We start from the raw sequence: 115,343 nt of genomic DNA on the forward strand, positions 1-115,343 counted from the left end.
CTATCCAAAAAATAATAGCCAATAGAAATACAACAATGGAGATCTTATTGATTCCATGCATCATGCGAAGGTTGTAATTAGACTTCTGGCTTGGATCAGGTTTTTGGAAAACTCTAGTAAAATAATTTCCAAATTCACCCAACTGGAAGAAACCTTTAACTTTTTTATTTTCAGACATGGCTTAGCTTTATTGGGTAAACAGACAAGATTGGATAATGGTTTACTGAACTTTCGAGAACCTGCTTCTGGAGAAGCAGGTTAACAAAGATTACTTAATCCTTCGAGGTTTGTAGAAACCTCAAAGGTTAGATTATTTCCGGCTCGTTCCACATGCCGTCTTCCTTGATGATTTCTATCAATTTATCAACGGCTTTCTCTGAAGGAACCGAACGCTTCATCACTTCCTTTCCCTTATAAAGTGTGATTTTTCCTTTTCCAGAACCTACATAGCCATAATCGGCATCGGCCATCTCACCAGGCCCATTCACGATACAACCCATAATTCCGATCTTCACACCTTTCAAATGATCAGTTCGCTTGCGGATCATCGCGGTAGTTTCCTGCAGATCAAATAATGTTCTACCACAAGAAGGACAGGAAATGTACTCTGTCTTGGACATTCGAGTTCTTGCTGCTTGAAGTACACCGAAACCAACAGAATTATGCAACTTGATTTGACCTAGAATTTCTTCACGAGAATGCTCTTTTTCCTTCTCTAAGGATATAAAGATTCCATCGCCCAATCCATCAATCAATAAACCCCCAACGTCTGTAGCGGCATACAGCGTGGTTTCATCCTGAGACTGATCAGGATAGCTTACTTTGGCTATTACTGGGATCTCAGACTTAGCTTCCAGCAAACTCACAAATGCTCTTCGCAAAGCGGGCATTGCATGTTTGTTTTCAGTTTTTAAGATCAGAACAGTATCCTTTCTATTAGAAGTAAGCACTATCGCTTCAGCTATCTGGGTGTCAACTATTTCCAGAAAATTTACTTCTGCATGGAATTTCTCAGTAGTAGAAAAACTTACCAAATCGAATAGAGGAAACTTGTTTTGCTGGTCAGATCCGACAGTCCAAATCGCTGCATCTTGAATTTCCTTCATACCATTTGGAAGCATAAAAGGAATAGGATTGGATCCTGAATACACAAAATCACACCCCTGATCGTTCATTTTCCACTTGTCCAGTTCTGGCAAATAGAAATGACCCACTGACTTCATTTCCTTTTCTGTGATCTTCTCGACCTTAGAAATATCGGTAATCACACGAGGAACATTATGTCCTCCGAAGTTGTAAATCTCTTCGCTGTGACGCTTGAAATGTTCGTAAGGATTGACAGGATAGCTTTGAATCGGCTTAATGTCCGCATGTCCAGCACGGTGAGCATAGCGATCAATCAATGCTTTGGCGACTGGTGCCTCAAACTCTGGGTCTTCGGTCAATGAAACACGAACTGTATCTCCCAATCCATCTTCAAGCAAAGTTCCTATCCCGACTGCCGACTTGATCCTGCCATCTTCAGCTTCACCGGCTTCCGTCACTCCAAGGTGTAAAGGATAAGGCTTGAAACCACCTTCGTCTAATTTTTGAACTAGCAAACGATAAGCCTGCACCATCACCTGCGTGTTGGAAGACTTCATCGAGATTACGATATCGTAGTATTTCTCGTCCTCACATATTCTCAAAAACTCCAATGCAGACTCCACCATTCCTAGTGGAGTATCTCCATATCTACTCATAATCCGATCAGAAAGAGAACCGTGATTGGTTCCAATTCTCATCGCGGTTCCATGCTCCTTGCATATTTTCACCAAAGGCAAAAACCGCTCACGAATACGATCCAGCTCATCCTGATAGGTGATATCTGTATATTCTATTACTTCAAATTTCTTCTTGTCCGCATAATTCCCTGGATTCACTCGCACTTTTTCCACGATCCTTGCAGCTACTTCAGCCGCATTGGGAGTAAAGTGAATATCAGCAACCAAAGGTGTATTGTAACCTCTTTTGCGAAGCCCATCCTTGATATGTCTTAAATTTTCTGCTTCCTTAATGCTTGGAGCGGTGATTCTCACCAATTCGCAACCTGCTTCGATCATGCGAATACTCTGCTCAATGGAGCCTTCTGTGTCCATTGTATCCACTGTAGTCATAGATTGGACCACAATAGGATTATCTCCGCCTACGATGACATCACCGATTTTCACCGGAATGGTTTTTCTCCTTGAATAACTCGTCAAGCTATCGCAATACAGCTGATCTAATGATTTGATAAGTGGCTCCATGTGGGTTATATATCTCCTAATTGAGGTCGGATTACTATTTCTTCAACAACTGACTGAGGCGAAAGGTTATAAGCAGCCCATACACTTTCTGCAACGTCCTCAGCTTTCATGAATCTTTCGACAGGCAAATCCACTCCTTCCCAGCTCGACGTATAGGTAGCGCCTGCAAGAATAGAAGTTACTTTAATCTGATGTGGTTTCAATTCCTCACGTAGGCATTTGGTCATTCCCAGCATTGCCCATTTGGAAACTGCATAGCTTCCACCATTTGGATAGGCAGTTAATCCCGCTACAGAACCCATGCTGAAAATATGACCTGATTTACGTGTGATCATTTCCTGAGCAAAACCTCTCGTCATATAATATGCAGAGTACAAATTCGTCTCCATCATCAGCTCGAAATTCCCGTCTGCCTCATCATGAATTGCTCCTGGGATAAAGACTCCAGTATTATTTACCAATACATCTGGAACAGCCACAGCCTTGATCTCCTTTACAAGCCTAGTAACATCTGCCTTTTTAGAAAGATCAGCTTGTATAGCCAACACCTTAATATTGGTGTATTTTTCTTTCAGAGAAGCCTTCAAACTAGCCAGATCAGCCTCATTTCGCGCGCAAGTGAAGATATCAAAACCCTCCTCTGCAAATCGCTCTATGATTGCTCTGCCTATTCCTTTGGTGCCTCCAGTGACGAGGATGCTTTTGCTCATTTGATTCGTAGTTTAATAGTTAGTATGACAACTATTTAGCTTACGCAAAGTTACATTTTTTTATCAAAACAGCGCCGAAACTTGCATTCTCCCTACGTGCACAATTCGATCCAGGCCCTGAGAATTTCTGCCTTCATACACAAGATTGAGCTGAAGTCCCTCCCCGATTTTCTGTAGCCAATTTACATTCCAGGTCACATTAGTCCCTGGTGTCAAAGCTTGGAGCATTTCATAGCCTACAGGTGAATTAGGGACTCCATTGTAATCAATCTGAATCAGTTTCAAATTGCTCGTCAAGGTTGTTTTAACTGCACGAGAAAAACGAAGATCTATTCCTACTTGATGCAATTGGGCTTTTTCTTTGAATTCAATATTGGCAGTATTGACTTTCCCAGTAAAAGAATAGGTCGCAGTAGTCCTGAAATAAGGTGTTGGTTGCCAGGAAAATTCCGGTCCAATTTGACTTTGGGAGATCGTATAATTTCTATTTTCCAAGAAATCAGAAGAAGAAAGTCGATTGCCTGCTCCTGCCAAAATCCTCAATGTCGTCTGTCCATTGAAATTGTAGCGTGTATTCCACTTCCAATCTTTTTGAATCAAATCCTCAAAACCTCCTGAAAGCAATTGCTTAAACTGAGAATCGAAATAAGATAAGTCAAAACCATACTTAGCTGAAGCACGATTGAAGAAAAAACTAGACCGTATGACTTGACGAAGTGACAAAATAGCTTCTCGATTCACACCTCCTACAAATGGATTTATCCGATCTACAAAGTCATCCGAAGTGACTTTTTTCTCCACGCTTAGACTCGTGGTATTGGAAAACTTATACAGAAATGCCGTTAATCCTCCAGACTCTTTCCATGCTTCGGGAAACTTTGCCTGCAGCCTATAATTCAAAATACTCGTGTAAGCTTGGGTGTAAGTATCCGTCGGTACAAAAATTTTGATGTATTGCTTTTCTTCAGGGTTGATGGCCAGGTAAAATTCATTCAATTGCTTTACTCCATCCCCATTATCATCACGCCAGGTATGCGTACCATCCCCATTTGGTGCAGGCAAAAAGACGAACTCACGCTGTAACTCTCGTCCGTTTCCAATGGCATAGCTGATTTCATTTCGAATGAGGTTTTTACCCAAACTTCCCTGATAGTCCAGCTTCCCCATCACTGTAAGCTCAGATTGCAAATCACGTTGCAAATATGCTAACTCCCGGTAAGTGAACGTACTACTCAAACTATGCTGAGTCCACTGCTTCCGGAAGGTCAAATTGGAGGTGAAAGCTCGGGTGTCATTTAACAATTGACCCGCAAAAGGAGCTTTATCTTCACGCCAAGCAGCATCTGCTAGGAAGGAATAGCTAAGTGAATCATTGCTTCGCAAATAGAGCAAATGCTGCTTAAAGTTCATTGCAGTACTCACCACAGAATCCGTCTCGGCAATTCTCAAGGCATTCTGATCCAAAGAAAATTGATAGCCCGGAACGATAATTTTGGAATTGTAACTCACATCGCCCAAATACCGAGTCCAGTCTGATTTCAATGAATCCTGAGTTGAATTTAACCGGAAAAACTCTTGTCGTACCCTGATTTTGGAACCCAACTGTACATTCCAATTAGCAGAATGTTGCGTTCCATTTAGCACATTTTGCCTATTCCGCAGGTAAAAAAGATAATCAAAGCGATTGAGCACATCTTTTTCAAAGCCAATCCCGGCACGAAAAAACTGCTCGGATGCAGAGCTTTGCAAAGCATCTTGACTTAATCCCCAATCCCGATCAAACTCAATGTATCTGAATCGATCAATGAAATTAAAGTTGGTGGAATTGTACTCGTATTCAGTCTGGCCCTTCATCGTGTAGCCCTTGAAAAGTGAGGACTCCCGACCTTCACTCTGCAGTCCAACCTTCATACCCAGCCCTTGGTTATCCAGGTCATCTAATTCAGAAAAGAGGTTTTGATCCACCGAAGAAAGTGCCAATTCTGTATAGACTTTCTCATGTTCGTTCAACTTGACCCTTGTTCCCGCTGTCACCATTCGCTTGCTATCAGGAAGCGGAAGCTGGGACAAAATGGAATAATCTCCCTGTGGCTGCCCATTTAATCTCGGAACATATTCGTAGACTGTCCCATTAGATAATTGGCTAGCCCGTCTATAATCTCCCAGTCCTGCACCAACTAGTGAAAATCCTAAGTCATAATGTGCCAATTCAGGATCATTGGAATATTCATAATAAACCAATGGATTTCCGAAACCGTCGAATTCTGAGACTCTAGCATATAAAATCCTATTCTTATCAAAGGCTACGCTATCGATACGCGGGATTCTAGCAAGTGCTGCACTATCTCCCACGGAAGCCATAAGTCCCAATTCCTGCTGTGAAAAATCAGTGAAAAGTGGGCGGTTCCTATTGTCTTTCTCTTGGTAATAATTCAAATACACATCTACCTTCCCGTTGGTCTGTGTATGGTTTACTCCGATGATAGATCGGGAATAATTCCGCTCTGCATATTCAAAATCCACACGAACCCGGGAATACTGAGTGATCAGAACCTTAGGAGTAAAGGTGATTTCTGCCTGATTGTAATCAATCACATAATCTTCATTGAATCCGCGCTTGAGCTGCTTTCCATCCAGAAATACCCGTTCTGAATTTGCCATGATGATTACAAAACGCTCATTATTTGGGCCGCTCACGCGATATGGACCCAGCACTCCTTCCAAAATCGGTAATTGAATTGAAGCGAATTTCCCTTTGGCAATGGAAGCAAAAGCCTGTGAACTGGCAGACCACTTGTCATCCATTTTATACTTAGAAGTAAACTGTAAGCCTTGCACATTTTTGTAATAGCGAAGAAATTCAGACTCTCTTTGCTGTAACACCACATCCCCTGCAGCCAAGCTAAAATCATCATTGTACAGTTCGATCAGCACATTATCAAAGTCTTGGATTTGCTGAGTATTTCCCTCTGGTTGAAAAGGCACATTTTGATCAGTGATGCTTGCGCGGATTTTCAGATTCTCAGCTATATCTCCTTCCAGTTGAAGATTGAGTGCAGAGTTCACAAATACATTTTGCGTATTTCCGAAGGAAATCCCACGCGTGAGACTTCCGGATTTATAGAGATTCGTAGTAGGAAAGAGCTCCTCCCGAAAGTCAAAAGCTGGCAATTCGGACATTCTGTTATCCTTGAATTGGGCTGTGGAATCATAATCCGTCAACAAAGTTCTATGCGCAATCGGCTGATCGAATCGAATTGAAAAAGTTCTATAGCAAAGCAAAAGTGAATCTGGCCTAGATTCATTTTCAAAAATTACTTGAAGTTTGTTTGTACTGAGCTCATACTTGAAATCATATGACTCTCCGTTTCTATCAGTAACTCTTATTGTCTCCCCAAGTATTGAAAGTGAATCAGCAATAGTGGGATTGAGAAACGCTCCTGACTCTACCCATCGACATTTCTCCTGAGCTTTTACCGAAGTGAAAAAGCCAAGCAGTAATACCCAGAAAAGTAGCCAAACTCGCATGCTCACTCCAAAATTCCTTTTGATTTGAAGGTAGTAAAAAGATGAATTAACCCATCAATGGAAAGGTGAGATAGAACGTAGTTCCTTTACCAAGCTCTGTTTCAAACCAGATTTTACCCCCAGCAGTCTCCACTCCACTCTTTGCGATAGCCAATCCCAAACCAGATCCCGTGGACTTGGTAGAGAAATTAGGAATGAAAATCTTATCCTTCAGGTCATCTGAAATACCCTTTCCATTGTCCGTAATTTCAAGGAAAACGGCCTGCTCAGTCATCCAAAGCCAAATTCGAATCACTGGTTTCACGCCAGGTTCCACAGACTGAATCCCATTAATCACCAAATTTGAAATTACTCTTCCGAAAAGCTTATCATCACCCATAATAGGGATATGCTGTGTAAATGAATCATCCTGAAAAATCAACTCCACTTGCTGATCACCACTGAACAGCTCTAAGACCTGATTCAGTACCGATTTGAAATTCATCAACTCATTATTCGGCAGAGGCATTTTTGCGAATGTCGAAAAAGATGAAGCTATTCCACTAAGTGCATCCACTTGGTGAATCAACGTTTCCAGCGACCTTTTTAACTTTTCAGCGTCATCTAATCTCCCCGCATCTTGAAGACGGATCAAGTGCTGAAGCGTGAGTTTCATCGGTGTCAACGGATTTTTGATCTCATGAGCAACCTGCTTTGCCATCTCTCTCCACGCAGATTCTTTCTCTGTGGAAGCTAGGACTTTCTTAGAGTTTTCGAGTTTGAAAAGCATGTTGTTATACTCATTCACAAGCAAGCCAATTTCATCTTTGGATCCCCAATACATGGGCTCATTATTCTCCAAATTGGTAGCTTTTAGCTTTTGCGTAAGCAACTTAAAAGGGAAAGTAAGATTGGTAGAGACAAAGTAAGAAACGAATAAGAACAGGATGAAAATCACCACAAAAGCATTAAAAATACTGCTGAGCACGTCTGCGATCAATGTATTCAACTCCGTTTCAGACTCGAAAAATGGTACAGCCAAAATCCCCAGATTCTCTTGACTCGCAGTAGCAGGAATGGATAAATAAACGGCCTTGTACCTCAATTTCCCTATTTGCTCTTCAGCCAAATATTGACTTTGCCCCATCTCTTCAATCTCAGCAATCGCTTTGGGATTGATCAGTGGTGCCAGGATTTTCTTGTCAAAAATATTCGGACGATTAGTGGACTCCAGCTTACCATCTAAATTGTAAAGATGAATATCACTGGCCGTGGTATTTGCCAGCTCATTGACTTCTTCATTTAGTTCATCGCTATCCACATCAGCAGGTTTTTGGTTATTCAGAAAGCTTCCCAAATTCCCCCTGATCAGAGCTGCTTTTTGGATATACTGACGATCTAAATCCTCACGATAGCTATTTACCAATAGCCCAATGGTGATGATACTGATGATAATAATCGGGAAAAAGAAGGCAAAATTGAGGTAAAGTTGAAGTTTAGTAGAATAGTTAAATTCAAAATTCCTCACTCCTGTAAATAAAGTATTGATCAAAATGGTCAAAAAAGTCATGATCACGAAAAGCACAAAAAACAGCGAAATATTCCCAAAGAAGTGTGAAAGAGGGACATTCCTGGAGGAAATAACAATCAACTCTTCACCATTTTTGATTCCAAAATGATGATATCCATTTTGATGAACGCCCTCTACTAATAATGCCTTTCTAGACAAAACTCGCTCAAACCCTTTACTCAGGAAATTAAATGACCCCGAGTTTCTTATAAATTCCCCTTCCTTAAAAATGGCATAATCATACAATACAGGATCTAGTTTGTCATTGTATTTCTTATCCAACAACAACTTAGGGTAGACACTTGTTGGCTGCACACGTAACTGTCTAAGTTCAAGAAAGACCGTTCCAAGGGATGAGCCGTCTTTGCTCATTGGTACAAAAGCAATAAAGCGATTACCTGAATTGGATTCATTCCCTCGGATGAAATATAGATCCTTTACACTAGTAGCATAGTCGCTTTTGATAAATTCCAATTGCATTTCCTTAAGACTCTCATCAGAACCTGCTCCTTGTATTTGCTGCCCTGCCGTATTGAAAATTCGAAGTTGAACTTCAAACTGATCAAAGTAATTATCCAGGTAAATCCGTCTTATTTTGGTTGCTATAGGTTCTTTGGAGAAAAGAGGGTCGGCTATTCTGTTTTGAATAAATAAGTCATTCTTGATTCGCGTGAAAATTTCCCCTAGGAAAAACTCCGTCATCACATCATTTTCGATGAGGTTTTGATTTGCGAATCGAGTTTTAGATTGTATTAATTCACCTTTCTCTGTCTGGAAAATGCTTATTCCGGCAATAGTCGCTGTCACGAGGCAAGCAAAGAAGAAGGTTAGAAAAGTATCTAATCCGAGTTTAAAGGCATTTTTGAATAACTCAAGTCGAATGATAATGACTAAAAATGAAAGATGAATCAACCAAATGACTCCTGCCCAAATTGTAAAAAAGAATAATAACCCTGCGACAGGAAGACCGATTATAGCTAGCCATTTGTAGTATTCTCGTTTGCGCTGGTTGATCTCTAAAAGCAAACTAAAGAGTGTCAATGAAAGTAAAACGTAAATAGCGCCCCACAGAAAAAGCATGAAAAAACTAATCCCTTTGAATAGATCGAATTGAGGAATGGAACTGATATCTAATGCCCATTGTGAATTAATGATCAAATCCCGAGGTAAAGACCACACCATGTACAGACAAACAGAGCTCACAGATAGGGAGAAAAAGAAAAATACTAGAAACTCATTTTTGGATTTGAGAACTTTTATCTTTTCATGCATCATCCTCGATGCAAGCTGATAGATCACCATAGCTAAGATCAAAACGGCACAAAGCGTATTGATCAGCAGATCACCAAGACTGGGATTGAACCAAGATGAAGCATAATTCGCTACGTCGAATAGTGCCAAATTGAGGTAGTTCCCCGGAAAATCTAGTAATAGCATCATCATCCTAAATGCTCCAAGCACAAAAATCGCGTACCCGATAGACTCCCATCTTCTTCCGGATTTCCATTTGCTCAGTACGAAATCAGAGCTTAAAAGAAAATAAAGTAGGAAAACAGAGGTGAAAAAAATCAAGATTGCTGGATTAACAACCCTTCCCGCCGGGCTGTAACCGAACAAGAAATTGATTCCAAAAAGAGGTATACCAGCAGGATTCTTAACTATGGATGTGGCATCTTCAGGGTTAGTGAAAAGCTCGAATCGATCATTGCCAAAGATGTCTGGATTCGCTCCAGTAATCAGGTAGTTGTTTTCAATATTCCCTGGCCAAATCAAACGTAGCACATGAAGCATAACATATTCAGCGCCATTTCTTTTGACTTTCCGAGTCTTAAGCAACAACGTGCCATAAGGATCCTCAAGAAGTTGATATTCCTTGGTTAGGTCTACTTGAGAGAAATCCAGTGTGAGCGTAAAGTCTGACCAATACAAAAGGTCTTTTTCTGGACTTAGAATAAAAAAGGGATGCCGATGGATAGGTATACTAATTTGACCAAAACTTAAGCTGTCATCAGGCCTGATATCCATGAGAATCTGAATGAAATCTTCATCAAATTCTTTATCAACAGCTTGAACCCGATCCTGCAGCGCTTGCAAATAGGTATCCTGTTCATTTTTCTGGAAGAAAAAGAAATTAAGGATCAATACGGCAAGAAGAGAGAAAATACTGATCAAGATGATCAGACGGCGGGAATCATGCTTCATTTAGATGTAAAATAAAAAAAGCAAAGTCCTTGATCAAACTTTGCTCCTTTATTCATTTAATGTACGGCTAATTTCGCCTTCCTTTTTTTAGCATTTCTATACCAGAAAAAGCCTAGAACCATCGCTATAAGGTATGGCATCACAAAAAGGTACATAATCCCAAGGTTCAAGCCTGCTCCAATGCTGGTATCTCCGTTGCTTACATTATTTTCTACAGATGCTCTACACATGGCACACTGAGCAAAACTTGCAGTTTGAAACAGAAAAGCGAAGAACGGAAAGAATCCTATTTTGAGTGCTTTTTTCATGTGTTTAAAATTTGATTTCATTTGGCAACATAGCCTGTTACGAACTTGATTTGGAATAATCTCACATTGCAAGTAATCATCACACTGTTTGCATTCTTTGACATACAAGATTTCATATTATTTCCTACGATTTAAAAAGAAAGTAGGTTTTCAATGAACATAATAAGGACTGATCATCAAGTAAACTATGACACCAGTGACTGTAACATAAAGCCAGATCGGGAATGCAAATTTAACAACTTTTCTATGCTTCACACGCTGATCTGTGTATCCATAATAGTAAGCAAAGAGGATAGGGAAAAGCGCCACTGCTGCCAACACTATATGGGTGAGCAATAAGAAATAATAAAGGCTACGAACCATGCCTTCTCCACCAAAGGATGTGCTCTCAGCAGCCGCATGATAAATCACGTAGGAAACCAGAAATATCGCTCCCAAGACAAATGCTACTGTCATTGAAGCACGATGAAATGGAACATTTCCTTTTTTGATAAACAAGAATCCTGCGATCAATGCTACTGTAGCAGCGGAATTCATCACTGCATTCAGATGAGGGAGAAAATAAACCCACTCCACACCCAGATTAAGTTTAGCTGGCATAAATATAAGCACTGCCACCGCTACCGGGATAATAACTGAAATGGCAATAATCCAGCCTTTCACTTTCCCTTCATTTTCCAACAAATTATTGTTCTTCGCTCGCATGTAATAGTACTTTAGTCTCCAACATCAATAAATCAACATCCTCACGAGATGTCCCGCTGTAATACCCCCTGATTCGTCCTATATCATCAACTAACACAAACTTATCACTGTGGACAAAATCATCCGGAACACCCAAACCATCCACACTAGGGATAATAAAGCCGCATTTGGCTAGATCATAAGTCTCTTGTACTCCACCTGTCAGAAAATTCCACTTACCAGCTTCCGCATGATGCTTTTCAGCATATTCTTTTAGAATTTCGGGGGTATCATAGGTTGGGTCTATGCTTATAGACATGATTTGTACTTGATCATAATCTCTGAACATATCATTTACCCGCTCCATTTCAGAAGACATTTTTGGGCAGATGCTGGGACAGGAAGTAAAGAAAAAGTCAACAATAGTGATCTTTCCCTCCATGTCTGTTCTCCCCACTATTTCTCCATCCTGATTGGTGAAAGCAAACTCAGGGATATAATGCTGAGTAGTATCAGCGATTGGACATTCTCTAAATGGATTGTCTACCCCTTTCTCAAAAAAGATAGGTATGTCGTAATTATTGGTTCCAAAGCCTTTAAGAAACAGGAAAATCAAAATGGGCACCAAAAGGATACATACCAATACAAACCCTTGTAATATTCTTATACTTCTCATAATATTTGGCTAACAAAAAAGAAGGTCAAAGTGTCCCACTTCAACCTTCTTTTTAATACATCTATAGAAATTCTGATTAAAACCAGCGCAGGGAAAATATATCTGAGCCTTCTTTGATAAGAACAATAATTAGCCAGAATAAAAATACGATAGGAACAAGAATGGAATAGATCATAGGTTTCACCTCGTCACCAAGGTGCATGAATTCCATCATGATGTATTTAGCTTTCCATATAGTCAAAGCCATAAACAAGACATAAAGGATAATTCCTCTAGGCATTGTGAAAGCCATCACAAATTCTGCAGTCGTAATAGCAAGCAAAATCAAGGCTGTTTTCCAGATTTTCTTAATCTTATCATCGTTCCTTGGAACAACGTTAAGAGTTGATTTATTTTCTTGAATATCCATAATTCTAATAGTTATAGCTTAGATCAGGTAGAATAAAGTAAATACAAAGACCCATACTAGGTCAACAAAGTGCCAGTATAAACCGACTTTCTCAACCATTTCGTAGTGACCTCTTCGATCATAAACTCCTACTGCTGCTTGATAAAACACCATGAAAAGAAGAACAACTCCGATTGTAACGTGGAAACCATGGAATCCAGTGATGAAGAAGAAAAGGTTTGCAAAAGATGCTGGACCATATTCATTGACTAGCAAATTAGCTCCAAATACTGTTTCAGTCACATTCTGACTAATGCCATTGATATAGTTCAAAACAGCACCTGCTTCTGAGCCATGGATGAAGTGATTCCACTCCCATGCCTGACAACTCAAGAAAGTAATACCTCCAAGAAGCGTCCAAAGCATCCATTTGACGACATCATTTCTGTCATTTCTATGCCCAGCCTCTACAGCCAATACCATCGTAACAGAACTTGCAATCAAGATGAAGGTCATCAAACCAACAAATACAAGTGGTGCATGAACTCCATGCACGAAAGGAATAGCATCAAATACCAATTCAGGAATTGGCCAGTATTCATTGGAACCTACAAACTCCTTGGCAGGTCCAGCATAAGCCGGGTAACTGACACGAATTGAAAGGTAAGTAATCAAAAAAGCGGCAAAAGTAAAGATATCCGAAAGAAGGAAAAACCACATCATGAGTTTTCCATAACTGGCTTTGAGTGGTTCGTTACCACCTCCCCAGACGCCTCTTTTCGAGCTTACTCCTATAGCAGTAGAATGCGCAGACATAAGATATTGATTTGTACTTGGTTTATTTTAATGATTCAAAAGCAAAAACATAAAGAGATATAACCACAATGCAGCTAGAAAATGCCAAAATGTTGTGGCCATTTCAAGTGTATTCATTGACTTGGAATGCACTTTATATCTAAAGGTCGAAATTAATACAATAATCAGAAATATCACACCACTGATCAAGTGAACAGCATGCAATCCTGTGAATACATAAAGAAATGATCCAGAGGGATTGCCTACGAAGAACACATTTTCATCGACTAAGGCTACCCAGCTGTACCATTGACCGACAAGAAAAGCGACTCCAAATAGAACTGATAGACTTAGGCCCACTCTAAGGCCAGCTAGATTATCCTTCTTTGCAGCTGAATATGCATACTGAAGACAAACACTACTCAGGATTACAATTCCCGAAGTATACCAGAAAATAGTAGGTAGATCATATTCTAGCCAGTTACCCTCTGATTGTCTTACAATGTAAGCACTGGTAAGTGCCGCAAAGATCATCACGATAGTGACTAAGAAAAGCCATAATGCAAACTTCTTAGGATGCATTGCAATAGGCTGATCCACTAAATCGACGTATTTAAGTTCTTTCTCCATCGTTACGGTAATTTATCCAATAAGTAAGCGATCTGTACAATAGGTAGGTACAAAAAGGATCCAAACATAATTCTCAGCGCAGATTTGCGTGAGCAATCTTTCATCAAGGAGAACGTCTGAGCAAGAAATAAAACTCCACACACAGTTGCTACTATACCTGATGTCATTCCTGTGAGTCCAAAATAGCTTGGTAGCAATCCTAGAGGTAAAAGGAATAAGGTGTAAATCATTATTTGAATAGCAGTGTTTAGATCTTTACCACCACCACTTGGCAATAGTTTGAATCCAGCTGCTTTGTAATCTTCATCTCCGACCCATGCAATAGCCCAGAAATGAGGAAACTGCCAGATAAATTGTATTCCGAAAATAATCAATGCTTCGTGGGTGATAGCACCCGTGGCCGCTGTCCAGCCCAAAAGCGGAGGTAATGCACCAGGAATAGCTCCGACAAAAACTGCTATTGGACCAACTCTCTTCAACGGTGTATATACAAATACATAAAGCACCATACTCAACACCCCCAACCAAGTGGTCAGTGGATTGGTGAAGTACCAAAGCAAGCCCACACCAATAACAGCAACTATGGAGGTAACCCAAAGTGCTTCTTGAAGGGAAATAAGTTTTAAGGGAAGTGGGCGATTCTGGGTCCGCTTCATAAGCTTATCCAAATCACGCTCCAAAATCTCATTTGCAGCACAAGATGCACCGCTGATTAAGAATCCGCCAAGTGCCAATCCTATAAAGCCAGACCAGCCAAAGCTCACGCCTCTATCTCCAAGTATGTAGCCGAATACTGCTGAGAAGGTAACCAAAGCTGAAAGCCTCAATTTGATCAACTCAGCGTAAGCTTTGATCTTGCTTACTACTAAACTACTAATATGGTCAGTTACTTCAACTGTCCTCATGATCAATTTGTATTTAATCGAAACTGAATGTTTTCTCTGATTTCAAGTAGCAACATGACTTGCACACCAATAATGAGAGAACCTAATAAGAGATGGATAGGCTGAAGAAATGCAGGAATACCAAAGTATGCCATTGCAATTCCTGTAGCTATTTCCAGTATAATCAGAATCATCAAGACCTGAGACCAAAGATCAACTTGAGATCTTCTAAGGATGTATTTAAATGCCCAAAAGAAGTACAAAACATGAATTCCAAGCAGAACTAAGGAAAAGGAACGGTGAATAAGGAACTCTAACCCAATTCGCCCTACCCATTCATCTCTAAGCATATCTCCAAGGGAAGAGGAGATGATATCAATCTGCTCCCTAACCTGTGTGCCCAAGACTATCTGAACAAGCATTAAGATAGTACCTACCAATAATATCAATTCAATTCTTCTTGGCACATCCATTTTCACCCCTTTACTTTTGATCAGCCTACCAGATCTATGATAAACATAGATCAATAGAGACACAAGCAACAACGCCAGCATCATATGGAATGTGATCATCCAGTGTAGCAAATTTGTAGATACTACAATGGAGCCGATCCAACCAATGAAGAGGACTAGGATGAGATTGAAAACAGATAGAATAGGAATCCATTTATCCATCTTACGGAGTGAGAATGACTTCCAAACAGTAAGAATTATCAATAACCCAATTGCAACGCCAGCCAATCGATTCAGATATTCAATCCAGGTTTTCACTGCATTAAACTCTTCCTCAATAAGAATTGACTTGTCGTTTGCTATTTCATTAGCCTTTTCTGAGAATCCTAATTTTTCAAGTGTTGCCACGAACCGTTCGTTCTTGGCTAATCTTTTATTGAGATATATCTCCTGATAATTTGCTGGCAGTTGATCCACACTTGTAGGAGGAATTACGCTTCCAAAGCATTTCGGCCAATCGGGACATCCCATTCCAGAACCGGAACTTCGTACTATCCCACCGATAAGAATCAGTGCATAAACAGCTATCACCGTGATTACACTCACACGGCGAAAGCTCTTTATAGATTTATTAGTGCTTTGCTTCATTAGAAACCAAAACTTCCTCTTCTTCTTTCATTATTTCCAACTCAACTTTCACCAATTCCTGCTCATGCGGAAGGTTAGATTCTGGAGTAGCAGAAAGAGGAACAGTCTGAGGAATGAAATCCTCCTCAGCGCCAGGCTTAGAATAATCGTATGGCCATCTGTAAACTGAAGGTATTTCACCTGGCCAGTTACCGTGACCTGGATGAAGTGGAGTAGTCCACTCAAGTGTATTTGACTGCCAAGGGTTCAATGTTGCCTTTCTACCTTTATACATAGAGTAGAAGAAGTTGAACAAGAAGATAAACTGAGCAGCGAAAGTAACGATAGCAGCAACTGACACAAACATGTTCAAATCAGTATACATGTTAGCAAACTCAAAGTTTGTCCAGCTATAATACCTTCTAGGGAATCCCGCAATACCGATGTAGTGCATTGGGAAGAATACCATGTAAACACCTACGAAAGTGATCCAGAAGTGAATGTATCCCAATTTGGCATCCATCATTCTTCCAAACATCTTAGGGAACCAATGGTATACACCTGCAATCATTCCAAAGAAGGAAGCAGATCCCATCACCAAGTGGAAGTGAGCTACCACAAAGTATGTATCGTGCAATTGAATATCAATAGCTGAGCTACCTAAGAAAATACCAGTCAATCCACCAGAAATAAAGAAGGACACTAAACCTATCGAGAACAGCATAGCTGGTGTGAAGATCAAGTTACCTCTCCAAAGTGTAGTCAAGTAGTTAAATACTTTTACCGCAGATGGTACTGCGATGATCAAAGTCAAGAACATGAAGATCGATCCAAGGAAAGGATTCATACCTGACACAAACATGTGGTGAGCCCAAACTACGAAGGAAAGAACAGTGATACCAAGCAAGGAAATGATCATCGCCTTATATCCAAAGATTGGCTTTCTAGAGTTTGTGGCAATTACTTCAGAAGTAATACCCAAAGCAGGTAGCAATACGATGTATACTTCAGGGTGACCTAAGAACCAGAATAAATGCTGATACAATACGGGGCTACCTCCTGTGTTTGGAAGAGCTTCTCCACCGATATAGATATCAGAAAGGTAGAATGAAGTACCAAAGCTTCTGTCAAATACTAATAACAATGCAGCTGCAAACAAAACTGGGAATGACAAAAGACCGATAACCGCAGTCAGGAAGAATGCCCAGATAGTCAAAGGAAGCTTTGAGAAAGACATCCCTTTTGTTCTCAAGTTAATAACAGTAGTAATGTAGTTGATACCACCCATTAGAGATGAAGCGATAAATAAAGTCATCGCTACCAACCAAAGAGTCATACCCAATCCTGATCCCGGTATAGCTTGCTCCAATGCAGATAGAGGTGGATATACCACCCAACCACCTGAAGCAGGTCCTGTCTTTAGGAATAAGGAGATAAACATGATCACACCGGAAAGGAAAAACAACCAGTAAGAAAGCATATTCATAAATCCAGAAGCCATATCTCTAGCTCCGATTTGTAAAGGAATCAGGAAGTTGGAGAATGTACCACTCAAACCTGCCGTCAATACAAAGAATACCATGATGGTACCATGCATGGTGACCAAGGCCAAGTAAAACGTAGGATCCAAATGACCTGTTTCATCTATCCAACCACCTAAAAGGGGGCGAAGGAATGACATGTCCATTTCAGGGAATCCTAATTGAAGTCTGAAAAGAACAGAAAGGAAACCACCTAAAAGGGCCCAAAACATACCTGTTACCAAGTACTGCTTTGCGATCATTTTGTGATCCTGAGAGAAAATATATTTTGTTACAAAATTATCATGATGCTCATGATCACCGTGATCGTGTGCTGCGTCATGATTTGCGACAGATGCTGTAGACATAATCTATAATTTTGTTTGTTACTTTTCGCTTAATTGAATTTCTGCAACCTCTTTCGTATCAGAAGGAAGTCCTGCCGCTAAGGAAGGATTCATTTGGATGAAAGACTTTTGCTCTGCATACCACTTCTGATAGGCTTCCGGCTCTACTACTTCGATGATTTTTTTCATAGAGAAGTGACCACGCCCACAGATTTCTGTACAAGCGATCTCATATTGAAATTCAGGATTGCCTGTTTCTTCTCTCATTTCAGCAGTAGTCTTAGTAGGCACAAACCAGAAACGGGTCGGCATACCAGGAACAGCGTCCATTTTCAATCTCATATGAGGTGCAAAAACTGAATGAAGTACGTCTCTAGCTCTGATTTTGAAAAGAACCGGCTCACCTTTTGGAATTACTACCACAGGAGAAGGAAAGTCATCAATTGCATTCTTATCTGTGAAATCAATACCATGAGAATTGGTAGCAGTGATCAAACGATAATCATAATCGCCTAAAACATTGTCTTTACCAGGATACCTAACTTCCCAAGCAAATTGATAACCCATGATTTCTACAACATGTGCATTCTCAGGAGCTGGTGCAGTGATGTCTGACCAAGCCATCCATCCAGAAATTACCAAACCTGCAAGCACGATACCTGGCACAATTGTCCAGATAACCTCTAGCTTATTGTTGTCAGGGTAGAAAGAAGCTTTACGCTTCTCACTGTACTGATATTTATATGGGAAAATGAAAAGCAAAACGTGAGTAATCAAAAACACTACTCCAGTAATCGCCATAGTAACCCAAAATAAGCGATCAGTAACTACACCGTGCTCAGATGCAATTGGTAATTGATAGTTGTGAAATTCTTTGATAGAATACCAGAACATCAAAATCCCCGTACCAACCAAGAAAACTATAAACAAAATTGCATTTACCTTATTACTCCCTGAAGCGACCTTTTTATCAGATCCTTTTACCACAGAGACTAACGTTTGGATTCGATATACCATCCATATTATGGAAAATATCAAAAGAACCCCTACTCCAATCAGAAATCCGTACATACCTTAGTTATTTCGGCTGTTTATTTAAATGTGATGATGATAGCTTTCTTCAAGCATTGGATGGTTTTTAGGAACTAGGTTCCCTTTTGCCAATCCAGAAAGGACTACAAAGGTAAAGGCCGCACCATATATTAGGAACATTCCTACTTCCATAAACCCAACTCCACCGTTGTGACCCAAAGTACCAGGCTGCACCATAAGGAAGAAATCAACCCAGTGACCTGCAATAATCAAAGCGCAAACTAGCTTCAAGAATACTCCATGTCTTTTAGAATCTCTTGTCATTAATAACAAGAAAGGAAGCACAAAGTTTAGAGCTAAATTCACAAAGATATATGGCCCATATATATCGCTAGACAATCTTTCGACGAAGTACACAGTTTCCTCGGGAATATTAGCATAATAAATCAACAAGAACTGAGAGAACCATAGGTAGGCCCAGAAGATTGTGAATCCAAATATGAACTTACCCAAATCATGAACATGATTTTCGTTTACCATCTCCAGAAGGCCTTTGCTCTTCAAGAAGATTGTGATCAAAGTGATTGTAGACAAACCTGCTACGAACCAAGAAGAGAATACATACCATCCAAACAAGGTAGAGAACCAGTGTGTGTCAATTGACATCACCCAATCCCATGCCGCAATAGATGAAGACACTGCGAAAAAGATCAAGAAAAAGGCTGACCAACTTCTGATTTTGTACCAGGATGAAGTACCACCGATAATGTCTTCATTATAGGTGAATTGTTGAAATTTCTTGAAAAAGAAAACCCAGAAACCAAAGAACAAGACCATTCTGAAAATATAGAATATAGGGAAAGTTCCTTTTGCCATAGGCCAATAGAAGAAAGATCCTTTTCCATCTATAATGCTATCATATTCCGGAGAAGCCTTATCAAAAAGATAAGCATGCGTCCAGTGAAACAAATCATGATTTGCTACAAAGAAAGTAACGATCATCAATACACCTGCGATTGGCAACCAGTTACCAAGAGAAAGCATTACTCTAAGAATAGCCGTGGACCATCCTGCCTGAGATGCATACTGAATAGCGAAGAAGAATACGCCGATGATAGCAATACCTGTAAAGTACACGTTATTGATCCAAATATTAGCATATAGACGCTCATACCAATGAAACGCATGACCTTCAGCTTCTGTCGCTTCGTGGTGTCCGCCTCCAAACATCGCCAGTACGATACCGAGAAGTAGTATTGCTGCGCCGATCCCCAAAACTGTAAATACAAGTTTTTTGGTCGATGCGGTGAAATCAAATTTTTGATCCAGATTATAGTGTTGTACGTCGTGAGCCATAATTAATTAGCTGGAGTTTCTACTGGTGTAACATCTTGGTCAGCTGCAACCTCTTCTTCCACAACATCTGCAGTTGCTGATGCATTGTCGGCATTCTGACCGCCTTGGAGTTCTTGCTTCACGTAGTGAACAATTTTCCATCTGTTTTCTGGAGTGATCTGAGAACCGTGAGCCCCCATTCTTCCTTTTCCTTTGGTGATCACATGAAAGATATGACCTTCTGAAAGTGCAGTGTAAGCGCCACCTGTAAGGTTAGCCACACCACCGATTATATTACCCACTGCACCATCTCCTTGACCACCTGCACCATGACATGGCGTACAGTACAATTTATACAACCTCTTTCCTTCAGTCAAAACAGCATCATCTAATTCGATAGGATTTTTCACAGTTGAACTTGCCTCTTCTATCTCAAAAGCTTTATATCGGTATGGCAAGTAGCCCTGCTTATTTCTAGGAACAGTATTAGCAACTGGTTCACGCATATTCATGTTGTGAGGGTTGTTAATATTACTATTGAAATATTCTCCTTTTCCATCTTCACGAGTTGAAATAAGATTTCCCTTCGTCTCAGAATCCATGACCTGGGTCAAAGGCTCATATGCAACAGAGTGATACATTTGAGGTGCAAATTCTAAACCTTGATTCTCCCCTCCGGCTCTACAGCTAGCAAGGGTGATCCCAGCCACTGCAATCCCTAAAATACTTAGTGTCTTAGCAATCTTCATTTTTCCAGATTTACTATTCAAAACTTTTTTTATTAACCTCTGATGCTCCAGAAGATTTCAATATCTCTTCGATTTTCGCCAACTCCATAGCTGAGTTATTAGCTATGTCGATTGCCATCACGTGCTTATCATCTGTGATTCTCAAATCAAAGATTCTAGGCTGAGCCCAAGGCTTCAGGTTAGTACTTACCATAAATACACCTACCATACCGAACGACGCTAATAATACAGTAATCTCAAAAGTGACCGGAATAAAAGACGGCAATGGGGCATTATCCTTACCACCAATGATCATAGGCCAATCAAAACCCATCATGTAAAACTGCATGGTCAAAGCTAATGTGATTCCCAGCAATCCAAATAAGAATGCCGCGATAGGCAATTTACTTCTCTTATAGCCGAGGTAATCATCGATTCCATGGACTGGGTAAGGTGAATACACCTCATGGATCTTAATACCTGAAGATCTTACCTGCGTGATTGCTTGAAGCAACACATCCTCATCTTCATAAACTCCAGTAACAAAATGTATATCTCTTTCCATGATTATTTATTCACTTTATCAGATGAAGACTTCAATACAGCTTTCACTTCTGCCATGTTAATTACCGGGAAGAATTTGGCAAACAGGAAGAATAGGGTAAAAAACAAGCCAAAGCTGAACACATAGATCCCCACATCTGTAATAGATGGGTAGAACATCGCCCAAGAAGATGGAAGGTAATCTCTGTGTAGAGAAGTTACGATAATAACAAATCTCTCAAACCACATCCCGATGTTAACAACAATTGACAAGGCAAAAGTAGCCACTACGGAAGTACGTATTTTCTTAATCCAGAAAAGCTGTGGAGAAATTACGTTACAAGTCATCATAGACCAGTAAGCCCACCAGTAAGGGCCGGTCGCACGGTTAATGAAAGCATATTGCTCTGCTTCTACGCCTGAATACCAAGCAATGAAAAACTCAGTGATGTAAGCAATACCTACGATAGAACCTGTAATGATAATTACAATATTCATCAATTCGATGTGTCCCATTGTAATGTAATCTTCCAACTTGTAAACTTTACGGGTAACGATCATCAGGGTCAATACCATCGCAAAACCAGAGAAAATTGCACCCGCCACAAAGTATGGAGGGAAGATCGTGGTATGCCATCCCGGAATTACTGAAGTGGCAAAGTCAAAGGATACAATCGTGTGTACAGAAAGTACAAGAGGTGTAGCCAAGCCAGCAAGGATCAACGAAACTGATTCGTATCTGCTCCAAGATTTGGCAGCGCCAACCCAACCGAATGAAAGAGCTCCGTAAATAATCTTTCTTAGACCAGTAGCTCTATCTCTAATAGTAGCGAAATCAGGAATCAAACCTATGTACCAGAAAACCAAGGATACAGAGAAGTAAGTGGAGATCGCAAACACATCCCAAAGAAGCGGGGAGTTGAAGTTGACCCAAAGTGAGCCGAAGGTATTTGGAAGCGGAAACATCCAATACATAGCTAACCATGGTCGTCCGGTATGAAGAACCGGAAATATCGCTGCGCAAATAACCGCAAAGATGGTCATCGCTTCCGCAGCGCGGTTAATGGATGTTCTCCATTTCTGTCTGAAAAGCAAGAGAACGGCTGAGATCAACGTACCGGCGTGGCCGATACCTACCCACCACACGAAATTGGTGATATCCCAAGCCCAGCCTACGGTTTTGTTAAGACCCCACATACCAATGCCTTCCCAGACGGAGGCAATAACAGCTATAGATCCTAGCGCCAAAACACCGACAGAAGTAAGGAAAGCTAGAAACCACCTGATATTCGGCTTTGATTCTACATGGCGCGAAATATCGTGTGTCACGTCATGGTAGGTTTTACCCCCGGTAACTAACGGATCGCGTACGGATGAAGTAACCTGCATAGTTTAATAAATTTTGATTACGCTTCGTTTAAGTCTTTATTTCTGATTTTGGTAAAGTACCAAACGTTTGGACTCACGTTGATCTCCTCCAATACATGGTATGCTCTTTCCTCATTCACTTCTTTCAGCGCTGAAGTAGTATCCTCCTTGATCTTAAGAAGTTTGTAAAGATTGCTATTTGTGTCGTTCATATCTCCGAATACCAAAGCATCTGTAGGACAAGCTACAGCACAAGCTACATTGATGTCTCCATCCTTCACTTTACGCTTCTCACGCTTAGCCTCCAACTTACCAGATTGGATTCTCTGAACACACATGGAGCATTTTTCCATGACACCACGTGCACGAACGGTCACATCTGGATTCAAGACCATTTTACCCAAATCATCATTTTGAGCTACATTGACTCCAGCGAAATCTTTGTTATCATGGTATTTGAACCAGTTGAATCGACGCACTTTATACGGACAGTTGTTTGCACAATATCTAGTACCTATACATCTGTTGTAAGTCATTTGGTTTAGACCCTCAGTAGAGTGGGTAGTTGCAGCCACAGGGCAAACAGTCTCGCAGGGAGCGTTGTTACATTGCTGGCACATCATCGGTTGGAAAGTAACTTCAGGATTCCCTGCAGCCATTTCCATTGCGCTCAAATCATCCGCCGGAGCATCTGAAGAATAGTAGCGATCAATTCTGATCCATGCCATCTCTCTTCTGTTCAATACTTCCTGCTTACCTACTACTGCCACGTTGTTTTCAACCTGACAAGCAACAGAACATGCAGAGCAACCGATACAAGAGTTCATATCGATAGCCAATCCCCAGTGATGCTGAGAATACTGGTGACCGGACCAAAGTGAAATCTTAGATGGTTTTACAAATTCACCATCCTTGTAGATTTTTGGATGATATCTGCCTGCGGAAGCATCTTTTTGATATTCGCTCAATACAGATTCCTGGATTACGTTTTCACGTCCCATGAATGTCTGATGAGTTTGGGTACGAGCAATTCTATAAGAATCTCCAGTAGCAGAAACTTCTACCCCAGAAGTAATATCGAAATTAACAAAGCCTTTGGAAGCATCTAGCAATTCGTAAGCGTTTACACCTACTCCATTTGCTACTCGACCAGCTTTTGTTCTACCGTATCCTAGTGCCAAACCGAAAGTACCTTCTGCCTGACCTGGTTGAATCAGAATCGGAACGATCAAAGACTTGCCATTTACAGAGATAGAAGCTTTGCTAGTTTCACCTTCATACATGGTCACACCGTTATCGGTAGCCCATTTCTGAGAAACAGTCAGGTAGTTATCCCAAGTTGCCTTAGAGATCGGATCTGACAATTCTTGCAACCAAGGATTATTTGCATAAGTACCGTTACCGATACCTACTTTAGTATACATCACCAATTCAGGAGAAGTATTGTCAGCAGTGTAGGCTTTTGCCACTGCAGACGCAGAAGCATTAACATCTCCAACTGGAGCCAAAGCTTCAGAAGTAGAGCTGATTGCTAAGACTCCATTATATAATGTCTGATCCCAGAATTCCTGAAACGTTCCGCCAGTTTCTACCTGAGTGAACACATTAACTTGCCAGTTACTTTGAAGGAAATCATAGTACGTTGTTGGATTTCCAGCCCAAACCAAGAATGAGTCTTGTGCTTGTCTTGTATCAAAAAGCGGAGTGATGGTAGGCTGAGCTAAAGAAAAGTGCCCTTTCTTTGGCTCGAAGTCATTCCAAGACTCCAAGAAGTGATGATCTGGTGCTACTATTTGTACCAAAGAGGACGTTTCATCCAAGGTACCATTAGTGGATATGGTTACTTTTGCTTTTGGAAGTCCAGCGGCGATTTCAGCCCCTCTGGCAAAATCATAAACTGGGTTACAGTTGTAGAAAATAACCCCACCAACTTTTCCAGCATTCAAATCAGTTACAAACTGATTCATTTTAGCATCATCCCCTTTTCTATAGTAAGCAGGATTAGCAAAATCTACTGTTGTTCCGTTGCTACCAAGCAATTCATTGATTGCATTGATTACGACTTGAACATTTGGATCATTTGATCCAGAAACAACTAGAGAAGCACTCTTGCTAGCCCAAAGGTCAGCAGCAGCTTTTTCTAAATGTGCTATCTCAACCGCTGGAGCTGATACTGTAGCTGCACCTGCTTTCTTAGCAATCGCATTGTATAGGGCAAGAACTGCCAAACCGCTTTGAGAAGCTTTGATTGGAGTTCTATAATCAGCATTTGCGCCAGCAAGAGACAACGTGGATTCAAACTGATAATGTCTGGACATTTCAGGTTTTTCCTTGCTGATTTTTCTTGTTTGAGCATACTGACGGGCAAATTCAATTGGAGAAATCCAAGATCCTAGGAAGTCAGCTCCGAAGGATACGATTGTTTTTGCTTTGTCAAAAGAATAAGAAGGAAGAACTGCTGAACCGTAATATGTCTCTGCCGCATTTGTAATACCGTAATTCGAAAGTGGATCATACATGATCACTTCTAACTCGCTATTAATGTTTGCCAATTGCTGAATTGTCTCCAAAGTAGAAGGTGAAATGATCGTATTTGCTACGATTTTCACAGATCCAGCAGAAGATAGCGCAGACTTGGCTTGTGCATCTACTGTTTTCCAGTCAGATGGTTGACCACCGCTATAAGGAACTGCCAATCTTTCTTTATCATATAAAGAAAGGACAGAAGCCTCTACGATCGCATTTACTTTTCCTTTATTAATAGGAGAAAGCTCGTTTCCGTCAATTTTGATCGGACGACCTTCTCTTGTCTTTACTACAATAGAAGCATAATCGCCACCAGTAGAATAAGTAGAAGCATAATAGTTAGGAATAGATGGGTTGATATCAACCGGCTTATTCACATAAGGGATCATCTTTCTTACAGGAGCCTCACACGCTGCCAAAGAGGCTGCTGCTAAGCTGAATCCCATTACTTTCAGAAAGTCTCTTCTGGTAGCACTACCCTCTTCGTTGAGTGTAGAAGGAAGCTCAGGGAATTCCCTGTCCGCGTTCTTTACAAACTCTGGATCGTTGTTGAGCTGCTCAAGCCCTTTCCAGTACGTTTTTTTATTTTCCTTCATTTTATGATGTAATGAATTTGCGAAAAGAATAATGAATTAATAATGGCACTTAGCACACTCCAGACCACCGATGTCTTTTACTTTCAAAGCATCTTTAGAGTCCGAATGAACTTGAACCAACTTATCATAATAAGCATTGCCTTCGGTGGTGATTTCGGTCTGTCTGTGACAGTCTATACACCACCCCATGGTAAGCGCACTATGCTGTCCGACAACTTCCATTTCCTGAATAGGACCATGACAAGTTTGGCATTCGACCTCTCCCACTACTACGTGCTGAGAGTGATTGAAATAAGCCAAATCAGGAAGATTGTGAACCCTCACCCACTCGATCGGCTGATTATTATCAACCGCATCGTAGATTTTCTGAATTTCTGGAGAAACACCTTCTTTACCTTGTACATTCTGAACATGTGTGTGACAGTTCATACAGATGTTAGCTGAAGGAATATTTGCTGATCTTCCGATTTCTACACCAGTATGGCAATACTGACATTCAATCTCTAAAGTACCCGCGTGAAGCGCATGTGAATATGCAATAGGTTGTGTAGGAGCATATCCTTGCTGAATACCTACAGAATAAAGTCCGTCTAAAGCTGTCTTCGCTACTAATGCAATGACAAGCGCAGTCACAATAACCACAAACATGTCGCTCTTAAACACTTTACCTAGGTTAGTCTTCTGATTGACAAACTCTTTGTCGTCTTCATCAAGATCTTGCTTAGTCAGGTATTTGGTCAATACAGAGATAATTAATCCCAATACCACCAAAATCAATAAAAGTACAACCACTAACACCCCTAGAATTACAGTAAGGTATTCATTTGGAATGCCTCCTCCAACTGCAACTGCACCACCTTCAACACCTGCAGTTGCGGCTGCTGCGGCTGGATCAACTTTATCACCAAACTCGATGTAAGCCAATAGGTTGTTAAGATCGTCATCAGTCAAAAACTCATGAGCTGGCATTGCCAAATTATTGAAGTCCTTGTATAGACCTGCATAATAAGCATTACCAGAGGCGATTACTGCGCCAGAATTTTTGATAAAAGTCTTAACAATTTCAGCAGGCTGCCGATCTGTAGCTCCACGCAAAGCTGGACCTGTGTATTTTTGATCAAGCTTGTGACACTGCTTACAATTTGCATTGAATACAGCCTTTCCTGCTGCTACTGCTTCATCGCTACTATCAACTGCCGGGTCTGCAGCAAAGGCCTGCGTCCCGATCAGCATGAAAAACAGCACTGCCAGTGTGTGGAAATTCAATCGAACCCCTACTAACGAGCGTTTAGATAACATATTATAGCTAATTAAATAGTTTATGCGGTTTTTTATAACCCTTGCAAAGGTACTACCCGAAGCCTATTTTTCAAACTTGTATTGATGGATGGCAGATAGTAGAAGTGACCTCCATTTGAATTCATATACTACTGTATTACAGTTAATTGAGTATAATTTTCACATTAAAAAATAATTTAGAATCTTTATAAATAGAATGTATTTCGCAACCTTTCTAAACTTGCATTGAAATCCAACGATACAAGCCTCCGGATTATTGAATTCAAATTAATGAAGAAGCCATTTTGACATCAAAGATTTAAAAAAATTAGATGCTTTATTGCAAGGGAAAAGATATTAACTACATTTGCATTCCAATTCTGATTGGTCGAGTGGCCGAGTGGCTAGGCAGAGGTCTGCAAAACCTTCTACAGCGGTTCGAATCCGCTCTCGACCTCAATAAAAAAGCATCCCGAATTCGGGATGCTTTTTCTTTTTTAGCTTGTGCATAACTTATTTTTCTACCAAGTCAGAAACATCCAGTCGCAGAAGCTTGGTTCCCCCTTGTTGGTCAACGATATTAACGTACAACTTATCTACCCTCCAGCTGAGACCCACAATACCAATATTGATCCACCCACTTTCGTGAAAGTCCGTCACTTGGATCAATTGCTGCGTACTGATATTCTTAATCCACACTTGTGCATTTCCCGTGCGATCTGAGACAAAAGCTAAAAGATCAGGTTCTGAAACAGAAAATGATGGATTACTGTCATTCCAGTCAGAAACTACAAAGTTCTTTAATACAGAAGGACTAGCCATAGTAAAGCCAACTACATCATACGAAAAGCCACTCTCTGTTTCCTTTGGATAGGTTACGCCATATGCTATGCTTTTTTCCTCAGCAGAGTAGTTCACCCCTAAAATAGGGGTATTCAAATTTGCAATGTCCTCAACATCTCGAAGTGCATTCTTCCGGGTTGTAGCTTTTTCAGAGAGATTATACGAAATAATACTTTGGTCCCCTGCCTCCAAACTATCCAAAAAATAGATCAGCGTGGTATCCCCCGCTCCAAAGACGGGAAAATAACTTAGAAACGAATCACTCACAATTTCATTAACCGAATTTGATGCCACCTTGTATTCTTTGATCCCTGAAGCATTCCCTTCATTACTCACAAAGACCAATTTATCACCATTAGCTGACCATGATGAATATCGGCCATTCTCACTAATCAACTTCTCAGATTTGTCGCTAAGGTCATACAGAAAGAGCCTTTGAGAACCTCCACCCGCTTTAGAAACTGCAAAAGCAATCTTTTCTCCACTTGGCGAAACTTGCGGATAAGTGATGTAATCAAATCCTTCCTTTTGGAAAACTGATTCTGGCACAGGAAGGTCATTGGGCACCACCATTACGCGATTCGTCTTATTACTCACATTCGCTCGCTTCGCAATTACATAAAACTCTTGTTTTACGCCTAGTTCCAAGCCCTCTACTAGAAATGACATTTGACCTGCCTGCGTTTCTGCCAATTTGTAATTGGTCGTAGACGTAAGTGACTTTGTCCAGATCTCATAAGTTGTTGCGGGTACAGTAGAAGGACAGAAACCAGCACAAATCTGAGCTGAAGTCCACGTAAGTTGCACCTTGCCGGACTCCATTAATTGAGTAGAGAGTGTAGGAATCTCTAGAACACTTCCATCAGGAATAGGATCATCAAATTTTTTGCAGGATGAAAAAATAAGAATCAGTATAAGTGAGGTAATAATTGTTCTCATGTTGGTTTGGTTTAGTAGGGTTGACTTTACTTAGATTTTAATTGCTAAAATTAGATCATTCATCACCTCCACAAGGCTATCAACTAAGAATTAGATGCAAATTATTGGATAAACAACAACTTATCACATGCTGTGCCTTCAAATCCTTAGTAGGTAATGCTAATTCAAGTAGTGAAATAGTCTCTAAAAAAGATAGCCTACTCCAAACTGAACTCCCAGCTCTTGCAAAATTTGCTTGTAGTTCTCTTCTTTTTCAAAAGGAATCACATTATGTCTCTTATAATTAGGAAAAATAGAGAAAGAAAACTTCTCAGTTTTTACTTTTGCACCAAGTCCCACCAAGAAACCAACCCCACTTTGATCGGAGAAATTATTCTCTTCTGATAACTGGAAATCTAAGATTGGTCCTGCTGCTGCATAAAAAATCTTCCCTAAGGCATATTCTGCATAGACAGGAATGGAAAGCATCTTGAATTCCTGATTGTAAGGATAAGGCAGGCCAGTCTCGTTGCACAATGGACAACTGCTAATTTCAACCTTAGCAAAAGAGTAATTCAAGCCTCCACTTAATGAGAATCTTTCACTTACGTTTTTAAAAATTAAAAGACCTACTTCTCTAAAGCTCTCAATATCCACAGAGCTTGCTCCATCCAGATCTTCGTTCCAATTGGCCATAGCTCCTGAAACGCCAAAATACCCTCTCACCTCTAACCCAGATTGTGCAGTGACCGAAAAACTAATTAAAAGGATAAATGATAGTAAAAGTGCATTTTTCATAAGACCATAATTAAAGATAAAACTAGTTTAGGCAAGACGAAAGTAGTAGCCAAAGTGCTACAAATCAATTTCATAAAGGATCTATTTTTCTAGATGCAAGTCCAGCTTCTGGAGAAGCAGGACAACAAATAGGTATCTGTTAAACCACCTGTGATCTTAGCTATTAAATTTTTTCGCAAAAAAAACGCCGACTTTTCAGTCGGCGTTTCATATTTAGGAATTTCAAATTTGAAATTATTTTTTCCCTTCCATTTGCTCTTTCAATTGAGTCAATGCATCCAAGTCACCAAGAGTTGACTTCTCTGCTGGAGCTGAAGATGAAGAAGAAGAGTTAGAAGTAGAACCTGATTCAGGCTTCTTCTTATTAACTTCTTTCTTAGCTGGCTTAGCAGACGTGTCTTCTCTGAACATTGCAGTGTGAGAAAGAACGATTCTCTTATCATCTTTAGAGAATTCAGATACTTTGAAGTCCAAAGACTCACCAACCTCTACTTGAGATCCGTCTTCTTTTTCCAAGTTCTTCACAGTAGCAAATCCTTCAAGACCGTATGGCAATTCAAGAACTGCACCTTTGTCATTCTTAGAAACTACAGTACACTTATGAACTGATCCGATAGGGAATACAGATTCGAAAGTATCCCATGGATTTTCTTCCAATTGCTTATGACCAAGAGCCAATCTTCTGTTGTCTACGTCTAGCTCAAGAACAGCTACTTGTAGCTCGTCTCCTACTTTCACAAACTCAGATGGATGCTTGATTTTCTTAGTCCAAGAAAGATCAGATACGTGAACCAAACCGTCGATACCTTCTTCCAATTCAAGGAATAGACCGAAGTTAGTCAAGTTTCTTACCACACCTGTGTGCTTAGAACCTACAGCGTACTTAGTACCCATGTCATTCTTAGTCCATGGATCTTCAGTCAATTGCTTGATACCAAGAGACATTTTTCTGTCGTCTTTGTCCAAAGTCAATACTACAGCTTCGATTTCGTCACTAACTTTCACAAAGTCAGCAGGATTTCTCAAATGCTGAGACCAGCTCATTTCAGAAACGTGGATCAAACCTTCAACACCTGGAGCAAGCTCAAGGAACGCACCGTAGTCAGCTACGTTTACGATCTTACCTTTAACTCTAGATCCGATTTCAAGGCTAGATGCCAAAGAATCCCAAGGATGAGCAGTAAGCTGCTTCATACCCAAAGAAATTCTCTTCTTATCATCATCAAAGTCAAGAACCACAATCTGAACTTTCTGATCAAGTTGCAATACTTCTTCTGGATGATTGATACGTCCCCAAGAGATATCTGTAATGTGAAGAAGACCATCTACACCACCTAGATCGATGAATACACCGAAGTTGGTCATGTTTTTGATCACACCTTCCAATACTTGACCTTTCTCAAGGTTGTTTAGGATCTCAGCTTTTTGCTTCTCAAGATCCTTCTCGATCAACACTTTGTGAGATACTACTACGTTATCATTTGCGTGGTTGATTTTCACCACTTTCACTTCCATTTTCTTACCTACATAGATATCGAAATCTCTGATAGGTTTCACGTCGATCTGAGAACCTGGCAAGAATGCTTCTACACCGTAGATATCTACGATCAAACCACCTTTAGTTCTTCTTTTCACCAAACCTTCAATCACGTTGTCATTCTCAAGAGCATCTTCGATGTCCTGCCATGCACGTACGATCTTAGCTTTCTTACGGGAAAGGATCAACTGACCAAGCGCGTTTTCTTGCTCTTCGATGAATACTTCTACAATATCACCTGGCTTGATGCCATCAAGATCTCTGAATTCAGAAAGAGGAACCAATCCATCAGATTTGAAACCGATGTTGATGATTACGTCCTTGTCATTAACACCTACTACAGTGCCTTTGATTACTTCTTTCTCAGTGATCTCGCCTAATGTACCTTCGTACATTGCGGCCATTTGCTCACGCTGTTCTTTGGAATAGCCTTCACCAAAACCTTTGGTTTCGAAGTTGTCCCAGTTAAATTCTTCTTTGTTAGACATAATAGTACAAACCCTGAATAGCAATAGTCCTCGGGTCAGCGAACTATCGTTTTTAGTTGTAAATCAATGTATTAGGCAAGCCAAACACACTCCATTCACCCGAACGGATTGCAAAGGTAGGGAATTATTGACAAATGAGGAATTCTAGCCAAAAATTTGGATTGGAAATGTGAGCGACTGATTATCAATACCGTCTACTCCTGGCGCATAGAGGCACAATCACCTTAACACCTATCATTTAGAACAACTAATTGTATACGATAATCTGTCCATACACTACCTCTCAGTCACCGCTGTCACAATAGATCTGGCTGGAATAACGATGCTATTTACTGATACATCTATTACTTCTGCTTCCAAATCCTTATCCTTTGAGGTGATGTAAAAACTCTTGATTGATTTGGAACTACCGTCCTCGGACAAACTCACTTCTACATCCTTAATTCCAGAATTCACGAATACCAATACCGTTTCATGCTCGTCGGCGGATGAGTAAGCAGAAACCAACAAATCTGGAGACTGTTGCTTTTGACTATTTATTTCTACTGCAAGACGCTGAAAGCCTGGGCGGATAAATCTGCTATAATTACCCAACGCCCAGAGCATTTTGCTTTCATAAAATTCTCCGTCTTCCTTGTTCTTATCGATATAGATTAGGCCATCCTTATAATTATAAGGTGAAATCGCAATCCACCAATGCCAAGCACTCGCATTCGAAACCGTGAGATCATTATGAATTACCTTAGCTATATAAAGTGCCGGATCAATCCCCAAATCTCTCCCGTTTCCATTTATTTCTCCTCCGTTGTCTCCCAATATGCAGTATTCACTCATCCAGTAACTCAGTCCTTCCACTGTTTGAATCGTTGAATTAAGACTCATTCGCAGCTGTACAGCTGATTCGTATGGAGATGTGGTGAAATAACTATGAGCTGAAATCGTGCGACTCAGATGCTTGAGATCACCGATGTAATTCGAGGACGCTGGATTAAAGAAATCCGTAATCTGCTCCCCTCGCCCATCCTTATCCGCTTGCTCATATAGATAATTGATTTTACCAGCTTCGGCGATATCGATCTTCGTCGTTAGATTATTTTCCTCCAACGCTTGGTCTACTGCTTTTGCAATTCCTGCTATTTCATCGTTCCAGAAGGGTGTTCCTTCCTGCCCTCCATCAGACCAATCCCATTGGGGCTCATTCACCGGACTCACATAGTCCACCTTCAGTCCTTTTTCACTCAGCCCTTTAATAACCTGAGCTAGGTACTCGCCAAAAGCAGGATACTTATCCTCCTCCAAATTTGATTGTCCATCCTTTGCGTAAGCTTTTCCAGTCTTGGTCATAGATATGGGAGGACTATTTGGGAAAATCAACAATTTACCCACTCCATGCGCTCTAGCGGCTTTGGCAAACCAAACTTGGCCAGCTTGCTTAGTCCAGTCATAGGTTCCATCCGCATTCAGAAATGACTCCGCTCTCCTCCACTCGTCCCTGATTCCACTTTGCTCGCCTTGCTCAGCACTGCCTGCACCAGCATTAAACCTCCACATTGACAGTCCTATTCCCTTGGGATTTCCATGAGCATCGGCCTCACTGCTAAAAAGCAATTCTGCGATTGCATTCTTTTTTTTCTCTGGCCAAAGTCCCACAAACTGAGCCGACCAAGCATCTGAAGCACCAAAATGCTCTATCACCTGATGAGTTTCATTGGTGATTACATTAATCTTTAAAGTCTCTTCAGGAGTTGCATTCGTCTGTTTTTCCTGTGCCCAACTCTGATTGAGCAATAAGACAAAGCAGGTCGCAAAATAAAACGCCTTGGAAAGAAGTGTTTTCTCCATCATATTTCTAATTATCATATCCTATCCATTCAAAAAAAGGGCAAACTTAAAAGCATCCCTTCAAACTATTAATAACTTGGGTTAAATATCCAAGATTGACTTACAGAATGACTCTTTACTACGAAAAATAAAAAGCCTCCGAACGCTCGGAGGCTCTTGCAAGCAAAGAGTGAAGATTATATTTATACCCAAAATTACCAATTCTCTCGAATGATAAAAGTCATCCAAGTAATATTTACCACTTACTCTATTATTGTCTTCTTCACACTGCTCCTGATCCTTGGTGTTTTTATCGTAATTCCCGTAAGTATCAGTCCTGCTGGAGGAAAAATCTCTTTTCTCTTGATTCGGATTTGGGCAAGAACCTGGTCTTTTCTATCCGGAATCCGATACGAATTTCATGGACGAGAGCTCATCGATCGAACACAGCCCTATATCTTTATATTTAACCACCGCTCATTTTTAGATGCAGCCATAATTCCCCTAGCCATTCCTCAGCAAGTACGGGCTTTGGGAAAAAAGGAATTATCAAAAATTCCATTTTTCGGATGGGTAGTGGGAAAAGTCGCTATCTGGGTAGATAGAACAGATACCGAATCTAGAAGAAAAAGTATAGCTCAATTGGTGTCCTTTCTGAATAAGGGAATCTCTGCAGTAGTAGCACCTGAAGGAACAAGAAATGATAGCGAAGCGCCCCTATTACCTTTCAAATCCGGCGCATTTCGTCTTGCTGTAGAAACAGGAATTCCTATACTTCCTATCGCCGTGATCGGAGCCGACAGTATCATGAAGAAGGGATCACTATTGATCAGTCCTGGCAAAGTCAAAATCACTTTCTCCAAACCAATTACTTCTCCAGCTCCATCCGAAACCGCCGTTAGCGAGCTTTCTGAAAAATGTAGATCACGGCTTGAAGCCATGATTCTTACACATGAATAATGTTATCCTTTGGCTCTTCGTCAATGGCATCTATTGTTAGCTCTTCAAAAAGAATATAAACAGCCAAATAGGTCATTGGAATCGTGATAAATAACCCAACAATCAAACAAAGAAATCCGATAATATTGAGTGCGATAAGTGCCAAGGCAAATAAGAAGAACTTCAACCAATTGGTATGAACCAGCCTACGGCTAAGTTCCATAGAAGTCCAGAAATCAAATCCTCCAAAAATCACAAACAGTAAGCTAAACATATAGCCTACGAGTAGGTATATCCCTGGAATAATCAGGAGGATAATCCCGCCAACGATGAAAATGGAACTGATCAAATTCGTAGAAATAAGATTCCACCAATACTTAAATCCATCAAAGAAATTCTGAAAATCAAGGTATTCATTTTGACTTTGACGGTTAGCGACCAAATAAAAACCACAAACTAATGGTGGTGCTAAAAAGATGGAATATAGAAAAGTAAAATCAGCAAGATAAACGGTAAAGGCAGCCTGAATCGCCCCAATCAATACCATATAACCTACATGAAACAAAGCCCGGGATTTGAACATTTCCCAGGCTTTTGTAAGTATTTCCTTAATATTAAAATCTACTCCCGAATCAATGATCCGTTGAATTTTATCTTGATTCATTTTTAATTATATAATTATCCGCAAGGATGCCAATCACCTTCTCTTCTTTGATTTAGCGGACGGAAGACCGAAGACAGGTGACCGAAGAAGCCTCAGAGCTATAGGAGAGGCTTCTCCGGTCTTCGGTCTCCCGTCTTCCTGCCTACTAAACCAAGAAAATTATGGTTATTGGCAGCAGAGAGATGAATAATATTACTTAGTAAAAGCTTCTAAAATATCATGCTTGGTGATGATGTGAATTTTATTCTGCACATCGCGTACAAGTACTGCTTTTTCTTTTTCAACCATAGAAGAAAGTACGTCCAGCGTACTATCCAGCGCAACAAAATGCATGGAATCTTCCATTACATCAGCTACTAAAGCATCTTTCAAGGCTGGGTTGTCGATGATTCTGGCAAGTAATTTATTGTCAGTCAAGCATCCTACCACTTCGCCATTTTCCATCACTGGAATCTGGGAAACGCTAGTCTTGTTCATCAATCCAATTGCATCCTTTACTGAGTCAGTTTTCAGCGTAGAAACCAAAGTATATGCTCCATTTCGTTGTGCAATGATATCACGTGCAGTGGAGAAAGTCTTATCCTCCAAGAAACCGTGGTTTCTCATCCACTCATCATTGTAGACTTTACCTAAATAGCGAGTCCCGTGATCTGGAAGAATAATCACCATCTGGTCACCTTCTTTCAAATTATCTTTCGCCCATTCCAAAGCTCCGTGCACAGCCGATCCACATGACCAACCTACAAATAAACCTTCTTCCTTGGCCAATCTGCGAGTCATTACCGCAGAATCTTTATCAGTTACTTTGACGAAATGATCGATCATATCGAAGTTCACATTCTTTGGAAGAATGTCTTCGCCTATTCCTTCAGTCAGGTATGGGTAAACTTCTTTCTCGTCAAAAATACCAGTTTCCTTATATTTCTTAAAAACTGAACCATAGGTATCTATACCTACTGTCACCACATTTGGATTCTGCTCTTTCAGATACATTGCCGTACCGCACATAGACCCGCCTGTTCCTACTCCGGCTGCGTAATGCGTGATTTTGCCTTCTGTATCATTCCAAATCTCAGGGCCAGTCGTCTCATAGTGAGCAGCAGTATTGGATAGGTTATCGTATTGATTTGGATAAAAGGAATTAGGAATATCCTGATTCAATTTCTTCGCAATAGAATAATAGGACCTAGGATCGTCAGGTGAAACGTTTGTAGGACAAACGATCACCTCTGCCCCTACTGCCTTTAGAATATCGATTTTCTCCTTAGACTGCTTATCGGCCATAGTAAAAATACACTTGTAGCCTTTCGCAATAGCCGCAAGCGCCAGGCCCATTCCAGTATTTCCAGATGTCCCTTCGATGAGCGTTCCTCCTGGTTTCAGCAAACCCGCTTTCTCGGCATCCTCTACCATTTTGATCGCCATACGATCTTTCATGGAGTTACCAGGATTGAAATATTCCACTTTCACCAGCACATCACCTTTGATATGTTGCGCAAGCTTATTTAGTCTGATCATCGGGGTATTTCCGATGGTTTCGATTATTGAGTTATAGATCATAGTCGGTTACATTTGGAATTCAAAATTACAGGAATTTTCTTGGTGAAGCGATTACGAAGAAGTTAAAACAGAATAAAATTCGGTTGATCGATTTCAAAACCGAAAACTAATAAATACTTATACGAGCGACTACAAGTAACCAAAGTCAACTTGTTTCACCTCGACTATGCTCGGTGTCCGTTAAATTGAAATCTAAAGGAGGGGAGGGAGATTGCGGGTCTGCCGCAATCTCCCTCCTCTCCTACTACACGTAAATCCGGTGGCCGAGCGCAGCCGAGGCCTTTTACAAAATAATCAAAAGCCGATAATCGTAATTCCTGATTTTATGTAATCTTGGGACTGACCACTCTGTACTGAGATCCTTTTAAATCTCCTTGAATTCCAAACGCTTCAACACATCCAAGGTCACATGCATCAAGATGGCTGCCACGAAAAACATCCCAAAGGTTCCTCCAAACAGCGCCCAGACGAATTGCTTGGAAACTATAAATGCGACAATACTGAAAGCAAATGCCGGAACAAATCCAAAAAGCACTATTCCGCCAATCATAAAGGGCTTGATCAATTTTCGATCCCAGCCTTCATCTAAGGCTATTTGAGGAATAATATTGATCCCAAAACCTATCAAATAAACTTCTATAGTTGCGAATAAAAAGAGAGGCACTATAAACCAGTTTAACCCAGCTATCAGTACAGAAGGAACGATCAATGCGACGCAAAACAAGGAAATCTGAAGAATGTCCAGCTTAATCATGTTCCAGAACTTAGCAGCCCATGTAGCGGGCACAAGGATGAAAAATGGCTTTTTCAGGTCTCCTACATTTGCTCTACCTATTCCGGCAAAGAAATATAGAAACAACATAATCAGCAGATAGCCATACAAGAAGTAGTGCGAAAACCATTCGAATAAGGAAAGTACAGCGAGCACAATTCCTATTCCTACCATGATCAGAGAATACAACCCAAACAGCGGATGAAAATCCTGCCGAGAACTGTGTACGTAATTTCTCCAATAAAAAGCCTTTGCCCCTGTTCCAAAGTCTGGAAGCGCAAGTTTCTTTTTAGTATTCAAGCTGTACGAACTTTCGCCAACTTGCTTTTTGCCTTTTACTTTCTCAAGCTTTTCTTCATTTGACTTCGTCGCCTCCAGCACATCTTCATAATAATATCCAGCAAAGCGAATGACCAATTTCAGAATCACAAAATAAGAGACCCCATAAAGCAAAATAAAACCGATCGAAATTATCGCGTTCCCATGAACAAGAAAGCTCGCAATTCCACGGCTCCAACCTACAAGTGGGAAGAAATCAAACCAAGGGGAAGTGATCCATGCAAACATTCCTTGCCAGAATTTCTCCGCCATCAGCCCTGGAATAACGATAATGCCTACGAGCAAAACTGCCAAAACGATCACTCCAGTGCGGATGTATTCCATCACATCATACTTGGTGTTCAGCGTGTAAACAAGGAATTTGATGGGAGAAACAATAAAAAAGAACAAGGCAAAAGCCAGTATTAGGAATATGAAATTCGCAACAGTCATCTCAAAAGTGTCTATTGCTTGACTAGCCCCGTAAATTACAAAGATGATAGCACCTCCCAAGGACGGCAAAATCGATCTGGCCATATAGTAAATCAGGATATTCTCCGGCTTGACTGGCGCTGTAAAAAGCAGGTTGACATCTGCCATTTTGAAAAAGCTGACATTCTTTTTCGTGGCGCTAAAAAGCTGGTAAATGAGAAGTCCCAAAGCCAGAATAGTCACTCCGCCGATTATATTTTGCATCGCAAAATTCACTTCAGGAAGACCATTAAGGTCCAACTCAGGCATTTCTTGCGCAGGAGCATCATCGCCTCTGCCCTTGAGACGCAGGTAATACATAAAAAATATATAGGCCAAAATCCCAGCATAAGGCAAAAGCCGAAGTGGATTTCTGAGAATTAACTTGATATTATTAATCAGGATGAAAATATCCTTCCTGAATAGCAGTCGGATTTCATTCATCTTTGGTCATTTCTAAAAATAAGTCTTCTAGCGAAGTACCTTCTTCCTGCACAAATTGCCGCTTCAGATTAGCTACGGTGTCATTGCCTACAATATTCCCATCTTTCAAAATCATGATACGGTCTGCAATAGACTCTACACTATCAATCAGGTGAGTACTGACCAGTATTGTCTTTCCTGCTTCCTTCAATTGCTTAAAAATCTTCTTGGTGTTCTTGATTGCCTTTGGATCTAAGCCTATCATTGGCTCGTCAAAAAATAACACTTGAGGATCAGGAAGAAGCGCAAAGCAAATCGACACTTTTTGGCGCATGCCTTTAGATAAATCACGGCCAAGTTTATCCCTTTTATCAGCTAACTCAAATAACTCCAAATACTCATCGGCTTTCTCCCTCCACTCCTTTACTCCATAAGCCTGAGCTACAAACTGCATATGCTCCTGCACAGTGAGCAAATCATAGACATAAGGTGTCTCGGGAATATAACTGAAAAGCCTCTTGGCCTCCACACTCAAATGATCGTATCCGCCCAAGGTAATCTCTCCGGAGGTTTTGCGAAGTAAACCTACAATACACTTCATCGTCGTACTTTTTCCAGCCCCATTTGGCCCAAGCAGCCCAACTACCTCTCCTCCCTGAAGTTCGAAAGATATATCGTTGACAGCATTCTGCTTGCCGTAGGTTTTTACCAGATTGGTTACGCTTAACATAAAAGTGAATTTGAGATTTAATGCAAAAAATTTGAAATCTCAAATCTGAAATTTCAAATTAATTACCCTTTTGATCCTGCAAGTAAATAGAGTACAGCCATTCTTACAGCCACTCCGTTTTGTACTTGCTCTAGAATAATAGAATGTTCTGAATCCGCCACATCTGAGCTCAATTCAACGCCGCGGTTGATCGGTCCTGGATGCATGATTACGATTTCTTTATCCAACTGACTCAATAGTTTTTTATTGATGCCGTAATAAAGTGAATATTCGCGCAAACTTGGGAAATATTTGATCTGCTGTCTTTCCAGCTGAATTCTCAGGACATTAGCCACATCACACCATTGAAGCGCCTTTTTCACATCCAATTCTACTTTCACACCAAGACTGGCAATGTATTTAGGCAGCAGTGTAATCGGTCCACAGACCATCACTTCTGCTCCTAGCTTTTGCAGACAAAAAATATTAGAAAGTGCTACTCTTGAATGAAGAATATCACCGATGATGGCGACCTTTTTCCCAGCTACATCTCCTAGTTTTTCCTTGATAGAGAAAGCATCAAGTAGTGCTTGAGTCGGATGCTCATGCGTACCATCTCCAGCATTGATAATGTTTGCATTTACGTTTCGGGAAAGAAAATGAGGTGCTCCAGGACTAGAATGTCTCATCACCACCATATCCACTTTCATGGAAAGTATATTATTCACAGTATCTACCAGCGTTTCTCCTTTTTTCACCGAGCTATTTGATGAGGAGAAATTCACTACATCTGCAGAAAGTCTCTTTTCCGCAAGTTCAAAAGAAAGTCTGGTTCGGGTGGAATTTTCAAAAAACACATTGGCAATCGTGATATCACGGAGAGATGGCACCTTTTTGATCGGGCGATTAATCACTTCTTTGAAATTAGCCGCCGTGTCTAGAATAAGCTGGATATCTTCCTCCGTGAGGTTTTTGATTCCAAGTAAGTGTTTCGTACTGAGTTGCGACATGGTTAAGCTTTATCTTTCTCTGTGATCCAAATTGCGTCTTTTTCACTCCCCTTCTCTGCCCATTCCACGAGCACATATTGGCTCTCCAAGGTATGGACGCGAATACCATAATAATCTGGCATGATGGGATAATCCCGGGTGAGCTTGCGGTCTACCAGGACCATAAGCTCAACTTTCTGCGGTCTGCCAAAAGCAATCATCGCATCCATTGCTGCTCGAACTGATCTGCCTTTATACAGCACATCATCGACAAGGATCACTTTTTTGCCTTCTACGAGAAAGTTGATTTTGGTTTCATTTGCTTTGAGGGGGAAATCTCTCCTGCGAAAATCATCTCGGTGAAATGTAGCATCGAGATATCCTGAAGGAACTTTCACTCCAGAAATTTCTTCTAGAAGCTTTACGATTTTATCCAACAAGATCGGACCCCTAGGCTGCAAACCCAGAAGTACGGTATTGTCAAAATCATCGTGATTTTCGATCAGTTGATGACAGAAGCGTCTGAGTATGATCTCAATCTGTCCTTCGTCTAAGACAAGCCTTTTTTGCATGGGGTAGATTTGCGGGTAAATATAAAAATAAAATCTAGTCCGGGAGTTGTTCTGGCTGATACAAATCCCCATCAACCACTATTTTGGTAAGAAAGTAAACCTCTCTGACTTGATCACCGCCCGACTCATTCATGTATCGGATGCGCTGTGTACCTGAAAGCAGGAAGTATCTATCGTACCAATGTATCAATCGTAAGCTTTCCAGATTTGTATCTCGAATACGTTCATTTTCATCAATTAAGGCCAATTCAAATTCCTGATTCTCAAAGATCTTTTCGCCATTTCTGAAAAAACTCAGCTTTATAAGCTGATCCTCTACAAACATGTGATACAAATCCTCACCCACAACGGCTACTTCGCCAAATGCTTCTGGGTACGTAGTAACCATTTCATTATATGAAGTCGCATTGTCCCACAGTACCTGTCCAGTCTTTGCCACTTTTACAAAGTGAGCGGAAATATATCTGTATTCAGGAATAGTCTGATAACTACTGGACATGGGAAATCTGCTCGCTAAATAGGGATCATTTAAAATAGTGGTCCCCATTCTACTCCATCGATCATATCGGTAACCTCCTGTGGGTGAATACATCCCATTTTGATACCCAGATCTACTACTAGTCACCGTAAACTGGTCAAAATAGATGAAGTAAGCATTTGGGGTTTGTCGTATATCTCGAATAGAATAAAGACTATTAATACCCGGAATTCGCTTTCTATCTAGTTCCCTTTGCACTTCAGCATCTCTCTTACCTTTCAGTTTTTCATTGAGGTAATTATAAAAATTGGGGAAATCTTCGAGTGTGTATAACTTGAAGTCAAACTCGCCAAATTCATTAATATCCATGATGTACATTCCTTGGTATGAATTTCTACGCTCCAGGCCATAAGCACCTATCATTGCCTCTTGGTAATTGCTTGTAGAAAGTAAAATCCCATCCATAATCTCCTGTCCGGGATCTGCGAACTGATCTACTTTCACTTCCTGAATCACATTCCCAATCATATCATAGGTATTGATCAGCAAGTCTCGGTTTCTATAGGAACCCTTCCTGCTCAATACTACTTCCAGCGAATTAGTCTCAGGCATTTTACGGATTTGAAGAATTTGCGTATCATTTCCATATATCCCCTGCAGCGTGTGAACACTTTTTGACATCAAATCATGGATCTGTAATACGGGTCTGCTATCAGAAGTCCCCATGAAAATGGCTTTTTGATCCTGAACTAGAAACTCTACGAGCTCCATATCCAATACATTATCTACCTCAAACTCCACTCCTTTTTTAGTCTTCAAATTCATTTGAAGGATGTACTTTGACGAATTCACAGCGTAGCCCTTTGTGAAAAGAACAAACAACTGATTCGATTCAGTATCATAACCCAACATATCATATCCCTCTTTGACAGGAAATTCCACTAGTCCTTCCGTAGAATTCAAGGAAGAGTCTGAGATAAAATATTGAAATCTCTTCCTAAAATTCAGTCCCTTCTCTGAAATAGTACGAAAAGATATCAAACCTGCTTTAGAGTCAATCATCTCAAACAAAGGGTCATTCATCTCAGATGCTACTTCATAGCGCTCAATGAATTTAAGCTGCGCAAAAGACTGCTGCCCGAGGATGAAAAGGAAAAAGATTAGTAGTGATTTTTTCATGAACCCATTTTAAGAAGTAAGTCAAATTCTTCTTTCCCGACTGGCAAAACTGACAATCTGGACTGCTTCAGCATAGGCAAGTCGGAAAGCCTATCCTCAGCTTTAATTGCAGCCAATGAAACTGGTCTTTTCAACTGGCTTTTTACTTTCAATTTTATAGTCACCCAAGCTTCATCCGTTGGATCAGGAAACTGTTCCTGGCTTACTTCGGCGATTCCAACAATTGCTTTTTCCTTACCACTATGATAAAAATATACCAAGTCACCCAGCTGCATTTCACGAAGAAAGTTCCGAGCTTGATAATTTCTCACACCATCCCAGACATCTTCTTTTTTCGCAACGAAATCATCCCAGGAATACGATCCTGGCTCAGACTTGACCATCCAGTACTTCATGCAATCGTTATTGGTTAAAAGTTAAAAAGACATTGATTTGATAAAGCCAAATACATTCTCGTTTCAATAACGTAAGAAATGAGAATGAATACTACTCCATTCCAGTGCTTTGCACCGCTAAGCTTATGGAAAATCAAATTTCAATTTTAAGTTAAGGCATAGCCCCTTAAATTGAAACATTATTTCAAGACATTTGTCTGAATACATTCACTCAACCCGAGAAATTTTGGATCACAAGACTCTTCTGAAAAAAATTAAGCTCAGCATTCAGCTGATGGAACTTCACGACGAAAACCCGTTCAAAATCCGCAGTTATCAAAGCGCCTTGATTTCCTTAGAGCGCGGAGATCAAGACATTATGGGATTGAGCGAGGCAGAACTTGCGAAGATTCAAGGAGTGGGAAAGAGTATGGTGGATGCTATCCAACAGCTGAAAGAAACTGATACCTTCCCTTTTCTTGATGAGTTATTAGCCAAAACTCCCGAGGGAATTTTGGAAGTTCTACAGATCAAAGGTTTGGGACCGAAGAAGGTGAAGATGCTTTGGGAAGAACTTGGTATTACCTCCACGCATGAATTGATGGAAGCATGTCAATCCGGCAAAGTGGCCAAAATCAAAGGTTTCGGAGAAAAAACCCAGAACACGATCATCGAGAATCTAGAATTCAAAGCGTCTAACTCTGGCAAGTGGCTCTATGCAGACATAGAGGAAATGATCAGCCAACTGAAAGAGACTTTCCAAATAATGGCTCCAGAAGCCGATTTAGCAGTTGTCGGTGATTTCGCTAGACAACTAGAAATCATTACGGAAGCCGAGTTCCTTATCGCCTCAGATGAGTTAGCTACCGTCAAATCCAAGATCAAAGCAATGGATTCAATCGAGTGGATTTTACTGGAATCTGGCCCAAGAACTTTAAGAGGGAAATTGAAGGAAATAGACCTTCGAGTGAGTATTCACTTTTGTGCTAAGGATGATTTCCTTTGGAAAAAGCTTTCTCTAATCGCCTCACCACTTCATCTGGAAGCTATGGTAGATGAGAAGGAAAGTGTGGCAAAAAAGCTTCAGAAAAAGGATTTCTCCAGTGAAGAGGAGTTTTTCAGCATCAATAATCTACAATTTATCCCAGCAGAAATGCGTGAAGGTTTTGGAGAAGTAGCGCTGGCCAAAGAGAACAAAATACCTGAATTGCTCACCGAAAAAGACCTGAAGGGAATTCTTCATAATCACTCTACCTATAGCGATGGCAAGCATAGTCTGAGACAAATGGCAGAGTATTGCAAAGAGCTCGGTTATGAATACTTGGGGATTTCCGATCACAGCAAAACAGCTTTTTATGCTGGAGGATTGACGGAAGATCAAATTTTAAAACAACATCAGGAAATCGATGCGCTAAATACCGAAATGGCTCCTTTTCGGATTTTCAAAGGAATAGAAAGCGATATTCTTACTGATGGAAAACTGGATTATGCAGACGATGTTCTGGCAAGTTTTGACTTTATCGTCGCTTCCGTGCACTCCATACTAAATATGGATATTAAGCGAGCCACTACTCGATTAATCACGGCGATTGAGAATCCATACACCACCATTCTAGGTCATCCTACCGGAAGGTTACTTCTTCGCCGTCAGGGATATCCCATCGATCACAAAGCGATCATAGATGCCTGTGCGGCAAATAATGTAGTGATAGAAATCAATTCAAATCCTTGGAGACTAGATCTGGACTGGAGATGGGTTCACTATGCTATGGAGCAAGGGGTAATGCTTTCCATCAATCCAGATGCACATGCGATGGAGGGTTATGCCGACATGAAATATGGCGTACTCGTTGGAAGAAAAGGCGGATTGACTAAAGAAATGACTCTGAATGCTATGTCAGGTGAAGAAATAAGAACTTACTTCAATACAAGACTGGAAAAAGTAAAAGGATAACGCAGGTACCGCTGGACATAGGAAGTCTTGTATCTTTGCGCACTCAATCAAGAATATAAACAGATGAAATCGTGCATGACTCAGGGATCACAAACTGGGATGATTACTATACATGCGAGATTCCTCCCGATAACTATCGGGATGGCCGTTAAAAAACCAATTATAAACAGATGAAATGGACTGACCATTCAGATAAGACACTCTTGCAACGTTCCTTTTTATTTGGAATCACAGGAATTGTGCTTTGTATACTTTCACTTTTGAATACTTATTTCCAAGTGCTTGCTGCTCCTATGGGACCGATGAATGGTGTAGGTATGGCCTTGCAATTAGTCGGCTTGAGCCTGGCGGTTCTGGTAATCCGTAAGCGGAAATTAACCTCTGAAATCAAGGAGAAGGCTAAAAAGATGATTTTAGTGCTAGCTGTAGGCTTACTGTTTTTCATTTTGACTTTGTGATTTTACAAAGAAGCCTTTCCCATCACATTCTACTCTAAAAGAGTAGCTGTTTAGCCTTTATTTGGGTAAGAAATAAAATTATGTTCTCCGCGCAAACCTCTGCGTCTTCTTTGGCGAAATTATCCAAAAAAAAGCCCTAAACTCATCGTTCAGGGCTTTCAATTTATTAAGTTCAGCTAAGTATTAATCAGCCTTTTCTTTCTTCTTTACAGCGATGGTCAACTCTGTACCTTCACCTAGATAATCAGCGGAGATCACATCCCCTTCAGATAGGTCACCTTTCAAAATCTCCTCAGCAATTGCATCTTCCAAGTATTTCTGGATAGCTCTGTTTAGAGGTCTTGCTCCATATTGCTGATCATAACCTTTCTCAGCCAAGAATTCCTTCGCTTTTTCAGTCAATTCGATCTTGTATCCTAGATCCGTGATTCTTGCAAACAACTTACCTAAGCTGATATCAATAATTTTATAGATATGCTCTCTGGTCAGTGAGTTGAATACAACCACATCATCCAATCTATTCAAGAATTCTGGGCTAAATGCCTTTTTCAATGCAGATTGAATAGTTGACTTCATCACTTCATCCATATTGTCAGATTTGGTCTGACTGGCAAAGCCAATTCCTGCACCAAAATCTTTCAAGTCACGAACTCCAATATTGGAAGTCATGATGATGATCGTATTTCTGAAATCCACTTTTCTACCCAAACCATCCGTCAAGACACCATCATCCAATACTTGTAATAGAATATTGAAAACATCAGGGTGAGCTTTTTCTATCTCATCAAGTAAGACTACAGAATATGGTTTTCTTCTGACTTTCTCTGTCAACTGTCCACCTTCTTCATAGCCAACATAGCCCGGAGGCGCTCCTACCAATCTTGATACGGAGAATTTCTCCATATACTCCGACATGTCAATTCTGATCAAAGAATCATCTTTGTCGAAAAGATAAGTGGCGAGCATCTTAGCCAATTCAGTCTTTCCAACACCCGTAGGTCCTAGGAAGATAAAGGAGCCAATCGGCTTCTTAGGATCTTTCAATCCCACTCTAGTTCTTTGAATTGCCTTAGTAAGCTTCTTAATCGCTTCATCCTGACCAATCACTTTACCAGAAAGATCCAATCCCATATTCAAAAGCTTCGCACCTTCTTTCTGAGCAACCCTTTTGGCAGGAATTCCAGTCATCATAGCAATCACTTCTGCCACATGTTCTTCATCTACGGTAAATCTCTTAGACTTACTTTCTTCCTCCCACTTGTTTTTGGCTACTTCAAGTTGCTCTAGCAATTTTTTCTCCTTGTCTCTCAACTGAGCAGCTTCCTCATATTTCTGAGATTTCACCACTCGGTTTTTCTCAGATTTTATATCTTCTACCTCACCCTCAAGTTTCAGAATTTCTTCTGGTACATGAATATTTTTGATATGGACTCTAGCTCCTGCCTCATCCAAGATATCTATTGCTTTATCAGGAAGAAATCTATCGGAAATATATCTATCGGAAAGCTTCACACAAGCGATGATAGCCTCATCTGTATAATTTACATTATGGTGATCTTCGTACTTGTCTTTGATATTGTTCAATATCTGTATGGTCTCTTCTGGAGTAGTGGCATCCACCATCACCATTTGGAAACGACGTGCTAAAGCACCATCCTTCTCTATATACTGACGATATTCATCAAGAGTAGTAGCTCCGATACATTGGATTTCTCCACGCGCCAAAGCAGGTTTGAACATATTAGATGCATCCAGGGAACCTGAAGCACCACCTGCTCCAACTATGGTATGAAGCTCATCGATGAAAAGAATCACATTTGGAGATTTCTCCAGCTCGTTCATCACGGCCTTCATTCTCTCTTCAAACTGACCTCTATATTTGGTCCCAGCTACTAGTGAAGCAAGGTCCAACGTCACTACGCGCTTATTGAAAAGAACGCGAGAAACTTTCTTCTGAATAATTCTAAGGGCTAAACCTTCGGCGATAGCTGTCTTACCTACACCTGGTTCACCGATCAAAATCGGATTGTTTTTCTTTCGTCTGGAAAGAATTTGTGCTACACGTTCGATTTCCTTCTCACGACCAATGATCGGATCTAGCTTATCGTCCTCAGCCATTTTAGTCAAATCCCGACCAAAATTATCCAAAACCGGAGTTCTTGACTTCTCAGCACCAGGCTTAGAAGCACCAGAACCACTTCCCGTAGAACCGAAAAGCTTGGAACCGTCATCATCGCCATCTTCAGCCTCTGCTTTTGAGCGAGGAGGAGTATCGGATGACATTTCCAGCATCTCTTTTACAGAATCGTAATTGATTTCAAATTTGTTAAGTATCTGAGTAGCTATATTGTCTTCATCTCTCAAGATGGAAAGAAGCAAATGCTCCGTACCAATCAATTGACTTTTGAATATTTTAGCCTCCAAATACGTGATTTTCAACACCTTCTCTGACTGTCTGGTCAGAGGGATATTTGCCATATTCTTTACGTTGTGATTTGCGGTGCCTTTTACAGCGCGTTCTATCGCATTGCGCAACTCGTCCATTGGCACTCCCAATTTCTTAAGAATGGAAACAGCAACACCTTCTCCCTCGCGAATCATCCCTAGCAAGAGGTGCTCTGTGCCAATGTAATCATGTCCCAGGCGAAGAGCTTCTTCGCGGCTAAGAGAGATCACCTCTTTGACTCTGTTCGAAAATTTTGCTTCCATTGAATTCCTATCTGATTGTTTAATAATCCTGTACGTATGTTACCGAATTTGTTTTAAAAACACAATCCTTTTGCGGATTGTTCACTGTTTTTTTACAGACTTTAAGATTATGCTTTTAGAAGCAGGTCCCTCGCAAAATAACAAATCCAGAATGCTGAGGCTAGGATCAAAGTCTAAGCCAAAAAGTTGGAAATAAGACTCGGGCTGATAGTAATTCCTCTCCGAAAAAGGCACTGAGGACACCAATTCACCTCTTATGTCCTTCGCCCAAGTTTGATCCTGACCTTTTTCATGTATACCCATCTTGACAGATGACCCCAAAAGCTTGAGACAGATTGTCAGCATTTCCCAGTTCAAAGCCCATAAACTTTCATGGTTCTGCTGAAAGCTCTTTTCAAAATACGGGAAATAATACTCGTAAAATGGTGCTTTCCCATATGCACTTTGAATACTACGCAAGTGAATATTCACCCAATTTTGAGAATTATCTATCTTAATATCTTCTTGCGAAAGTCTTGGCCTTCTGCCTTGAATAGGCACACTTAACGTCCCAACTTTATTTGCCAGACGAATCTGAGTACGATTGAAAAAGGATTGTCTTTGGTAAATTTCCTCTGGAAAAAACACCAATTCCTCCGCTTCAGCAATCGCTGCAAAAAACTCAAGGTTGGGAAAATAGTGCAAATCCACTGCAATGCTCTTTGTCATTCTAATCTAAATCTTCCAGTTTTCCCCGGCCTTCTCTAATTACCTCCACATCTTCTCCAGTGCAGTCTAATACTGTAGAACCGATATTTTGACCATATCCTCCGTCAATTACTATATCCACGAGGTGCTGATATTTTTCGAAAATTAATTCTGGATCGGTGCTGTATTCTATCACTTCATCTTCATCATTGATGGATGTGGTGAGAATAGGATGCCCCAATTCTTCCACTAGCATCCGTGGCACATTATGATCGGGAACTCTGATCCCTATCGTTTTCTTTTTGCTGTGCAATATCTTAGGCACCTGATTGCTCGCTTCCAAAATAAATGTAAATGGACCTGGAAGGCCTTTTTTCATCATTTTGAAAACTGACTTACTGATCATCTTGGTGAATTGAGAAATGTTACTCAAATCAGCGCAAATAATGGAGAAATTATGCTTTTTAGGATTAATGCCCTTGATTTTACAAATGCGCTCTACAGCACGCATGTTCATAATATCACAGCCCATACCATAAACTGTATCTGTAGGATAAATCACCACGCCTCCATCACGAAGCGTAGCAGCAATTTGTCTGATCTTATCCGGATCAGGATTTTCTTCATATAATCGAATCAATTCAGCAGCCATATCTTAATTTTCTCTAAAGTAATCAACTAGTTGTTCCTGAATATTGTTCCAATTCTCAAATAAGTCCTCCACTATCGGGATGTCCGCCTGAGCCCAATTCAAAGATTTTAATTCTTCTTTAGCTAGCCACTTTACCTCTTTGTGTTCAAATAATTTCAGCTCTCCGCTTTCCCAAAAACTGAGAAAAGGAATTAATCGAATCACTTTCACATCGGAATAAGCATGCTCATTGGGCCTCAAAGAGCCAACTATACTAATAGAAATCGCTAATTCTTCCTTGATTTCACGGATAAGGCAAGCTTCAGGGCTTTCTCCTTTCTCAATTTTCCCGCCAGGAAATTCCCATAGGCCTGGAAGTTGCATTGACTCAGATCGCTGAGCACAAAGCACCTTTTGGTCCAAAAAGATAAGGGCGCAGGTGACTGAAACTAATTCCATTAAAAACGTTTTTGCATAGAAAGGTATAATTACATTGCCTCAAGCACAAACTCCAACTTAGATTTTTCCCTATTTTTGCCCTCTGTATGCTAAGCGAAAAAAGAAAAAACATCTACCTCGTCCTAGTTATCGCCTTCTCGGTGATGGCTATCTCTCTGAGTTTCTATTTCTATCAGATTTTATTCAGCCCCAATGCGCTGATTGATTCCAATCAGAACTACATGCTGAAGATCGGAAGTAACGACACGTACAAGACTGTTGCCAATCGACTATATGACGACCACGTCGTGAATGATTTGGTGAGCTTTAGTTTTCTTGCCAAAGTATTGGGATATCAAGACAATGTAAAACCAGGGCTATACACTGTGGCTCCTAAGATGACCAACCTGGAATTGATCAGAGTGCTTAGGTCTGGTAAGCAAAGCCCAATCCGTGTGACATTTAATAATGTGCGTACGAAGGAAGACTTGGCAGAGAAGATTACGGCAAACATGGAGATTTCGGAAGAACAATTTCTACACTTGATTCAAGACTCTGTGTACATCAGAAAGTACAATTTTAACGAAGAGACTATCATGAGCATGTTTGTTCCAAACACTTATGAACTGTGGTGGAACACTAGCGCAGAAGCACTTTTCGACAGAATGTACAAGGAATATGAGAGCTTTTGGACAGATGAACGCAAGCAGAAAGCAAGCACAATGGGTCTAAACCAAACGGAGGTAAGCACCCTCGCGAGTATAGTACAAGCAGAAAGTCAAAAATCTGATGAGCGATCTAGAATCGCAGGAGTTTATCTCAACAGACTTAAATTGGGGATGCCACTTCAAGCTGATCCAACCTTAGTTTTCGCTCTTGGAGATTTCGAAATAAAAAGAGTATTGAACGTCCACAAAGAAACCGACAGCCCATATAACACTTACATGTATGCTGGTCTACCTCCTGGACCTATTAACCTTCCAGACATCAACTCTTTGGACGCTGTACTGAATGCGGAAGATCACAGCTATTTATACTTCTGTGCCAAAGAGGACTTCTCGGGCTATCATTCTTTTGCCAGCACATTAGCGCAGCATAATGCCAACGCTAGAAGATATCAGGCTGCACTTAACGCTGCGAAGATCTATTAATTATGTACAAAGCCGAAACCCAAATTCGAGTTAGATACGCTGAGACTGACCAGATGAGTTATGTCTATTATGGCAACTATGCGATGTATTTCGAAGTAGCAAGAGTGGAAGCGATGCGAAGTATTGGGTTTTCATATAAGGAAATGGAAAACGAGGGAGTGATGATGCCAGTACTGGAAAGTCATTTTCGCTATATAAAACCAGGCAAATATGACGAACTTCTTACTGTCAAAACCACTATTCCCACACTGCCTGGCGTACGAATTCGATTTGAATACCAAGTTTTCAATGAACAGGAAGAATTGATCACTGAAGGATGGACAATACTTACTTTCCTCAAAAAAGAGAGTCACCGTCCGACTAGACCTCCACAGAATTTGTTAGCTTTATTGAAAGGGTATTTTCAAGAAGCAGGATAAAGTGATCAAAACAAAAATCCTTAGGTTAGAAGTCCAGTTACTTTGGCAGGCTAGAAAGCTCAAAAAAATTCATTTCGGAGATCCTGATAAAAACATCTACGATGTAGGGAGAATATTTTTGATTCAGCTGCAAAAGGATGACATTATTGAGCGAGCAGGATCAATGGCATTCAGTTTTACGATTGCCCTTTTTCCGCTAATCCTTTTTCTATTGAACCTTATCCCCTATCTGCAGGATATATTCCCCTACATCACTACTCAGAATATATTATCCTTTATTCAAGAAATTCTTCCTGAAGAGGTATTTAGCCAATCGGAGAACACCATTATGGACATTGTCTCTAAGCCGAGGCAAAGTATGCTTTCTTTGGGCTTTTTCTTTGCTTTGTTTGCATCCACTCAGGGAGTAATGTCCATGATGAACTCTTTCAATTCAGTATATCAGACCAAGGATAATCGAGGATTTCTTCAAAGTAGGGGCATCGCTGTAAGTATTGTGATGATTCTGGCGTTCACAGTGATCACTGCAAGCATAGTGATGATTGTAGGAGGCGTTCTCATCAGAAGACTTGATGAGATGCAGGTATTCAATTCTGGTTTTATGATTTTCTTATTTTCCAGTCTAAAATTCCTAATCCTGTTGCTGATGTTCTACATCACGACAGCCTTTATTTTCCGATTTGCCCCGGCAGTTCATGACAAGTGGAATTTCTTTTCCACAGGAGCCAAATTAGCTGGACTTTTGATCACGTTTGGATTCTATGGATTTTCATTTTATCTGAACAATTTCGCCAGCTACAATAAACTTTATGGTTCGATCGGAACGTTGATAGCTCTGATGCTATGGCTGTTGATCACCTCCATTATAGTTATTGTATGCTTTGAAGTAAATGTGAGCCTGGATCTGGTAGATGAAAAGAAAAAGCGGGCAGGAAGCACAGAAATTGAGGAATTGGTAAGTGAGAAAAAGAAAGCAATGACAGAATAAGCTTTTCTTTCTTAGCGATGTTGTACGCTATTCCAATCCGACAAGATGGTTCATATAGATAAGCTAAGACCTCCTTACTTACTACACGTTAGAAGAAGTATATCTCTAGAAAGCTAACAATTCATTGAAAAAGGCTATTAAACCAGAATAATTTAAAAATTAATCCCTAAGCAATCAGAAGGTTAGCAGAAAAAGACAAAATGTATTTTGCAAAAGTTTACAATTATCCTACTTTTGCAATCCTAATCGGGCACAAAACCTGATGACGACCTAGAGGAATGGCAGAGCGGTCGAATGCGGCGGTCTTGAAAACCGTTGTACCGTGAGGTACCGGGGGTTCGAATCCCTCTTCCTCTGCATAGCGCTAAAGTTTAACGACTTTAGCGCTTTTTTTATGCCTAATTTTCAATCATTAGCGGTAATATCTATTAAGAGAAAATCATTTCAACAAAAAATTATAAGCCAAAGAGCTAGCAGAACTTCATTTTTAAAGCTGAAGTATCCTTTTACATGCCATTAGTCGTCGAAAAATCAATAGAAGCATTTACACTTAATCTTCCTGAACTATTTCTGATGTCAAAACTATTCCTTTTTTTATTCACTTACCCTCAAAAGGGATATTCTGCTCACCGCACTAGAGAAATCTAGTTAAATATATCATCGCCTTTTCAAATCCCTTCCCCGACAGATTCCTGCAATTCAACTATAGGTAATCTGCGCCCAACTGCGTTTTTAATTTTTTAAAACTAAAAGCAACGACATTTATAAAAAAAACGAATTGAGGATTTTACTAATAGATGATGATTTACTCGAACAAGCCAGATTTAGTCAAACTATATCTCTGTTACAAGTGGACTACACTTTAATCCAGGCAGAGGACGGACAAGTAGCCTTGGATATTCTAAAAGAAACAAAAAGCCTCCCAGATGTAATTTTGCTAGACTTGAATATGCCTAGACTTAATGGCATTGAGTTCCTAAAAATAATAAAATCAATACCCAGACTAAAATCAATACCGATAGTAGCATTCTCTACTTCTACTAATTTATCAGACATAAATACTTGCTATCACTTAGGTATAGCCAGTTTTATACACAAGTCTTTGAAACCAAAAACATATACAAATACTATAAGAATATTAATTAACTATTGGAGTATAAATATAATCGCACTGAATAAATCTTAGAAGAGTAAGTTGTTTAATACCCAAGCCTTGCCCCGAATAATGACTTTAAAACCAATCAAAAGTATGGTCAATACATATGACATAAATACATCCTTTTCAGCATTAAATAATGAAGAGCAAATAATAGATAGCTACGAATTATTGGAAAGCCTGATAATTGATTTGGAGGGGCAAGGCACTATTCGTTTCAAACGGGACATCATCTTACCATTCATCAAAGGAAATCCTAGCAACATAGAAAAGGCCTTCAAAGAATTTCTTGTTAATGCAATGAGCTTACTGCAAGGACAAATCGAAACTATTGAGATCATACATATAAGGAATCGCCATTCATGGATCTTCGGCTTGTTGGTTCAGGATTTAACCTCCGGCGAGGTTTTTAAAGAAAAAAAAGAGAATAAAAAACTTCTATCGGAATTGAAGCTTGTAATTTCGAAGAAGTAACACGTAAGTTTCGAGACATTTACATCAGAATAAAATGCTTATGAACCCCCATCACTTACACTTGGAACTCCCTTCCCTTAGTTATTTAAAGTTTTTATCAAACGGCAATAAAAATTTTGCAATAAAATTACTTCAGATTCTAAAAGACGAACTCCCAGAAGAATTAGATAGTTACAACAAGGCTTTAAAATCAAAAAATCACTTTAGGGCAGCAGAAATAGTGCATAAAATCAATCACAAGATTGCTTTTTTTCAAATGGAACAAAGTTCTCTGCTCGCAACTGAGCACGAATTAGCATTAAGAGAGGGAAAACTAAATTATCAAGAATATTTTCTGGGAATCGTAACAAAAATTCTTAAATTTATCCCAGAATTTATTGAAGAACCGCATGAACTGCATAGTCGTTGACGACGAAAGTGTGTCAAGAGAAATTTTAGCTTTTTTATGCTCCCAGGAGCCTAATCTTGAGGTGGTAGGCACTTTTACGAATGCCATGGATGCATTCATATTTCTTAACAAGGAACAAGTTGACTTGATATTTCTAGACATCCATATGCCTGGCTTTTCTGGCTTTGATTTCTTGCAAACATTAAAAGGTTCTTCACAAATTATTTTAACCACTTCCGACAAAGAATCTGCCCTAAAAGCCTTTGAATATGAGAATATTGTTGCCTTTTTGATCAAGCCAATTGACCCTAATAGATTCAAAAAGGCTATTTTAAAAGTAGAAAAAATACTGAATATTCCTTCGGTCGAAACATCAACCTATTCAAAAGGCATTAGTCAATTTTATATTAATATTGACAAACGATTAATTAAGCTTAATTCTGAGGATGTAAACATGATCGAAGCTAAAGGAGATTATGTTTTGATCCACCTCGATGACAAAGAGTATAGAGTTCACACTACCCTTTCCAAAATTAAAACAAAACTTCCCTCCGAATTCTTTTTCCAGGTTCACCGATCTTATATTATCAACTTAAGCAAAATCATAGACATACAGGACAACACGATTTTAATCCAAAAATTTGTGATTCCAATAAGTAGATCCCGACGAGCAGAATTAATGAATAAATTAAATCTTATATAAGATCTAGTGCAAGCCAAGGCTTATGATATTAGTATTTTTTTTTTGAATCAAGTAGCTTCTCTACCACTTTGAGAACTGAAAAATAGGCAGATCACTCATTTAGCTCAGCTTCTCCCAGTACCTCAACTTGCCTTTGTTACTGAATTTAATCAGCAAGTAGTCGGCCGGGATCTCGGTAGCATCACCGCAGTAAGTGACGATTCTGGTACCGATGGGCAACCCATCAAATTTATCTCTGATTATTGTGATTAAAGAATGGTACAGCTCGAGGTTGATACGATTATCTTTGTCCAGCTTATCTGTGAGATTGATGTTTTCTTCAAAGGAATTGAAAAAATAAAAGGCATCATAATTACTGAAATCAAGATTAATCAAATCATCATGAATAAAATTTAGATTTTGAAGATGAAACTTAGCTGCTAGTTTTCGTGAAATCTGAACAAGATTCTCGCGCTGCTCTACCCCTGTAATTTTAATCTCCACATTTGCCGCAGCGATCAAACAGAACTTTCCAGTTCCAGAACCTAAATCCAAAATGGATTTGCCTTCAATTCCGCACAAAAATTCCACAGCTTTCTTAGCTACATCCACTGGCGTCCAGTGTGTACTGGAAAGTTTTCTAATTTTAATTGGATAAAGTGCATCAAATTCTTCATCCTTCATCTCTCTCAATTCCATAGCCTACCCCAAAAAGAAGCTGAACTCTTAAACATATTTTAAAATTAAAACCTTCCTTAGTATTTCAAACCTAGAGAAATGCACAGCTTCCTGAAAACCTATCTGGTTTTTATTTTTATTATTTTCACTATTTCCGCAACTGCCCAGCAGCAAACGGAGCTTTTAAAGATTTCAAAATTCGTAGATGGAGACACTTTTTGGGTGATTAATGAGGATGGAATAAATGAAAAAATCCGATTGATTGGGATCGATACCCCAGAAGCCAGAAGAACAGGGAGGACAGAAATTGAATATTTTGGAAAAGAAGCCTCAGCATATGTGAAGATGCTTCTCACCGGTAAAAAAGTAAGGCTCGTATATGATGTTGGGAGATATGACCGCTACAAAAGAACTTTGGCCTATGTTTATCTAGAAGATGGCAGATTTTTAAATGCTTTGTTAGTAAAAGACGGGTATGCAACTGCGGCTACTTTCCCTCCAAATGTCAAGTATGCGGAGTATTTCAAAAAACTTGAAAAAGAAGCCCGTAGCCAAAAAGTAGGCATGTGGTCAATAGACTGATTAGTCTCATGTTATTTTTCCTATCTCACTTAACAGATCAAAGCTACCCTTTCCACTTTCTTATTTGTAAGAAAGCATAGCAGTATAGGAGTGACCCTTAGATGATCTTCGTTTACATTTTTTTTCAATAGAAATCAGAAAACACAAATCCGCTGTAGCGTTCTGGTAGAATAAGCATTCTACCCGATAACAAAACCACTATTATTTTGAATACAACTACCCTGGTTCTGCCGATTCTGCGAGAAAAACTGTCCGATATTATGGCGGGATTTAGCCAATAAAAAGGTATTTGAAGCCCGCCTAACTCATCGTTTAAAGTAGATGAAATCGCTGGGTATTGCCTCCATTCCTACTTCACGCATAAGCATAGCTATCTGCCCTCTGTGATACGTACCATGATTGATCAAATGCGTCAAAATATCAGAGATCCTATTGCTATAATCGTCCCCTAGGGAATTGGTATAGCTAATGACTTCATCCAGATTACTATCTTCACAAATCCTCTTACTTGCTTCATAATTGGCAGAATCCATAGATTCCATAAAACCAATTGGAACGGGTTCCCAAGGACCTTTCGAAAGCTTAATCCTATCAATTCTTGAGTTCCAGATTTCATGAGCTCTCAGAACATGACCAAGCAAGCGGAGAATTCTCGGATCCAAATTTTCCTGAGCTCCCACCAGCTTCTCTATCAAGGCTTGATTGCATTGATAATTGTATTCAAATAAGTTCTTGAAGTACTCCTTCATTTTAATATCTCTTTTAATTTTTTAGCATAAGCAGAAGCATACTTTGACATCCCCAAATCTGTCGGGTGTGTTCCATCCACAAAATCCTCCGTCCCCAAGCCAATTTCATCTTTGGTTAATGTATAAATCCCAGTAACTCCTTGCTCATTCAATAAAGCAAAACTTTCCTTAAGCCAGCTATTCAAGTTTTCATAAATCTCAGCTCGAGGTTTATAGACCAAGCCATCAGAATATCCTGCATGTTCGGTCAATAAAATTGGTGTGTCAGGATTTTTAGCACGAAGAGTGGTTACTGCATAGCTGATCTTTTCTTTTATATCACCTGAACTGAACCCCGCTCCTGGGCCTAGATTTGGCAGACAGTCTAAGATGAAAATTGCAGGATCGATCTGAGAGACGTATTCGATCACTTCTTTCTCCATTCTACCATTTCCGGAAAATGCCAAATTGATCATTGGCATATTCATTTCCCTTGCCACAATATTTGTCCAAGCCATACCTGGTCTAGAAGCGCAGGCTCCCTGAGCAATGGAAGTACCATATACTAAAATTGGCTTTTCCGTTCTTTTCGGAGTGAACTCAAAATTTTTATTTGCTGGCACTCCAATCTCCAAACCATTCAACCCATTATAAAGAGGCAGGAAAAGCTGAAATTCTTTTTGTATTCCAGATTCATTATCTAACTGAAACTGATACGTTACCTTTTCGCCAAACTTGTAATTCCCTCTTACCCATAACAACTTACCAGAACCATCTTTTACATACAGATCCACCCCACTTACGCCAGTCGCTGCCATATGCGGCATTTCCAATCGAGATGAAGTCGGAGTATAAGAAACTTGGATTTCCGGACTATCAGAGGTAAAGCGCAGAGCTAGACCTGTGGTCTGTCTGGACAAATTCCACACAGGTAGTCTGACTATGTTTTCAGCAGAATCAGGCAGGCGATTAAATCCAATATCCTCCCAACCTCTGCCTTCAAGCGCTTGCATCATCTCTGGACCATCACTGTACCATCGGATTTCCTGTGCCTGAGAAGCATTTGCTATGAGATATAAAAATGTGAGCAGTGTAAGTTTAAAGGACTTGTTCATCCTATAAACATAAGATTTTGAGAGGAAAGGATACATATGCACAGACTCATTTTTTCACTGAAAACACGATGAGATGGATTAACTTATTGCGTATAAAAATTTTGCTTATTTGGAAGTGAACGAGCTTATCTCCTACCTTTTATCATTCATCTATTCCCATTTCATATCTTTTCCTTAATTTGATTTTTATATCTTAAATCCCTATTAACCTCCAATCCTATGTTTAAGAAATTTACTGTCCTCAGCCTGCTGGGATTTTCACTTTTTTCATGTGAAAAAAAACCTGAATTACTCACAGATGAACAATATTCTCAGCTCAGCGACGAGCAAAAACGATCTTCAGAACACGCTATAGATGGAATCATCGTCGAGGATGAGCGACTAGAACTCACACTTTTTGCCTCTGAACCTATGATGTCAAATCCAACCAACATGGACATCGATGACCGTGGACGCGTATGGATCGCGGAAGCATACAATTATCGTTCTGCTCTGAACCCAAGAAATCCCACCAAAGAGGAGGGTGACAGAATCCTCATTATGGAAGACACAGACGGAGATGGTGTAGCCGATGAATCCAAAGTTTTCTATCAGGGAAATGATATCAACGCGGCCTTGGGAATCGCTGTCCTCGGAGACAAAGTTTACGTCTCTGTCAGTCCATATGTATATGTATTTACCGATGCAGATGGCGATGATGTTCCAGAGAAAAAAGAGATTTTATTTGAAGGTGTAGGCGGAGAACAGCATGATCATGGAATGCACTCCTTCACCTTTGGCCCTGATGGCAAATTGTATTTCAATTATGGAAATGCCGGAGAAGGTTTACACTATGCTGACGGCACTCCGATTTTGGATCCACTGGGCAGACCCGTAAATAACAAAACTCAACCTTATAAAGAAGGAATGGTTTTCCGCATGAATCCTGATGGATCAGATGTCGAAGTACTGGGCTGGAACTTTAGAAACAACTATGAAGTAGCGACAGATAGCTACGGTAGAATGTGGCAGTCTGACAACGATGATGATGGCAACCGAAGCACTCGAATCAACTACGTGATGGATTATGGTAACTATGGTTTCAAAGATGAATTCACTGGCGCCGACTGGAGATCAAGAAGAATCAACATGGAAGACTCTGTTTATCAGCAGCATTGGCACTTGAATGATCCTGGTGTGGTACCAAACCTCCTTCAAACTTACGCTGGTTCACCTACTGGAATTTTGGTTTACGAGGGAAAATTACTTCCAGAAGAATATCAAAATCAAGTCATTCACTCAGATGCAGGTCCTAATATCGTAAGAGCCTATCCCACCGTCCCTTCAGGCGCAGGATTCAATGCTAAAATCATTAATCTACTTGATGGCAATCCTAGAGATAATTGGTTTCGCCCTTCTGATGTGACTGTAGCACCTGATGGTTCTCTCTTCATTTCAGATTGGTACGATCCGGGAGTTGGTGGTCATGCGATGGGAGATCAGGACAAAGGTAGAGTCTACAGACTCGCACCAAAAGGCGTGGATTATAAAGTAAGCAAACCTGATTACACCAGCATTTCTTCTTTGATCAATTTACTTCAAAGTCCAAATCGTGCAACTCACTTTAAAGCTTTCATGGCTTTGGTGAAAAAAGGAGATGAAGCAAAAGATGCGTTGGAGAAACTTTTTACTGCAGGCGAAAGTCGAATGAGAGCCAGAGCATTCTGGGTACTTACCAAACTTTCCAATGGCAACGACTACATCAAAACTGCGGCTACAGATTCGGATGAGAATATCCGAGTGGCTGCTATTCGTGCGTATAGAAACAATAAATTGAGTGATGTATCATTCTTGCTGGAAATGGCAGGTGATGAGTCAGCTCAAGTTCGAAGAGAAGTTGCATTAGCGATCCGATACAAATCCAATCCTGAAGTATGGCTGAAGCTTGTCGATGGTTATGAAAGCGGAGACCGCTGGTATTTGGAGGCTTTGGGTATTGCTGCAGAAGGTTTTTGGGATGATTATTTACCAAAATACCTGGAAGCAAGCGGTTCTGGCTGGATGGAGAACCAAGTTGCGAAGGATATTGTATGGAGATCACGGGCTTCTAATACAGCTGAGCTTTTAGGAAAAATCATCCTTACACAGCCTGGCAGAAACAATCAAGCTTATTATAGAGCTTTGGACTTCCAGTCGGCTTCAGCTAAAAATGCAACTCTAAAATCCCTCCTAGCTAGTGCTTCAGAAGAAGATCAGCTCATTATTTTGAGACAGATCAGCTTTGACCCAAAAAACCCCGATAGACAGATACTTTCACTTGCCAAACAAACAGCGGGAAGTATCGCCGATGACCGCGACTTTTTGGACGTTGTGAGCAAGTACGCCTTGACAGATCAAAAGGTAAGATTGGAGAAGATGATTTACCAATCGGACAACAACCAACATTCTCAGATGGCTGCCAATAGCTATGCTTCACTGTATGGCATGAATGAAATCAAAAAGGCTTTTGCTGATTCTGATCAATCAAAAGCTATCTCATCCATTGAGAAATTTGGGACTATAGACAATGAGGCTATGGCCAAACTTTTGGCTGAGATATACACTGACGAATCAAAACCAGTGGAAATACGAACAGCTGCGATGGAAGCTGCGAAAGGTTATAATTCTGAACCCTACCTAATGGAGCTGGCGAAAGCGGATAAAATCCCTGCAGATATGCTTCCGATAGCTCAGAAAATTCTTCTTTCTTCCTGGAATGGAAATATCCGAACTGAAGCGACTGAAAAATTTGGCAGCACTACAGCCAAGCAATATGACATTGCCAAATTGGTCGCAGCAAGTGGATCGATAGAAAATGGAAAAACCATCGCTTCAAATTACTGCGTATCATGTCATAAAATCGGGAATGAAGGAGTTGATTTTGGCCCAGGCCTAACAGAAATCGGAGACAAACTTTCCAAAGAAGGGCTTTTCAATGCAGTGATCAATCCATCCGAAGGCATGGGATTTGGCTACGAAACTCAACTCGTAAAAATGAAAGACGGCACTGAGTTTACTTGTATTGTCAACTCCAAAACTGAAAATGACCTTGTTGTAAAACTTGTAGGCACAAGCGAGCAGAAGATCTATAAGCTTGTGAACGTGGAAAGCGTCACCCAACTTGATGAATCACTTATGCCAAAATTCCCACTTTCGGAAACTGAGTTGGTAGACTTGGTTAGTTATTTGGAGACATTGAGGAAATAATCTAATCTGGGCCCGCACTTACTGGTGCGAATAACCGACACTGTGTGCGGGCCTCTTCTATCTATGTTGTTTTGCTGAATTCATGCTTAAATCATTCAGATTTCCAACTTACACGTCTGTTTGTGGGCCTCCTACCACCTATTGTGAAAATCTATCACCCGATGTCTTCAACTACCCTTTTTTCAATCAAGGGGTAGATGCACTGAGAAAACAATACGCGGAGCGTAAAACATTCAGCTTAGAAGACAACCTTGCGCCACCTGAATCTCAACTTCTTCCTATCAAGGGTTTTATCTTCCACACTTCGCACTGTGGTTCCACTTTGCTAGGAAGAATGCTTGGTTCATCTTTTCAAGTAAGAATGATTTCAGAACCGGAATCAATCAATGGACTATTGCTTTCTTATCTTTTGAATCAACTACCAGAAGCCCAAGTCCTCACACAGTTAAAGCAAATAATTGAGGCTTATCGAATATCAGGGGATGAAAAAGAGTCGATAATTTTCAAATTAACCTCTTGGAATGTATTCTTGATTCATTTCTTCCACAAACTCTATCCAAATACGCCCTGGATATATATTGATAGGGAGTCAGAGAAACTTGTACAGACACTGAAAAATAAAGATGGTGGCTTTATTGATTGGTGGTATCATCCTGTAGATATTTTAAGGAAACATTTTGTAGAAAACACCTCAAGTAGCGTTGATTTTGAAAGTTACCTACGAAGCATAATAGAAGGACATAGGAAACATGCTATAGCTGCCCAAAATGGACATGAATTGTTTGTGCACTACCCTGATTTCCTTAATACACTATCACAAATCTTGGCACATTTTCAGCTTACATTTTCTACAGAGGAATTGGAAAAATCGCTGGCCTATCTACGGTATGATTCAAAGCAATTTGAACCTGTACTCTTCGAATACTCAGTTTAAATTCCTCCAAAATATTTTCCAAACCCAGTATGAAACACCTCATTTCCAGCCTAATTACTCTCTTTTCACTTTCGGCAAATGTTTGTTTTGCACAAGAAATACTACACAAAACCGAAACACTTCAGATCGAGCAAATCAGTCCAAACACCTTCGTGCACATCAGCTACCTGAATACGGATGATTTTGGAAAAGTGGCTTGTAACGGAATGATCGTCATGAATGAAAATGAGGCCCTGGTTTTTGACACTCCAGCAAATGATGAAGCAAGTTTAGAATTGATAAACTGGCTGGAGAAAGATCAACAAGTAAAAGTAAAAGGAGTCGTCGCAACACATTTCCACTGGGATTGCTTAGGCGGACTGAATGAATTTCACTCCAAAGGAATACCTTCTTACGCTTCTGATCGGACTATAGCTTTGGCGAAAACGGCAGGATATCCTACTCCAAAGAATGGATTCAAAAAGAAGTTGATTTTAGAGGCTGGAAATCTAAAAGTTACCAACCAGTTCTTGGGAGAAGGACATACTAAAGACAATTTCGTAGCATATGTGCCTACGGACAAGGTCATTTTCGGCGGATGTATGATCAAAGCTCTTGGTGTAGGAAATGGCAATCTGGAAGATGCAAATGTAGCAGCGTGGCCTGCAACCGTTCGGAATGTAAAATCTGCATTTCCTGAGACACTCATCGTTATTCCCGGTCATGGAAAAATTGGCGGAACGGAGCTATTGGATTATACGATTGAGATGTTTACGAAGAAATAATCCTGATGCTTTGTGAATCCAAAAATCAAGCTCTTCCCTTCTGTTAAAACCAGAGAGGAAGAGTTTTTTTTGCTAAAAAGCCTCCCAACTGAACTCAAATTCACTCCAGCTGTTTTCTGTCTAATAACTATCAACACAAAACCATGGAATCTCTAAAAGGAAAAATAGCGCTGATCACCGGCGCAGGAAAAGGACTGGGTAAAGCAATAGCTCTGGCTTTGGCCAAAGAAGGAGTTCATCTCGCACTTTTATCCAGAACAGAATCAGATCTGCAGGCTGTCAAAGATATCGTAGCAGGAATCGACTCTTCGTTGAAAGTAAGCTATGCCGTTGCAGATCAGTCTGACTTCTCTAGTATCAAAACTGCAATCGCTTCCTTGATCTCTGAAGTTGGAGTTCCTGATATTTTGGTAAATAATGCGGGTGTTGGCAAGTTTGGCAAATTCCTAGATCTGGAAGTTTCCGAATGGGAAAACATGATCAAAGTCAACCTGCTTGGGGTTTATTACGTGATTCATGAAGTATTACCAGGAATGCTAGCCCGCAAGTCTGGCGACATTGTAAATGTATCCTCTACAGCTGGTCAAAAGGGAAATGCCATGACAAGTGCATACAGCGCATCCAAGTTTGGACTGAACGGCCTAACTGAATCATTGATGATGGAAGTCAGAAAATCAGATATTCGTGTTTTCAGCATGACTCCTAGCACAATTGCCACCGATCTGGCTATCGGAAATAACCTGACAGATGGAAATCCTGACACAGTGCTGCAACCGGAGGATTTTGCAGAATTGTTGGTTTCTCACTTGAAATTACCGAAAAGAGCTTTGGTGAAAAACGTGGAGTTCTGGTCTACCAATCCATAATAGGGTCTGAGCAGTGATCTGCCTTCAATTCATCGATCACTGCTCAGAGACCTCTTTCAGCTTAGCAAAAACATCCTCTTTCAACTTCAAATCCCGATCGAAAGGTAAAGGATAATTGGTGCGTCCACGAACTGGAAAATTGTTTAACCAACTTCTGCCATCGTGCAAGCCCCATAAAGTCACTCTACTGATTTTGTCTTTATGCTTTTGGAATAGCTGAAAAAGATCACCATATCGCTGAGCAAGTTTCGCTTCAGCTTCAGGAGAAATTCCATTCACAAAAGGATTGTATTCTGGTGAATTAGCAAAATTGATATTCAAATCAGCGCCCTGTGCATTATTAGGACGAGGAAGTACATCCACATCAAGTTCGGTAATCACAACCTTGAATCCAGCTTCAGCGATTTCAATTATTCCCTGCTCTATTTCCTCCAGTGAAGGACCTCCCAGCATGTAATGCCCCTGCATTCCTATGGCATCAACCCGAATCCCCTCCGATTTCATTTCTTTCGCCAGCTCCAAAATCCCTTTGCGCTTCGAAGACTTCCACACATTGTAGTCATTATAATAAAGTTCTGCATCTGGGTCTACCTCATGAGCTTTGCGAAAAGCTGCTTTGATAAAATCCTTTCCCGCGATATTGTACCATTTCGACTCCCGAAAACTCCCGTCTTCATTGAAAGCCTCATTGACTACGTCCCAGCCTTGGATTTTGCCTTTGTAGCGACCAGCTACAGTTTCGATATGATCCTCCATTTTGGAAATCAAGCCGTCTTTGTTCAGCATATTCCCAGATTCATCTTCAAAAACCCAATTTGGAATCTGCTGATGCCAAACCAAGCAATGCCCAATCGTAAATGCACCCATTTTTTCTCCCAAAGCCACATAGGCATCTCCAAAACCAAAGTCATAAACTTCCGGCTTCGGGTGCACCAAAGCCCATTTCAATCCATTCTCAGAACTTAAGCTATTGAAATGCTCTGTTAGTATTGCTAAGGCTTTTGGCTCCTTACCTGAAACCTGCTGCGCATTCACCGCTACTCCTATGTGAAAGCTATCTTTGAAAAGATCCTTGATACCATTCTCTTTTGGTTTTTGCGCTGAAAAAAGAATGATCAGCAAAATAAACGTCAGGGATTTTCTTAGCATAGTTGAATAAGTTTAGAAGGCATCAGCAAATTAGCAAATTAGCAAAAAGAATATTTATATAATGAATTTCTAAAACAGAGCTTTTATACCATGGATTATTACTTTTTGACAGAGTCAAATCTCATTATTTGACAAAAGTCAAGGCATGAAGTTTATCAACTACTCGGATTCTTGATTATTAGCGAAAAAGGCTGGGTAGCCTACCCGTACATCTGGAATGAAAGTCAGACCGAGGCAATTCTAAAAGTAGTAGGTGGCGAAATCGAAGTTTCATTTACCGATTACCAGGGAAAAGATCAGGTGATCAATTACATCGTGCCGAATAAAAATCAGTGTAAAACCTGTCATAACAAATCCGAAACTTTAGCTCCGATAGACATGAAAGTTCAGCACTTAAATAATGAGTTAGATTACAAATCGGGAAAAGCCAACCAATTAACTCATTGGACTGAGTTAGGTAAGTTGGAAGGTTTCGAAGGAGAAAAAGCACATCCTGCTATGATCAATTACGAGGATAAGAATCTTCCTCTGGAAGAAAGAGCGATGGCTTACTTGGATATCAATTGCTCCCATTGTCATAGTGCAGCGGGGCCCGCAAGTACCTCAGGCCTTTTTCTAACTTATGATCAAACTGATCCTCTAAAACTTGGGGTGAACAAAATTCCTGTCGCGGCTGGAAATGGTGCGGGAACTTTTGACTTTGACATAGTTCCGGGAAAGGCATATGAATCCATTATTACCCATCGCATGAATTCCACTGAAGTTGGGATCGCAATGCCTGAACTAGGCAGAACCACAGTCCATAAAGAAGGCGTACAGTTGATCAAAGATTGGATAAACAGTATGAATTAATAGCCTATTATAAATTAGGAATACGAATTCACTACAAATGACAGCTTAATTTGAAGATACGGAAAGCGTGTCAGTCCGAGCGTCCCGTAGCTATCGGGATCGAGGACAATAATTTCACTTGTAATATAAAGAGACTTCGACTTCGCTACCAATGACGAATTATATTTTTCACACCAAATCGTGTCAGTCCGAGCGTAGTCGAGGACAATAACTTCACTTATTTTAAAGAGCCTTCGATTTCGAGACTCTCGTCTCTCAAGTGCTCAGGCTGACACCACCATCTCTCTTTTGTGAATTCTAAATTTTTCTCACTCAGGGTGACCCATTTTGACTCCCTGTGATCAAACAAAAATACCTCCGCCATGAAGACGGAGGTATTTTTTCATTATTTCGTTTCTCTTAGAAAGTAAAGCCAGCAGACAATTTGAAGCCTCTGTTATATACATCGGCGTCGCTGTCTTTGAAAATTGGTGTAAAGCCATAATCATAAGAAGCCTGCACATTAAAGCCTTTTGGAAGGTTATATCCTACACCAAGCACTAGACCAATGTCCGTTTCTTTGATTGCATCCGAATCATATGAAACTGTATTTCCGAAGAAATCACCTTCAAACTTTGAGCTCGCCAAGAAGGAAATCTGAGGTCCAGCAAAGACATTAAATCCCTCTCCAGGATACATTCTAAAAAGCACCGGGACATCCACATAATTCAGAATTGCTCTGCTATTTGCGAAGTCGTCGTTTTGCGTTCCTTTGACAGAATAGTAAACTCCTGGCTCCAAAGCCAAACGATCCGTCATAAACAACATGGTATATCCACCCACGTGAAATCCCACTCTATTGGTGTAATTATTTTCTGAGACGTCGTCACCGCTAAAGTTGAAAAGGCTGGCTCCACCTCTGACTCCAAATCCTCCTGGCTTATCAGCAGATAATTGGGCGTGAGACAATTGGATTACTCCGAATCCAAGGGCAAGAAATAACAATACTTTTTTCATAGTCAAATACTAGTTGGTTTCCCGACTGTATTCCCATGATCATGCCAAATGCAATTACCTAGTCCAAGCGTTCGATAACTTTCTTGTCGATATAGTTCGAGTTGAGCAGGCTCAAAGCACCCATATATTTCATGTCGAAATTCAGTGTATCTCCCACCTTGTAGTTGTTAGGATTTTCCCCCAGATTGATGATCAACATATCAGAACTACCTCCAAGAATCTCATATTTTTCATCGCTTGGAATCAGATATTTTGGATCTACGTCTAACAACCCAATGTCTATAATTGCCCTAAAAGAGCTCTTTCCATAAAGGGATTCATCGATCTCCAAAGTTTCTCCTTGTGGGTTAGCGGCCAGATTACCAACGGGTAAAAGTGGCTTTTCCTGCATTTCTATGATCTCAGCATGCAATTCAAACACATCTCCATTCATGCCTTTAATCACTTTTTCCTCAAACAAATCAAGGCCGAAATACAAGGTTTCTCCTACTCGAAAATGATTGATTCCTTTAGGCAATTGTTGAGTCAACATCAATGGAATCGTCACTGAAGTTCCAGCAGAAACCCAAGGGATTTTCTTGTTGAATTTAAGCTCTATTATTTGCTTGTAAAGTGAGAGCTGAATGAGTTTATCTGTAGATGGCATCACCCCATTTAGGCAGTTCAAATTAGTACCCAGACCAATCACTTCTATGCTTGGTAGCTGGAAGATTTGGGAATAAAATTCCACCAATTGCTCTCCCATTACACCTTCGCGAAGATCGCCAGTCTCGACCATAATGATGATCTTATGCTTCTTGCCCTGCTCCACAGCTTCTCGACTGATCCATTTGATGGTCTCCAACTCGCTATTCAGACTCACGTCAGCGAATTGAACCATTTTGCCCACATTTCTTTTGGAAACAGGCTTAATGTATACAGTTTGGATTTCAGGCTTAAGGGATTTGACCATAGCCAAATTCGAGATTCGACTATCATGAACTTCCTTTACACCAAGATTGATAAGCTCTTGCAAAAAAAGTCTGTTACCACACAGTAGTTTAGACACAACTCCCCAAGTCACATCATTATCTGTAAAGGTCTTCTTGAGAAACTCATAGTTTTCCTTGAGCTTAGCTCTATTTAATGTCAGATAAGCCATTTTACTTAGTCAACCTCATTTCAAGGTATTTGTTGGTAAAGCCGATTCGTTCGTAAAGTTTCTTAGCAGGATTATCTGGCTCTACGTGCAATGCAATAGATCCATTGGCCATTTTGATAGCCATTTCCATGATTTCCCCACCAATGCCTTTACCTCTTTGATCTGCATCTACGGCGATATAAACCAAGATATTCTCGGGGATATAGCCAGACATACCAGTCTTATTCATGATAAGCGCACCGAGAATTTTTCCATTCTCACGAGCCATCACTACAAAACCTCCTGCGTGCATACTTTGATCCAAGGCATAATCCAGACATTTCATAATGTCGTCCTTTGGATCACCATATTGCCCAAGGTGAAGGAAAAGGAAATCCGCAATCTCATTCTTTTGTAAATAAGTCGCGTTGTCAATAGTTGATAGAGTTTCGAGTGTGATCATTTAGATATTAACTTTGAACTATAATATTTTTCATAATAAATCACTGACAAAAAAGTCAGCAAAGAGAGCGTAAGCCCGAATAAATTGGCATCCAAACCAAGTGGAAGTGAGACCTCAGATATAATCAATCCTGCAGTCAAAGAACCTCCTGTGATCATGGACGAAGTAGCTGCCTTGGCACTAGTCTGTCCAAAGAACAAACCTCCTATTACCGGCACAAATAGTCCAGAGACCATAAAAGCATAGGAATATAACATCAAACTTAAAACTTCCGTCATCTGCCAGGCAATAATAATTGCCACGACTCCGATGGCTAAAGTCAGCAACTGTGAGATTCTCATCTCCTCTTTAAGAGATTTTGAAGTGTAATATTTCCCTAAAATATCTGTAGTAAGATTACCTGAAGCTGCCATCAGGCAAGAATCTGCTGTAGAAAGAACTGCTGAGAAATAAGCCGACATCATCAAGCCTAAAATACCAGCCGGTAGGATCTGGCTTAGCAAAACAGGTAGTCCCATCTCAGGATCCATCGCTGTGGTGAAACCCTCCAGCGCACCTTGCTCAACTGCTACTCTGGATAGTAAACCCAAAGAAACTCCTAAAAGTGCCATGATGGGCCATTCAAATAGTCCCGCGATAAACCAAGCCTTCTTGGCCGACTGCACATCACGCGCTGCAAAGATCCGCTGGTATAGGGTCATACCCACAAACCAGATCGGAATAATCGTGATCCCCCAGTTGGCTAAATCCTGCCAAGCCAGATTGGAAAAAGAGAAGAATTCCTGTGGCAAAGTATTGTGGATCCCTTCCCATCCACCTACAAAATTGTAGGAAATCGGAATGCCTATAAACATTAATCCCGCCATCAAGACAATCCACTGAATCGTATCGGTGTAGATCACTGCCTTCAATCCTCCCATCACAGTATAAATCACCGCCACGGCGCCCATAATCAAAAGAGCATAAGACATTTCCAGCTCTTCGAAAGTGCCAGAAGCGAGCTTCGCTCCTGCGAGAAGCTGAGAAGATGTGAATCCCAAATAACCTAAGAAGCAAATAACTGCGGCTACTTTGGCTGTAGTAGAATTGTACAGATGCCCAATGATCTGAGGAAAAGTGAAAAATTTAGCAAAGGCTGGATCTGATTTTACTCTGGGAATTAATACTACCGCAGCTATCCAAGCTCCCAAAAGTCCTGTAAAAAGCATCCAGGAACCTGATATTCCCATCACAAAACCAAGTCCGCCAAGACCAATGGAGAAACCTCCTCCTACATCAGTGGCTACAACCGAAAGCCCGATATGCCAGTGACCGATATTCCTTCCGCCCACATAGTAATCCTCCTGACCTGAATTCTTTCTCATGTAAAAATACCCCACCCCCAGCATAGCCAGCATGTAGGCGACAAAGATCCCCAGATCTATATAACTCATATCTAATTTCTATTTGTGACAAAATCTTCTTAAAATATAATTTTTCAAAGTTAAGCATAAAGGCTCGTATTCAAAATTTTATTGGGTTTAAAGGCCAGATTTGGTCATTGAGTGCAATTAGGAGTTAGAATAGTGCTAAAAATTAATTTTTCTAGAATGAGCTATTCTTAAAGTTTAAAAATCTTGATTTCAATTCATCGCTGTATAAAGTCTGATACAGCATCAATTGTTCGAACAAAAAAATGCTACAATCCCCTATTCATTTCAGAAGGATTTATCCGAGTATCAAAGACATCGGCAATTTTAATAACTCCCTTCTCCAAATCGACTGAATAAATCAGTTTATAGTTTTTAAAAAGTAGATATCGGTACTTTATTTCTCTGTCTTTAAGCCATCCCTCTTCTTGTCCTATGAATGGTGACCTTACTAGGCTTTGGGGAGCATTAAGAATACCTACTAAAAGCTTTTTGGTAACCGAAAAATTAGCATTATTGAGATAATATTCAAAAATATCATCTAGCTGCTGCTCGGCAAAATCTGACCAGATAACCTCAAACTCCATTACTGAAACTTGACAAGAAGCTCTTTGGTTGTTTTAAACTTTCCCTTTTCAAAGTCAGATTCAGATTGATCAATCCGCTTATTCAAGTCCTCCTTTGTCAAACGCTTTGGCATATTATCTACCGAAGTTTCTTCCTTCAGAAGAATCTCCAATTTAGATAGGGAATCAGAATCCTCAAGTTTCAGAAACTTCTGAACAAATTCGATTTTTCTAGAAGCAATATCCATCTGCAAATCATTAAGTTATTCTTCAAATATATAAAATAAACGATTCATCGCTTTGACTAGTTTTGCTTAGATCCTATTAGAAAAAGACCTACAAGTCACTGTTCGTCGATCCTTTATTCACCTTCCTTCCTTAGAATCCCCTTCTCCACACTTTCATTAATCAAGTTCTCCGCGTAGTTCCAAATAGATGTAGAGCCCTGGTTAATTGCTTTTTTCTTGTCGTAAACTTTTTGATAGGGCACATCAAATTCCGCCCAAGTCCCACCATTATTTGAAGTGTTTTGTAACAAGGGTTCAAATCGGTCCATCGCTTTAGCAAATTTTGCTTCATCGGTCTCACCCGCCTCAAACTCTTCCCAAACAGCTATAAATTCATCCGCTTGCTCCTTCGGCAAAAGTCCAAAAATTCTCTTTGCAGCAAGAAGTTCCTCTTCAGTATTCGTATGGTTTTTTGTGGAGTCATAAATAAACGTATCCCCAGCATCAATCTCTACGATATCGTGGATCAGTACCATTTTCACCACCTTCAGCACATCAATGAGCTTATCTGAATGCTCAGCCAAAACTATGGTCATCATCGCCAAATGCCAACTATGTTCAGCATCATTTTCCTGTCTGTCGCTGTTGAACAACCGAGTTTTGCGCTGAATGTATTTCAACTTGTCTATTTCCTTAATGAAAGCTACTTGTTGTAATAAATTGGCTGTGTGCATTGGTATATAAATCTTGTTGGGAATTTTATTGCTGGGGAAGTCTTTTAACGTTCCAATTATTTACTCTGTAAATAGTATCCTAACAGAACTGCAGTGATCAAGCCCTTTTTAGTCCCTTCCTACCGCTGGTTTGACCAAACATTTTCCCACATTCACAAAGACTAGAGTAAAAAACTTTCCTCACTGCATTCAATCTTTCTAGTAGTCCGAATAAAGAGCTAAAAAATAGTCGCCAAAAACCCCTGAACTATATAACCATCTGAGATATATCTGGGCTGGGATAGACTTAAACCATTCGGCCAAAAATGTATTGCTTACCTTTACTCTTGGTAGTAGGCACACTCAAAGTCAAGCGTTATATTGTTCAACTAATTAATCATCACTAACATTCAGATAGGAATATCCCATCTGATCCAATGTGATAAAAGTCGTTTTTGCAGATATAGCCATTTTAACCATTGGCGTAATATTCTCACTGCCAAGCTTATAAAAACCCATACTCTGCCCACAGACATAAAATTTCACTCCAGCACCTTCTAAAGCTTTTATTGCCGCTATGTTCGGATTGGTAGTTTGATACTTTTTCTGATACTCCTCTTCCGAAAGAATTGCTTGTACTAGTCCTCCATGAATAACTGCTGCAATCTGAATTTTTTCGGCAGGAACACCATTCGCAATATTGAGATTGTAAGTCCTTGCCACTTCCAAAATAGAAGGATGAATAGCAGTGGAATCTTTCACTTTACCATAGAGATCTAAGGCAACCTTATAATCAAGCGTAGAATCATAAGGTAAAGCCCCATTTGATACAGGCATCACTCCTACCCAAGGATGGAAGTCAAATACAGGATAGGTTATTTTCTCTTTGATGTGATCAGGCATTTCGCCTTGAGCAAATACACCTGAATAATTTAAAAGAATCAGTAAGAATAATGGATAAAAAAAACTTTTCATAATTTTTTGGTTTAAAGAGTATTTGGAAAAATAAAGATATTTTATTGGAATGCAATACCTGTTATAACAAGTATAAAAGTAGAATTTTTATAAATATATTTTTCTCGAAAAATAATTACTCCAGAGCTGAATTTCGGAGCATCTTTTCCCACTACTTTTGAAAGATTTATGTGGTAGTGAAAAGCAACTTTTCCCAACAACTCTTTTAAAATGACTTTACCAATTATACTATTAATTGTTGGTCTGCTACTTCTTGTGAAAGGCGCTGACTGGCTTGTAGATGGGGCCTCCGTTTTGGCAAAAAAATACCAGGTATCAGATCTGGCCATTGGTTTAACAATAGTTGCCTTTGGTACTTCTGCGCCAGAATTGGTCGTTAATTCTGTCGCATCAATGGGTGGCTATCCTGACATCGTGTTTGGCAACGTAATCGGCTCGAACAACTTCAACTTGTTTATCATCCTAGGTATAGCAGGACTGATCGCTCCACTCACCGTGCAATCAAGTTCAGTCTGGAAAGAAATTCCATTTTCATTCCTAGCTGCTCTTATCCTTCTATTTCTTGCTAACAACTACTTTATTTCTGGTACATCTGGACTATCAGCTGTAGATGGGATTATCCTTTTAACTCTGTTTGGGGCATTTTTATATTATGTCTTTACCCAACTCAAATCCGAGCCCGTAAGCAGTGAAATTGTAAAAAAAGATTACTCAAATCTTAAGATTTGGACTTTTATTGTCGCAGGTTTGGCAGGACTTGTTCTAGGAGGAAAACTCGTAGTTGATAATGCAGTTGCTATGGCTCAATCATTTGGCGTGAGCGAGAAGATCATTGGCCTTACCATCGTGGCCGCCGGAACTTCCCTTCCTGAACTGGCAACTTCTGTCGTCGCATCGATGAAAAAGAACAATGACATAGCAATCGGCAATATCATTGGCTCTAATATCTTCAATATCTTCCTAATACTTGGTGTAAGCTCGCTTATAAGTCCCCTTGATTATGCACTGGCATTCAATACTGACCTATATATTTTGGGCGCGGGGACGATTTTTTTGTTTGTCGCAATGTTCACCGGAAAACGCAAAAAATTAGATCGTTGGGAAGCAGCAATACTTTTAATTTCATACTTGGCTTATACCGCATATTTGGTTAGCGGAGAAATCTGATTTGCTGCTTAAATTTATATAATATGCACCTAGATCAACTTTCGGAATTTAATTTACCTCTCGATAATCCGGTACTCAAATTCCTATTGATTTTATTGATCATTTTGCTGGCTCCCATAGCTCTCAATCGATTAAAAATCCCGCCACTTCTAGGCCTAATTATCGCAGGAGCCATTGTAGGCCCGAAGGGACTAAACTGGATTGAACGTGACAGTAGCATAATCCTCTCGGGTACTGCCGGAATGCTATACATTATGTTTCTGGCAGGATTGGAGATTGACCTAGCCGATTTCCGCAAAAACAGCAAAAAAAGTATCGTTTTCGGTATGTATACCTTCCTGATTCCAATGATTCTGGGAATGATCACCGGTCTGTATATTCTCAATTTTGGCATGCTGACTTCGATTTTACTAGCTAGTATGTTTGCTTCCCATACACTGATCGCTTACCCGATGATCTCCAAGATGGGCATAGCAAAAAACAAAGCTGTCAATATCACAGTAGGAGGCACACTAATCACAGATACACTTGCTCTGCTAGTGCTTGCTATAGTAGTTGGCGCCACTCAAGGTGAAGTAAACACCATTTTTTGGACAAAATTAGTCGTGTCATTAACGGTTTTTACTTGCATTATTTTATTTGTGCTCCCACTAATTGCCCGTTGGTTTTTGAAGAAATATGAAGATAATGTGTCCCAATATGTCTTCTGCTTAGTGCTGGTTTTTTTGGGTGCAGCATTAGCTGAACTGGCCGGCGTAGAGCCAATTATTGGTGCATTCCTAGTTGGCTTGGCTGTAAACCCATTGATTTCGCACGCTTCTCCTTTGATGAATAGGATCGAGTTTGTGGGAAATGCGATTTTTATTCCCTTCTTCTTAATTGGTGTTGGGATGCTGGTTGATTTTACTGTGTTTATCAATGGTTGGGAAGCGATCTCAGTAGCTATAGTCATGACAGTGGTCGCCACTCTCGCCAAGTACCTTGCGGCATTAGCTACCCAGAAAACGTACGGCTTCTCGAAGGATGAGCGAAGAATCATCTTCGGCTTAAGCAATGCTCAGGCAGCGGCTACGTTGGCTGCAGTGACCGTAGGCTACAAAATCATTCTGGGAACTGACGAAAATGGGGAACCGATCCGACTTCTCTCTGAATATGTGCTAAATGGCACTATCATCATGATCCTTGTGACCTGTACTATTGCTTCATTAGAAGCTCAAAAAGGTGCCAAAAGAATTGCATTTGCAGATTTACCATTAGATGAAGATGCTAGTGAAGAGGTACAGGAGCGTATCCTCATTCCTGTGAGAAATCAGGAAACATCCGACGAGCTGATTCATCTCAGCATCATGCTGAAATCACCGCAGAAACAATCCAACCTTTATGCCCTTAGCATTATCAATTCAGAATTGGAAGATGCAAATGCTGAAATGAAAGCGCAGAAAACGCTCAATCAAGCCAGTAAAACTGCTGGGGCTACAGATCATTTTCTATACGAATTGCTTCGCTATGACACTAATGTAGAACATGGGATCTCAGGGGTAATTCATGAAAACAAAATCACAGATTTGGTTCTAGGACTGCACGAGCAGACTAAGATGGATGATAGTTTCCTTGGCAATCTCACTGAAGGGCTACTCAGCAAATGCAATACAACAACGTTTATATATAAGCCACATCAGCCATTCGATACACACAAACGCCATCTGGTTTTTATACCGCCCTATGCCGAAAAGGAACTTGGCTTTCCATTTTGGCTAGTCAAAGTCTGGAATATTGCTCGAAATTCAGGAGCAAGAATGATCTTCTATGCTTCAGATGAAACTAGAGAATACCTAAGTGACATTTTACAAAAGCATCCAATTCGAGTAGATTTTAGACCTTTCCCAGAATGGGATGAGCTAGGCAATCTGAATATTCTACTCAAACCTGACGACAACCTAATTATGGTGCTCAGTCGCAAAGGAGAAGCATCCTATCACCCTCGCCTGGAGCGTGTGCCTCAATTGATCAATTTCTGGCTAAAAAATCACAGCTTTATTCTTATTTATCCTAATCAGCCAAAAGCAGGCGGAATGCCCGTAATGGACATGATGCATGGCTCACTAATCGGGCCTATTGAGCGTTTGGACTGGATAGGCAGGACAGTTGCCAGTCTTTTGAAAAGAAAATAGACATTTCAACAATTGGATAAGCCCTTAACTGCTCGTCTGCATAAATCTGCCTTTGGTCATTTTTTAACCGATTTTTCCATAAAATCGAAATATCTTTCCATGATTTTAATTCCAAGGGAGATTTACTTTGGATGTAAGTTATCTCAAACCCAAACCTAATTCGACATTTAATGTCTACTTCTTTACTCCGCTCTCATGGCAAGATGTCAATCCTGCTTAGCTTGAGCCTGCTTTTGTGTTTACCCATTTTAGCTCAGCAATCTCCCAAAAAAGGCACATTGTCGGGTATTATTCTAGAAGATGGTTCTGCTTCACCACTTCCATTTGCTTCTATCGGTATTTACACCACTACTGATAGTCTAGTTTCTGGAGGTCTATCGGATGATAATGGCAAATTTCAAATCGATATTTCTATTGGGAAATTCTACGCTCTTGTGGAGTTTATGGGCTACGAACCTCTTAAAACGAATTCTTTTTCAATCACAAAAGAATCTCCTTCACATGACCTCGGTCAAATAAAAATGAAAACTACTGCAGGTGATTTGGACGAAGTTGTAGTTCAGGGAGAAAAGACCATCATGGAACTTTCATTAGACAAGCGTATTTTCAACGTGGGAAAGGATCTGGCAAATGCTGGTGGTACAGCAAATGACATTTTGATGAATTTACCTTCTATCGCAGTAGATCCTGAAGGAAATGTTCGCTTGAGAGGGTCCGCCAACGTTCGGATTCTAATCGATGGAAAACCTTCAGGGTTGGTGAGTTTCAAAGGCAGTAGCGGACTGCGGCAACTACCAGCAAATATGGTGGAGAGAGTTGAAGTCATCACTAATCCATCTGCCCGATACGAAGCTGAGGGAATGGCTGGCGTGATCAATATCATTCTGAAAAAGGAAAATAATCAAGGCTTCAATGGCTCATTTGAAGTAATTGCTGGTACACCTACTAATCTTGGCTTTACTGCCAATTTGAACTATCGTCGAAAAAAAATCAACTGGTTTATAAATTATGGTTTGGCCCATAGACGCTCGCCAAATGTGGGAATGTTGTACCAAGAAGTTTATGGGCAGGATACCACCTTCATCCTAAATCAGTCAAATAAAGGACTTGTAACTAGTCTGAATAATAATATCCGAGGCGGTCTAGATTATTATTTCAGAGAAAATAGCATCCTGACTTTATCCTATCTATGGCGTAGAAGTGATGCACACCGAATCACAAATATTCGTTACGAAGATTCCTGGAATACGATAGACAACCTACAGAGCTATACTTTAAGAAAACAGGATGAAACAGAAGAAGAGCCTAATTCAGAAATCAGTGCAAATTATAAGAAAACATTTGAAGAAAAAGGTCATGAATTGACTACTACATTCACTTATCTGAATTATTGGGAAAACTCAGATCAGCTTTTTACCCAAAATACGTTCTCACCTGGAGGAGTTGAAAACATAGGGCTCGAACAGGTCCAAACGTCAATCAACGATGAATATGAAAATCAGTATTTGGTAATGCTGGATTACGTAAAGCCGTTTGCAAAAGAAGGGAAGTTCGAGACTGGTTTCCGTACGAGTTTTCGAAGAATGAAAAATGATTACATCGTTCAGCAAAAAGGTGAAGACGGTGAATATTCTCCTCTTCCTGGCTTGGACAATGTTTTTCTCTACGATGAAAATATCATGGCCGCATACGGGATTATTGGAAACAAAACAAACAACTGGAGCTATCAAGCAGGTCTTCGTGTAGAAAATACGGATGTAAAAACCATTTTGGAAGAAACTAATGAAGAGAATCCGAGAAAGTACACTAACCTCTTCCCTAGTGCGCATTTGACCTATAACCTTACCCAAGAAAATGCATTTCAACTCAGTTACAGTCGTCGGGTAAGAAGACCCGTTTACAATGACCTGAGTCCCTACGTGACCCTTTCAGATTCTCGAAATTTCTTCAGTGGAAATCCAGATTTGAATCCTGAATACACCAATGCGTTTGAACTCGGTCATATCAAATATTTTGACAAGGGGACACTATTTACCACCGTTTATTATAGGAGTACGGTAAACAAGATCGAAAGACTTCGCTCTGTAGATGACAAGGGTCATTCTAGGACATTGCCCTATAACTTGAATGGAGAAAATTCTTTTGGAGTGGAACTGAGTGGAGATTATCGTCCGAAAGAATGGTGGAAGATAGACATGAATGTAAATTTCTTCCATGCAAACATCGACGGAAGTAATATTCAAGCGGGCTATACTGCCAAAACATATTCTTGGTTGCTTCGCCAAACATCACGATTTACCTTGAATAACGGTATGGATATTCAGTTTAGGGCTAATTATGAAGCCCGACAAAAGACTGCTCAAGGAGTTCGAAAAGGCATATTCTTTATGGATTTATCAGCAAGCAAGGACATCATCAATGATCGAGGAACATTGACTCTGAATGCGATCGACATCCTAAATTCCCGTAAAAACAGATATATCACGCAAGGAGCAAATTTCTATACTGAAGGCAAATCACAATATCAAAGACGTCAAATTAACATAACGATGAATTATCGCCTTAAGCAGTAAAATGTTTTCCAAAATAACCTGAAAAACAAGTTACCCCCCATTTAAGTAATCACTTTACAATCATTTGAAAGACTTCTTTGCATGCGCAAACTCTCCTTATTTCTATTTCTTAATTTATATTTAGTAGCAACACTTTCAGCTCAAAAGATTAATTCGAACTATCAACTTCATATCCAAAAAGCGAGTTCGGACATCATTATAGATGGCGGATTACACGAGCAGGCTTGGCTTGATGCAGAAGTTGCCACGGATTTTTTCATGATCACTCCCATGGATACGAGTTTTGCAAAGGTAAGAACTGATGTAAGAATGACCTATGATGATGAAAACCTCTATTTACTGGTAGAGAATTTTCACGGAGTAGAAGGACCATATATGGTGGAGTCGCTTCGTCGGGATTTCAGCTTTGGTAAGAATGACAACTTCCTGCTCTTTATGGACCCATTCGATGATCAGACCAATGGGTTTTCATTTGGGGCAAATGCTGCTGGAGCGCAATGGGATGGAATCATGTATAACGGTGGAAGTGTGGACCTCAGCTGGGATAATAAGTGGACTTCCAAGGTCACAAACTATGATGACAAGTGGGTTTTTGAAGCGAAAATCCCCTTCAAATCCATCCGCTACAAAAAAGGAATTACCGAATGGGGAATCAATTTTTCCCGACTTGATCTTAAAACCACTGAAAAATCGGGATGGGCTCCAGTCCCTCGCCAATTCCCATCAGCTTCTTTAGCATACACAGGCATTCTCGTTTGGGATGAAGCTCCTCCACAAACTGGCGCAAATATTTCTGTGATTCCTTATGCTATGGGTGGATTGAGCAAGGATGTTGCTGCTGGCAAACCTTCGGAATATCGAAAGGAAGTAGGCTTGGATGCTAAAATAGGTTTGACTTCTTCGTTGAATCTCGATTTAACTGTAAACCCCGACTTTTCCCAAGTGGAAGTGGATAGACAAGTCACAAATCTGGATCGCTTTGAATTGTTTTTCCCGGAGCGGCGACAGTTTTTTCTTGAAAACGGAGACTTATTCGCAGGCTTCGGCTACAGCACCATCAGACCTTTTTTCTCAAGACGCATCGGGCTAAATGCTCCAATACAATTCGGAGCAAGGCTAAGCGGTAAAATCAACAAAAACTGGCGAGTTGGGGCAATGAATATGCAGACTGGAAAAGTGAAGGAAGATGAACTACCATCTCAAAACTTTACCGTTTTGGCACTTCAGCGGCAAGTCGGAGCAAGGTCAAATATCACAGGACTATTTATCAACAAACAATCGCTGAATTACAATCCTGATCCAAACGCAGAAGCACCTATTTATTCTCAGTTCAATAGAAATGTAGGCTTGGAATATAACCTCGCTTCGTCGAACAACCTCTGGACAGGAAAAGCGATGATGCTTCAAAGTTTCGGGCCAGACAATTTAGGCAATGGATTTGTCCATGCTGCCAATCTGAAATACACTGCTGGAAATCTCACATGGAGCTGGCAACATGAATATGTATCTGAAAACTATACAGCAGAAGTAGGTTATGTACCAAGAAGAGGATTTTACAAAGTCAATCCCCAGATAGGTTATCGCTGGTTTCCTAAAAGTGCGAAAATCCTAAGTCATGGCCCAGACGTAAGCACAACCTTCTTTTTCAACAAAGACGGAGAAAAAACTGACAACACTACCTTTCTCGCTTACAATCTAAAATGGCGAAGCCAAAGTACATTTATGCTTTGGACTAGCACTGACTACGTGAAGTTGCAGAGGCCTTTTGACCCGACGAATTACAGCAGAGATACGCTGGCCACTGGAACAGAACATCAGTGGTATGCCATGGGGGCGGAATATACCTCAAAGCCACAAAGTCTATTTACCTACGCATTTACTACTCGACTGGGCGGTTACTACGCTGATGGCCATCGCTATAATGCTACCGCTGAACTTGGTTATAGATTTCAACCCTATGTGAGTCTTGCAATGACTGCAGCTTATAATGAAATTCTATTACCAGAGCCTTGGAATACCACTAGTTTCTGGTTGGTTGGCCCAAGAGTCGACGTCACGATGACAAATACCCTTTTCTTTACCGCCTTTGTCCAGTATAACGAGCAGATAGAAAACATTAACTTAAACACCCGATTCCAGTGGAGATTTAAACCTGCATCTGATCTCTTTTTGGTTTATACAGACAATTATCTCCCTGCTCCATTTTACACCAAAAATCGTTCAGTGGTGCTGAAGTTTACTTATTGGTGGAATCTGTAGCTTTTAAAATACTTCCATTTTGATGGATTCTTCTGGAATATTAACTCTGTGGCTTGGAGTTCTAGATATAGGTTAACTTTATCTTTGAGAAAATCCCCCAAAGAAATGAACAGTAGAATCAATTATTTAGCCTTCATAATTGTGGCATTTTTTACCATTGGTAAAATTTCCGCCCAAGACTCCTCACTCCTGACTCTGGACAGAATATACAGTTCCAGAGAATTTTCACAGGAAAGGCTTCAGCCTATTCAATGGATTGAAAATGGAGCAGCCTATGTGACGGTTGAGAGCGACAATGAACTGAGTCGATGGGATTCTAAAACCTTAGAAAAAAGCATTTTTGTGCCCGGATCAGCTTTGCAAAATGGTGGGAAACCAATTTCAATTGAATCGTTCACACTTTCTGATGATGGATCAAAAGTTCTGATTTTCACTAACTCCAGTCGCGTATGGAGATCAAATACCAAAGGAGATTATTGGGTTTATGATCTTGCTTCCAAAGAATTGAAACAGGTTGGAAGCAAATTCGATCCATCATCACTAATGTTTGCAAAATTTTCCGCAGATAATGAATACGTAGCCTACGTGCAAAAATTCAACTTGTATAAGGAAAATTTTAAGACCGGAGAAATCACTCAGCTAACCAGCGACGGTACAGATAAGATCATCAACGGCACATTTGATTGGGCTTACGAAGAGGAATTTGGAAAACGAGATGGCTTTTCTTGGAGTCCAGATGCTAAGTTCATTGCTTACTGGCAGATCGATGCATCCAAGATTGGCACATTTTACATGATCAATAATACTGATTCGGTTTATTCCAAACCTATTCCATTGCAATACCCAAAAGTTGGTCAAGAGCCAGCAGGAGCTAAAATCGGGCTATTAGATATGGCTTCACAAAAGACCAACTGGATTCCAATTCCAGGTGGAGAAACTGAAAATTACTTGCCAGGGACGCAATGGATCAACGAAGACTTATTGCTCATCCAACAGATGAATCGCAAGCAAAATCTCTTGACTATTTGGACATACCAACCTTCCTCAGCTGAGCTAAAGAAAATCTATACCGAATCAGAGGAAACTTGGGTGGACTTGGCCTATCCGGATCTTTCCAAAAATGGCTGGAGTGACAACAGCTTGCCTTTAGTAGATGGTGGAAAAGCTTTCCTAAGGATGACCGAAAATGATGCGTGGAGACATATCTACAAAGTTGAAATAGCTACCGGAAAGAAGATACTTATCACGCCTGGAGAATATGACGTAGCATCTTTTGGAGGAGTAACTGATAAGGAAGTTTACTTCATCGCATCACCCAACAATGCTACTCAGCGCTACCTCTATGCCATCGACTTGGCAGGAAAAGGACAACTCCGTAGGGTAACTCCAGAAGCTTTCGAAGGTGTAAACACCTATGATATCGCTCCTAATGGTCTAGCTGCAATACATACGAATCAGAGTACGAAGAAGCCATCAACGGTGCGCCTCATCAGCCTACCAAAACACACTATAGTCAAAAACTTGGTTGAAAACACAGCTTATACCCAAAAGCTAGCATCTCTCAAAACTCCTGAAATCAAATTCACTACCGTGACCACATCAGAAGGAGTTACACTGGATGCGCGGGTGATTTACCCTATTGATTTTGACGAATCGAAGAAGTACCCAGTTCTTTTCCATGTCTATGGCGAACCTTGGAGTACAGTCGCTACAGATACTCAAGTTGGGCTTTACAATATTATGCTGGCGCAAAAAGGTTACTTCATCATTGATATGGATAACCGAGGTACACCGACCTTGAAAGGAAGCGCTTGGAGGAAAAGCATTTATAGAAAAATCGGCGTCATTAATGCGCAGGACCAAGGTCTGGCTGCGAAGGAATTATTGAAGCTCCCTTACTTGGACGAAAATAGAGTAGCTGTTTGGGGTTGGAGTGGCGGCGGTTCGATGACGCTTAATCTAATGTTCAAATTCCCTGAAGTCTACCAAACAGGAATGTCCGTGGCTGCTGTCTCAAATCAACTGATCTACGATAATATCTATCAGGAGCGCTACATGGGACTTCCTCAAGAAAACATGGAAGATTTCGTTAATGGTTCTCCCATCACTTATGCTAAAAATCTGGAAGGAAATCTCTTGATCGTGCATGGCACAGGCGACGACAATGTTCACTACCAAGGTGCCGAAATGCTCATGAATGAACTGATCAAGCATAACAAGCAATTTCAAATGATGCCCTACCCAAATCGCTCTCATGGGATATACGAAGGAGCAGGGACAAGTCTACATTTGTACACCTTGCTCACAAATTATCTAATGACTCACACTCCAGTCAATTAAAAAACTTAAAGATTAGGATTATTTACTCCGAATAGTGAAGCTGAATAGCTTATTGCTCAATTGATTTCGCTTCGAAAGAACTTATTTCTCCTTCCTCAATATCAACCCTAATGTCTATAGGATTGCAGCAAACTTCACAGTCTTCGATATACTGCTGGGAGGAGATTGATGGGTAAATCAACATAGTTATGTCAGCTAGACAGTAAGGACATTGAAAGAAGTGTTCAAGCATTCTTCAAGATAATCAAATATAAAAGGCTCATCAACTGACTGTATTTATATTAATTCCGTCACTTACCTGACGGTATTTACATTAATTCCGTCAGTTAGATTTTTAATTCCTCCAAAAAATAATTTACTTTGCACTGTATTACAAGCAGATAGCAAGTGCAAAATATACCAAGAGCTTTACAAGCCGATTTTGATCGGAAACTCAAACCTAACAAGGTGTTGATGATATTAGGCCCAAGAAGGTCTGGGAAAACTGCGCTCGTTCGTCAGTTCACCAAAGATGTAGATCCTCAGCAAAGCTTGATTCTTAATGGAGAAGACGTGCTCGATGCTGCGCTTTTACAAGAAAGATCAGTTGCCAATTACAGTCGATTGCTAGCCGGCAAAACCCTTCTTTTTATAGACGAGGCTCAGCACATTCCTGACATTGGACTTATACTGAAATTGATCGTGGATACCATCGACGGAATTCAAGTTATAGCTACTGGCTCATCTTCATTCGACATGCATCAGCAAGTTGGCGAACCCCTAGTGGGTAGGAAAAACACACTTTTCCTTTATCCATTGGCCCAGATGGAATTTGCTAAACTTGAAGATTTCAAGACTACTATAGAAAAACGTGAAGAGCGTTTGATTTTCGGAGGCTACCCAGAACTCACCCACTATACGGATTGGAAGGACAAGGAAGACTACCTCTATCAGATCATGAACGACTACCTTTTGAAGGACATCCTGATGGTAGATGGGGTAAAAAACTCTGACAAACTCTACTCATTGCTCCGCTTGGTTGCATTCCAAGTTGGAAAGGAAGTTTCGCTTGAAGAACTCGGAAAGCAGTTGGGGATGTCCAAAAATACGGTAGAGCGCTATTTGGACTTGCTTTCGAAAGTATTTGTCGTATTCAAAATCGGAGGATTTAGTCGAAATCTCCGCAAGGAAATAGTCAAAAATAGTCGCTGGTACTTCTATGACAACGGAGTGAGAAATGCGATTATTCAGAACTTCAACCGACTAGATCTTCGAGCCGATGTAGGTGAACTTTGGGAAAATTACCTCGCCGTGGAACGAATGAAATTCCAGAATTATAGCCAAATGCGCTGCAATAACTATTTCTGGAGAACCTACGACCAGCAGGAAATCGACTGGGTGGAAGAAGAGGGAGATAAGCTTCGAGGTTTTGAATTCAAATATCAAAACAGCAAAGGATCCAAAGCGCCTGGAGCATGGGCAAAAACTTACCCCAAAGCCAGTTACGAGACCATTCACACTGGAAATTACTTGGATTGGATTGGAGGGTAATAATTTCCAACCAGCATATTATCACGTCAGAGTTTTAGGCAAAAACAAAAAAACAGACTTATTATAAACTCATCTTAAAATAAATAATTAAATATCAATTAATTATTTCAAAATAATTCTTGGTGAACCAAAAAATTAGGTTGTTTAGGACAAATCGATTATAATTGGACGTAAATTTAATTACTAAACTTTTATGAAAACTCCCCTATTTACGTTAGCGCTGATCCTTTTTAGTGCATACTCTTTTGCTCAAACTTCATTGTATGAACATCCTAAATTCGAAGAATATGCTAAGACCCATGAAACGATTGCGATTCTCCCATTTAATACCAGTATTACACTTAGACCTAAAGACATGAAATCTATGGCTCCTGGCCAGCTTGAAAAGATGGAGCAAGATGAAGGAATTAGTGTACAAAACGGAATGTATTCCTGGTTTCTGAAAAGAGATAAAAAAGGCACCTCGACTGTCACATTTCAAGATCCAATCACCTGTAACGCAAAACTTAAAAAATTTGGGGTAACATCTGAAAATTTCGAAGAATATACTCCTGATGAATTAGCCGATATCCTAGGTGTTGATGCCATTATTATGGGCACATTTGAGACCAATAAACCAATGTCAGAAGCTGCAAATCTGGCCTTGAATTTATTAGTAGGTTTTGGCGGTGCTACAAATAAAGCTGTCCTCAATATGAATCTTTACGACGCTGATGAAGGCTTATTATTAGCAAATTATAACAAATCTGTCAGTGGCGCCTTAGGATCCTCTACCGACCAATTGATTAACATTTTAATGAAAAAAGCCTCTAGAAGGATTTCTTATACTGACTAATTTAGTTATAGTCAAAAACCCTCGAAGCATGTGCTCCGAGGGTTTAACTCTAACGATTAACCTAAATTACACTTCTATTTCTGTTCCTATATTTTTGAAATAAACCTGCTTATCAGCATCCAGATCTACCATCACTGCAGAATCATTTTTTATATATCCAGACAAGATCTGTTTCGATAGTTCATTCAGCACCAATCGCTGCATGGTTCGCTTGAGCGGTCTAGCTCCGAAGTTTGCATCAAAACCAACTTCTCCTAAGTGATCTAACACCTCTTTTGTAGCTTCAATTTCAATTCCGGATTCAGACAATCTTTGCTGAATCTCCCTCCACTGAATGTCCACGATCTTACGAATGATCTTCTTACTTAGTGGCTCAAACATAATCGTCTCGTCAATTCTGTTCAAGAATTCTGGCCTTACGGACTTCTTTAAAAGCTCGTAAACTTCCTTCTTGGTCTTATCCAATATCTCATCTTTGTTCCACTCTTCCATCTCCGCAAATCGCTCTTGGATCAAGTGCGAACCGATATTGGTAGTCAGGATAATAATCGTGTTTTTAAAATTAGCCACACGACCTTTGTTATCTGTCAATCTACCGTCGTCAAGAACTTGCAATAAAATATTAAACACATCTGGGTGAGCCTTTTCGATCTCATCAAGTAAGATCACAGAGTATGGCTTTCTACGAACTGCTTCTGTCAATTGACCACCTTCATCATATCCCACGTAGCCTGGAGGTGCTCCCACCAAGCGGCTTACTGAATGTCGCTCTTGATATTCTGACATATCTATTCTCACCATGGCATTTTCATCATTGAAAAGATATTCAGCCAAGGCTTTCGCCAGCTCGGTTTTACCCACGCCTGTGGTTCCCATGAAGATAAAGCTACCAATCGGACGCTTTGGATCTTGCAATCCAGCACGGCTTCTACGTACAGCATCTGATAAAGCAGTAATTGCCTCCTTCTGACCTGCCACTCGATGCCCTAGCTCAAGTTCCAAATGAAGTAATTTCTCGCGTTCAGACTGAATCATTTTATTCATCGGAATGCCAGTCCATTTAGACACTACCGCAGCAATATCTTCCTGATCTACTTCCTCTTTCAACAAAGGAGATCCAGCCTGCATTTCTGCCAACTGAGACTTGAAGGATTCTAGCTTCTTCTCAGCTTCCACTATTTTACCATATCTGATCTCGGCTACTTTCCCGAAATCGCCAGCCCGTTCAGCCTGCTCAGCTTCAAGCTTATAATTATCAATACGTTCTTTCTCTCGCTGTATTCCTGTGATCACAGCTTTCTCACTCTCCCACTTGGCTTTCACGCTATCTCGCTTTTCGGCAAGCTCAGCAAGCTCTTTGCTTAGGACAGTTTCTTTGTCTTTATTTTTTTCTCTACGAATAGCCTCACGCTCGATCTCCAACTGCATGATTCGACGATTCAATTCGTCAAGCTCTTGCGGCAAAGAATCTATCTCCATTCTCAATTTTGCCGCAGCTTCGTCCATCAAATCAATCGCCTTATCTGGTAAAAATCGATCGGAAATGTATCTCTGTGAAAGCTCCACGGCTGCAATCACCGCATCATCCTTGATTCGAACACCGTGGTGCAATTCGTATTTATCTTTAATTCCACGAAGGATTGAAATCGCATCTGCAGCATCCGGTTCATCCACGATTACAGTCTGGAATCGACGTTCAAGCGCTTTATCTTTCTCGATGTACTTCTGATATTCCTTAAGTGTAGTCGCTCCGATAGCATGTAGTTCTCCTCGTGCCAAAGCAGGTTTCAGCAAGTTTGCCGCATCCATCGCACCTTCTCCGCCTCCACCAGCGCCAATCAGCGTGTGGATCTCATCAATAAAGAGAATGATTTCGCCTTCAGCATCTGTCACCTCTTTGATGACTGCTTTCAAGCGCTCTTCAAATTCACCTTTATATTTGGCTCCTGCGACCAGCAAACCCATATCCAATGAAATCAAAGTCTTTGACTTCAGGTTTTCAGGCACATCACCAGAAACAATTCTTTGCGCAAGCCCTTCGACAATGGCAGTCTTACCTACACCGGGTTCCCCCAGTAGAATCGGATTATTTTTGGTTCTACGTGCCAAGATCTGAAGTACTCGCCTGATCTCTTCATCACGGCCAATCACAGGGTCAATTTTACCCTTCTTAGCCATTTCATTTAGGTTTTTGGAGTATTTCTCCAATGCCTGATACTTACTTTCTGCGTTTGGATCGGTCACTTTATTTCCTTTTCTAAGTTCCTTGATAGCTTCGATCAAGGGCTTTTCAGAAACACCCTGATCTTTCAATAGCTGAGAAGAAGCATCCCCGTTAGCCAAAATCGCTAACAACAAATGCTCTATTGCTACGTATTCATCGCCGAAAGTCTTGAGATAATCCTTGGCTTTCGTCAATACCTGATTCGAATAATTCGACAAATAAGGCTGTTGCTGTCCTCCGCTCACTTTTGGCAAGCGGGCTAATTGCTCATCAAGCTTTTGAGAAATGAGCTGTTTATTTGTACCGAGTTTTTTGAACAAAAACTCGATCACATTTTCATCCTCAGTGATGATCGCCTTAAGTAAATGTGCTGGCTCAATATTCGGTTGTCCCGCCGAAGATGCCAACTCCAAAGCCTTCTGAATCGCCTCCTGAGATTTTATAGTGAATTGTTTAAAGTCCATTGTATGGTTGGTTATTTGTGGTGTCAATTTTATCAATTGGGTCTTAAAAACTACTTCTAATCTCCCAACTTCCACTCTATTATCAAAACTTCATCCAATCACATATTACGGCCATAATGACCGAATAACCTCTTTTAATTAGGCTAAAACGGAAAACTTGACAGAACTTTATTCTGATCAAAAAGATTAAACGACATTTTGTGTACACGAAATCGTTCGATTATTTTATATTAGTCTACACTTTTTTAAACACCTTCTATGAACGAACTTTTAAATAAAGAACAGGTAATACAGCTCATCCACAAAATCCGCAACAAGAAAGTGATGCTAGATTCCGATTTAGCCGAAATGTATGGAGTACTGACCAAAGCACTTCATCAATCTGTCTAAAGAAACCCTGATAGATTCCCTTTAGACTTCATGTTTCAACTATCTGAAGAAGAGTGGCAAAACTTGAAGTCACAAAATGTGACCTCAAGATGGAGAGGACGACGAACTGCTCCATATCTTCACATTGCGAAAATCTATCAAATTATTGAGGAATTACTAAAACCAAGTTTGGGTGAAAGAAAGAAAATTGGATTCTAAAAATAAAATCCTGCTCTATCTCTAAAGCAGGATTTGAAAATCTTAAGTCAGTTCGATCTTATTCAGATTTGGCTGCATAGTCCTCTACAGCCCGCCAAACTCTGAATACATTTTTATAACAGATCATCTCGATTTCTTCTCTCGAGTACCCTCGCTTTAATAGCTCCGCAATCAAATTTGGATACATGGAAACATCCTTTAACCCTGTAGGCAAGGAATCGCCTACCCCATCAAAATCAGAACCTAAACCGATGTAATCAACACCAACCAAGTTTTTAACATGATCGATGTGATCCGCTACTCGCTGAACCGTAGGAAACGGATTATTTGCAGAAATGTACTCCGCCGCATAAGCTTTAAATACTGAATCAGCTTGGCTCAAATTATTTTCAGCCATATAGTTAATCAGATGTTCACGGACTATATCAGAACCAGCTGCATATGCTGAATCAATAAAAGAACCGCCGAAATTAATCATCATCACACCGCCATTTTTGGCCATCGCTTGAATCAGTTCATCACTCATATTTCTTTCAAAATCTGGCGTGAATACCCTCACTGATGAGTGAGAAGCAATTACCGGCACCTTGGTAATAGCCAAAGCATCCTTAAATGTATCATCCGAAACATGTGACAAGTCAACCATTATTCCCACACGGTTCATTTCCGCGACTACCTTCTCACCATACTCACTCAAACCATTGTATAACCTTACGGTATCATAGCTACTGTCACCAATAAGATTCGCCTTGCCGTGAGTCAGCGTAATATATCGAATACCTCTACTTTGGAAATAGGCAACATTTGAGATATCGTCTTCCAAAGCTGATCCATTCTCCATTCCCATTGGAAGAGAGACTTTGCCTGCGGCAAAATTAGCCTCCACATCGGCTGGGCTATAGGCCATCGCAAACTGATCCGGAAAAGTCTCCGCCAAACGCTCCGTCATCAGTATTAACGAATCTGCCAAAGCTTTGGAAGAACCTGGAGTCTGCTGAAGACCTGCTGGAATATAAATGGACATAAATGGCGCATCTAACCCGCCTTCTTTAGCTCTTGGAAAATCGAAATTACCATCTGGCGTACGTACCGAAACATCAAGGATTTCACGCTGAAGTGTAAAACCTCCTATTTTCATACGATAAGGCAAGTCCACGTGACCATCCACGATGATAGTTTCGTGAGCAATTTTGGTAGCAACTTCCAATCGCTCTGCATCAGACAGTGCAGTGTAATCAACAGTTGCCTCTTTTTCCTTGGGCGAGCATGCGAAAGCCAAAGTGACCAGCAATGCAGCGTTTAAATATTTTCTCATAAGTTGGTGGGTTAGATTAAATCCTAAGATAAGTGGTTTTTCTAACTGAACACTCATTAATCCATCAAAGGCATTTTTAGCAAAATATCTGGCAGATCTAGGCGATTTAGAACCCCTAAAATCAATTTACCAATAGATAATTATGTAAATTCCAATACAAAACCACCTAGCATGAAACATTTCTGGATATTTTCAATTTTTCTTCTTCTGAGTTGGGCTTGCAGCTCAAAACAGTCCTCACCTATCGAGATTAAGATTGATCTCACGCTAGAAAGTGACCTTAAGGATGGGAGACTATTATTAATTTTCTCGCCTGATAGCACTACAGAACCTAGGTTTGGGATAAGTGACAATGTGGGAACAAATCAGGTATTTGGGATGGATTTTGAAAATTATAAATCTGGCAATACTATTGAATTTGACATCACTAGTTTTGGCTACCCCAAGGAAAAGCTCTCAGATATGCCGGACGGAATATTCTATGTGCAAGCATTTATTCAAAAACATGAAAGCTTTACCCGCGCGGATGGCCACACTGTAAAGCTCCCAATGGATCAGGGCGAAGGTCGGCAATGGGCTAGAGCACCAAAAAACATTTACAGCAACCCAGTTAAGGTCGATTGGAAAAATGGAAAAGACCTAACATTGACTATAGACCAGATCATTCCTGAGATAAAGGAACCTGAAGACACGGATTACATCAAGCACATAAAATTTAAGTCTGATTTACTATCAGAATTCTGGGGAAGAGATATGTACTTAGGAGCTAACATACTCCTTCCAGAGGGATTTAATGAAAACCCAAATCAATACTATCCGATCATGATTTTTCATGGGCATTTCCCCTCTGATTTCTCTGGCTTCAGAACTATCCCACCTGATCCTGATCTAAGCGATGATGAATACAACGAAAGGTTCGGGATTTATGGATATGAGAAAATTCAACAGCAAGAAGAATATGACTTTTATCAAAAATGGACGTCTCCAGACTTTCAGCGTTTTATTATTGTGGAGATTCAACATGCTAATCCTTATTATGATGACAGCTATGCCGTAAACTCAGCCAACCTTGGGCCATACGGAGACGCAATAACTTTTGAGTTAATCCCTCACATTGAGAGGACATTCCGTGGCATTGGCGAGGGATGGTCACGATTTCTGTATGGTGGATCTACTGGAGGATGGGAAGCTTTAGCTGTGCAGATATTTTACCCTGATGAATATAATGGTTGTTTTGCTGCTTGCCCAGATCCTATAGATTTTAGAGCTTATACTTCTATTAATCTCTATGAAGATCAGAATGCTTACTATCAAGAAGGAGAATTCCGAAAGACTTTACGACCAGGACATAGGGATTATTTAGGTCATATATCTGCAACCGTCCAAGACATGAATCATCGTGAACTTGCAATTGGAGGTACCAAAAGTAGATCTGGTGATCAATTCGATATTTGGCAAGCGGTCTATTCTCCACAAGGCGCAGATGGATATCCAAAACCCATATGGGATAAATATTCAGGAGAAATCGACTCTGAGGTTGCTTCTTATTGGAAGGAAAATTACGACCTTCGCTATATAATGGAGAGAGATTGGGAGACCCTAGGCCCAAAATTGGAAGGGAAAATAAATATCTTTTGTGGTGACATGGATAACTATTACCTAAACAATGCAGTTTACCTGACTGAAGATTTTTTGGAACAAACGCAAAACCCTTACTATGATGGTACAGTAGCATACGGAGACAGAGCAGAGCATTGCTGGAATGGAGACCCTACTCTCCCAAATTATATTTCCAGACTCAGATATAATACGCTCTACCTAGGAGAAATTGCAGATAGACTAAAGGAAACAGCCCCTGCTGGATTTAATCAATATAACTGGACACTAACCAAAAACTAATATGAAATCAACAACAATCAAACTAGGCCTTTTAGGCTTATTCGCAGCATTCTTTTTCGCAAATTGTGCTTCTCCCAAAACTGAAGAAACTACCGAAGAGGTAGTCATCGAAGAAGTGAAAACACCGACTTTGACTAAAATCTGGGAGACAGACACCACATTGACCACAAACGAATCCGTATTGTATGATGCTGCATCAGGCAAAATCTATGTTTCCAACATAGAAGGAGATCCTCAAGGCGAAGACGGCAAAGGCTCTATTTCTATCATTGACAAAGAAGGCAAAGTAGTCAACCAAAACTGGGTAACTGGACTAAATGCTCCTAAGGGAATGGGGATTGCTAATGGCAATTTATATGTGACTGACATTGATCAGCTCATAGAAGTAAATCTTGAATCAGGGAAAATCAGCAATAAATACCCAGTCGAAGGAGGCCAGTTCCTTAACGATCTTGCTACATACGACGGGAAAGTATATTTCACTGACATGAATACTGGCAAAGTCCATTTGCTTGATGGTGGAAAAATATCTACCGTAACTGAAGGACATGAGTCAATCAATGGAATTGCTATAGGAGAAGACGGAATGCTATATGTTTTGGATAAAACTGGTATGAAATCGCTTCAGGCAGACGGCACATCCATGATATTGAATGATGTGGTGACAGGTGGTGACGGACTTGTGATTTTAGGAGATGGGAACTATGTAGCTTCTAGATGGGCTGGAGAAATCTACTTTGTAAATAGCGATGGCAGTGAGACACTGCTTTTGGATACAAAAAATGCAGAATCAAACACTGCGGATATTGGATTCATCCCCGGAGACAACATCGTCTTAGTCCCAACGTTCTTCAAAAATAAGGTAGTCGCCTACAAACTAGACTATTAATACCTAGGTCAGCAACACATTTAAAGGCCTTCTTAAGAAGGCTTTTTTACGTTAATGAACTGTGAGGACTTAATTTTCCTTATATTAATGGACAAGCGACTAACAGAATTATCACCAAATAGGAGCAACAAAGGGTAGAAGTTGAAAACCTTATTAAATATCTTCAACTGATTGCTACTCTAATTCACTGTATGTTGGTCACTTATAGAATCTTGAATCATTGATAGACATATTCTATCAGTAATTTGTCTATTTGTGAGTAAATTTGTCCTAATTCAAAATCCGACCGAGTTTTTATAATTCGGGCCTAAATTTATCCATGATGAAATCAGGAGAAATAAATTACGAACTAGAAAAGAACATAGAGGTCATCTCTCAATTGGATGGTCTTGTTGGCGAGGCCGTAGATAATATCCTCGTTGATCCGGACAAGTGCTGGCAACCATCAGATTTCCTACCCGATTTTGGAGATCCAGATATTCATGATCAAGTAAAATTACTTCAACAAAGATCAGAAGGTATTCCTGACACCGTTTTAACTTCCTTAGTTGGAAATATGATTACGGAGGAAGCTCTTCCAAGTTATCAGACCTACTTCAATCTTTTGGAAGGAATCAATCCAGAAAGAAGCCTGCTATCACCTTCAGGTTGGGTGAGATGGTCCAAATCCTGGACTGCAGAAGAAAACCGTCATGGTGATCTACTCAACAAATACCTCTACATGACTGGAAGAGTAGATATGAAAGCTGTAGAGCAAACCATTCACAGATTACTTACCAATGGATTCGACCCAAATACCGGTGGTGATCCATATCAGGCGATTGTGTACACCTCTTTTCAAGAGAGAGCTACCAAAATTTCTCACGTTAACACTGGGAAATTGGCAGATATCGCTGGAGACCCTATTTTAGGAAGAATATGTAAGCAAATTGCTGGAGACGAAGCTAGACACGAAAAAGCTTACAAAAGCTTTATGTCAGCCATATTCGAAATTGATCCAAATGGAGCAATTCTGGCTTTTGAAAAACTGATGAGAAAGCAGATCGTCATGCCGGCGGTACTGATGGGTGAAGGTGGTTCAAACCCTTCTTTATTCACTGAATTCTCCACTATTACGCAGAAAGTAGGTATATACACTGGCTGGGATTACGCCAGAATTATTGAACATCTAGTAGATCTTTGGAAAATAGAAAGCTTGACAGGATTAAATGATGTAGCCTCCAAAGCGCAGGATTACCTCGTGAAATTATCCGATAGATATATGAGGCTTGCCGATAGGATGAAAGCTCCTGAAGAAGTAAAATTAGCTTGGCTTAAATAATCAAGAATTTCTTTCAATAAATCCTTTCCAAACTGGAAGGGATTTTTTGTTTGCATCTACTATAATTATCTTATCGTACTATATTCCACCTTATGAGACATGTTTTTTCTACCATCTTTTGCATTTGCCTTCTTACACTGTTTTCTGGAGCAAACGCCAACTCCCAGACAATTAGGGTAAACCAAGAAAGACTTGCAGGACTAATTCAAGAACTTTCCACTTATGGGAAAAATGCAGCAGGCGGATCTGACCGGGTAGCATACAGTGTTCATGACATTGCCGCTAGGAAGTTCGTCATCAAGAAAATGACTGAGCTAGGACTAGACGTTTCAGTTGATTTTGCTGGAAATATTATTGGAAAAAAGTTTGGGACTAACCCTAACCTCAAACCTATTGCCTTTGGTTCTCATATAGACGAAGTGCCAAATGGCGGGGATTACGACGGGCCTGTAGGGTCAATGAGTTCTATCGAAGTTGTCCAGACTTTGCTTGAAAATAAAACGGTGACTCAACATCCATTGGAAATCATCATTTTCACCAATGAAGAAGGTGGAGTTGTTGGCAGTAGAGCACTAGCAGGCCAACTTTCACCAGAAGCTTTACTTACGAAAAGTAGCAGCGGCCTCACCCAAGCTGAAGGAATAAAGGCTGTAGATGGAAATCCTGACCGAATTCCTGAAGTCAAAAAAGAAAAAGGAGCCTATGCCGCTTTTCTTGAATTTCACATAGAACAAGGAGGCAATCTCGAACGTGAAGGAGTACAAATCGGAGTAGTGGAAGGTATTGTAGCGATTGAATGGTGGCAGTTTACTTTTAAAGGATTTGCAAATCATGCAGGAACCACTCCCATGAACATGAGAAAAGACCCAATGCTTCCGGCAGCTAGATTTATTCTAGCGGTGAATGAAATAGTAAAATCATATGAAGGTGCTCAGGTGGGGACCGTCGGCAAAATAGAAGCTTTCCCGGGTGCAGGAAATGTAATCCCAGGGGAAGTCTCTTTAAATCTGGAGCTTAGAGACCTTTCCTCTGAGAAAATCTGGAACATTTACAATGTACTTGCTGCAAAAGCACAAGAATTTGCTGAAGCAAGCGGGACTGAAGTGAGTATAGCTCACCAGGAAGTAGCAAGCAAACCAGCATTGGCAAATCCAGCTATTCAAAAAGTAATTGAACAATCAGCCAGAGAACTTGGTCTATCCACTATGTATCTTCCAAGCGGTGCCGGTCATGATGCTCAAGAAATGGCTAGGTTAGCACCTATAGGTATGATTTTCATCCCAAGTAGAGGCGGAATAAGTCATTCACCAGAGGAATATTCTTCTCCTGAAAACATTGCAAACGGAGCCAATGTTTTACTACAAACTATCCTTAGACTTGACAAGGAATTACCTTAATTGCATCGCTTTTCTAACACCCAAGTCTTTCAAACCGCAGCCTATTAAGCAACCACATCATGGACAATACTCAAGTCGAAAATATATCATTATCCTACCTTCAACCTTCGGACTATAAAGACCTAAAGGCAGCCATGATCGAAGCATACAGAAGTATGCCAGGTTCTTATTGGAAGGAAAGTCAAATAGAAAGTCTGATCACCAAATTCACAGAAGGACAGGTGGTAATTCGAATTAATGATCAGCTGGCAGGATGTGCTCTTTCAATCATAGTGAATGATGCTGAATTGGAAGGAGAACATACCTACAAAGACATCACTACTAACTTTACTTTTGACAATCACAACAATTCAGGAGACATGCTATACGGCATTGATGTTTTCATCAAACCTGAATTTCGTGGATTGAGACTTGGAAGAAGATTGTACGACTACCGTAAAGAGCTCTGCGAAAAGTTAAACTTGAAAGGAATTGTATTTGGCGGAAGAATACCCAATTACCATAAGTATGCAGACCAGATGGGGCCAAAGGAATATTTGGAAAAAGTGAAGCTGAAGGAAATCTATGATCCAGTTCTGAATTTCCAATTGGCAAATGACTTCCACCCAGCGCGGATCATGAAAAACTATCTTGAGGGTGATTCTGCTTCAAGTGAGTTTGCCGTGTTGTTGGAATGGAATAATATTTTTTATGAAAAGCCAAACAAAAAGGCCTCTACGAACAAGACAATCGTTCGCCTAGGTTTGATCCAATGGCAAATGCGCTTGTATGACAATTTGGATGAGTTGATGCAGCAGGCGGAGTACTTCATCGATGCTGTGTCTGGTTACCGTTCGGATTTCGCACTTTTCCCCGAGCTATTCAATGCTCCTTTGATGGCCGAATTCAATCACTTGAGCGAAGCACAGGCAGTCCGTGGATTGGCAAAATACACAGACGAGATCGTCAAGCGTTTTGCGCAGCTATCTGTCTCCTACAATATCAACATCATCACCGGCTCCATGCCGAAGATCAAAAATGATAAGCTATATAATGTAGGTTACCTCTGCAAGCGAGATGGGTCGGTAGAATCTTATGAGAAGTTACATATTTCACCGCTAGAGGCTAAAGTCTGGGGGATGCAAGGCGGTAGTAGGCTGAAAGCTTTTGATACTGACTGTGGCAAAATCGGGATTTTGATATGCTACGATGCTGAGTTTCCTGAATTAAGTAGAATTTTAGCTGATGAAGGTATGGACATTCTTTTCATACCATTCCTGACTGATACACAAAACGGCTATTCCCGTGTGCGAAATTGTGCAATGGCCAGAGCAATTGAAAACGAATGCTATGTGGCTATGGCTGGAAGTGTGGGTAATCTACCGAAGGTTCACAACATGGATATGCAATACGCACAATCCATGGTAATTACGCCATGTGATTTCGCTTTCCCGAGTAATGGTATCAAAGCTGAAGCCACTCCAAATAACGAAATGACACTGATAGCAGATGTTGATCTATCATTATTACGAGAGTTGAATCAATCTGGAAGTGTAAGAAACCGGAAGGATCGTCGAACTGACCTTTTTGAGCTTAGGCTTAAGGATATTCCAAAATAATCTAAAAAAAAGTGAATCATATTCCTTTGAAAACCATTACATGTATATACATCAATTGGAGAAATCATGAGAGCAATTAAGAAAATACATAAAGCTGAATACAGGCCTATTGCGGATTTGGTAACGTATAGCCCGATGCCAACTCGGTCATTAGATCATTTAGACCCATTCATTTTTTTAAATCATCACGGTTTTCAAACCTATCCTACCAATAATCAAGGCTTGCCATTTGGTCCCCACCCCCATCGCGGAATGGAGACGGTTACCTTTATCCTAGCTGGAGATATCATGCACTTGGATTCGTCTGGACATGAATCTGTAATCGGTCCCGGTGGAGTACAATACATGACTGCCGGAAGTGGATTGATCCATTCGGAAGTAAGTAGTTCTGATTTTAAGAAAAACGGTGGCGACCTTGAAATCCTACAGCTTTGGCTGAACCTTCCTGCGGACAAAAAAATGATGAAACCAAGCTATATCGGCCTGCAGAAGGAGGAAATCCCAACTTTCACTTTGGACAATGGCAAGGTAAAAGTTCAACAGCTATTCGGAGAGTGGGAAGGAAATGCAGGTGCTTTTGAGGGGAATTTCCCGATTACTATGAGCACTATTTATTTGGAAAAGGGAGGGAAATTTGAAAAATCAATTCCTAAGGATGAGAGCATATTCTTCTACATCGTTCGAGGTACTCTGAAGGTCAACGGCGAAGAAGTCAATTTCAGGAATTTGGTAGAATTCAAAAATGAAGAGGGTGTCATTAGCGTGGAAGCTACTGAAGATGCAGTTCTGATTTTAGGCAATGCCCTATCTTTCAATGAGCCAATGGTTGCTCAAGGCCCATTTGTCATGAACACGACCAAGCAAATCCAAGAAGCCTATGCTGATTACCAAGCTGGGAAATTCGGGACTTGGACTCACTAATTATCCGTCAATAATATCCTGGGAGACTAGTCTGTAGATTTCAGCTATTGATTCGTTGTAATTCAAAAATCTATGGTGGTCTTCCAGAGTTTCATAATCCTCTCGAATAGCTGGTCCTGTTTGAGCAGCCTTAGCTCCCATCTGAAGGCTTTTTGAAATTGTTTCTATAATTAGCGGCTTAAGCATCTCGAAGTCCAACCCCTGCCTTCGCATGACCTCCTCAGCAATTCTAATCATGTGATTGGAGAAATTGCTGGCAAAAACCGCAGCAATGTGCATAGCTTTCCTATCCTTTGATCTCACAGTATAAGTTAGCGGAGTCAAGCTTTTAGCTAGCTTTTTCAGTTTCTGCAAGGTCTCCTCATCATCAGATTCCAGCAAAAAAGGCACCTCGTCAAATTCGATTTTTCGTCCCTTAGTAAAGGATTGCAAGGGATAAAATATGCCAGTGTAGGTAGCCGAGCTATAATTCAAAATATCCAAAGCAACAGATCCGGAGGTATGCACAAGAATACTGTCCTCAGGTAGAATAATTTCATCTGCTATCTCCAAAATTGCAGAATCCTTTACCGCCATAATAAATATTTCCGCCTCACTAGCTGAAAAATCAAGATCATCTTTAGCCTCTCCGGCATATACTCGACTAGTAATATTCTCAGCGCTTTTTAACGTGCGGGCAAAGACTTCAGTAATTACATGTCCTGCATCTTCTAAAGCTGGGGCCAAGTGCCATGCAACATTTCCAGCACCGATTATGGCAATTTTAAACTTCATACGCTAATTAAACCAAAAATTCGACCAAAGAAAAAGCCATTCGAATCTCTCCGAATGGCTTTAGTATAAAATATATTTCTTACTTAAATATGAAGCGCTCGGTTGTCCGTTGCGGCAAGACAAGCCTCCTTAAAAGCTTCGGTATAAGTCGGATGAGCATGAGACATTCTTGCTATATCCTCTGCAGATGCTCTGTACTCCATCGCCACGACAGCTTCAGCGATCATGTCCGCCGTTCTTGGACCAATCATATGAACTCCAAGGATCTCGTCAGTTTCAGCATCAGCCAAGACTTTCACTAAACCGTCGGTATCCATGGAAGCTCTAGCTCGGCCAGAAGCCATAAACGGGAATTTACCAGTTTTGTACTTGATGCCTTTTTCCTTCAATTGCTCTTCAGTAAATCCTACCGCCGCCACTTCTGGCCAAGTATAAACTACACCAGGAATCAGGTTGTAATTGATATGTGGCTTTTGCCCCAAAATAGTCTCAGCAACAAATACACCTTCTTCTTCAGCTTTGTGAGCTAGCATTGCACCTTTCACCACATCACCGATTGCATAGATATTTGGTACATTGGTCTGCAAGTGATCATTTACTTCCACTTGACCTCTGTCTGTGATTTTCACCCCTGCAGCTTCAGCATTTAAGCCATCAGTGTAAGGTTTTCTACCGATAGAAACCAAGACGTAGTCACCTTTCATTTCGATGGTTTCGCCTTTTTCATTCTCAGCTTTCACCGTTACTTCTTTGCCTTTGCTTTCTACAGCAGTTACTTTATGCTTCAGGAAGAATTCAAAACCGATTTTCTTCAGTGACTTCTGAAGCTCTTTGCCCATGGTGCGATCCATAGTAGGGATCAAGGAATCCATGAATTCAATCACAGAAACTTTCGCTCCCAATCTCGCATACACAGAACCCAATTCCAAACCAATTACTCCACCACCGATGACTACCAAGTGCTTTGGAATCTCTTTCAAGTTCAAAGTTTCAGTAGAAGTGATCACTCGGTCTTTGTCCAATTTGATGAAAGGCAGAGAGGAAGGCTTCGACCCAGTAGCAATGATGATATTCTTGCCCTGAATATCTGAAGAAGTTCCATCTTCTTTGGTCACTTTGACAGTGGTTTTATCCACAAAAGAACCCACTCCTTGATGAACATCGATTTTGTTCTTTTTCATCAAATATTGAATCCCATCAGTATTTTGCTTCACCACATCATCCTTTCTGGTGATCATTTGCTTTAAATCCACCTTCAAGTTGCTCAGTTTGATACCGTGAGTTTCGAAGGTATGAGCAGCATTATGGTAATGCTCGGATGAATCCAACAATGCTTTGGAAGGAATACAGCCTACATTCAGGCAAGTCCCTCCAAGCGTAGAGTATTTTTCAACAATGGCGGTTTTCAGTCCAAGTTGCGCACAGCGAATCGCTGCTACATATCCACCTGGACCAGAACCTATAACAATTACATCGTACATTTTTTTGTCTTTTTAGAGTCTAGAACCATGAGCCAAGACTTGTTAAAATGAGGGCTGAAGTTCCTCAGCCCATCGTAAATCGTATATCGGAAATCGTAAATCCTTAGACTCCAAACAACAATCTTGTCGGATCTTCAAGCAATTCTTTAACTCTAACAAGGAAGCTTACGGACTCACGACCATCGATGATTCTGTGATCATAAGATAGCGCCAAGTACATCATCGGAAGGATGACAACTTCACCATTGACGGCCATCGGACGCTGCACGATGTTGTGCATGCCTAGAATAGCAGATTGAGGGGCATTGATGATAGGTGTTGACATCATTGAGCCGAAGATTCCTCCATTTGTCAATGTGAACGTACCACCAGTCATTTCTTCAATAGAAAGTTTATTGTCTCTAGCCTTCATCGCCAGTCTAACCACTTCTTTTTCTATCTGATCAAAACTCATTGCTTCAGCATTTCTGATCACCGGAACTACCAATCCTTTTGGAGCAGACACAGCAATGGAAATATCACAGAAATCGTTGAAAACCATCTCATTTCCGTCGATTTTAGCATTTACAGATGGCCATTCCTGAAGCGCTACGCAAACAGCTTTGGTGAAGAAAGACATGAATCCAAGTCCTACACCATGCTTCTCTTTGAATTGCTCTTTGAATTTGGATCTCAAATCCATGATCGGCTTCATGTTCACCTCATTGAATGTGGTAAGCATTGCCGTTTCATTTTTCACAGAAACTAACCTTCTGGCCACTGTTTTTCTCAATGAAGACATTTTCTCTCTGCGTTCATTTCTAGAACCTGCAACTGGTGCAGGTGCAGCAGCCGCAGCTGGTTTGCTTTCAGCTTTTGCTGGTGCAGGAGCCGATTTCTGAGCAGATTGCGCATCTTCTTTGGTAATTCTACCGTCTTTTCCGGTTCCTTTTACAGACTCAGGAGAAACTCCTTTTTCTGCCAAAATCTTTGAAGCAGCTGGTGAAGCATGTCCAGTAGCATAATTAGTATTTCCTGACTCAGCTGATGCTGATACAGGAGTCGAAGAAGATTCAGAAGAAGCTGCCGCAGCTGGCTCACCTTCCGTTACTTCGATTTTACAGATCATTCCGCCAATCTCAAGCACATCACCTTCTTGCGCCACGTGGCGAAGAATTCCTGATGCCTCAGCTGGCAATTCAAATGTTGCCTTATCAGAATCAACTTCAGCTATAATCTCATCCAACTTCACATAATCCCCATCGCCTTTTAGCCAATTGGCCAAGGTAACCTCAGTGATGGACTCACCCACCGTAGGCACCACCATATCTTTCACTTCTCCTGTAGCTGTCGCCGCAGAAGATTTTGCTTCAGCTTTTGGAGCAGCCGCAGCAGCTGGCTCAGACTTACCTGGTGTACCAGTTTCGTCAATTTCGCAGATCACAGCTCCGATTTCCAATACATCGCCTTCTTGGGCTTTGATTCTAAGTACACCCGCAGCTTCAGCTGGTAACTCAAAAGTGGCTTTGTCGGATTCCAATTCACATAGGACTTCGTCCATCTGAACCTCATCTCCGTCTTTTTTAAACCATTGGCCGATGGTAACTTCCGTGATGGATTCGCCTACAGCCGGGACTTTAATTTCTTTGCTCATAAGTTTTTCTTTTTTTCTCTTTTGTAGTCAAAAAGAGAGGAACAAAATGATACGATTATTTTGGATGTCTTAATAAAAAGAGCTGTGATTATTTCAAATTAAGTGCTTGAGCAACAATACTCTTCTGCTCCTCCATGTGGACTTTATTGTAACCTGTTGCAGGTGAAGCACTAGCTTTCCGAGCAATTACCTCCATTGGTATTTCCTTGTAAAGCAATCTCAGAATATAATTCCAATAGCCCATGTTAGATGGTTCTTCCTGTACCCATACAATTTCAGCTTCTGGATAACCTGCAAGCACATCAAGCATTTGCTTCTTAGGTAGCGGATGAAGCTGCTCGATTCTTACGATAGCGACATCTTTCACTTTCTCCTTTTCTCTCGCCTCATCAAGGTCGTAAAAGATTTTGCCTGAGCAAAGTACTACTCGCTTCACATCCTTAGCATTCACGGTAGTATCTGGAAGCACTTCTCTGAATGTACCTGAGGTAAATTCTGAAAGTGGAGAAACTACTTTTGGATGTCTAAGTAAAGATTTCGGGGACATCACAATACATGGCTTTCTAAATTCCCAAGCCAATTGTCTTCTCAACAAGTGGAAGAAATTAGAAGGTTCTGTTACGTTTGCTACAATTGTATTGTATTCAGCAGCAAGCTGAAGGAATCTCTCTGGACGCGCATTGGAGTGCTCTGGTCCCTGACCTTCATAGCCGTGAGGCAGCAACATCACCAAACCGTTCATTTTCTGCCATTTTGATTCACCGGAAGTGATAAATTGGTCAATCATGGTTTGAGCGCCGTTGGCGAAATCACCAAATTGCGCTTCCCATATAGTCAGTGAATTAGGGTTTGCCATAGCATAACCATATTCAAAGCCTAGTACAGCATATTCGGAAAGAAGGGAGTTATAAATGTAGAATTCACCTTTTCTTTCCTTCATTTCCTTCAAGGAATTGTAGGCTTTGTTAGTATTAGCATCATGAAGTACGGCATGACGGTGAGAGAAAGTGCCTCTTTGTACATCTTGACCTGTCAATCGAACAGACTTCCCTTCCAACGTCAAAGAACCGTAAGCAAGCAATTCAGCAGCTGCCCAGTTCAAACTTTTAGAATGGAAGAACATATCCTTACGCTGCTTCAGCTGCGCTTCAATCTGCTTCAATGGTTTGAACCCTTTAGGAATTACAGTCAGCGCTTCAGCTACTTTCTCAATCAACTCCTGGCTAATTCCAGTTTCTGGCGACTGATCAAAATCTTCTGGCTTGGATCTTCTCAAACTGCTCCACTCCTGCTCAAAACGAGTAGCTTGGTAAGGAAGTGGCTTTTCTTTCACTAGATTCAAACGATCCTGAAGCAATTGTCTGAATTCCTCATCCATTTGAGAAGCCAACTTTGCCTCCACATCACCACGCTCTGCCAATCGCTTCACATAGATCTCTCTTGGATTTGGATGCTTGGAAATAATATTATAAAGCTCTGGCTGAGTAAATTTTGGTTCGTCAGATTCATTGTGTCCGTGACGTCTATAGCAAACCATGTCCACAAAAATGTCACGGCTGAATTTCTGCCTGAATTCTGAAGCCAGTTTAGCTGCAAAAACAACAGACTCCGCATTGTCACCATTCACGTGAATAACTGGTGCATCTATGATTTTAGCAACATCAGTACAGTAAATGGAGGAACGTGCATCATCAAAATCCGTAGTAAATCCAACTTGGTTGTTAATAACAAAGTGAATCGTACCACCGGTATTATATCCTTTCAGGCTCTCCATTTGAGTCACTTCATAGACGATGCCTTGTCCTGCGACAGCTGCATCTCCGTGAATCAAAATAGGAAGTACTTTAGTTACATCTCCTTTATATTCTGAATCGATTTTGGCACGAAGGAAACCTTCAACCACTGGATCCACCGCTTCTAAGTGAGAAGGATTTGGAGCAAGTTTCAAATGAACCTTGTTCTCGCTATGCGTAACAATATCACTGGAATAGCCCATGTGATACTTCACATCACCATCGCCCATCGTTAAATCCGGTTTGGCAGTTCCTTCGAATTCCGAGAAAATCTGCTCGTAGGTTTTGCCCATGATGTTAGCCAAAACGTTCAAACGACCACGGTGAGCCATACCGATCATTACTTCTTTTACTCCCAATTGAGATGAAGTATTAATTACAGCATCCAAAAATGGAATGGTACTTTCTCCACCTTCAAGTGAAAAACGTTTTTGTCCAAGATATTTGGTATGCAAAAAGTTTTCGAAAACTACCGCTTGGTTTAGCTTCGAAAGAATTCTCTTTTTCTCTTCGTGAGTAGGGTTAAAAGCTAAAGCTTCTTTTTCCACTTTAGTCTTAAACCAATCCAGCATTTCTGGATCACGGATATATAAGTATTCAAATCCTACTGAGCCTTCGTAAATGGATTTCAAAGAATCTAAAATCTTTGACAACTTAGCAGTTCCTATTGCAATCTCATTTCCAGCTTGGAATTCGGTATTCATATCTTCCTGACCCAATCCAAAATCCTGAGGATCGATCAAAGCTTTTCTATCTCTTCGCTCTCTTACTGGGTTGGTTTTAGATCTCAAGTGAGCTCGAGATCTATAGGCATGAATCAATGCTCTAACCTTTATTTCTTTTGGCAATTGCTCCATGTCCATAATAGTACCTGGAGTAGCAAGTGCGCCATTTTTGGCAGGAGGAGTAGTCTTTCCATTTGATAAAGCTGTGACCTCTTCCTCACCGTAGTTGGTTAGTGCAAAGTCAAAGCCGTCGAAAAACTCTTTCCAGCTTGGGTCGATTGATTCTGGGTCACTCTTGTAAGAAGAGTATAGCTCATCGATATAAGACACATGAGCATTAGCTATATAAGAAAACTTATCCATTGTTAATTTTTGAAGAAGAACTCAAAGCTAAGGCCTTAATTCAATAATAAAAAATCGCCTATTTGCCTTTACAAATTTACTATTTACCTACTTCAAACTAGATAGTGTATCTTCTATTGCTTAATGAAAAATTAAAATATAAAGTCAGACGAAAAGTAAATATCAGTCGAGTAGGAATTATTGCATCTCCATTACTTTGAGGGCTATAACAAAAAAGCAGCGCCCAAGGGACGCTGCTTTCAAAATAAACCAAATATCTATTACCTAAGAATTGGTAAAGGTTTCCCAGCCTGAGCTGTCATAGTCACCTCACCTGTTTCATCGTCACTATTTATCCAGACGAATACAAGTTTTTCAGGAGTACTGCTTAATACAGTAATAGAATATCCTACACCATATTTATCTGCACCTGACATACTGAGTTTTCCGCAGGCATCATTTATTCTTACGTTTCCACTACCCCAAGAGTCGCCATAACAATTCCAGAATCCAAAAGTCGCATCTGAAATAGTATAGCCACCAGGAGAGTTAGAAACTGGAGTCCATGTAGTAGTTCCAGAAATAGTGCCTCCACAAGATCCATAAACAGAATCCATATTAGTAGAAGTGAATGAATATGTACCTCCCAAATCTGAAGGACAAACTACATTCACAAAATACTGGAATGGTGAATCGTAGAATGGTGCTCCGGCAATGTTCCCTGAAACATTCTCTCTATTGAATGAACGTCCGAACTTATCATTCAAAATTACGCTAAATTCAAAGGTATCTCCTCCTTCAATATCAGCCGCAGTCAATCCCACAGCAGCCATTGCTTCAGCAGCAGTAATTTCGAAGCTAGTTCTTAAGAATCTAGAATCGGTATTAGGAGCAAAATCTGAAGGCTGAAGTGTTTTAATCAACACCGGCGCGGCTGCAGGAGTATATTTTAGGCCTACACCAGGAATCAATCTCCTATGCTGAACCTTTATCTCTACAGTCTCAACTGTAGCTCCATCTTCCTTATCTACTGCCTCTAGAGTCAATGCGAATTTAGAGTTGTTAAGATTAAAGAAATTGAAGGTTGTACTTGTTCTTGCAATTGTGCGCAAGTATGCCCCTGTATCAAAATCTGAATATGGGATGGCTGGATCAACAAAATCTCTACATGAGCTTAGGAAAACCAAAGCACCCAAAAGAAACCCAAAACTATATTTTAACATTTTCATATTATCTCGATTTTTTTTTGGTTAATATACCCAACTGTTACCTGCAGGATTAGTGTCCCAGAATACCTGTGCGCTCAAGCCAGACTTCTGACTTGCATTAGTGTTAGTCACCATATACACGTTTGGATACAAGAACGAACGAGGGAAATCTCCAGCGTTTTGCTCTAGACCTGGCTGCATATTTCCTGGCTCACCGGTTCTTTTGTAAAGGTTGTAAGACTCAACCCCATTTCCGAAAAGAGATAACCAATACTCACGTCCAATAACATACATTTTGCTAGGCAAAAGTGGGTTACCTGGGCCTGCACTATCGTACTGAGAAGCAACAAAAGCGATGTAAGCGGCGATGTCCTGATCAAGAGTAGTACTTTGTTTTGCAAAGTATGCATTAATTGATCCGGCCTCCTGGGTACCAAGAGCATAAGACTTTACATAGCTCATATGCTTAGTAATTCCAGAAAGTAGATATGCCTTAGCTGCTGCTGCATCATTGTTGATTTCTAACGCATATTCAGCAAGCATAAAATCTACATAGGCAGCAAGCATAATTGGATACAATCCTTTTCCTTGAGCACCTAATGAAGTACTATTAGTTGGCTTAGCGGAATTATCATCAAATCTTCCACCAACAGGATACAGTCCCCACATAGTTCTTTTTAAACCATCTGGTGGAACGCCATCTGGATCGAGGTGATCACGACCCCAATAGCCCCTTGTTCCTGGCAAGCAATAGATGAACCCACCACTCAAATAATGAGGGGGAGCGATTTGGGAGATACATTCAATCTCATCTACACTTGTTGAATTCTCAGTAACTTGACGATACCAGTAGAAGCGTGCTCTAGGATCGTCAAATCCCTTAGCCTCCGTCATGTGCCACATGTAGAATGTAGAATGATATGTTCCTCCACCAGAAGTATAAGAACCTACGAAATTACCATGTCTAGAATCTGGATTCGCAGAAGAAGTGCCAAATTTGAAAGCGAAATCATCTCCTGTGCCTAACATGTTATTTTCAGCTACCAATGCTGCAATCCCAGCTTTGGATCCTGCTTCGTCAGTTAACCTTAGATTCAGGTAATATCTCAACTTTAAGGTATTGATTAACTTGATCCATCGCGTATAATTTCTGCCATAGAAATAATCATTTGGAGAACCAGCAGAAGTACCTGTAAAGTGTTCAGCAGCTTCATTCAATGTAGCAAACGCTGCTTCATAAATTGATTTACCGCCATCTACCTTAGGATTGAAATTCCCTGCATCCAACGCTTCAGAATAAGGCACATCACCATATACATCCACCAAGTTGAACATCACCATAGCTTTGATAGTCTTAGAAATACCTAAATGTCTCTGCAATCCACCTTCGATTGCCAAAGGCTCTAGAAACTTAATATCTGCAAGAATATTAGCATAAGAATTATTCCACCATCCATTTGTAGATGAAGTAGTGTAAGCACTTTCATACTGAGCACTTCCTTGATTTGTTATTCTAGTCAGGTCCATGCCTGTATTACTAATTCCTTGGTAGAAATCTTTGTAATCAAGCTGAATTCTATTCAGTAGAAAATCAGGAGATGCTGTGGAGGCTGTTACCGCATTTGGATTATCCAGTAAATCTAGATCACAGGACGATGCAAATAACATGGTTGACGCACACAACAAACTATATATATATTTTTTCATAGTTATATTATTTTTGGTATTAGAATGCAAGAGTTACAGTTCCTCCAAATCTCTTTGAACTAGGTCCTGTTACGAAATCGAAACCAAGACCATTTCCAACTCCTGTTCCTAATACGTCTACATCATAGTTCATATTTGGAGGGAAGTTCAATGCCAACTTCCATAAGTTAGTACCGCTAATTGCAACAGTTGCTCTCTTGAAAGGCGTCTTAGCCATTAGTCCTTTTGGCAATTCATAACCCAGTGAAACCTCACGAAGTCGGATCATAGATCCATCAAATAGATTCGGCTCATCAGTTCTTCCTTGGTAACCCGAGAAAAAGTAATCAGAAGCGGAAATTTGAATATCATTTGGTACGTACTTCGTAGTTCCATCTGCATTAAGACCATCTTCCCTTACGCCTGGCATAATGAAAGACATTTCTCTATCAGCTACCGGATCTTTGGTGACACCCCTTGCTAGAGTGGCAGTCACAGTATTTGAAAACACATCACCCTTGTGTCTGTATTCTAACATTCCCATCAAAGAAAATCCTTTGAAAGAGAATGTATTTATCCAAGATCCAGTCCACTTAGGATTAGGATCACCTAGAATTTTCAATTCAGGATCTGCTTTATAAATACCATCTGAAAGCACAATCGGATTGCCATCAGGATCTCTTGCAAATCCAGTTCCTTTGATTACGTTAAATGGCTCTCCCGGAATAGCAAAATTACCCAAGTTGGTATATCCTGCAATTACGATCTCTTCCAATCCTCCGCCTAGTTCCATCGTTACTGATCTGTACAAACTCCAGTTTACGATCGAATTCCAAGTAAATCCTGATGCTGTAGCAATAGGAGTAACTGTCGCCTGAAACTCTACACCTCGAGTTCTAATCTTACCCACGTTAATTGTAGTTTGGGTAAATCCAGTTGATGGATCAATTGGAGCAGTTGTAATCAAGTCGTTTGTATTCTTCTCGTATAGAGAGAGATCAAAGCTCAACTTATTATTAAACATGACAGCTTCTGCACCAAACTCTATTTCTTCTTGAAGTTCTGGTCTTAGGTTAGGATTACCCAACGTATTGGATACTGAGTGTGTTTGTGTAAGAGTACCATCTCTGGAGAAGGCAATAGCATTTTGAGCGAGTGTATTTCTTGTGCTATATGGACTAGGGAAACCAGCCGAAGTACCATAAGCCAATCTCAGTTTCAAGTCATTCAATACCGTTGAGTTCCAGTTAAAAGCGGAAGTAGGAATAAATGACACTGAAGCTCCTGGATACAAAATCCTTCTGTTCTCTTCTTCTACTGTTGAAGTCCAGTCATTTCTCGCAGACAAGTTTAAATAAAGGAAATTAGAATAATCGAAAGTTAAATTGGCATAAACTCCAATTCTTCTTTGTTCCTCAACATAGTTAAGACCTGCAGCAGAAGAGCTTGTAAAGTTTGAGTGATTGAAGAGCCCGAAAGCTAGCTGACCCTGAGATTCAATTCCATCTCTAATAAAGGAATCATATCTTGAGTTGCCTCCTAGCAAGGCGCTCATCCCGAATTTTTCAGAAAATTCCTTTTTCCAGTTCAATACCAAATCCTGATTCCAAATTGTGTTGGTAATGTTTGCTGTACTATACAATCCAGACTGGATAGCTGCACTTCCGCTGCCTGCACCTTTATTATATAGCTTCTCTTGCTTCTCTGTATAAGTATCTAGACCAAATCTATATGTGACAGAAAAGTCATCACTTACATCATAAACCAAAGAAGTTGAATTAAAGAAACGCTGTACGTCAGACGTGTTAGAATAATACTTCGCTAACCAACGTGGGTTCACAATGTCATTACCACCTCTGTAGTAAACTGAGCTATGATCCGTTGGATTCTCAAAAGGCAATCCAGCCAAATCCACAGATCGAGGAGTATACAATACGTGTGCAAAAACAGAAGGAATACCTCCTGAAGGTCCAGATCCAGATGCAGCGTTAACTGGTGGTGATGCCAAATCTGTAATTGCAAATGTGAAAGAGGAATTTACATAAAGCTTGTCTGTAACCGCAGAGTTCACACCTAAACCAAAATTATACTTTTCCATCTCATTACCAGGAGTAAAGCCTTCATCGTCGGTATAACCGAAACTAGCGCTGAATCCAGTTTTATCAGAACCTCCCGCGATTTGCACAGAAGTATTCGAAACCATTCCAGTTCGGAAGAAAGCTGTAGAAGGATCCTCGTATGCCTTATACTCATATTGGATTGGCGTTCCGCCCACTATTCCATCTACCCAAAACTCAGGGAAAGCTTCTCTTACCGAAGCGACAGAAGAGTTAGCATAGGGGTGCCTTACAGTTATACCTTCATTCAATCCAGGACCGAAGTTTGAAAAGAAGAAACCTGGAGACTGCTGGAATCCATTCCCGTATTCAGTACCATAAGTAGGCAAAGACGCCGCTTTATTAGAGAATAGGGATTGACTGATCGTTACTTCTGCTGCTTTCCTTTTAGATGAACCAGATTTAGTAGTAATCAAGATTACACCGTTTCTTCCCTGATCTCCATAAAGAACGGTTGCAGAGAGACCCTTTAGAACTGACATACTTTCGATATTATTTGGATCAATATCCAAGAATCGAGAAGAAGTAGTCGCTCCACCCGTAGTAAACCCGTTAGTATTATTGGTACTTGTGTTGAACGGAACCCCATCCACAACAAACAATGGCTGGTTAGAACCAGTAGCAGAGGAGTATCCTCTGATTACCATGTTTGTACCTGAACCTGTCATACCGTTAGTTGAGGTGATATTTACTCCCGGTACTTTGCCCTGCAATACTCGGGCAACATCTTGCTCTGGTCGGTTCGAAAGCTGTTCGTCACCTACAGTGGTTACGCCATAGCCCAAAGCTTTTTTCTCTCTTTCAATACCAATTGCTGTCACTACAATTTCATTAAGTTGTGCAGCATCAGTCATCAAAGTGACATTAATTATAGTTCTGTTTCCGATTACTTCTTCCGCGGGTTTTAACCCTATAAAAGAATAAATCAAAACATCAGAACCCCCAGGCACGGTAATGGAATAATTTCCATCTAAATCAGTGGTAGTTCCCACTGTTGTACCCTTCACAAGGATGGTGGCACCCGGCAAGCCGAGTCCGTCTTCTTCGGAAATTACCGTTCCGGTAATTACCCGTTGCTGCGCAGACACCTCAAAGGTGAGGGTCATGGTAAAAAGCGCAACAATACATAGTAAAGCTTTTCTCATAAGGTTTTAAATTTTGGTTGATGAGTAAATAAAAATTATTTAAATGCATTATCAAAATACTATTAAGAAAGTGGGTAAATCAGTATAGTGCAATTTAATAGTTCAATAAATCAATTATATTCGATAAAATTCAATAAACAATCTTTATAAACACCAAAATATAACTTTATCGTTTTTTGGTAATTCAACGGTTTAAATGTTTTCCAAGCGGATAAAAAGATAGATTGTTTGGATATCAAGCTATTGTTAAGGATTTTTAACAGAAAAAAAACATTTGATTTATTCGAAACAGAATTAAATTCTGAATTTTTAAAAAATAAATATTTTTAAAAAAAATAAAATTTTATTTGAAAAAAATAATATTGAATCAACACCATCAATAATGATCTAAAACGGAATAAAAAATCAATTTAATATTATTTTAAAGTATAAAATTTTGCAGTCTCCGTTACTTCATAAATTTTAAGCTATGAATATTAAGATTTCATATAAATGGGTCTAATAATTGTACATAACTCATCTTTATTAGCGATACTTTGAAAACCTGGTCTAATAAAAGTGGTGTTTTTAGCGATTTGATGAAAAATAACAAGCTCAAGGGCACAAACTATTCAAAAGGCCGATCTTTAAAATCAAAATTATATTTTGAAAAGTAGTTAATTAGAAGTAAAAATCTAAAAACTCTTCTTCTAGGATAATTATCTTTCCGGCCTTGCAACTGAAGCCTAATTTTAAATAGTCAAAGCTTAGGCTAGGTAAATTAAGTCTCATAAATCACTTTTATCCCGGACTATTTCAGGATTGTCTTTCTTTGACAAAAAGTAAAGGATCATCTTCAAATTTTTTCCAATCCTTTACAAGCACTTTTTCTAGCATCTTGACCTTTTCTGTTTGGTATTCCTCAGGAAGATCCTGAATGTATTTAATCAGATTGTAGCATGTAGTAAACTGGCCACACGCAATAAGATTTTCTTGGCGTCGTACTTTTAGATCTTCTGCATCCCACCAAAGTGTGGAGGGCATCATGGAAGCAATTAATGCGGATTGTTTGATTCGCGTTGAAATAGTGATTTCCTCAGCTGTCTCCTTCTGTTTAGCCTTACATAGGGTGTTTTGTATCCCGTTCAATTGGTATACCATAGAAGTAATTCGCCTATTAATTAATTCAGGTGATGAATAAAGTAAGTCAAAGTTCAATCTTCTTATTTGTCTAAGGAATATCTCATTGATCATCAGCAATGCAGAAGTCCAACTATTTATTATCATTTTTTTGACCTGATTTACTTCCAAATCAGCGAATTTCTCAACGTCATCCAGCAAGGCGTGAGGCAAGGCATTTTTAATCTTCCCCTGCAATTCCTTCTTCGCTTTTTTCACCAAGTAATCACCAAAAAGACCCAAGCCTGTCAATAAGGCAAATACTCCAATTATTCCACTGAAAATACCATAAAGCAATATCCAAGTTTTGCCAAAAAACACATCTAAAACACTGGAAAAAATTAGCCCAAAGATTCCTATCAAAAGTCCAATCCAATGAATAGGCTTCATCTGAAGGTATCCCAACCATCCTGCGACATAAGATGAAAAAGATCCCTGACCCTCATGGGAATCGGAACCTTCGTATGGAGTCCAAGAAGGCATCTCGAAAACATCAACATCATTCACAATAAGTAGATCTAAAGGAAAGCCATCTCAAGAACATTTATCAAAATTTACCATGCTACCAATCCCTTGATAATCAACAATCCCTCCGTCCATTATACTACACACTTCGCGCAATCCGCCAAGTTGATTAAATCAATATATTCCTGGCTTTCGTGATTCTCTAGGTAGTCATGTGGAAAAATCATCGGATCAAAACCTACCGGAAAACAAGAGGAAGAAGCAATAGCATCTGCAATACGTATGTCTTTCAAAACTGCCTGAATCTGGTCACATTTCAATTCATAATTCCCAAACTTATTGATATTCTGAAATCTAAAAGTTAGCCCGTAAGAAAACTCCGTGGCATTAAAACAAACATATTTCAGATGACCTTTTATATTCTCAGGCTTTAAAGCATCAAAGGTTTCGTCTACCAACTTTTAATGGTAAGTGAGTGCAAATCCATTGATGACTGACCTACTTCTAGTGGTAGTCTGACACAAGTCATTATCCATAAATTTGGACGTTGCCTCATCTACAAGCTTATCTTCTTTCAAAAATGAATAAAGCTTTGAGTAAAAATTATCAAAGGCTTCCCCCTTGGCATTGCTGGCAGTAAATAGACCAGCCGTGATGGTACCACCACTTGCTGAACTAATTGCAATGACGTTTTTCTAGAAGTGGCTTACCCTCTAATTCAATTCTATTCAGGTAATCCAATACCCCAAGGCTAAAAGCTGTTGCTCTGTATCCACCACCGCTAAAACAGACTCCAATTGATTTAAAAGGCTTTAAGCGTTCGGAAATATCAGCTGACTGTGCCATAAAAAGCTAGTTTTAAAAAGAAACAAAAATCAGATTTTAATGTAATGATAAAGAGCGATATAAAAGAGAATCAATAAAAAAGCAGCTCCTTTACGGCGCTGCTTCATTGAAATATATACTTCTGAAATATTAATTAGTGCAGGCCGTATTTTGAATCAAACTAGAGTTTGCATCCATCTCACGCTGCGGAATCGGAAAGATCGATCTTCTGTCATCATTTCAGGTCTTACAAAGAATACCGCAATGTAAAGGCTGCATCATCTTCCCAAACCTTAGTGAATTCATTAAAATTATATGCTGGCTTCCAATATAACCCTACATAAAAATTACTTTGATTGATATTGTATTCCACTCCTACGATCGCATCTACCCCATATACATTATAATCTTGATCAATTTTATAAACCCATGGTGGTTCTCCCTTTCCATCTTTCCACATCCCGTAGTGTGCTCCTCCACCAAAATACCACTCTAAACCTCGGAATTCCCTAATATCCATGTGATGTTCATACAGGGCAGCTGCAACCCAGCCTTTCCACCTTCTATAGACAAGAAGATCCACTGCTCCTTGCGCTGAAATAAATTGCTTTACAGTTCCTCCAATATTGGTTCCATATGTAATCCCAATCATAGTATTGTAATCTGCAATCTGCGCCTTAGACTCAATGATAGATGAAAACGCAAGAGAAAGAGTGGCAAAAGCCACAAAAAGAGTAAACCGCATGGAATGTTTAATTAATTACAGATCAAAAAGTAATGATATTTTCTGGCGTAATGCAATAATCTAGCTGGATATCGTGCAATTCTGGCGAAATACTTAGCTCAGCAGGAAAAAAACTCAATCCAATCTTCAATACCGAAGGATCAAGACTAGCCAAAAACACATCGTAATACCCTTTCCCAAAACCGATTCTATGTCCTTTTTGATCAAAAGCCAATAACGGAACAAAAACGACTTGAATTGACTCGTTTGTCACCAACTCAAACTCTTCTGGGACTGGAATCCCCCAAGTATCAAATTGAAATTTTGTGTAGGGCTGTAAAAGTAACGTATGTAAAATCAACGAATCAGACTCCACTCTTGAGGTGTAAACAGTATCTCCATTTAACTCTAAATACTCTTTAATCAGATAGGTATTAATTTCCCGTTGCTTAGGAATTGGGAAAAATAGATGAAAATGGATTAGCTCTTTTCGCTCACTTAAAAATGCAATCACATTATCTGTGATCTCTAGTGATTTTCTCTCCAGCTCTTCATCTGAAAGTGCTGCTCGCAGTTCCTTATAGAAAGTTCTTAGCTGTTGTTTGTCAAGACTCATTTGCCAATACCATCATTCTGAAATCCAGCGGATCAAAACAATCCAATAACTCTGAAATCAAATTAGGATTACTCAGATAGAATTGCATCATATTCACAACTCGTTCCTGAGGGCTCCCCCCTGGCTTCACTAATTCCTGAATACAACAGGCACGTTCTATCTGCGTATGCAATCTGCGTTCTTCAGCCTTTCGAAGCTTAGTAGCCATCTGGTCGATGATCTTCAATGACCGCACTTTACCAGCCTCAAAGGCATTCTCGAGACTTTTCTCTAAATGAGCAGCTTCCTGTCCTTTTGCATCAAAAAGTGCCGAAATTACTTCTTTTTGCTTAGTCAGCTCTATATCAATACTAGCCTCCGCTTTCACAAAAATCTTTTTCCAGTGCTTAATATCAACAAACAGATCCTCCGCATCCCAATTCATCTGCTTCATTTTCCTTTGAACTTTCTCATTGATAAGCAAAGCAAAATTACGAGGCAACACGACGGGGAAAGGAACATCAAAATGATCAAACACACTTTTCAACTGAAGCCAATACACCACTTCCGCAGGCCCTCCTAAATAGGCGAGATTTGGCAAAATCACCTCTTGATACAGTGGTCTTAACACCACATTTGGACTGAATCGCTCTGGATGCTTCTCTACCAAAGCCTTCATCTCTTCATCTGTAAATCGCAACTCAGTATTCACCACACCGAATCCAGACTCCATTGTTTCGATTCGCTCCCTCACTCCTTTATCCAGGTAAAAGAAATTGATCTCTCGAGGGAATATCTGACTGCTGTATCCTAATTCTTCCAAAGCCTCAGTGGCCT

94 protein-coding genes, 2 tRNA genes and 1 pseudogene (2 of these 97 cut by a window edge) are annotated in these 115,343 nt (G+C 40.3%); 32 read left to right on the plus strand and 65 right to left on the minus strand.

Annotation, left to right across the window (positions count from 1 at the left end; all coding sequences use genetic code 11):
- The 21 genes from ESV85_RS07490 to ESV85_RS07590 all read right to left on the minus strand — a co-directional run.
- Positions 1-178, minus strand: the 5' portion of a protein-coding gene (locus ESV85_RS07490; RefSeq protein WP_146916250.1) for a DUF6728 family protein. 17 nt of this gene lie to the left of the window's left edge; only the first 178 of its 195 coding nucleotides appear in the window; the start codon lies at positions 176-178; its stop codon lies beyond the left edge, outside the window.
- A 127-nt stretch (positions 179-305) separates the two neighbouring features.
- Positions 306-2,288 (minus strand): (E)-4-hydroxy-3-methylbut-2-enyl-diphosphate synthase, encoded by a 1,983-nt coding sequence (gene ispG, locus ESV85_RS07495; protein WP_146916252.1) that lies wholly within the window; start codon positions 2,286-2,288, stop codon positions 306-308.
- Positions 2,289-2,293: 5 nt separating this feature from the next.
- Positions 2,294-2,998 carry an SDR family oxidoreductase gene (locus tag ESV85_RS07500; RefSeq protein ID WP_146916254.1) on the minus strand — a complete coding sequence of 235 codons (705 nt, stop codon included), beginning with the start codon at positions 2,996-2,998 and terminating at the stop codon, positions 2,294-2,296.
- A 63-nt stretch (positions 2,999-3,061) separates the two neighbouring features.
- Positions 3,062-6,526 carry a hypothetical protein gene (locus ESV85_RS07505; protein WP_146916645.1) on the minus strand — a complete coding sequence of 1,155 codons (3,465 nt, stop codon included), beginning with the start codon at positions 6,524-6,526 and terminating at the stop codon, positions 3,062-3,064.
- A 46-nt stretch (positions 6,527-6,572) separates the two neighbouring features.
- A complete protein-coding gene (locus ESV85_RS07510) occupies positions 6,573-10,277 on the minus strand; it encodes a sensor histidine kinase (RefSeq protein WP_146916256.1) in 3,705 nt (1,234 codons plus the stop codon).
- Positions 10,278-10,333: 56 nt separating this feature from the next.
- Complete coding sequence (locus ESV85_RS07515; RefSeq protein ID WP_146916258.1) at positions 10,334-10,585, minus strand: hypothetical protein; 252 nt, start codon at positions 10,583-10,585, stop codon at positions 10,334-10,336.
- Between the two features lie 150 nt (positions 10,586-10,735).
- Positions 10,736-11,290: a DUF420 domain-containing protein gene (locus tag ESV85_RS07520; RefSeq protein WP_146916260.1), complete on the minus strand. Its 555-nt coding sequence runs from the start codon at positions 11,288-11,290 to the stop codon at positions 10,736-10,738.
- Entirely contained in the window at positions 11,271-11,945 is a 675-nt protein-coding gene (locus ESV85_RS07525) for an SCO family protein (protein WP_146916262.1), read from the minus strand. Before ESV85_RS07525 ends, ESV85_RS07520 begins: the two co-directional genes overlap by 20 nt.
- 76 nt (positions 11,946-12,021) lie before the next feature.
- Positions 12,022-12,354: a cytochrome C oxidase subunit IV family protein gene (locus ESV85_RS07530; protein WP_146916264.1), complete on the minus strand. Its 333-nt coding sequence runs from the start codon at positions 12,352-12,354 to the stop codon at positions 12,022-12,024.
- 18 nt (positions 12,355-12,372) lie between these two features.
- Entirely contained in the window at positions 12,373-13,149 is a 777-nt protein-coding gene (locus ESV85_RS07535; RefSeq protein ID WP_146916265.1) for a cytochrome c oxidase subunit 3, read from the minus strand.
- Positions 13,150-13,176: 27 nt separating this feature from the next.
- Positions 13,177-13,758 (minus strand): heme-copper oxidase subunit III, encoded by a 582-nt coding sequence (locus ESV85_RS07540; RefSeq protein WP_146916267.1) that lies wholly within the window; start codon positions 13,756-13,758, stop codon positions 13,177-13,179.
- Between the two features lie 2 nt (positions 13,759-13,760).
- Positions 13,761-14,663: a heme o synthase gene (cyoE, locus tag ESV85_RS07545; protein WP_146916269.1), complete on the minus strand. Its 903-nt coding sequence runs from the start codon at positions 14,661-14,663 to the stop codon at positions 13,761-13,763.
- 2 nt (positions 14,664-14,665) lie between these two features.
- Complete coding sequence (locus ESV85_RS07550; protein WP_146916271.1) at positions 14,666-15,742, minus strand: COX15/CtaA family protein; 1,077 nt, start codon at positions 15,740-15,742, stop codon at positions 14,666-14,668.
- On the minus strand, positions 15,726-17,609 hold the full coding sequence (locus ESV85_RS07555) for a cbb3-type cytochrome c oxidase subunit I (protein WP_146916273.1): 1,884 nt from the start codon (positions 17,607-17,609) through the stop codon (positions 15,726-15,728). Before ESV85_RS07555 ends, ESV85_RS07550 begins: the two co-directional genes overlap by 17 nt.
- Before the next feature lie 18 nt (positions 17,610-17,627).
- On the minus strand, positions 17,628-18,659 hold the full coding sequence (locus ESV85_RS07560; protein WP_146916275.1) for a cytochrome c oxidase subunit II: 1,032 nt from the start codon (positions 18,657-18,659) through the stop codon (positions 17,628-17,630).
- A 24-nt stretch (positions 18,660-18,683) separates the two neighbouring features.
- The gene (locus ESV85_RS07565) at positions 18,684-19,976 is read right to left on the minus strand and encodes a quinol:cytochrome C oxidoreductase (RefSeq protein WP_146916277.1); all 1,293 of its coding nucleotides are present in this window, start codon (positions 19,974-19,976) and stop codon (positions 18,684-18,686) included.
- 2 nt (positions 19,977-19,978) lie between these two features.
- Positions 19,979-20,704, minus strand: coding sequence for a c-type cytochrome (locus tag ESV85_RS07570; RefSeq protein ID WP_146916279.1), 726 nt, complete (start codon positions 20,702-20,704; stop codon positions 19,979-19,981).
- 13 nt (positions 20,705-20,717) lie between these two features.
- Positions 20,718-21,248, minus strand: coding sequence for a DUF3341 domain-containing protein (locus ESV85_RS07575; protein WP_146916281.1), 531 nt, complete (start codon positions 21,246-21,248; stop codon positions 20,718-20,720).
- 2 nt (positions 21,249-21,250) lie between these two features.
- On the minus strand, positions 21,251-22,615 hold the full coding sequence (nrfD, locus tag ESV85_RS07580) for an NrfD/PsrC family molybdoenzyme membrane anchor subunit (protein WP_146916283.1): 1,365 nt from the start codon (positions 22,613-22,615) through the stop codon (positions 21,251-21,253).
- Positions 22,616-22,632: 17 nt separating this feature from the next.
- Positions 22,633-25,716, minus strand: a complete 3,084-nt coding sequence (locus tag ESV85_RS07585; RefSeq protein WP_146916285.1) for a TAT-variant-translocated molybdopterin oxidoreductase — start codon at positions 25,714-25,716, stop codon at positions 22,633-22,635.
- 36 nt (positions 25,717-25,752) lie between these two features.
- On the minus strand, positions 25,753-27,015 hold the full coding sequence (locus ESV85_RS07590) for a c-type cytochrome (RefSeq protein ID WP_146916286.1): 1,263 nt from the start codon (positions 27,013-27,015) through the stop codon (positions 25,753-25,755).
- 365 nt (positions 27,016-27,380) lie between these two features.
- Between ESV85_RS07590 and ESV85_RS07595 the strand changes: the two genes are divergently transcribed.
- A tRNA-Cys gene (locus ESV85_RS07595) sits at positions 27,381-27,451 on the plus strand.
- A 56-nt stretch (positions 27,452-27,507) separates the two neighbouring features.
- Here ESV85_RS07595 and ESV85_RS07600 read toward each other — a convergent pair.
- The 4 genes from ESV85_RS07600 to ESV85_RS07615 form a co-directional block, all read right to left on the minus strand.
- Positions 27,508-28,776 carry a PD40 domain-containing protein gene (locus tag ESV85_RS07600; protein WP_146916288.1) on the minus strand — a complete coding sequence of 423 codons (1,269 nt, stop codon included), beginning with the start codon at positions 28,774-28,776 and terminating at the stop codon, positions 27,508-27,510.
- A gap of 183 nt (positions 28,777-28,959) precedes the next feature.
- Positions 28,960-29,553 (minus strand): outer membrane beta-barrel protein, encoded by a 594-nt coding sequence (locus ESV85_RS07605; protein ID WP_146916290.1) that lies wholly within the window; start codon positions 29,551-29,553, stop codon positions 28,960-28,962.
- 234 nt (positions 29,554-29,787) lie between these two features.
- A complete protein-coding gene (gene rpsA / locus ESV85_RS07610; RefSeq protein WP_146916292.1) occupies positions 29,788-31,578 on the minus strand; it encodes a 30S ribosomal protein S1 in 1,791 nt (596 codons plus the stop codon).
- Between the two features lie 276 nt (positions 31,579-31,854).
- A complete protein-coding gene (locus tag ESV85_RS07615; protein ID WP_146916293.1) occupies positions 31,855-33,420 on the minus strand; it encodes a glycoside hydrolase in 1,566 nt (521 codons plus the stop codon).
- Positions 33,421-33,630: 210 nt separating this feature from the next.
- On the opposite strand from ESV85_RS07615, the gene ESV85_RS07620 reads away from it, so the two are divergent.
- Positions 33,631-34,359 (plus strand): lysophospholipid acyltransferase family protein, encoded by a 729-nt coding sequence (locus ESV85_RS07620; RefSeq protein WP_317130776.1) that lies wholly within the window; start codon positions 33,631-33,633, stop codon positions 34,357-34,359.
- On the opposite strand, the gene ESV85_RS07625 is transcribed toward ESV85_RS07620, so the two are convergent.
- The 8 genes from ESV85_RS07625 to ESV85_RS07660 all read right to left on the minus strand — a co-directional run bounded on the left by ESV85_RS07625 (position 34,346) and on the right by ESV85_RS07660 (position 42,868).
- Positions 34,346-35,002 carry a hypothetical protein gene (locus tag ESV85_RS07625; protein WP_146916295.1) on the minus strand — a complete coding sequence of 219 codons (657 nt, stop codon included), beginning with the start codon at positions 35,000-35,002 and terminating at the stop codon, positions 34,346-34,348. The genes ESV85_RS07620 and ESV85_RS07625 overlap by 14 nt on opposite strands.
- Positions 35,003-35,194: 192 nt before the next feature.
- The gene (locus tag ESV85_RS07630; protein WP_146916297.1) at positions 35,195-36,562 is read right to left on the minus strand and encodes a pyridoxal-phosphate dependent enzyme; all 1,368 of its coding nucleotides are present in this window, start codon (positions 36,560-36,562) and stop codon (positions 35,195-35,197) included.
- Positions 36,563-36,926: 364 nt separating this feature from the next.
- Entirely contained in the window at positions 36,927-38,567 is a 1,641-nt protein-coding gene (locus ESV85_RS07635; protein ID WP_146916298.1) for a putative ABC exporter domain-containing protein, read from the minus strand.
- Positions 38,560-39,276 (minus strand): ABC transporter ATP-binding protein, encoded by a 717-nt coding sequence (locus ESV85_RS07640; RefSeq protein ID WP_146916300.1) that lies wholly within the window; start codon positions 39,274-39,276, stop codon positions 38,560-38,562. Before ESV85_RS07640 ends, ESV85_RS07635 begins: the two co-directional genes overlap by 8 nt.
- A gap of 62 nt (positions 39,277-39,338) precedes the next feature.
- Positions 39,339-40,265 carry an aspartate carbamoyltransferase catalytic subunit gene (locus ESV85_RS07645; protein ID WP_146916302.1) on the minus strand — a complete coding sequence of 309 codons (927 nt, stop codon included), beginning with the start codon at positions 40,263-40,265 and terminating at the stop codon, positions 39,339-39,341.
- Positions 40,266-40,267: 2 nt separating this feature from the next.
- Positions 40,268-40,816 carry a bifunctional pyr operon transcriptional regulator/uracil phosphoribosyltransferase PyrR gene (gene pyrR, locus ESV85_RS07650; protein ID WP_092901464.1) on the minus strand — a complete coding sequence of 183 codons (549 nt, stop codon included), beginning with the start codon at positions 40,814-40,816 and terminating at the stop codon, positions 40,268-40,270.
- Positions 40,817-40,850: 34 nt separating this feature from the next.
- Entirely contained in the window at positions 40,851-42,473 is a 1,623-nt protein-coding gene (locus ESV85_RS07655) for a transcriptional regulator (RefSeq protein ID WP_146916304.1), read from the minus strand.
- Positions 42,470-42,868: an EVE domain-containing protein gene (locus ESV85_RS07660; protein ID WP_146916305.1), complete on the minus strand. Its 399-nt coding sequence runs from the start codon at positions 42,866-42,868 to the stop codon at positions 42,470-42,472. Before ESV85_RS07660 ends, ESV85_RS07655 begins: the two co-directional genes overlap by 4 nt.
- Before the next feature lie 274 nt (positions 42,869-43,142).
- Here ESV85_RS07660 and ESV85_RS07665 point away from each other — a divergent pair, with 274 nt between their 5' ends.
- Together ESV85_RS07665 and ESV85_RS07670 are read left to right on the plus strand one after the other, a co-directional pair.
- A complete protein-coding gene (locus tag ESV85_RS07665) occupies positions 43,143-44,801 on the plus strand; it encodes a DNA polymerase/3'-5' exonuclease PolX (RefSeq protein ID WP_146916648.1) in 1,659 nt (552 codons plus the stop codon).
- Between the two features lie 170 nt (positions 44,802-44,971).
- Positions 44,972-45,259 (plus strand): hypothetical protein, encoded by a 288-nt coding sequence (locus tag ESV85_RS07670; protein ID WP_146916307.1) that lies wholly within the window; start codon positions 44,972-44,974, stop codon positions 45,257-45,259.
- A gap of 183 nt (positions 45,260-45,442) precedes the next feature.
- On the opposite strand, the gene ESV85_RS07675 is transcribed toward ESV85_RS07670, so the two are convergent.
- The 4 genes from ESV85_RS07675 to ESV85_RS07690 form a co-directional block, all read right to left on the minus strand.
- A complete protein-coding gene (locus ESV85_RS07675) occupies positions 45,443-47,968 on the minus strand; it encodes an ATP-dependent Clp protease ATP-binding subunit (RefSeq protein ID WP_146916309.1) in 2,526 nt (841 codons plus the stop codon).
- An 81-nt stretch (positions 47,969-48,049) separates the two neighbouring features.
- Positions 48,050-48,676 (minus strand): WbqC family protein, encoded by a 627-nt coding sequence (locus ESV85_RS07680; RefSeq protein WP_146916311.1) that lies wholly within the window; start codon positions 48,674-48,676, stop codon positions 48,050-48,052.
- A gap of 1 nt (position 48,677) precedes the next feature.
- Positions 48,678-49,307 (minus strand): L-threonylcarbamoyladenylate synthase, encoded by a 630-nt coding sequence (locus ESV85_RS07685; RefSeq protein WP_146916312.1) that lies wholly within the window; start codon positions 49,305-49,307, stop codon positions 48,678-48,680.
- 3 nt (positions 49,308-49,310) lie between these two features.
- Positions 49,311-49,745: a (deoxy)nucleoside triphosphate pyrophosphohydrolase gene (locus ESV85_RS07690; protein WP_146916314.1), complete on the minus strand. Its 435-nt coding sequence runs from the start codon at positions 49,743-49,745 to the stop codon at positions 49,311-49,313.
- Positions 49,746-49,831: 86 nt separating this feature from the next.
- On the opposite strand from ESV85_RS07690, the gene mltG reads away from it, so the two are divergent.
- The 8 genes from mltG to ESV85_RS07730 all read left to right on the plus strand — a co-directional run bounded on the left by mltG (position 49,832) and on the right by ESV85_RS07730 (position 55,003).
- A complete protein-coding gene (mltG, locus tag ESV85_RS07695; protein WP_146916316.1) occupies positions 49,832-50,875 on the plus strand; it encodes an endolytic transglycosylase MltG in 1,044 nt (347 codons plus the stop codon).
- A 2-nt stretch (positions 50,876-50,877) separates the two neighbouring features.
- Complete coding sequence (locus ESV85_RS07700; RefSeq protein ID WP_146916318.1) at positions 50,878-51,294, plus strand: acyl-CoA thioesterase; 417 nt, start codon at positions 50,878-50,880, stop codon at positions 51,292-51,294.
- A 4-nt stretch (positions 51,295-51,298) separates the two neighbouring features.
- On the plus strand, positions 51,299-52,282 hold the full coding sequence (locus ESV85_RS07705; protein ID WP_146916650.1) for a YihY/virulence factor BrkB family protein: 984 nt from the start codon (positions 51,299-51,301) through the stop codon (positions 52,280-52,282).
- A gap of 272 nt (positions 52,283-52,554) precedes the next feature.
- A tRNA-Ser gene (locus tag ESV85_RS07710) sits at positions 52,555-52,639 on the plus strand.
- 421 nt (positions 52,640-53,060) lie between these two features.
- On the plus strand, positions 53,061-53,468 hold the full coding sequence (locus ESV85_RS22745) for a response regulator (RefSeq protein WP_223275942.1): 408 nt from the start codon (positions 53,061-53,063) through the stop codon (positions 53,466-53,468).
- 63 nt (positions 53,469-53,531) lie between these two features.
- Entirely contained in the window at positions 53,532-53,912 is a 381-nt protein-coding gene (locus ESV85_RS07720; protein ID WP_146916320.1) for a hypothetical protein, read from the plus strand.
- Between the two features lie 61 nt (positions 53,913-53,973).
- Positions 53,974-54,321 carry an Hpt domain-containing protein gene (locus ESV85_RS07725; RefSeq protein ID WP_191321968.1) on the plus strand — a complete coding sequence of 116 codons (348 nt, stop codon included), beginning with the start codon at positions 53,974-53,976 and terminating at the stop codon, positions 54,319-54,321.
- Positions 54,302-55,003 (plus strand): LytR/AlgR family response regulator transcription factor, encoded by a 702-nt coding sequence (locus ESV85_RS07730; RefSeq protein WP_146916323.1) that lies wholly within the window; start codon positions 54,302-54,304, stop codon positions 55,001-55,003. Before ESV85_RS07725 ends, ESV85_RS07730 begins: the two co-directional genes overlap by 20 nt.
- Positions 55,004-55,102: 99 nt before the next feature.
- Here ESV85_RS07730 and ESV85_RS07735 read toward each other — a convergent pair whose 3' ends face one another.
- Positions 55,103-55,681, minus strand: a complete 579-nt coding sequence (locus ESV85_RS07735) for a class I SAM-dependent methyltransferase (RefSeq protein ID WP_146916325.1) — start codon at positions 55,679-55,681, stop codon at positions 55,103-55,105.
- 78 nt (positions 55,682-55,759) lie between these two features.
- Here ESV85_RS07735 and ESV85_RS07740 point away from each other — a divergent pair, with 78 nt between their 5' ends.
- A complete protein-coding gene (locus tag ESV85_RS07740; RefSeq protein ID WP_146916327.1) occupies positions 55,760-56,242 on the plus strand; it encodes a thermonuclease family protein in 483 nt (160 codons plus the stop codon).
- Positions 56,243-56,547: 305 nt separating this feature from the next.
- Here the strand turns inward: ESV85_RS07740 and ESV85_RS07745 are convergent, their stop codons facing one another.
- Positions 56,548-56,991 (minus strand): DinB family protein, encoded by a 444-nt coding sequence (locus tag ESV85_RS07745; RefSeq protein WP_146916328.1) that lies wholly within the window; start codon positions 56,989-56,991, stop codon positions 56,548-56,550.
- Positions 56,988-58,085 carry an SGNH/GDSL hydrolase family protein gene (locus ESV85_RS07750; protein WP_191321969.1) on the minus strand — a complete coding sequence of 366 codons (1,098 nt, stop codon included), beginning with the start codon at positions 58,083-58,085 and terminating at the stop codon, positions 56,988-56,990. The genes ESV85_RS07745 and ESV85_RS07750 overlap by 4 nt, the downstream gene beginning before the upstream one ends.
- A 219-nt stretch (positions 58,086-58,304) precedes the next feature.
- Between ESV85_RS07750 and ESV85_RS07755 the strand changes: the two genes are divergently transcribed.
- The 4 genes from ESV85_RS07755 to ESV85_RS07770 all read left to right on the plus strand — a co-directional run bounded on the left by ESV85_RS07755 (position 58,305) and on the right by ESV85_RS07770 (position 63,874).
- Positions 58,305-61,310, plus strand: a complete 3,006-nt coding sequence (locus tag ESV85_RS07755; RefSeq protein ID WP_146916332.1) for a PVC-type heme-binding CxxCH protein — start codon at positions 58,305-58,307, stop codon at positions 61,308-61,310.
- A gap of 82 nt (positions 61,311-61,392) precedes the next feature.
- A complete protein-coding gene (locus ESV85_RS07760; protein ID WP_146916333.1) occupies positions 61,393-62,244 on the plus strand; it encodes a hypothetical protein in 852 nt (283 codons plus the stop codon).
- 29 nt (positions 62,245-62,273) lie between these two features.
- Complete coding sequence (gene bla, locus ESV85_RS07765) at positions 62,274-63,008, plus strand: subclass B1 metallo-beta-lactamase (protein ID WP_146916335.1); 735 nt, start codon at positions 62,274-62,276, stop codon at positions 63,006-63,008.
- Positions 63,009-63,151: 143 nt separating this feature from the next.
- Positions 63,152-63,874 (plus strand): 3-ketoacyl-ACP reductase, encoded by a 723-nt coding sequence (locus ESV85_RS07770; RefSeq protein ID WP_146916337.1) that lies wholly within the window; start codon positions 63,152-63,154, stop codon positions 63,872-63,874.
- Positions 63,875-63,910: 36 nt separating this feature from the next.
- Here the strand turns inward: ESV85_RS07770 and ESV85_RS07775 are convergent, their stop codons facing one another.
- A complete protein-coding gene (locus ESV85_RS07775; protein WP_146916338.1) occupies positions 63,911-65,023 on the minus strand; it encodes an endo-1,4-beta-xylanase in 1,113 nt (370 codons plus the stop codon).
- Positions 65,024-65,194: 171 nt separating this feature from the next.
- On the opposite strand from ESV85_RS07775, the gene ESV85_RS07780 reads away from it, so the two are divergent.
- Positions 65,195-65,875, plus strand: coding sequence for a hypothetical protein (locus tag ESV85_RS07780; RefSeq protein WP_191321970.1), 681 nt, complete (start codon positions 65,195-65,197; stop codon positions 65,873-65,875).
- 399 nt (positions 65,876-66,274) lie between these two features.
- On the opposite strand, the gene ESV85_RS07785 is transcribed toward ESV85_RS07780, so the two are convergent.
- The 8 genes from ESV85_RS07785 to ESV85_RS07820 form a co-directional block, all read right to left on the minus strand.
- Positions 66,275-66,871: a porin family protein gene (locus tag ESV85_RS07785; protein WP_146916340.1), complete on the minus strand. Its 597-nt coding sequence runs from the start codon at positions 66,869-66,871 to the stop codon at positions 66,275-66,277.
- 58 nt (positions 66,872-66,929) lie between these two features.
- Positions 66,930-68,012 carry an alanine racemase gene (locus ESV85_RS07790; RefSeq protein ID WP_146916342.1) on the minus strand — a complete coding sequence of 361 codons (1,083 nt, stop codon included), beginning with the start codon at positions 68,010-68,012 and terminating at the stop codon, positions 66,930-66,932.
- A gap of 1 nt (position 68,013) precedes the next feature.
- Positions 68,014-68,454, minus strand: coding sequence for a GNAT family N-acetyltransferase (locus ESV85_RS07795; RefSeq protein WP_146916344.1), 441 nt, complete (start codon positions 68,452-68,454; stop codon positions 68,014-68,016).
- Complete coding sequence (locus ESV85_RS07800; protein ID WP_146916346.1) at positions 68,451-69,887, minus strand: sodium:solute symporter; 1,437 nt, start codon at positions 69,885-69,887, stop codon at positions 68,451-68,453. Before ESV85_RS07800 ends, ESV85_RS07795 begins: the two co-directional genes overlap by 4 nt.
- 245 nt (positions 69,888-70,132) lie before the next feature.
- Positions 70,133-70,450, minus strand: a complete 318-nt coding sequence (locus tag ESV85_RS07805; protein ID WP_146916348.1) for a type II toxin-antitoxin system RelE/ParE family toxin — start codon at positions 70,448-70,450, stop codon at positions 70,133-70,135.
- Positions 70,450-70,677 (minus strand): hypothetical protein, encoded by a 228-nt coding sequence (locus ESV85_RS07810; protein WP_146916350.1) that lies wholly within the window; start codon positions 70,675-70,677, stop codon positions 70,450-70,452. Before ESV85_RS07810 ends, ESV85_RS07805 begins: the two co-directional genes overlap by 1 nt.
- Positions 70,678-70,790: 113 nt before the next feature.
- A complete protein-coding gene (locus tag ESV85_RS07815; protein WP_146916352.1) occupies positions 70,791-71,390 on the minus strand; it encodes an HD domain-containing protein in 600 nt (199 codons plus the stop codon).
- 372 nt (positions 71,391-71,762) lie between these two features.
- On the minus strand, positions 71,763-72,344 hold the full coding sequence (locus tag ESV85_RS07820) for a DsrE family protein (RefSeq protein ID WP_146916354.1): 582 nt from the start codon (positions 72,342-72,344) through the stop codon (positions 71,763-71,765).
- A gap of 210 nt (positions 72,345-72,554) precedes the next feature.
- Here ESV85_RS07820 and ESV85_RS07825 point away from each other — a divergent pair, with 210 nt between their 5' ends.
- The 5 genes from ESV85_RS07825 (at position 72,555) to ESV85_RS07845 (ending at position 82,854) form a co-directional block, all read left to right on the plus strand.
- Entirely contained in the window at positions 72,555-73,511 is a 957-nt protein-coding gene (locus ESV85_RS07825; RefSeq protein ID WP_146916356.1) for a calcium/sodium antiporter, read from the plus strand.
- 23 nt (positions 73,512-73,534) lie between these two features.
- Positions 73,535-75,682 carry a cation:proton antiporter gene (locus ESV85_RS07830; RefSeq protein WP_146916358.1) on the plus strand — a complete coding sequence of 716 codons (2,148 nt, stop codon included), beginning with the start codon at positions 73,535-73,537 and terminating at the stop codon, positions 75,680-75,682.
- A 170-nt stretch (positions 75,683-75,852) separates the two neighbouring features.
- A complete protein-coding gene (locus tag ESV85_RS07835) occupies positions 75,853-78,255 on the plus strand; it encodes an outer membrane beta-barrel family protein (protein ID WP_223275943.1) in 2,403 nt (800 codons plus the stop codon).
- 81 nt (positions 78,256-78,336) lie between these two features.
- Positions 78,337-80,514 carry a DUF5916 domain-containing protein gene (locus ESV85_RS07840; protein ID WP_146916360.1) on the plus strand — a complete coding sequence of 726 codons (2,178 nt, stop codon included), beginning with the start codon at positions 78,337-78,339 and terminating at the stop codon, positions 80,512-80,514.
- 105 nt (positions 80,515-80,619) lie between these two features.
- A complete protein-coding gene (locus ESV85_RS07845) occupies positions 80,620-82,854 on the plus strand; it encodes a S9 family peptidase (protein ID WP_146916362.1) in 2,235 nt (744 codons plus the stop codon).
- 49 nt (positions 82,855-82,903) lie between these two features.
- On the opposite strand, the gene ESV85_RS07850 is transcribed toward ESV85_RS07845, so the two are convergent.
- A complete protein-coding gene (locus tag ESV85_RS07850) occupies positions 82,904-83,086 on the minus strand; it encodes a CPXCG motif-containing cysteine-rich protein (RefSeq protein WP_146916363.1) in 183 nt (60 codons plus the stop codon).
- Positions 83,087-83,241: 155 nt separating this feature from the next.
- Here ESV85_RS07850 and ESV85_RS07855 point away from each other — a divergent pair, with 155 nt between their 5' ends.
- Together ESV85_RS07855 and ESV85_RS07860 are read left to right on the plus strand one after the other, a co-directional pair.
- On the plus strand, positions 83,242-84,384 hold the full coding sequence (locus ESV85_RS07855) for an ATP-binding protein (protein WP_223275944.1): 1,143 nt from the start codon (positions 83,242-83,244) through the stop codon (positions 84,382-84,384).
- A gap of 193 nt (positions 84,385-84,577) precedes the next feature.
- Entirely contained in the window at positions 84,578-85,219 is a 642-nt protein-coding gene (locus ESV85_RS07860) for a hypothetical protein (RefSeq protein ID WP_146916365.1), read from the plus strand.
- A gap of 66 nt (positions 85,220-85,285) precedes the next feature.
- Here the strand turns inward: ESV85_RS07860 and clpB are convergent, their stop codons facing one another.
- The gene (clpB, locus tag ESV85_RS07865) at positions 85,286-87,907 is read right to left on the minus strand and encodes an ATP-dependent chaperone ClpB (RefSeq protein ID WP_146916367.1); all 2,622 of its coding nucleotides are present in this window, start codon (positions 87,905-87,907) and stop codon (positions 85,286-85,288) included.
- 258 nt (positions 87,908-88,165) lie between these two features.
- On the opposite strand from clpB, the pseudogene ESV85_RS07870 reads away from it, so the two are divergent.
- Positions 88,166-88,495, plus strand: a pseudogene (locus ESV85_RS07870) (ORF6N domain-containing protein).
- Positions 88,496-88,553: 58 nt separating this feature from the next.
- Here ESV85_RS07870 and ESV85_RS07875 read toward each other — a convergent pair.
- On the minus strand, positions 88,554-89,810 hold the full coding sequence (locus tag ESV85_RS07875; RefSeq protein WP_146916368.1) for a dipeptidase: 1,257 nt from the start codon (positions 89,808-89,810) through the stop codon (positions 88,554-88,556).
- Positions 89,811-89,981: 171 nt separating this feature from the next.
- On the opposite strand from ESV85_RS07875, the gene ESV85_RS07880 reads away from it, so the two are divergent.
- From ESV85_RS07880 to ESV85_RS07905, 6 genes are all read left to right on the plus strand, one after another.
- A complete protein-coding gene (locus ESV85_RS07880; RefSeq protein ID WP_146916370.1) occupies positions 89,982-91,709 on the plus strand; it encodes a hypothetical protein in 1,728 nt (575 codons plus the stop codon).
- Between the two features lies 1 nt (position 91,710).
- On the plus strand, positions 91,711-92,598 hold the full coding sequence (locus tag ESV85_RS07885) for an SMP-30/gluconolactonase/LRE family protein (protein ID WP_146916372.1): 888 nt from the start codon (positions 91,711-91,713) through the stop codon (positions 92,596-92,598).
- A gap of 319 nt (positions 92,599-92,917) precedes the next feature.
- Positions 92,918-93,919 carry an acyl-ACP desaturase gene (locus ESV85_RS07890; protein ID WP_146916374.1) on the plus strand — a complete coding sequence of 334 codons (1,002 nt, stop codon included), beginning with the start codon at positions 92,918-92,920 and terminating at the stop codon, positions 93,917-93,919.
- A 92-nt stretch (positions 93,920-94,011) separates the two neighbouring features.
- The gene (locus tag ESV85_RS07895) at positions 94,012-95,316 is read left to right on the plus strand and encodes a Zn-dependent hydrolase (RefSeq protein ID WP_146916375.1); all 1,305 of its coding nucleotides are present in this window, start codon (positions 94,012-94,014) and stop codon (positions 95,314-95,316) included.
- A gap of 59 nt (positions 95,317-95,375) precedes the next feature.
- On the plus strand, positions 95,376-96,914 hold the full coding sequence (locus ESV85_RS07900; RefSeq protein ID WP_191321971.1) for a carbon-nitrogen hydrolase family protein: 1,539 nt from the start codon (positions 95,376-95,378) through the stop codon (positions 96,912-96,914).
- 66 nt (positions 96,915-96,980) lie between these two features.
- Complete coding sequence (locus ESV85_RS07905) at positions 96,981-97,835, plus strand: pirin family protein (RefSeq protein WP_146916378.1); 855 nt, start codon at positions 96,981-96,983, stop codon at positions 97,833-97,835.
- Here ESV85_RS07905 and ESV85_RS07910 read toward each other — a convergent pair whose 3' ends face one another.
- The 13 genes from ESV85_RS07910 to bshC all read right to left on the minus strand — a co-directional run.
- Positions 97,836-98,609 (minus strand): Rossmann-like and DUF2520 domain-containing protein, encoded by a 774-nt coding sequence (locus ESV85_RS07910; RefSeq protein ID WP_146916379.1) that lies wholly within the window; start codon positions 98,607-98,609, stop codon positions 97,836-97,838.
- An 83-nt stretch (positions 98,610-98,692) separates the two neighbouring features.
- Entirely contained in the window at positions 98,693-100,090 is a 1,398-nt protein-coding gene (gene lpdA / locus ESV85_RS07915; RefSeq protein ID WP_146916381.1) for a dihydrolipoyl dehydrogenase, read from the minus strand.
- 103 nt (positions 100,091-100,193) lie between these two features.
- Entirely contained in the window at positions 100,194-101,723 is a 1,530-nt protein-coding gene (gene odhB, locus ESV85_RS07920; protein ID WP_146916383.1) for a 2-oxoglutarate dehydrogenase complex dihydrolipoyllysine-residue succinyltransferase, read from the minus strand.
- Positions 101,724-101,811: 88 nt separating this feature from the next.
- Positions 101,812-104,604 (minus strand): 2-oxoglutarate dehydrogenase E1 component, encoded by a 2,793-nt coding sequence (locus ESV85_RS07925; protein ID WP_146916384.1) that lies wholly within the window; start codon positions 104,602-104,604, stop codon positions 101,812-101,814.
- A gap of 260 nt (positions 104,605-104,864) precedes the next feature.
- The gene (locus ESV85_RS07930; protein WP_146916386.1) at positions 104,865-105,812 is read right to left on the minus strand and encodes a hypothetical protein; all 948 of its coding nucleotides are present in this window, start codon (positions 105,810-105,812) and stop codon (positions 104,865-104,867) included.
- A gap of 21 nt (positions 105,813-105,833) precedes the next feature.
- Positions 105,834-107,498: a SusD/RagB family nutrient-binding outer membrane lipoprotein gene (locus ESV85_RS07935; protein ID WP_146916388.1), complete on the minus strand. Its 1,665-nt coding sequence runs from the start codon at positions 107,496-107,498 to the stop codon at positions 105,834-105,836.
- Between the two features lie 19 nt (positions 107,499-107,517).
- The gene (locus ESV85_RS07940; RefSeq protein ID WP_146916390.1) at positions 107,518-110,739 is read right to left on the minus strand and encodes a SusC/RagA family TonB-linked outer membrane protein; all 3,222 of its coding nucleotides are present in this window, start codon (positions 110,737-110,739) and stop codon (positions 107,518-107,520) included.
- Between the two features lie 795 nt (positions 110,740-111,534).
- The gene (locus ESV85_RS07945; protein ID WP_146916392.1) at positions 111,535-112,404 is read right to left on the minus strand and encodes a hypothetical protein; all 870 of its coding nucleotides are present in this window, start codon (positions 112,402-112,404) and stop codon (positions 111,535-111,537) included.
- Between the two features lie 92 nt (positions 112,405-112,496).
- A complete protein-coding gene (locus tag ESV85_RS07950; RefSeq protein WP_146916394.1) occupies positions 112,497-112,820 on the minus strand; it encodes a hypothetical protein in 324 nt (107 codons plus the stop codon).
- Positions 112,821-113,037: 217 nt separating this feature from the next.
- Positions 113,038-113,208, minus strand: coding sequence for a hypothetical protein (locus tag ESV85_RS22260; RefSeq protein ID WP_191321972.1), 171 nt, complete (start codon positions 113,206-113,208; stop codon positions 113,038-113,040).
- Between the two features lie 226 nt (positions 113,209-113,434).
- Positions 113,435-113,932, minus strand: a complete 498-nt coding sequence (locus ESV85_RS07955; RefSeq protein ID WP_146916395.1) for a hypothetical protein — start codon at positions 113,930-113,932, stop codon at positions 113,435-113,437.
- A gap of 22 nt (positions 113,933-113,954) precedes the next feature.
- Positions 113,955-114,527, minus strand: coding sequence for a 5-formyltetrahydrofolate cyclo-ligase (locus ESV85_RS07960; protein WP_146916397.1), 573 nt, complete (start codon positions 114,525-114,527; stop codon positions 113,955-113,957).
- Positions 114,517-115,343: the 3' portion of a bacillithiol biosynthesis cysteine-adding enzyme BshC gene (gene bshC / locus ESV85_RS07965; RefSeq protein ID WP_146916399.1), read on the minus strand. Its footprint extends 739 nt past the window's final position; only the last 827 of its 1,566 coding nucleotides appear in the window; its start codon lies beyond the right edge, outside the window; its stop codon occupies positions 114,517-114,519. Before bshC ends, ESV85_RS07960 begins: the two co-directional genes overlap by 11 nt.

The sequence above is a fragment of the Algoriphagus aquimarinus genome, assembly GCF_007997215.1.
GTDB lineage: Bacteria > Bacteroidota > Bacteroidia > Cytophagales > Cyclobacteriaceae > Algoriphagus > Algoriphagus aquimarinus_A.

Excerpts from the sequence above, each read along its gene's own strand:
- ESV85_RS07735 (WP_146916325.1), bottom strand. The coding sequence starts at position 55,681 with ATGGAATTGAGAGAGATGAAGGATGAAGAATTTGATGCACTTTATCCA.
- ESV85_RS07760 (WP_146916333.1), top strand. The coding sequence starts at position 61,393 with ATGCTTAAATCATTCAGATTTCCAACTTACACGTCTGTTTGTGGGCCT.
- ESV85_RS07750 (WP_191321969.1), bottom strand. The coding sequence starts at position 58,085 with ATGAACAAGTCCTTTAAACTTACACTGCTCACATTTTTATATCTCATA.
- ESV85_RS07820 (WP_146916354.1), bottom strand. The coding sequence starts at position 72,344 with ATGAAAAGTTTTTTTTATCCATTATTCTTACTGATTCTTTTAAATTAT.
- ESV85_RS07875 (WP_146916368.1), bottom strand. The coding sequence starts at position 89,810 with ATGAGAAAATATTTAAACGCTGCATTGCTGGTCACTTTGGCTTTCGCA.
- ESV85_RS07550 (WP_146916271.1), bottom strand. The coding sequence starts at position 15,742 with ATGAAGCAAAGCACTAATAAATCTATAAAGAGCTTTCGCCGTGTGAGT.
- ESV85_RS07555 (WP_146916273.1), bottom strand. The coding sequence starts at position 17,609 with ATGTCTACAGCATCTGTCGCAAATCATGACGCAGCACACGATCACGGT.
- ESV85_RS07900 (WP_191321971.1), top strand. The coding sequence starts at position 95,376 with ATGGACAATACTCAAGTCGAAAATATATCATTATCCTACCTTCAACCT.
- ESV85_RS07570 (WP_146916279.1), bottom strand. The coding sequence starts at position 20,704 with ATGAAGATTGCTAAGACACTAAGTATTTTAGGGATTGCAGTGGCTGGG.
- ESV85_RS07685 (WP_146916312.1), bottom strand. The coding sequence starts at position 49,307 with ATGGCTGCTGAATTGATTCGATTATATGAAGAAAATCCTGATCCGGAT.
- ESV85_RS07525 (WP_146916262.1), bottom strand. The coding sequence starts at position 11,945 with ATGAGAAGTATAAGAATATTACAAGGGTTTGTATTGGTATGTATCCTT.
- ESV85_RS07620 (WP_317130776.1), top strand. The coding sequence starts at position 33,631 with ATGATAAAAGTCATCCAAGTAATATTTACCACTTACTCTATTATTGTC.
- ESV85_RS07675 (WP_146916309.1), bottom strand. The coding sequence starts at position 47,968 with ATGGAAGCAAAATTTTCGAACAGAGTCAAAGAGGTGATCTCTCTTAGC.
- ESV85_RS07665 (WP_146916648.1), top strand. The coding sequence starts at position 43,143 with ATGGAACTTCACGACGAAAACCCGTTCAAAATCCGCAGTTATCAAAGC.
- ESV85_RS07930 (WP_146916386.1), bottom strand. The coding sequence starts at position 105,812 with ATGAAAATGTTAAAATATAGTTTTGGGTTTCTTTTGGGTGCTTTGGTT.
- nrfD (WP_146916283.1), bottom strand. The coding sequence starts at position 22,615 with ATGCAGGTTACTTCATCCGTACGCGATCCGTTAGTTACCGGGGGTAAA.
- ESV85_RS07720 (WP_146916320.1), top strand. The coding sequence starts at position 53,532 with ATGGTCAATACATATGACATAAATACATCCTTTTCAGCATTAAATAAT.
- ESV85_RS07790 (WP_146916342.1), bottom strand. The coding sequence starts at position 68,012 with ATGGCTTATCTGACATTAAATAGAGCTAAGCTCAAGGAAAACTATGAG.
- clpB (WP_146916367.1), bottom strand. The coding sequence starts at position 87,907 with ATGGACTTTAAACAATTCACTATAAAATCTCAGGAGGCGATTCAGAAG.
- ESV85_RS07845 (WP_146916362.1), top strand. The coding sequence starts at position 80,620 with ATGAACAGTAGAATCAATTATTTAGCCTTCATAATTGTGGCATTTTTT.
- ESV85_RS07940 (WP_146916390.1), bottom strand. The coding sequence starts at position 110,739 with ATGAGAAAAGCTTTACTATGTATTGTTGCGCTTTTTACCATGACCCTC.
- ESV85_RS07785 (WP_146916340.1), bottom strand. The coding sequence starts at position 66,871 with ATGAAAAAAGTATTGTTATTTCTTGCCCTTGGATTCGGAGTAATCCAA.
- ESV85_RS07655 (WP_146916304.1), bottom strand. The coding sequence starts at position 42,473 with ATGAAAAAATCACTACTAATCTTTTTCCTTTTCATCCTCGGGCAGCAG.
- ESV85_RS07630 (WP_146916297.1), bottom strand. The coding sequence starts at position 36,562 with ATGATCTATAACTCAATAATCGAAACCATCGGAAATACCCCGATGATC.
- ESV85_RS07540 (WP_146916267.1), bottom strand. The coding sequence starts at position 13,758 with ATGGAGAAAGAACTTAAATACGTCGATTTAGTGGATCAGCCTATTGCA.
- ESV85_RS07535 (WP_146916265.1), bottom strand. The coding sequence starts at position 13,149 with ATGTCTGCGCATTCTACTGCTATAGGAGTAAGCTCGAAAAGAGGCGTC.
- ESV85_RS07745 (WP_146916328.1), bottom strand. The coding sequence starts at position 56,991 with ATGAAGGAGTACTTCAAGAACTTATTTGAATACAATTATCAATGCAAT.
- ESV85_RS07925 (WP_146916384.1), bottom strand. The coding sequence starts at position 104,604 with ATGGATAAGTTTTCTTATATAGCTAATGCTCATGTGTCTTATATCGAT.
- ESV85_RS07700 (WP_146916318.1), top strand. The coding sequence starts at position 50,878 with ATGTACAAAGCCGAAACCCAAATTCGAGTTAGATACGCTGAGACTGAC.
- ESV85_RS07505 (WP_146916645.1), bottom strand. The coding sequence starts at position 6,526 with ATGCGAGTTTGGCTACTTTTCTGGGTATTACTGCTTGGCTTTTTCACT.
- ESV85_RS07600 (WP_146916288.1), bottom strand. The coding sequence starts at position 28,776 with ATGAGAACAATTATTACCTCACTTATACTGATTCTTATTTTTTCATCC.
- ESV85_RS07955 (WP_146916395.1), bottom strand. The coding sequence starts at position 113,932 with ATGCGGTTTACTCTTTTTGTGGCTTTTGCCACTCTTTCTCTTGCGTTT.
- ESV85_RS07815 (WP_146916352.1), bottom strand. The coding sequence starts at position 71,390 with ATGCACACAGCCAATTTATTACAACAAGTAGCTTTCATTAAGGAAATA.
- ESV85_RS07830 (WP_146916358.1), top strand. The coding sequence starts at position 73,535 with ATGCACCTAGATCAACTTTCGGAATTTAATTTACCTCTCGATAATCCG.
- ESV85_RS07500 (WP_146916254.1), bottom strand. The coding sequence starts at position 2,998 with ATGAGCAAAAGCATCCTCGTCACTGGAGGCACCAAAGGAATAGGCAGA.
- ESV85_RS07880 (WP_146916370.1), top strand. The coding sequence starts at position 89,982 with ATGAAACATTTCTGGATATTTTCAATTTTTCTTCTTCTGAGTTGGGCT.
- ESV85_RS07660 (WP_146916305.1), bottom strand. The coding sequence starts at position 42,868 with ATGAAGTACTGGATGGTCAAGTCTGAGCCAGGATCGTATTCCTGGGAT.
- ESV85_RS07605 (WP_146916290.1), bottom strand. The coding sequence starts at position 29,553 with ATGAAAAATGCACTTTTACTATCATTTATCCTTTTAATTAGTTTTTCG.
- ESV85_RS07590 (WP_146916286.1), bottom strand. The coding sequence starts at position 27,015 with ATGTTATCTAAACGCTCGTTAGTAGGGGTTCGATTGAATTTCCACACA.
- ESV85_RS07910 (WP_146916379.1), bottom strand. The coding sequence starts at position 98,609 with ATGAAGTTTAAAATTGCCATAATCGGTGCTGGAAATGTTGCATGGCAC.
- ESV85_RS07935 (WP_146916388.1), bottom strand. The coding sequence starts at position 107,498 with ATGAAAAAATATATATATAGTTTGTTGTGTGCGTCAACCATGTTATTT.
- ESV85_RS07860 (WP_146916365.1), top strand. The coding sequence starts at position 84,578 with ATGAAAACTCCCCTATTTACGTTAGCGCTGATCCTTTTTAGTGCATAC.
- ESV85_RS07850 (WP_146916363.1), bottom strand. The coding sequence starts at position 83,086 with ATGCTTGAACACTTCTTTCAATGTCCTTACTGTCTAGCTGACATAACT.
- ESV85_RS07740 (WP_146916327.1), top strand. The coding sequence starts at position 55,760 with ATGCACAGCTTCCTGAAAACCTATCTGGTTTTTATTTTTATTATTTTC.
- ESV85_RS07640 (WP_146916300.1), bottom strand. The coding sequence starts at position 39,276 with ATGTTAAGCGTAACCAATCTGGTAAAAACCTACGGCAAGCAGAATGCT.
- ESV85_RS07795 (WP_146916344.1), bottom strand. The coding sequence starts at position 68,454 with ATGATCACACTCGAAACTCTATCAACTATTGACAACGCGACTTATTTA.
- ESV85_RS07770 (WP_146916337.1), top strand. The coding sequence starts at position 63,152 with ATGGAATCTCTAAAAGGAAAAATAGCGCTGATCACCGGCGCAGGAAAA.
- ESV85_RS07890 (WP_146916374.1), top strand. The coding sequence starts at position 92,918 with ATGATGAAATCAGGAGAAATAAATTACGAACTAGAAAAGAACATAGAG.
- ESV85_RS07635 (WP_146916298.1), bottom strand. The coding sequence starts at position 38,567 with ATGAATGAAATCCGACTGCTATTCAGGAAGGATATTTTCATCCTGATT.
- bla (WP_146916335.1), top strand. The coding sequence starts at position 62,274 with ATGAAACACCTCATTTCCAGCCTAATTACTCTCTTTTCACTTTCGGCA.
- ESV85_RS07730 (WP_146916323.1), top strand. The coding sequence starts at position 54,302 with ATGAACTGCATAGTCGTTGACGACGAAAGTGTGTCAAGAGAAATTTTA.
- ESV85_RS07775 (WP_146916338.1), bottom strand. The coding sequence starts at position 65,023 with ATGCTAAGAAAATCCCTGACGTTTATTTTGCTGATCATTCTTTTTTCA.
- ESV85_RS07840 (WP_146916360.1), top strand. The coding sequence starts at position 78,337 with ATGCGCAAACTCTCCTTATTTCTATTTCTTAATTTATATTTAGTAGCA.
- mltG (WP_146916316.1), top strand. The coding sequence starts at position 49,832 with ATGCTAAGCGAAAAAAGAAAAAACATCTACCTCGTCCTAGTTATCGCC.
- ESV85_RS07530 (WP_146916264.1), bottom strand. The coding sequence starts at position 12,354 with ATGGATATTCAAGAAAATAAATCAACTCTTAACGTTGTTCCAAGGAAC.
- ESV85_RS07625 (WP_146916295.1), bottom strand. The coding sequence starts at position 35,002 with ATGAATCAAGATAAAATTCAACGGATCATTGATTCGGGAGTAGATTTT.
- ESV85_RS07560 (WP_146916275.1), bottom strand. The coding sequence starts at position 18,659 with ATGTACGGATTTCTGATTGGAGTAGGGGTTCTTTTGATATTTTCCATA.
- ESV85_RS22260 (WP_191321972.1), bottom strand. The coding sequence starts at position 113,208 with ATGGCACAGTCAGCTGATATTTCCGAACGCTTAAAGCCTTTTAAATCA.
- ESV85_RS07515 (WP_146916258.1), bottom strand. The coding sequence starts at position 10,585 with ATGAAAAAAGCACTCAAAATAGGATTCTTTCCGTTCTTCGCTTTTCTG.
- ESV85_RS07885 (WP_146916372.1), top strand. The coding sequence starts at position 91,711 with ATGAAATCAACAACAATCAAACTAGGCCTTTTAGGCTTATTCGCAGCA.
- ESV85_RS07645 (WP_146916302.1), bottom strand. The coding sequence starts at position 40,265 with ATGTCGCAACTCAGTACGAAACACTTACTTGGAATCAAAAACCTCACG.
- ispG (WP_146916252.1), bottom strand. The coding sequence starts at position 2,288 with ATGGAGCCACTTATCAAATCATTAGATCAGCTGTATTGCGATAGCTTG.
- ESV85_RS07835 (WP_223275943.1), top strand. The coding sequence starts at position 75,853 with ATGTCTACTTCTTTACTCCGCTCTCATGGCAAGATGTCAATCCTGCTT.
- ESV85_RS07895 (WP_146916375.1), top strand. The coding sequence starts at position 94,012 with ATGAGACATGTTTTTTCTACCATCTTTTGCATTTGCCTTCTTACACTG.
- ESV85_RS07800 (WP_146916346.1), bottom strand. The coding sequence starts at position 69,887 with ATGAGTTATATAGATCTGGGGATCTTTGTCGCCTACATGCTGGCTATG.
- ESV85_RS07680 (WP_146916311.1), bottom strand. The coding sequence starts at position 48,676 with ATGACAAAGAGCATTGCAGTGGATTTGCACTATTTTCCCAACCTTGAG.
- cyoE (WP_146916269.1), bottom strand. The coding sequence starts at position 14,663 with ATGAGGACAGTTGAAGTAACTGACCATATTAGTAGTTTAGTAGTAAGC.
- ESV85_RS07510 (WP_146916256.1), bottom strand. The coding sequence starts at position 10,277 with ATGAAGCATGATTCCCGCCGTCTGATCATCTTGATCAGTATTTTCTCT.
- ESV85_RS07755 (WP_146916332.1), top strand. The coding sequence starts at position 58,305 with ATGTTTAAGAAATTTACTGTCCTCAGCCTGCTGGGATTTTCACTTTTT.
- ESV85_RS07585 (WP_146916285.1), bottom strand. The coding sequence starts at position 25,716 with ATGAAGGAAAATAAAAAAACGTACTGGAAAGGGCTTGAGCAGCTCAAC.
- ESV85_RS07825 (WP_146916356.1), top strand. The coding sequence starts at position 72,555 with ATGACTTTACCAATTATACTATTAATTGTTGGTCTGCTACTTCTTGTG.
- ESV85_RS07805 (WP_146916348.1), bottom strand. The coding sequence starts at position 70,450 with ATGGAGTTTGAGGTTATCTGGTCAGATTTTGCCGAGCAGCAGCTAGAT.
- ESV85_RS07905 (WP_146916378.1), top strand. The coding sequence starts at position 96,981 with ATGAGAGCAATTAAGAAAATACATAAAGCTGAATACAGGCCTATTGCG.
- pyrR (WP_092901464.1), bottom strand. The coding sequence starts at position 40,816 with ATGCAAAAAAGGCTTGTCTTAGACGAAGGACAGATTGAGATCATACTC.
- ESV85_RS07810 (WP_146916350.1), bottom strand. The coding sequence starts at position 70,677 with ATGGATATTGCTTCTAGAAAAATCGAATTTGTTCAGAAGTTTCTGAAA.
- ESV85_RS07615 (WP_146916293.1), bottom strand. The coding sequence starts at position 33,420 with ATGGAGAAAACACTTCTTTCCAAGGCGTTTTATTTTGCGACCTGCTTT.
- ESV85_RS07670 (WP_146916307.1), top strand. The coding sequence starts at position 44,972 with ATGAAATGGACTGACCATTCAGATAAGACACTCTTGCAACGTTCCTTT.
- rpsA (WP_146916292.1), bottom strand. The coding sequence starts at position 31,578 with ATGTCTAACAAAGAAGAATTTAACTGGGACAACTTCGAAACCAAAGGT.
- ESV85_RS07960 (WP_146916397.1), bottom strand. The coding sequence starts at position 114,527 with ATGAGTCTTGACAAACAACAGCTAAGAACTTTCTATAAGGAACTGCGA.
- ESV85_RS07690 (WP_146916314.1), bottom strand. The coding sequence starts at position 49,745 with ATGGAATTAGTTTCAGTCACCTGCGCCCTTATCTTTTTGGACCAAAAG.
- ESV85_RS07575 (WP_146916281.1), bottom strand. The coding sequence starts at position 21,248 with ATGGAAAGAGATATACATTTTGTTACTGGAGTTTATGAAGATGAGGAT.
- ESV85_RS07565 (WP_146916277.1), bottom strand. The coding sequence starts at position 19,976 with ATGGCTCACGACGTACAACACTATAATCTGGATCAAAAATTTGATTTC.
- lpdA (WP_146916381.1), bottom strand. The coding sequence starts at position 100,090 with ATGTACGATGTAATTGTTATAGGTTCTGGTCCAGGTGGATATGTAGCA.
- odhB (WP_146916383.1), bottom strand. The coding sequence starts at position 101,723 with ATGAGCAAAGAAATTAAAGTCCCGGCTGTAGGCGAATCCATCACGGAA.
- ESV85_RS07520 (WP_146916260.1), bottom strand. The coding sequence starts at position 11,290 with ATGCGAGCGAAGAACAATAATTTGTTGGAAAATGAAGGGAAAGTGAAA.